The organism is Pseudomonas sp. MF6767, from assembly GCF_016405475.1.
GTDB lineage: Bacteria > Pseudomonadota > Gammaproteobacteria > Pseudomonadales > Pseudomonadaceae > Aquipseudomonas > Aquipseudomonas paracarnis.
The window spans coordinates 114,199-227,684 of sequence record NZ_JAEKCY010000001.1 but is presented as its reverse complement, the minus strand read 5'-3'; the positions used below and the strand labels follow the sequence as shown (position 1 = coordinate 227,684).

Annotated in this window: 105 protein-coding genes and 1 riboswitch (2 of these 106 only partly in view); of the genes, 56 read left to right on the top strand and 49 right to left on the bottom strand. The window is 61.1% G+C overall.

From position 1 onward, the window contains the following. The 6 genes from JFT58_RS01035 to gshB all read right to left on the bottom strand — a co-directional run. Positions 1-480 carry the beginning of an aspartate carbamoyltransferase catalytic subunit gene (locus JFT58_RS01035; RefSeq protein WP_034128938.1) on the bottom strand. 525 nt of this gene lie to the left of the window's left edge, so the window shows 480 of its 1,005 coding nt (coding positions 1-480); the start codon lies at positions 478-480; the stop codon falls past the left edge of the window. A 24-nt stretch (positions 481-504) separates the two neighbouring features. Continuing rightward, entirely contained in the window at positions 505-1,011 is a 507-nt protein-coding gene (pyrR, locus tag JFT58_RS01030) for a bifunctional pyr operon transcriptional regulator/uracil phosphoribosyltransferase PyrR (protein ID WP_019817751.1), read from the bottom strand. A 132-nt stretch (positions 1,012-1,143) separates the two neighbouring features. After that, entirely contained in the window at positions 1,144-1,581 is a 438-nt protein-coding gene (ruvX, locus tag JFT58_RS01025; protein ID WP_003195067.1) for a Holliday junction resolvase RuvX, read from the bottom strand. Further along, the gene (locus JFT58_RS01020) at positions 1,581-2,150 is read right to left on the bottom strand and encodes a YqgE/AlgH family protein (protein ID WP_017139445.1); all 570 of its coding nucleotides are present in this window, start codon (positions 2,148-2,150) and stop codon (positions 1,581-1,583) included. Before JFT58_RS01020 ends, ruvX begins: the two co-directional genes overlap by 1 nt. Positions 2,151-2,331: 181 nt before the next feature. After that, positions 2,332-3,237: an energy transducer TonB gene (locus tag JFT58_RS01015; protein ID WP_054897573.1), complete on the bottom strand. Its 906-nt coding sequence runs from the start codon at positions 3,235-3,237 to the stop codon at positions 2,332-2,334. Between the two features lie 77 nt (positions 3,238-3,314). Further along, complete coding sequence (gene gshB, locus JFT58_RS01010) at positions 3,315-4,268, bottom strand: glutathione synthase (protein ID WP_054897572.1); 954 nt, start codon at positions 4,266-4,268, stop codon at positions 3,315-3,317. A gap of 238 nt (positions 4,269-4,506) precedes the next feature. Here gshB and pilG point away from each other — a divergent pair, with 238 nt between their 5' ends. From pilG to madM, 18 genes are all read left to right on the top strand, one after another. Continuing rightward, on the top strand, positions 4,507-4,914 hold the full coding sequence (pilG, locus tag JFT58_RS01005) for a twitching motility response regulator PilG (protein WP_014720321.1): 408 nt from the start codon (positions 4,507-4,509) through the stop codon (positions 4,912-4,914). 46 nt (positions 4,915-4,960) lie between these two features. Continuing rightward, on the top strand, positions 4,961-5,326 hold the full coding sequence (gene pilH, locus JFT58_RS01000) for a twitching motility response regulator PilH (RefSeq protein WP_014720320.1): 366 nt from the start codon (positions 4,961-4,963) through the stop codon (positions 5,324-5,326). Positions 5,327-5,337: 11 nt separating this feature from the next. Further along, entirely contained in the window at positions 5,338-5,862 is a 525-nt protein-coding gene (locus JFT58_RS00995) for a chemotaxis protein CheW (RefSeq protein ID WP_034128935.1), read from the top strand. Then, complete coding sequence (locus JFT58_RS00990; RefSeq protein WP_054897571.1) at positions 5,859-7,910, top strand: methyl-accepting chemotaxis protein; 2,052 nt, start codon at positions 5,859-5,861, stop codon at positions 7,908-7,910. The genes JFT58_RS00995 and JFT58_RS00990 overlap by 4 nt, the downstream gene beginning before the upstream one ends. A 175-nt stretch (positions 7,911-8,085) precedes the next feature. After that, positions 8,086-13,905, top strand: a complete 5,820-nt coding sequence (locus tag JFT58_RS00985; protein ID WP_054897570.1) for an Hpt domain-containing protein — start codon at positions 8,086-8,088, stop codon at positions 13,903-13,905. After that, entirely contained in the window at positions 13,898-14,353 is a 456-nt protein-coding gene (locus JFT58_RS00980; protein WP_003195048.1) for a chemotaxis protein CheW, read from the top strand. Before JFT58_RS00985 ends, JFT58_RS00980 begins: the two co-directional genes overlap by 8 nt. Positions 14,354-14,641: 288 nt before the next feature. Next, the gene (locus JFT58_RS00975; RefSeq protein WP_044269533.1) at positions 14,642-15,025 is read left to right on the top strand and encodes a polymorphic toxin type 44 domain-containing protein; all 384 of its coding nucleotides are present in this window, start codon (positions 14,642-14,644) and stop codon (positions 15,023-15,025) included. Next, positions 15,003-15,422, top strand: a complete 420-nt coding sequence (locus JFT58_RS00970) for a hypothetical protein (RefSeq protein ID WP_054897569.1) — start codon at positions 15,003-15,005, stop codon at positions 15,420-15,422. The genes JFT58_RS00975 and JFT58_RS00970 overlap by 23 nt, the downstream gene beginning before the upstream one ends. Positions 15,423-15,622: 200 nt before the next feature. After that, entirely contained in the window at positions 15,623-15,862 is a 240-nt protein-coding gene (locus JFT58_RS00965; RefSeq protein WP_019817747.1) for a DUF6124 family protein, read from the top strand. 245 nt (positions 15,863-16,107) lie between these two features. After that, on the top strand, positions 16,108-17,778 hold the full coding sequence (gene mdcA, locus JFT58_RS00960; RefSeq protein WP_198834276.1) for a malonate decarboxylase subunit alpha: 1,671 nt from the start codon (positions 16,108-16,110) through the stop codon (positions 17,776-17,778). Continuing rightward, entirely contained in the window at positions 17,779-18,612 is an 834-nt protein-coding gene (locus JFT58_RS00955; protein WP_054897568.1) for a triphosphoribosyl-dephospho-CoA synthase, read from the top strand. Beyond that, entirely contained in the window at positions 18,612-18,911 is a 300-nt protein-coding gene (locus JFT58_RS00950; RefSeq protein WP_054897567.1) for a malonate decarboxylase subunit delta, read from the top strand. The genes JFT58_RS00955 and JFT58_RS00950 overlap by 1 nt, the downstream gene beginning before the upstream one ends. Continuing rightward, positions 18,904-19,746 (top strand): biotin-independent malonate decarboxylase subunit beta, encoded by an 843-nt coding sequence (locus tag JFT58_RS00945; protein WP_054897566.1) that lies wholly within the window; start codon positions 18,904-18,906, stop codon positions 19,744-19,746. The genes JFT58_RS00950 and JFT58_RS00945 overlap by 8 nt, the downstream gene beginning before the upstream one ends. Then, entirely contained in the window at positions 19,743-20,513 is a 771-nt protein-coding gene (gene mdcE / locus JFT58_RS00940) for a biotin-independent malonate decarboxylase subunit gamma (RefSeq protein ID WP_054897565.1), read from the top strand. The genes JFT58_RS00945 and mdcE overlap by 4 nt, the downstream gene beginning before the upstream one ends. After that, positions 20,507-21,103 (top strand): malonate decarboxylase holo-ACP synthase, encoded by a 597-nt coding sequence (locus JFT58_RS00935; protein ID WP_054897564.1) that lies wholly within the window; start codon positions 20,507-20,509, stop codon positions 21,101-21,103. Before mdcE ends, JFT58_RS00935 begins: the two co-directional genes overlap by 7 nt. Further along, complete coding sequence (mdcH, locus tag JFT58_RS00930) at positions 21,100-21,999, top strand: malonate decarboxylase subunit epsilon (RefSeq protein ID WP_054897563.1); 900 nt, start codon at positions 21,100-21,102, stop codon at positions 21,997-21,999. The genes JFT58_RS00935 and mdcH overlap by 4 nt, the downstream gene beginning before the upstream one ends. A 67-nt stretch (positions 22,000-22,066) precedes the next feature. Continuing rightward, the gene (madL, locus tag JFT58_RS00925; RefSeq protein ID WP_032894763.1) at positions 22,067-22,459 is read left to right on the top strand and encodes a malonate transporter subunit MadL; all 393 of its coding nucleotides are present in this window, start codon (positions 22,067-22,069) and stop codon (positions 22,457-22,459) included. 5 nt (positions 22,460-22,464) lie between these two features. After that, positions 22,465-23,229, top strand: a complete 765-nt coding sequence (madM, locus tag JFT58_RS00920) for a malonate transporter subunit MadM (RefSeq protein ID WP_032897715.1) — start codon at positions 22,465-22,467, stop codon at positions 23,227-23,229. A gap of 124 nt (positions 23,230-23,353) precedes the next feature. On the opposite strand, the gene JFT58_RS00915 is transcribed toward madM, so the two are convergent. Then, entirely contained in the window at positions 23,354-24,268 is a 915-nt protein-coding gene (locus tag JFT58_RS00915) for a LysR family transcriptional regulator (protein ID WP_014720307.1), read from the bottom strand. Positions 24,269-24,413: 145 nt separating this feature from the next. Here JFT58_RS00915 and trhA point away from each other — a divergent pair, with 145 nt between their 5' ends. Then, positions 24,414-25,031, top strand: coding sequence for a PAQR family membrane homeostasis protein TrhA (trhA, locus tag JFT58_RS00910; protein WP_198834275.1), 618 nt, complete (start codon positions 24,414-24,416; stop codon positions 25,029-25,031). A 31-nt stretch (positions 25,032-25,062) separates the two neighbouring features. Here the strand turns inward: trhA and JFT58_RS00905 are convergent, their stop codons facing one another. Next, positions 25,063-25,965 carry a LysR family transcriptional regulator gene (locus JFT58_RS00905; RefSeq protein ID WP_054897594.1) on the bottom strand — a complete coding sequence of 301 codons (903 nt, stop codon included), beginning with the start codon at positions 25,963-25,965 and terminating at the stop codon, positions 25,063-25,065. A 107-nt stretch (positions 25,966-26,072) separates the two neighbouring features. Here JFT58_RS00905 and JFT58_RS00900 point away from each other — a divergent pair, with 107 nt between their 5' ends. The 3 genes from JFT58_RS00900 to JFT58_RS00890 are packed head-to-tail and all read left to right on the top strand — an operon-like array spanning position 26,073 to position 28,603. Continuing rightward, entirely contained in the window at positions 26,073-27,314 is a 1,242-nt protein-coding gene (locus tag JFT58_RS00900; protein WP_054897562.1) for a D-amino acid dehydrogenase, read from the top strand. 10 nt (positions 27,315-27,324) lie between these two features. After that, entirely contained in the window at positions 27,325-27,675 is a 351-nt protein-coding gene (locus JFT58_RS00895) for a RidA family protein (RefSeq protein WP_034128923.1), read from the top strand. 25 nt (positions 27,676-27,700) lie between these two features. Beyond that, positions 27,701-28,603 (top strand): transporter substrate-binding domain-containing protein, encoded by a 903-nt coding sequence (locus JFT58_RS00890; RefSeq protein WP_054897561.1) that lies wholly within the window; start codon positions 27,701-27,703, stop codon positions 28,601-28,603. A 135-nt stretch (positions 28,604-28,738) separates the two neighbouring features. Here JFT58_RS00890 and JFT58_RS00885 read toward each other — a convergent pair whose 3' ends face one another. After that, positions 28,739-29,458 carry a 16S rRNA (uracil(1498)-N(3))-methyltransferase gene (locus JFT58_RS00885; protein ID WP_054897560.1) on the bottom strand — a complete coding sequence of 240 codons (720 nt, stop codon included), beginning with the start codon at positions 29,456-29,458 and terminating at the stop codon, positions 28,739-28,741. A 137-nt stretch (positions 29,459-29,595) separates the two neighbouring features. Then, complete coding sequence (locus tag JFT58_RS00880; RefSeq protein ID WP_034128920.1) at positions 29,596-31,002, bottom strand: adenosylmethionine--8-amino-7-oxononanoate transaminase; 1,407 nt, start codon at positions 31,000-31,002, stop codon at positions 29,596-29,598. 272 nt (positions 31,003-31,274) lie between these two features. On the opposite strand from JFT58_RS00880, the gene JFT58_RS00875 reads away from it, so the two are divergent. Continuing rightward, on the top strand, positions 31,275-31,826 hold the full coding sequence (locus tag JFT58_RS00875; protein WP_014720299.1) for a cytochrome b: 552 nt from the start codon (positions 31,275-31,277) through the stop codon (positions 31,824-31,826). A 32-nt stretch (positions 31,827-31,858) separates the two neighbouring features. Next, entirely contained in the window at positions 31,859-32,458 is a 600-nt protein-coding gene (locus JFT58_RS00870; RefSeq protein WP_014720298.1) for a YceI family protein, read from the top strand. Positions 32,459-32,599: 141 nt separating this feature from the next. On the opposite strand, the gene JFT58_RS00865 is transcribed toward JFT58_RS00870, so the two are convergent. The 5 genes from JFT58_RS00865 to ahcY all read right to left on the bottom strand — a co-directional run bounded on the left by JFT58_RS00865 (position 32,600) and on the right by ahcY (position 39,168). Next, the gene (locus JFT58_RS00865) at positions 32,600-34,483 is read right to left on the bottom strand and encodes a DEAD/DEAH box helicase (RefSeq protein WP_054897559.1); all 1,884 of its coding nucleotides are present in this window, start codon (positions 34,481-34,483) and stop codon (positions 32,600-32,602) included. Between the two features lie 222 nt (positions 34,484-34,705). Continuing rightward, positions 34,706-35,509, bottom strand: coding sequence for a substrate-binding periplasmic protein (locus tag JFT58_RS00860; protein ID WP_034128918.1), 804 nt, complete (start codon positions 35,507-35,509; stop codon positions 34,706-34,708). Between the two features lie 63 nt (positions 35,510-35,572). After that, positions 35,573-36,655: a hypothetical protein gene (locus JFT58_RS00855; RefSeq protein ID WP_034128917.1), complete on the bottom strand. Its 1,083-nt coding sequence runs from the start codon at positions 36,653-36,655 to the stop codon at positions 35,573-35,575. Positions 36,656-36,734: 79 nt separating this feature from the next. Continuing rightward, positions 36,735-37,580, bottom strand: coding sequence for a methylenetetrahydrofolate reductase [NAD(P)H] (gene metF, locus JFT58_RS00850; protein WP_034129073.1), 846 nt, complete (start codon positions 37,578-37,580; stop codon positions 36,735-36,737). Positions 37,581-37,758: 178 nt separating this feature from the next. Then, positions 37,759-39,168 (bottom strand): adenosylhomocysteinase, encoded by a 1,410-nt coding sequence (gene ahcY / locus JFT58_RS00845; RefSeq protein WP_034128916.1) that lies wholly within the window; start codon positions 39,166-39,168, stop codon positions 37,759-37,761. Between the two features lie 21 nt (positions 39,169-39,189). After that, positions 39,190-39,296, bottom strand: a riboswitch (S-adenosyl-L-homocysteine riboswitch). Positions 39,297-39,494: 198 nt separating this feature from the next. On the opposite strand from ahcY, the gene JFT58_RS00840 reads away from it, so the two are divergent. Continuing rightward, positions 39,495-39,899, top strand: coding sequence for an acyl-CoA thioesterase (locus JFT58_RS00840; RefSeq protein ID WP_034128915.1), 405 nt, complete (start codon positions 39,495-39,497; stop codon positions 39,897-39,899). 76 nt (positions 39,900-39,975) lie between these two features. Continuing rightward, positions 39,976-40,863: a formate/nitrite transporter family protein gene (locus JFT58_RS00835; RefSeq protein ID WP_034128914.1), complete on the top strand. Its 888-nt coding sequence runs from the start codon at positions 39,976-39,978 to the stop codon at positions 40,861-40,863. Here the strand turns inward: JFT58_RS00835 and JFT58_RS00830 are convergent. Then, the gene (locus JFT58_RS00830; protein WP_034128913.1) at positions 40,857-42,116 is read right to left on the bottom strand and encodes a cation:proton antiporter; all 1,260 of its coding nucleotides are present in this window, start codon (positions 42,114-42,116) and stop codon (positions 40,857-40,859) included. The genes JFT58_RS00835 and JFT58_RS00830 overlap by 7 nt on opposite strands. Before the next feature lie 103 nt (positions 42,117-42,219). Here JFT58_RS00830 and JFT58_RS00825 point away from each other — a divergent pair, with 103 nt between their 5' ends. Next, positions 42,220-43,053 (top strand): EamA family transporter, encoded by an 834-nt coding sequence (locus tag JFT58_RS00825; RefSeq protein WP_054899037.1) that lies wholly within the window; start codon positions 42,220-42,222, stop codon positions 43,051-43,053. A 29-nt stretch (positions 43,054-43,082) separates the two neighbouring features. Then, complete coding sequence (locus JFT58_RS00820; RefSeq protein WP_034128911.1) at positions 43,083-43,469, top strand: MAPEG family protein; 387 nt, start codon at positions 43,083-43,085, stop codon at positions 43,467-43,469. A gap of 124 nt (positions 43,470-43,593) precedes the next feature. On the opposite strand, the gene mltA is transcribed toward JFT58_RS00820, so the two are convergent. After that, a complete protein-coding gene (gene mltA, locus JFT58_RS00815) occupies positions 43,594-44,787 on the bottom strand; it encodes a murein transglycosylase A (RefSeq protein ID WP_034128910.1) in 1,194 nt (397 codons plus the stop codon). Between the two features lie 128 nt (positions 44,788-44,915). Between mltA and JFT58_RS00810 the strand changes: the two genes are divergently transcribed. Next, positions 44,916-45,365: a c-type cytochrome gene (locus tag JFT58_RS00810; protein ID WP_034128909.1), complete on the top strand. Its 450-nt coding sequence runs from the start codon at positions 44,916-44,918 to the stop codon at positions 45,363-45,365. Positions 45,366-45,371: 6 nt separating this feature from the next. On the opposite strand, the gene JFT58_RS00805 is transcribed toward JFT58_RS00810, so the two are convergent. The 5 genes from JFT58_RS00805 to JFT58_RS00785 form a co-directional block, all read right to left on the bottom strand. Beyond that, entirely contained in the window at positions 45,372-45,767 is a 396-nt protein-coding gene (locus tag JFT58_RS00805; RefSeq protein WP_034129072.1) for a DUF1090 domain-containing protein, read from the bottom strand. Between the two features lie 36 nt (positions 45,768-45,803). After that, complete coding sequence (gene ligB / locus JFT58_RS00800) at positions 45,804-47,468, bottom strand: NAD-dependent DNA ligase LigB (RefSeq protein ID WP_054899038.1); 1,665 nt, start codon at positions 47,466-47,468, stop codon at positions 45,804-45,806. A 95-nt stretch (positions 47,469-47,563) separates the two neighbouring features. After that, entirely contained in the window at positions 47,564-47,914 is a 351-nt protein-coding gene (locus tag JFT58_RS00795) for a DUF1090 family protein (protein ID WP_054899039.1), read from the bottom strand. Positions 47,915-48,127: 213 nt separating this feature from the next. Continuing rightward, complete coding sequence (metK, locus tag JFT58_RS00790; protein ID WP_003194964.1) at positions 48,128-49,318, bottom strand: methionine adenosyltransferase; 1,191 nt, start codon at positions 49,316-49,318, stop codon at positions 48,128-48,130. A 19-nt stretch (positions 49,319-49,337) separates the two neighbouring features. Continuing rightward, entirely contained in the window at positions 49,338-50,333 is a 996-nt protein-coding gene (locus tag JFT58_RS00785; protein ID WP_054899040.1) for an ArsR/SmtB family transcription factor, read from the bottom strand. A gap of 259 nt (positions 50,334-50,592) precedes the next feature. Here JFT58_RS00785 and tkt point away from each other — a divergent pair, with 259 nt between their 5' ends. The 6 genes from tkt (at position 50,593) to fba (ending at position 56,957) form a co-directional block, all read left to right on the top strand. Next, positions 50,593-52,590, top strand: a complete 1,998-nt coding sequence (gene tkt, locus JFT58_RS00780) for a transketolase (protein ID WP_103299444.1) — start codon at positions 50,593-50,595, stop codon at positions 52,588-52,590. A gap of 138 nt (positions 52,591-52,728) precedes the next feature. Continuing rightward, on the top strand, positions 52,729-53,784 hold the full coding sequence (epd, locus tag JFT58_RS00775; protein ID WP_003194958.1) for an erythrose-4-phosphate dehydrogenase: 1,056 nt from the start codon (positions 52,729-52,731) through the stop codon (positions 53,782-53,784). A 17-nt stretch (positions 53,785-53,801) separates the two neighbouring features. Then, complete coding sequence (locus JFT58_RS00770; RefSeq protein WP_054898179.1) at positions 53,802-54,965, top strand: phosphoglycerate kinase; 1,164 nt, start codon at positions 53,802-53,804, stop codon at positions 54,963-54,965. Positions 54,966-54,996: 31 nt separating this feature from the next. Beyond that, positions 54,997-55,224: a hypothetical protein gene (locus JFT58_RS00765; RefSeq protein WP_003194953.1), complete on the top strand. Its 228-nt coding sequence runs from the start codon at positions 54,997-54,999 to the stop codon at positions 55,222-55,224. A 60-nt stretch (positions 55,225-55,284) separates the two neighbouring features. Further along, on the top strand, positions 55,285-55,617 hold the full coding sequence (locus JFT58_RS00760; protein WP_054898180.1) for an MliC family protein: 333 nt from the start codon (positions 55,285-55,287) through the stop codon (positions 55,615-55,617). Positions 55,618-55,892: 275 nt separating this feature from the next. Beyond that, positions 55,893-56,957 carry a class II fructose-bisphosphate aldolase gene (gene fba, locus JFT58_RS00755; protein ID WP_003177554.1) on the top strand — a complete coding sequence of 355 codons (1,065 nt, stop codon included), beginning with the start codon at positions 55,893-55,895 and terminating at the stop codon, positions 56,955-56,957. A 312-nt stretch (positions 56,958-57,269) separates the two neighbouring features. Here the strand turns inward: fba and JFT58_RS00750 are convergent, their stop codons facing one another. Next, complete coding sequence (locus JFT58_RS00750; RefSeq protein ID WP_003194947.1) at positions 57,270-57,935, bottom strand: polysaccharide lyase family 7 protein; 666 nt, start codon at positions 57,933-57,935, stop codon at positions 57,270-57,272. 312 nt (positions 57,936-58,247) lie between these two features. Here JFT58_RS00750 and JFT58_RS00745 point away from each other — a divergent pair, with 312 nt between their 5' ends. From JFT58_RS00745 to JFT58_RS00735, 3 genes are read left to right on the top strand one after another with little or no spacing between them, the layout of a single operon-like run. Continuing rightward, a complete protein-coding gene (locus JFT58_RS00745; RefSeq protein WP_054898181.1) occupies positions 58,248-60,353 on the top strand; it encodes a putative bifunctional diguanylate cyclase/phosphodiesterase in 2,106 nt (701 codons plus the stop codon). A 42-nt stretch (positions 60,354-60,395) separates the two neighbouring features. After that, positions 60,396-60,896 carry a M48 metallopeptidase family protein gene (locus JFT58_RS00740; protein ID WP_034128904.1) on the top strand — a complete coding sequence of 167 codons (501 nt, stop codon included), beginning with the start codon at positions 60,396-60,398 and terminating at the stop codon, positions 60,894-60,896. 17 nt (positions 60,897-60,913) lie between these two features. Then, on the top strand, positions 60,914-61,210 hold the full coding sequence (locus JFT58_RS00735) for a winged helix-turn-helix domain-containing protein (protein ID WP_014720272.1): 297 nt from the start codon (positions 60,914-60,916) through the stop codon (positions 61,208-61,210). Between the two features lie 88 nt (positions 61,211-61,298). Here JFT58_RS00735 and JFT58_RS00730 read toward each other — a convergent pair whose 3' ends face one another. Further along, positions 61,299-61,751 (bottom strand): GNAT family N-acetyltransferase, encoded by a 453-nt coding sequence (locus tag JFT58_RS00730; RefSeq protein WP_054898182.1) that lies wholly within the window; start codon positions 61,749-61,751, stop codon positions 61,299-61,301. Positions 61,752-61,948: 197 nt separating this feature from the next. On the opposite strand from JFT58_RS00730, the gene JFT58_RS00725 reads away from it, so the two are divergent. After that, positions 61,949-62,686 carry a substrate-binding periplasmic protein gene (locus tag JFT58_RS00725; RefSeq protein ID WP_054898183.1) on the top strand — a complete coding sequence of 246 codons (738 nt, stop codon included), beginning with the start codon at positions 61,949-61,951 and terminating at the stop codon, positions 62,684-62,686. Between the two features lie 106 nt (positions 62,687-62,792). Here the strand turns inward: JFT58_RS00725 and yccS are convergent, their stop codons facing one another. The 10 genes from yccS to betI all read right to left on the bottom strand — a co-directional run bounded on the left by yccS (position 62,793) and on the right by betI (position 77,714). After that, complete coding sequence (gene yccS / locus JFT58_RS00720) at positions 62,793-64,976, bottom strand: YccS family putative transporter (protein ID WP_034128901.1); 2,184 nt, start codon at positions 64,974-64,976, stop codon at positions 62,793-62,795. A 207-nt stretch (positions 64,977-65,183) separates the two neighbouring features. Further along, on the bottom strand, positions 65,184-66,362 hold the full coding sequence (locus JFT58_RS00715; RefSeq protein ID WP_034129071.1) for an NAD(P)/FAD-dependent oxidoreductase: 1,179 nt from the start codon (positions 66,360-66,362) through the stop codon (positions 65,184-65,186). Positions 66,363-66,507: 145 nt separating this feature from the next. Then, positions 66,508-67,845: an ATP-dependent RNA helicase DbpA gene (gene dbpA, locus JFT58_RS00710; RefSeq protein WP_229999345.1), complete on the bottom strand. Its 1,338-nt coding sequence runs from the start codon at positions 67,843-67,845 to the stop codon at positions 66,508-66,510. Between the two features lie 197 nt (positions 67,846-68,042). After that, positions 68,043-69,470 (bottom strand): multidrug transporter subunit MdtD, encoded by a 1,428-nt coding sequence (mdtD, locus tag JFT58_RS00705; protein ID WP_034128900.1) that lies wholly within the window; start codon positions 69,468-69,470, stop codon positions 68,043-68,045. Between the two features lie 36 nt (positions 69,471-69,506). Next, a complete protein-coding gene (locus JFT58_RS00700) occupies positions 69,507-70,397 on the bottom strand; it encodes an alpha/beta fold hydrolase (RefSeq protein WP_054898184.1) in 891 nt (296 codons plus the stop codon). Positions 70,398-70,661: 264 nt separating this feature from the next. Next, positions 70,662-71,978 carry a TldD/PmbA family protein gene (locus JFT58_RS00695; protein ID WP_054898185.1) on the bottom strand — a complete coding sequence of 439 codons (1,317 nt, stop codon included), beginning with the start codon at positions 71,976-71,978 and terminating at the stop codon, positions 70,662-70,664. Further along, positions 71,978-73,420, bottom strand: a complete 1,443-nt coding sequence (locus tag JFT58_RS00690) for a TldD/PmbA family protein (protein WP_054898186.1) — start codon at positions 73,418-73,420, stop codon at positions 71,978-71,980. The genes JFT58_RS00695 and JFT58_RS00690 overlap by 1 nt, the downstream gene beginning before the upstream one ends. A 219-nt stretch (positions 73,421-73,639) precedes the next feature. Beyond that, positions 73,640-75,343, bottom strand: coding sequence for a choline dehydrogenase (gene betA / locus JFT58_RS00685; RefSeq protein WP_054898187.1), 1,704 nt, complete (start codon positions 75,341-75,343; stop codon positions 73,640-73,642). Positions 75,344-75,537: 194 nt separating this feature from the next. Then, complete coding sequence (gene betB, locus JFT58_RS00680) at positions 75,538-77,010, bottom strand: betaine-aldehyde dehydrogenase (protein WP_014720261.1); 1,473 nt, start codon at positions 77,008-77,010, stop codon at positions 75,538-75,540. A 110-nt stretch (positions 77,011-77,120) separates the two neighbouring features. Then, positions 77,121-77,714: a transcriptional regulator BetI gene (gene betI, locus JFT58_RS00675; protein ID WP_054898188.1), complete on the bottom strand. Its 594-nt coding sequence runs from the start codon at positions 77,712-77,714 to the stop codon at positions 77,121-77,123. A gap of 389 nt (positions 77,715-78,103) precedes the next feature. Between betI and JFT58_RS00670 the strand changes: the two genes are divergently transcribed. Next, positions 78,104-80,038: a BCCT family transporter gene (locus JFT58_RS00670; protein WP_229999343.1), complete on the top strand. Its 1,935-nt coding sequence runs from the start codon at positions 78,104-78,106 to the stop codon at positions 80,036-80,038. A gap of 167 nt (positions 80,039-80,205) precedes the next feature. On the opposite strand, the gene choV is transcribed toward JFT58_RS00670, so the two are convergent. From choV to JFT58_RS00655, 3 genes are all read right to left on the bottom strand, one after another. Next, complete coding sequence (gene choV, locus JFT58_RS00665) at positions 80,206-81,384, bottom strand: choline ABC transporter ATP-binding protein (RefSeq protein WP_054898190.1); 1,179 nt, start codon at positions 81,382-81,384, stop codon at positions 80,206-80,208. Further along, on the bottom strand, positions 81,381-82,226 hold the full coding sequence (gene choW / locus JFT58_RS00660; protein ID WP_003194913.1) for a choline ABC transporter permease subunit: 846 nt from the start codon (positions 82,224-82,226) through the stop codon (positions 81,381-81,383). The genes choV and choW overlap by 4 nt, the downstream gene beginning before the upstream one ends. Before the next feature lie 69 nt (positions 82,227-82,295). Next, positions 82,296-83,243, bottom strand: a complete 948-nt coding sequence (locus JFT58_RS00655; RefSeq protein ID WP_034128893.1) for a choline ABC transporter substrate-binding protein — start codon at positions 83,241-83,243, stop codon at positions 82,296-82,298. A 416-nt stretch (positions 83,244-83,659) separates the two neighbouring features. Here JFT58_RS00655 and JFT58_RS00650 point away from each other — a divergent pair, with 416 nt between their 5' ends. Both JFT58_RS00650 and JFT58_RS00645 read left to right on the top strand, forming a co-directional pair. Beyond that, positions 83,660-85,036, top strand: a complete 1,377-nt coding sequence (locus tag JFT58_RS00650) for an L-serine ammonia-lyase (protein ID WP_014720257.1) — start codon at positions 83,660-83,662, stop codon at positions 85,034-85,036. Positions 85,037-85,559: 523 nt separating this feature from the next. Beyond that, complete coding sequence (locus tag JFT58_RS00645; RefSeq protein WP_034128892.1) at positions 85,560-86,663, top strand: GlxA family transcriptional regulator; 1,104 nt, start codon at positions 85,560-85,562, stop codon at positions 86,661-86,663. 88 nt (positions 86,664-86,751) lie between these two features. On the opposite strand, the gene JFT58_RS00640 is transcribed toward JFT58_RS00645, so the two are convergent. The 5 genes from JFT58_RS00640 to JFT58_RS00620 form a co-directional block, all read right to left on the bottom strand. Continuing rightward, positions 86,752-87,015, bottom strand: a complete 264-nt coding sequence (locus JFT58_RS00640) for a hypothetical protein (protein WP_034128891.1) — start codon at positions 87,013-87,015, stop codon at positions 86,752-86,754. A gap of 225 nt (positions 87,016-87,240) precedes the next feature. Next, positions 87,241-87,732: a thioesterase family protein gene (locus JFT58_RS00635; RefSeq protein ID WP_054898191.1), complete on the bottom strand. Its 492-nt coding sequence runs from the start codon at positions 87,730-87,732 to the stop codon at positions 87,241-87,243. A 101-nt stretch (positions 87,733-87,833) separates the two neighbouring features. Next, positions 87,834-88,799: an L-carnitine dehydrogenase gene (locus JFT58_RS00630; protein ID WP_054898192.1), complete on the bottom strand. Its 966-nt coding sequence runs from the start codon at positions 88,797-88,799 to the stop codon at positions 87,834-87,836. A gap of 142 nt (positions 88,800-88,941) precedes the next feature. Further along, positions 88,942-89,829 carry a 3-keto-5-aminohexanoate cleavage protein gene (locus JFT58_RS00625; RefSeq protein WP_034128888.1) on the bottom strand — a complete coding sequence of 296 codons (888 nt, stop codon included), beginning with the start codon at positions 89,827-89,829 and terminating at the stop codon, positions 88,942-88,944. 86 nt (positions 89,830-89,915) lie between these two features. Further along, positions 89,916-90,860 carry a choline ABC transporter substrate-binding protein gene (locus JFT58_RS00620; RefSeq protein ID WP_054898193.1) on the bottom strand — a complete coding sequence of 315 codons (945 nt, stop codon included), beginning with the start codon at positions 90,858-90,860 and terminating at the stop codon, positions 89,916-89,918. Between the two features lie 194 nt (positions 90,861-91,054). Between JFT58_RS00620 and JFT58_RS00615 the strand changes: the two genes are divergently transcribed. The 3 genes from JFT58_RS00615 to JFT58_RS00605 all read left to right on the top strand — a co-directional run bounded on the left by JFT58_RS00615 (position 91,055) and on the right by JFT58_RS00605 (position 93,870). Beyond that, positions 91,055-91,999, top strand: a complete 945-nt coding sequence (locus JFT58_RS00615) for a GlxA family transcriptional regulator (RefSeq protein WP_054898194.1) — start codon at positions 91,055-91,057, stop codon at positions 91,997-91,999. A 68-nt stretch (positions 92,000-92,067) separates the two neighbouring features. Continuing rightward, the gene (locus JFT58_RS00610) at positions 92,068-93,252 is read left to right on the top strand and encodes an ATP-binding protein (RefSeq protein WP_054898195.1); all 1,185 of its coding nucleotides are present in this window, start codon (positions 92,068-92,070) and stop codon (positions 93,250-93,252) included. A 189-nt stretch (positions 93,253-93,441) separates the two neighbouring features. Further along, positions 93,442-93,870 (top strand): hypothetical protein, encoded by a 429-nt coding sequence (locus JFT58_RS00605; protein WP_054898196.1) that lies wholly within the window; start codon positions 93,442-93,444, stop codon positions 93,868-93,870. A 7-nt stretch (positions 93,871-93,877) separates the two neighbouring features. Here JFT58_RS00605 and JFT58_RS00600 read toward each other — a convergent pair whose 3' ends face one another. The 3 genes from JFT58_RS00600 to JFT58_RS00590 all read right to left on the bottom strand — a co-directional run bounded on the left by JFT58_RS00600 (position 93,878) and on the right by JFT58_RS00590 (position 95,408). Further along, on the bottom strand, positions 93,878-94,294 hold the full coding sequence (locus JFT58_RS00600) for a DUF3010 family protein (protein WP_054898197.1): 417 nt from the start codon (positions 94,292-94,294) through the stop codon (positions 93,878-93,880). Continuing rightward, on the bottom strand, positions 94,291-94,932 hold the full coding sequence (locus tag JFT58_RS00595; protein ID WP_198834274.1) for a hypothetical protein: 642 nt from the start codon (positions 94,930-94,932) through the stop codon (positions 94,291-94,293). Before JFT58_RS00595 ends, JFT58_RS00600 begins: the two co-directional genes overlap by 4 nt. Positions 94,933-95,006: 74 nt before the next feature. Continuing rightward, positions 95,007-95,408: a lysozyme inhibitor LprI family protein gene (locus JFT58_RS00590; protein WP_014720247.1), complete on the bottom strand. Its 402-nt coding sequence runs from the start codon at positions 95,406-95,408 to the stop codon at positions 95,007-95,009. Positions 95,409-95,626: 218 nt separating this feature from the next. Here JFT58_RS00590 and JFT58_RS00585 point away from each other — a divergent pair, with 218 nt between their 5' ends. The 6 genes from JFT58_RS00585 (at position 95,627) to etfB (ending at position 103,371) form a co-directional block, all read left to right on the top strand. Beyond that, complete coding sequence (locus tag JFT58_RS00585; protein ID WP_032879065.1) at positions 95,627-96,604, top strand: dipeptidase; 978 nt, start codon at positions 95,627-95,629, stop codon at positions 96,602-96,604. Between the two features lie 78 nt (positions 96,605-96,682). Then, positions 96,683-97,213 carry a DUF5943 domain-containing protein gene (locus JFT58_RS00580; RefSeq protein WP_008033249.1) on the top strand — a complete coding sequence of 177 codons (531 nt, stop codon included), beginning with the start codon at positions 96,683-96,685 and terminating at the stop codon, positions 97,211-97,213. 15 nt (positions 97,214-97,228) lie between these two features. Beyond that, the gene (gene dgcA, locus JFT58_RS00575) at positions 97,229-99,289 is read left to right on the top strand and encodes a dimethylglycine demethylation protein DgcA (RefSeq protein WP_054898200.1); all 2,061 of its coding nucleotides are present in this window, start codon (positions 97,229-97,231) and stop codon (positions 99,287-99,289) included. Between the two features lie 137 nt (positions 99,290-99,426). Beyond that, positions 99,427-101,370, top strand: coding sequence for a dimethylglycine demethylation protein DgcB (dgcB, locus tag JFT58_RS00570; protein ID WP_054898201.1), 1,944 nt, complete (start codon positions 99,427-99,429; stop codon positions 101,368-101,370). Next, a complete protein-coding gene (etfA, locus tag JFT58_RS00565; RefSeq protein ID WP_054898202.1) occupies positions 101,370-102,590 on the top strand; it encodes an electron transfer flavoprotein subunit alpha in 1,221 nt (406 codons plus the stop codon). The genes dgcB and etfA overlap by 1 nt, the downstream gene beginning before the upstream one ends. A gap of 10 nt (positions 102,591-102,600) precedes the next feature. Further along, a complete protein-coding gene (gene etfB / locus JFT58_RS00560; RefSeq protein ID WP_054898204.1) occupies positions 102,601-103,371 on the top strand; it encodes an electron transfer flavoprotein subunit beta in 771 nt (256 codons plus the stop codon). 848 nt (positions 103,372-104,219) lie between these two features. Here etfB and gbcA read toward each other — a convergent pair. Next, positions 104,220-105,515 (bottom strand): glycine-betaine demethylase subunit GbcA, encoded by a 1,296-nt coding sequence (gene gbcA / locus JFT58_RS00555; RefSeq protein ID WP_054898203.1) that lies wholly within the window; start codon positions 105,513-105,515, stop codon positions 104,220-104,222. 282 nt (positions 105,516-105,797) lie between these two features. On the opposite strand from gbcA, the gene gbcB reads away from it, so the two are divergent. Together gbcB and JFT58_RS00545 are read left to right on the top strand one after the other, a co-directional pair. Further along, positions 105,798-106,898 (top strand): glycine-betaine demethylase subunit GbcB, encoded by a 1,101-nt coding sequence (gene gbcB, locus JFT58_RS00550; protein WP_014720237.1) that lies wholly within the window; start codon positions 105,798-105,800, stop codon positions 106,896-106,898. A gap of 135 nt (positions 106,899-107,033) precedes the next feature. Next, entirely contained in the window at positions 107,034-107,864 is an 831-nt protein-coding gene (locus tag JFT58_RS00545; RefSeq protein ID WP_198834291.1) for a hypothetical protein, read from the top strand. Between the two features lie 194 nt (positions 107,865-108,058). Here JFT58_RS00545 and JFT58_RS00540 read toward each other — a convergent pair whose 3' ends face one another. The 3 genes from JFT58_RS00540 to JFT58_RS00530 form a co-directional block, all read right to left on the bottom strand. Next, a complete protein-coding gene (locus tag JFT58_RS00540) occupies positions 108,059-108,592 on the bottom strand; it encodes an REP-associated tyrosine transposase (RefSeq protein ID WP_054896754.1) in 534 nt (177 codons plus the stop codon). A gap of 131 nt (positions 108,593-108,723) precedes the next feature. Then, complete coding sequence (locus tag JFT58_RS30655; protein WP_034129068.1) at positions 108,724-108,924, bottom strand: hypothetical protein; 201 nt, start codon at positions 108,922-108,924, stop codon at positions 108,724-108,726. 193 nt (positions 108,925-109,117) lie between these two features. Then, positions 109,118-110,158, bottom strand: a complete 1,041-nt coding sequence (locus tag JFT58_RS00530; RefSeq protein ID WP_003194862.1) for a threonine aldolase family protein — start codon at positions 110,156-110,158, stop codon at positions 109,118-109,120. A gap of 90 nt (positions 110,159-110,248) precedes the next feature. On the opposite strand from JFT58_RS00530, the gene JFT58_RS00525 reads away from it, so the two are divergent. From JFT58_RS00525 to JFT58_RS00515, 3 genes are all read left to right on the top strand, one after another. Further along, on the top strand, positions 110,249-110,977 hold the full coding sequence (locus tag JFT58_RS00525) for a TraX family protein (protein WP_054896755.1): 729 nt from the start codon (positions 110,249-110,251) through the stop codon (positions 110,975-110,977). Between the two features lie 258 nt (positions 110,978-111,235). Then, positions 111,236-112,489 (top strand): serine hydroxymethyltransferase, encoded by a 1,254-nt coding sequence (glyA, locus tag JFT58_RS00520; RefSeq protein ID WP_017738444.1) that lies wholly within the window; start codon positions 111,236-111,238, stop codon positions 112,487-112,489. Positions 112,490-112,511: 22 nt separating this feature from the next. Further along, a protein-coding gene (locus tag JFT58_RS00515) for a sarcosine oxidase subunit beta (RefSeq protein WP_003176546.1) crosses the window boundary here: on the top strand, positions 112,512-113,486 show its 5' portion. 276 nt of this gene lie beyond the right edge of the window; the window shows 975 of its 1,251 coding nt (coding positions 1-975); its start codon is at positions 112,512-112,514; its stop codon lies beyond the right edge, outside the window.

Sequence of the window (113,486 nt, the reverse complement as noted above, 5' to 3'; positions counted from 1 at the left end):
GAGCATGTCGAGCATGCCCTGGGTCGGGTGCGCGTGACGGCCGTCGCCGCCATTGATGATCGCCACGTTCGGGCACACATGCTCGGCGATGAAATGCGCAGCGCCGGAGTCGCCGTGGCGTACCACGAACATGTCGGCTGCCATGGCTTCCAGGTTGCGCAGGGTATCGAGCAGGGTTTCGCCCTTGCTCGCCGACGAGGTGGACACGTTCAACGTGATCACATCGGCCGACAGCCGCTGGGCCGCCAGTTCAAAGGTGGTGCGGGTGCGGGTGGAGTTCTCGAAGAACACGTTGCAGATGGTTTTGCCGCGCAACAGCGGGACTTTCTTCACTGCCCGGCCACCGACTTCCAGGAACGAATCGGCGGTGTCGAGGATTTCGGTGAGCAGTTCGCGGGGCAAACCGTCGAGGGACAAGAAGTGTTGCAACTGGCCCTGAGCATTGAGCTGCAGCGGGCGCTTGGCATCTAGAGGCGTCATCGCGGGGACTCTTTACAAGGCGGTTTAAAGGGCAAGGTCTTGCAGTTCGAGTTCGAGCGGCGTAGGACCGGACAATTTTACCCGCTGCTGGGGGGCAAGCGACAGGGTCGCGCCTACGACGTCCGGGCTGATCGGTAGTTCGCCGGCATCCAGGTCCAGCAGGCACACCAGGGTCACGCTGGCCGGGCGGCCATAGTCGAACAGTTCGTTCATGGCGGCGCGGATGGTGCGGCCGCTCATCAGCACGTCGTCGATCAGTACCAGGTGCTGGCCTTCGATCTCGAAGGGCAGGGCCGAAGGGCGCACTTGTGGATGCAGGCCGTTCTGGCTGAAATCGTCGCGGTAGAAGGACACGTCCAGGGTGCCCAGGGGCGAATCGCTGCCCAGTGCTTCCAGCAATGCCTGGGCTACCCACACGCCACCGGTGCGTATGCCGATAAAACGCGGTTCGCTGATGGCACGGTGTTCCAGGTGCGCCTTGAGGCGTATCGCCATCTGGCTGATCAGTTCGGCAGGGTTCGGCAAGCTCATGGTGGCTCCTTATCAAGTGTGTAGGAGCGAGCTTGCTCGCGAAAAACTCATGGGCACCGCGTTCATCCAGCCTTCTCGCGGTATCGTTAACGTTCTTCGCGGGCAAGCCCGCTTCCACAGGATCGCGGCGGGTCAGGATTCAAATAAAGCGGTGTTTTCATCCAGCCAGCCCTGCAACAGCAAGGCCGCGGCGATGGCGTCTACCGGGTTGTCGCGGTAACTGCCCTTTTGCCCGCCACGGTCGCGGCGTTCCCCCTTGGCTTCGAAGGTGGTGAGGCGTTCGTCATGGGTATAGAAGGGCAGGTTGTAGCGGCCATTGAGGCGGCGCGCGAACTTCTCGGCGCGCAGGCACATGTCACTGGGGGTGCCATCCATGTTCAGGGGCAGGCCGACCACTACCGCGTCAGGCTTCCACTCTTTGATCAGGGCTTCGACCTGGTTCCAGTCCGGCACGCCGTTCTGGGCCTTGAGGGTGCACAGCTCGCGGGCCTGGCCGGTGATGACCTGGCCAACCGCTACGCCGATCTGTTTGGTGCCGTAGTCAAAACCGAGGATCAGACGCAAGGCCATCAGGCGTGCCCCGCCTGGCTGGTCAGCAGGCTGAGGTTGACCCGCAGCTTGGCTGCTGCCGCTTCCAGGCGCAGTTCGCTGGCGGTGTTGAACAGGATGTCAGCGTCGAACGGGCAGGTCAGCCAGGCATTGCTGGCCAGTTCGGCCTCCAGTTGCCCGGCTTCCCAACCGGCGTAGCCCAGGGTGATCACACTTTGCTCAGGGCCGACGCCGTCGGCGATGGCGAACAGCACGTCCTGGGATGTGGACAATGACACACCCTCAAGGTCTACCGTGGCCTGGAACTTGGGCCCGGTGGGGTGCAGCACAAAACCGCGATCGGTCTGCACCGGCCCGCCGATGTAGATCGGTACGCCCTGGCAACGCGCCGGCGGGTCGATCTCCGGGCGCAGTTGCTCAAGGATATCGGCCAGGTTCAGCTCCTGCGGGCGGTTGACCACCAGCCCCATGGCACCATTGGCCGTGTGCTCGACGATGTAGGTCAAGGTCTGCGCAAAGTTCGGGTCGGCCATATGGGGCATGGCGATCAGGAATTGGTGCTTGAGGTAGGTCGGGCTGACGTTTTTCATGTCCGCTAGTGTGGCGTTGGAGGGGCGAACTGACAAGTGCGGGCGCGAGCCTGATCGCTGATCGTTCCCACGCTCCGCGTGGGAACGCATCCCGGGGCGCTCCGCGTCCCAAGAGCAGACGCAGAGCGTCCAGGCGGCATTCCCACGCGGAGCGTGGGAATGATCTGTAGTGCGGGCGTGATCAGTTGCTGGACAACCGGTCGCCCTTGGCGAACCGCCAGGTGCGGATGATTTCCAGGCGGTCCACGTCGCTCAAGTCGCCGCTGAACGGCGCAAAGGGCGCGGCCAGGCGCACGATGCGTTGCGCAGCCTGGTCCAGCAGCGGCTGGCCGGAGGACTCCAGCACCTGCACCTCATACAGCGAGCCGTCACGGTTGATCGACACCAGCAAGCGCAAATTGCCATAAATCTGTTGGCGCCGCGCCTCGTCCGGGTAATTGAGGTTGCCGATGCGTTCGACTTTCTTGCGCCACTCGTCCTTATACCAGGCACCTTTATCGCGCATGGTTGAGGCGGCGTTCAGACGGTAGATGCGCGGGCGCTTGGCATAAAGCTGTTGCTCATGGGCCAGTTCGGCTTCCAGGCTGGAAATTTCGTCGGATAACGTCGAACTGTCGAACGTCGGAGCAGGTTTCACTGGCTCGAGCTTGGGTTCGGTCTTGGCCTTTTCGCGCTGGGTCGGGGCTTTTTGCGGTTTGGGCGCGACAGTCGTCACCGCAGCCTTGGGCGTGGCCTGCCTGACCTCAGGCTTGGGCGCTGGCGGCGGAGTGACCTTCTTGACCTGGTTGTCATGGAAGGGCGCTACCTCGGTGGTCTTGGGCACGGCTTTCTTGTCGAGGGTGCCGCTGCCCTGTTGGTTGTCCTGGGCGAGAAAGTCAGCCTTTTCGGGCTTCTTTTCGCTCTTGAACGTGGCGAGAGTGATTTCCAGGGTCTTGGTGATCTGCTTGGGTTCGACCAGGGTGAACCCCACACCCAGGAGCAGGGCGAGATGAATCAAGGCAGCGAGAAACAGGGTAAAACCGAGACGATCGGCCGGGCGCACGCCGCTGGGGGAGAATTCGGGGGGCAGATCGGACGGGAGTGTCATGACAAGAAAACCAACATCGCGCGTTTCACAGGTGGCGCATGATAACGCAATGTTGGTAGGTGTCCGGCTGTTCTATGTCACTTGGCTTGTAGCTTGCGTTCAATGGCGACCATCAGCATTTCACCGATGTTCGTGCCAAATGCGTTGTCGATCTCGCGAATACAGGTCGGGCTGGTGACGTTGATTTCAGTGAGGTTCTCGCCAATTACGTCTAGTCCGACAAATAGCAGACCTTTTTCCCGCAGGGTTGGACCGACTTGAGCGGCAATCCAGCGGTCTTTTTCTGATAACGGCCGCGCTTCACCGCGACCACCGGCGGCCAGGTTGCCACGGGTCTCGCCGGCTGCCGGGATGCGCGCCAGGCAATAATCCACCGGCTCGCCGTCAATCATCAGGATACGCTTGTCGCCATCCTTGATCGCCGGCAGATAGGCCTGGCCCATGATTTGCTGGGTGCCCAGGGCGGTCAGGGTTTCGAGGATCACCGACAGGTTCGGGTCGCCGGCGCGGTGACGGAAGATCGAGGTGCCGCCCATGCCGTCCAGCGGCTTGAGGATCACGTCGCCATGCTTGGCGGCGAATTCACGCAGTACATCGGCGCGGCGGCTGACCACGGTCGGTGGCGTGCACTGCGGGAACAGGGTGGCGAACAGTTTTTCATTACAGTCGCGCAGGCTTTGCGGCTTGTTGACGATCAACACGCCCGCGCGTTCGGCCTGCTCCAGCAGGTAGGTGGAGTACACAAATTCCATGTCGAACGGCGGATCCTTGCGCATCAGGATCACGTCGAGGTCGCTCAGCGGGCTGTCGATTTCGTCAGAAAGCTCGAACCACTTCTCGGGGTTGGCAAACACCTGCAGCGGGCGCATGCGTGCGCGGGCCTCTCCGTCACCCTGGTAAAGGTCGCGCTGCTCCATATAGAACAAGGTCCAGCCGCGGGCCTGGGCGGCCAGGAGCATGGCCAGCGAACTGTCCTTTTTATAGGAAATGCTGGCGATAGGGTCCATGACAATGCCGACGCGAACGCTCATGGGGATTTCCTCTAGCAAATTAGGGCGCATAAAAGTGGCGTCAGAGTGGCGCTGCGGCTGTTGTGGGTCAAGGAAAAACCACTGGGCGGGTGCCTCGATAGATTGCGCCAGGAGACTGTGCTAAAAAGGCTGGCACGGCGCAGCAGCCCTTGAATTCCAAGGCTTGCGGCGTTCATCCTGTGCAACATCAGGCAGTACACACCGAAAACCGATTCGCTGTGGCGATGGTAGAGCAGATATGGAACAGCATTCCAACGCCTTGAAGGTGATGGTAATCGACGATTCGAAAACGATCCGCCGCACCGCCGAGACGCTGTTGAAGAACATGGGGTGCGAGGTCATCACGGCGATCGACGGTTTCGACGCCCTGGCCCGTATTGTCGATCATCACCCGCACATTATCTTTGTCGACATCATGATGCCGCGCCTGGACGGCTACCAGACCTGCGCCCTGGTGAAGAACAACCCGGCGTTCAAGTCGATCCCGGTGATCATGTTGTCTTCCAAGGACGGCCTGTTCGACAAGGCCAAGGGGCGCATCGTGGGTGTCGATCAATTTTTGACCAAGCCTTTCAGCAAGGAAGAACTGCTGGGGGCGATCAAGGCCTATGTGCCTGGGTTCGCCGCAGTAGAACAAGCACACTGACGCCGCCTCACGAGGGCCGGCGCCGACCAATGTAGCGGGGAAAACCATGGCACGTGTTCTGATCGTCGACGATTCGCCGACCGAAATGTACAAACTCACCGGCATGCTGGAAAAGCATGGCCACCAGGTGCTCAAGGCCGAAAACGGCGCGGACGGCGTGGCCCTGGCCCGTCAGGAAAAGCCCGACGCGGTGCTGATGGATATCGTGATGCCCGGCCTCAACGGCTTCCAGGCCACGCGCCAGTTGTCCAAGGAGCCGGAAACCAACGGTATCCCGATCATCATCATCACCACCAAGGATCAGGAAACCGACAAGATCTGGGGCGCACGCCAGGGCGCCAAGGACTACCTGACCAAGCCTGTGGATGAAGAAACCCTGATTGCCACCCTGAACAAGGTGCTGGCCGGCTAAGGCTTGCGATCATGACCGAGTCGCAAACCGCCTTCGAGCTGCTGCTGGACATCGACCGCCGCTGCCGCTTGCTGGCCGCGGACCTGCCGTCCCAGGAAACGCGCCTGCAACGCTGGAGCGGCATCGCTTTCCGCATAGGGCCAAACGCCTACGTGGCGCCCATGGGCGAAGTCGCCGAGGTGTTGCATGAGCCACGTTGCACCTTGATGCCGGGGGTCAAGCCCTGGGTCAAGGGCGTGGCCAACCTGCGCGGGCGCTTGCTTCCGGTGATGGACCTGGGCGGTTTCCTGGGCCTTGAGTTGTCCAGGGCGCGCAAGCAACGGCGGGTGCTGGTGGTGGAGTTCAACGACCTGTTTGTCGGGCTGCTGGTAGATGAGGTGGTAGGCATGCAGCATTTCCCATTGGATGCCTGGGTGGCGAGCGCTGCCTCGAGCGCGCCGTTTATTCAGGGCCAGTTCGACGGCGACCCGCCGTGGCAAGTCTTCAGCCCCTTCGCCCTGGCCCAGGCCCCTGGCTTCATGGATGTTGCCGCATGAGCACCGCTACCACGCCCAAACCCCAGGCCGCTTCGCGCAGCCGTTCGCAGATCATCGTGCTGTTTATCGCCTTGATCGTGTTCATCATGCTGCTGTTCGCCAACTTCGCGTACCTCAACACCCAGTCCACTTACGATAAGCAGTACATCGGCCACGCCGGTGAGCTGCGCGTGCTGTCCCAGCGCATTGCCAAGAACGCCACCGAGGCCGCTGCCGGGAAAGCGGCGGCGTTCAAGCTGCTGGGCGATGCGCGCAACGATTTTGCCCAGCGCTGGGGCTACCTGAAAAAAGGTGACCCGCAAACCGGCTTACCGGCGGCGCCCAGTGCGGTGCGCGCCGAAATGCGGGCGGTGCAGACCGACTGGGAGGCGTTGCTGAAAAACACCGACGCCATCCTGGCCAGCGAGCAGACCGTGTTGTCGTTGCACCAGGTGGCGGCGACCCTGGCCGAAACCGTACCGCAACTGCAGATCGAGTCGGAAAAAGTCGTGGATATCCTGCTGCAACGCGGCGCCCCGGCCAGCCAGGTAGCCTTGGCCCAACGCCAGTCGCTGCTGGCCGAACGTATCCTGGGGGCGGTCAACACGGTGCTGGCGGGGGATGAAACCGCCGGGCAGGCCGCCGATGCCTTCGGTCGCGATGCCAACCGTTTTGGCGTGGTGCTCAATGGCATGCTCAACGGCAACCCGGGGCTGCGTATCACCCAGGTCGAAGACCCGGATGCCCGGGCGCGGCTGGCGGACATCGCCGAGCTGTTCGAATTTGTCTCCGGCTCCGTGGATGAAATTCTCGAGACCTCGCCGCAGTTGTTCCAGGTGCGCGCCTCGGCGAGCAATATTTTCAACCTGTCGCAAACCCTGCTCGATGAAGCCTCGCACCTGGCCACGGGTTTTGAAAACCTCGCCAGCGGGCGCAGCTTCGACACCATCGGCGGTTACGTGCTGGGCTTGCTGGCGCTGGCCTCGATCATCCTGATCGGCCTGGTCATGGTGCGCGAGACCAACCGCCAACTGCATGAAACCGCGCAGAAGAACGAGCGCAACCAGAACGCGATCATGCGCCTGCTGGATGAAATCGAAGACCTGGCTGACGGCGACCTCACCGTCACCGCCTCGGTCACCGAAGACTTCACCGGCACCATCGCAGACTCCATCAATTATTCCGTGGACCAACTGCGCGACCTGGTCGCCACCATCAACCTCACTGCCGGGCAGGTCGCCGGTGCCGTGCAGGACACCCAGGCCACCGCCATGCACCTGGCCCAGGCGTCGGAGCATCAGGCCCAGCAGATTGCCGAAGCGTCCACGGCGATCAACCAGATGGCGCAGTCCATCGACCAGGTGTCGGCCAACGCGGCCGAATCCTCGGCGGTAGCTGAACGTTCGGTAGAGATCGCCAACAAAGGCAACGAGGTGGTGCACAACACCATCCACGGCATGGACAACATTCGCGAGCAGATCCAGGACACCGCCAAGCGCATCAAGCGTTTGGGCGAGTCGTCCCAGGAAATTGGAGACATCATCAGCCTGATCGACGATATCGCCGACCAGACCAATATCCTCGCCCTCAATGCCGCGATCCAGGCCAGCATGGCCGGTGACGCCGGGCGCGGTTTTGCGGTGGTGGCCGATGAAGTGCAACGGTTGGCCGAACGCTCCTCGGCGGCCACCCGGCAGATCGAAACCCTGGTACGCACCATCCAGGCCGACACCAACGAAGCGGTGATCTCCATGGAACAGACCACCACGGAAGTGGTGCGCGGCGCGCGCCTGGCCCAGGACGCCGGGGTGGCGCTGGAAGAGATCGAAGGCGTGTCCAAAACCCTGGCGGCGCTGATCCAGAGTATTTCCAACGCGGCGCAGCAACAGACCTCATCGGCGGGGCAGATTTCCCTGACCATGAACGTGATCCAGCAGATCACCACCCAGACGTCGTCGGGTTCCACCGCCACCGCAGAAAGCATTGGTAACCTGGCGAAGATGGCCAGCCAGTTGCGCATGTCGGTATCGGGTTTTACCTTGCCGCCGCCCAAGCAGGTCGATGATTGAAATACGACCTGAAGAACACCACAGTCCAACTATGGCAGCTGGCTTGCCTGCGATAGCGGTCTGTCAGATACAGAAATAGTGCTGACCCACCGCTATCGCAGGCAAGCCAGCTCCCACATTGGATCTCCATTGTTTGTGAGATACCAGCAACTCATGAATTCTAAGCGGAGCAGTTATGGTTGATCGGCACGACTATGTGGCCCTCGAATGGGTCAAGGGCGATATTGCCGAAACCCTGAAGCAGGCCCGGTCGGCCCTGGACGCGTACGTTGAAACCCATGATGACGACGCTCTAAACGAATGCCTGGCCGGTATTCACCAGGTACATGGCGCGCTGCAAATAGTCGAGTTCTACGGCGCGGCGCTGCTGGCCGAAGAAATCGAGGAACTGGCCCTGGCACTACAGGCCGGGCACGTTGGCCAACGCGATGAAGGTATCCGGCTGCTGCAACAAGCCCTCGGCCAACTGCCGCTGTACCTCGACCGCGTGCACAGTGCCCGCCGCGACTTGCCGCTGGTGGTGCTACCGCTGCTCAACGACCTGCGCAGCGCCCGTGGTGAAAGCCTGCTATCGGAGACCAGCCTGTTCAGCCCGCAACTGCTATCGATCGAACCGTTGCCTGAGCAAGCCCTGGCCCAGCGGGCCACGCCGGATCTGCATGAGCAGTTGCGCCAATGGCGCCACCTGCTGCAACAAGCCCTCGCCGGATTGCTGCGTGAAGACCACGGCCCCAGCAACCTGGAAGACATGGCGCGGGTGTTCGCACGCCTTGAAGCGCTATGCCAGGGTGCGCCGCTGCTGCCGTTGTGGCAGGTCACCTCGGCGCTGGTCGAAGGCATGCTCACCGGCGTGGTCGCCAACAGCCCGGCGCTACGCAGCCTGCTCAAGGCCAGCGACAAGCAACTCAAGCGCTTGCTGGTTCAAGGCATCAATGGCATCAACCAGCCGGCACCGGACGAGTTGCTCAAGAGCCTGTTGTTCTACGTCGCCAAAGTCACCCGGCCGACGCCGCGCATGCAGAGCCTGAAGGAGCGCTACGGCTTGGACGAAGCCTTGCCCGACAGCGCCGTGGTCGATGCTGAACGTGCACGGCTGGCCGGGCCGGATCGCAATGCCATGGGCTCGGTACTCGGGGCGTTGTGTGAGGAGCTGGTGCGGGTCAAGGAACGCCTGGATCTGTTCGTGCGCAGTGATCGCCAGCACACCCAGGACCTCGAGCCGTTGCTGGCGCCCTTGCGGCAGATAGCCGATACCCTCGCGGTGTTGGGTTTCGGCCAGCCGCGCAAAGTGATCATCGACCAACTCGCTGTGGTGTTGAGCCTAGTCCAGGGGCAGCGCGAACCCAATGACGCGGTGTTGATGGATGTGGCCGGCGCGTTGCTGTATGTCGAAGCGACGTTGGCCGGGATGATCGGCACCGTCGAACCGCAAAGCCGTGAAGACAGCCGCTTGCCCACCACCGACCTGACCCAGATCCATCAGTTGGTGATTCGTGAGTCGTGCCAGTGCTTGCGCCAAGCCAAGGAGCTGGTGATCGACTGCATTGAGGCTGATTGGGATCGTCAGCGCCTGGAGTCCTTGCCCGAGCTACTGAGCCAGGTGCGTGGTGCCCTGGCGATGATTCCCTTGCCGCGTGCGGCGAGCCTGATGCGCGGTTGCACCGATTACGTCGACGAGCAATTGATGATCAACGAGGCCGCCCCTTCGGCGACACAACTGACGCATTTCGCCGAGGTGGTCAGCAGCCTGGAGTACTACCTCGAGCGCATGCTTCAAGACCCTGACGCGGCAGGGGAAAAAGTGCTGGAGTTGGCCACCCAGGGCTTGAATGCATTGGGCTACCTGCCGGTGGAAAAACCCTGGCGGCAGGCGCTGGCTGCGCCCGAGGGGGCGCTGTCCACCGAGGCTGCGCCAAACCAATCCCAGTTCGATGCCTTGGCCAGCCCTGCATCACGTCTCAACCCTCCAGCCTTGCAGCGTCCCGGTAGCCTGTTGCCGCCGCCGGCCGGTGAAGAACCGATTGACGATGAACTGCGCGAAGTCTTCCTTGAAGAAACCGATGAAGTCCTCGACGTGTTGCATCGCTACCTGCCCGACAGCGCGGACAAAGCCGCCCAGGGCGAAATGCGCCGGGCTTTCCATACCCTCAAGGGCAGCGGCCGCATGGTGCGCGCCCTGGTGCTGGCCGAGCTGGCCTGGGCCGTGGAGAACCTGCTCAATCGCGTGCTGGAACGCAGTGTAGTCCTTGGCCCTGAGGTGCGGCAGGTGTTGGATGAGGCCGTGGCCCTGCTGCCGGAGCTGATCGCCGATTTCGCTAGCGACGATCAACGCCAGCGCGATGAAGTCGACGCCTTGGCCGCCCATGCCCATGCCCTGGCCAGTGGCGCTGCAACATCGACCACCGAGCCCCATGACCCAATGCTGCTGGAGATCTTTCGCAACGAAGCCCAGGGCCATCTGGACAGCCTCGACCACTTCCTGCAACAGGCCGCCGAGCAGGTGCCGCTGCAGGTCAGTGATGAACTGCAACGCGCCTTGCACACCCTCAAGGGCAGCGCCTACATGGCCGGCGTGTTGCCCATTGCCGAACTGGCGCGCCCGCTGGATCACCTCACCCGTGAGTACAAGGCCCACCGCGTGCCGCTGGACAAGGACGAAGTGGCTTTGTTGCTTGAGGCACAAGGGCTGTTCCAGCGCGGGGTGCGTGACCTGGACAACAATCCCCTGGCGCCGATCCACGGCGCGGCCAGCGTGATCAGCCGCACCCAACACCTGCTGGAGCATCAACTGGCCGCCTTGCTCGACGCCCCCACGGCCGGCCTGCGCGTCAAGCGTGACCCGCACTTGATCACCAACTTCCTGGCCCAGGGCATGGACATCCTGCTCGACGCCGAAAGCCTGCTGCGTCGCTGGCAGCAACACCCCGGCGACCGTCTGGAACTCACGGCGTTGCTAGACGAACTGACCACCCTGGGCGAGGGTGCGCACCTTGCCGACCTGCATCCTATCGACGCGTTGTGCGAAGCCTTGCTCGACCTGTATGGCGCGGTAGAGGAAAGCAGCCTGGCGGTCAGCGCCCGGTTCTTCCAAGAGGCTGAACAGGCCCACGACGCGCTGATCAACATGCTCGACCAGTTGGCCGCCGGCCAGGAAATCAGCCCCGCGCCTGCACGGCTGCAGGCGTTACGCGCGTTGCTGGACGAAGCCTTGGACCCGTCCGCCACAGGCCTGATCAAAAGCGACGGCAGCCGCGCCCTGAGTATCTCCGAATTGGGCGCGGCCACCGCGCAGCTGGATCACGCCACCGCGATGGACGACGAGATTGTTGAGATCTTCCTTGAGGAGGCCGTAGACATCCTCGACAGCGCCGGCCAGTCGCTCAAGCGATGGTTACTGGAGCCCGACAGCGCTGCGCCCTTGTCCTCGTTGCAGCGGGATCTGCACACCCTCAAGGGCGGCGCGCGCATGGCCGAAATCGACCCGGTGGGCGACTTGGCCCACGAGCTGGAATGCGTTTATGAGGGGCTGGTGGACCGCCGCTATAGCTACTCTGTCGAGCTATCCCAGGCACTGATGGCCAGCCACGAACGCTTGGCTCAACAATTGGAAGAGCTGCAACAACAGCAACCCCTGAGTGACGGCGCCGAACTGGTCGAAAGGCTGCGGGAATTGCGCCAGGCCAGCAGCCCGGCAGCGCCGGCTGCGGTGGCGCCAGCCTCGGGTGCCGACCCGGAATTGCTGGATATATTCCTCGAAGAAGCCGCCGATATCCTCGACAGCTCAGGCAGCGCGCTTTTGCGCTGGCAGGACGAGCCGGGCAATCGCCAGGAAGTGGAAACCCTGCTGCGTGACCTGCACACCCTCAAGGGCGGTGCACGCATGGTCGAGATCGGGCCGATCGGCGATCTGGCCCATGAGCTGGAATTTCTCTACGAAGGGCTTTCCGCCGGTTTGCTCGCGCCGACCCCTGAGTTGTTCGCACTGCTGCAAGGTTGCCATGATCGCCTGGCGCAAATGATCGACGCCGTGGCCGAGGGATTGCCGGTGGGTTCGGTGGATAAACTCATCGAGCGCATCAAGAGCCTGGTGCACCCCAGTGATGAGCCGGTCACACCGGTGGCGCTGCCGGCGGGCAAGGCCGAAGCGGTCGCCGACCCGGCCGCCGACATGGTGAAAATCTCTGCCGACTTGCTCGATGACCTGGTCAACCTGGCCGGCGAAACTTCGATCTTCCGTGGGCGTATCGAGCAGCAAGTCAAGGATGCGCGCATTGCCTTGAGTGAGATGGAAACCACCATCGAGCGCATGCGCGACCAATTGCGCCGGCTCGACAGCGAAACCCAGGGCCGCCTCTTGAGCCGCCAGCAAGCCGAGGCCGAACGCCTGGGCTACGAAGAGTTCGACCCGCTGGAAATGGACCGCCACTCGCAGCTGCAACAGCTGGCCCGTGCGCTGTCCGAATCTGCCTCCGACCTGCTCGACCTCAAGGACACCCTTGAGCGCCGCAACCAGGATGCCCACAACCTGCTGCAGCAACAGGCGCGTATCAACACCGAGTTGCAGGAAGGCCTGATGCGCACGCGCATGGTGCCTTTCGAGCGCATGTTGCCACGCCTCAAGCGCATCGTGCGGCAAGTGGCGGGCGAGTTGGGCAAGGACGTGGAGTTTATCGTCGGCAATGCCGAAGGCGAGATGGACCGCAATGTGCTGGAGCGCATGGCGGCACCCTTGGAGCATATGCTGCGCAACGCCGTCGACCACGGCCTGGAGTCGCGCGAAGTGCGGCTGGCGGCGGGCAAACCGGAGAAGGGCCGCATCACCCTGGACCTGACCCACGAAGGCGGCGACATCGTCTTCGACATGCGCGACGACGGCGCCGGCGTGCCCCTCGAAGCGGTGCGACGCAAGGCGATCAAGCGCGGCCTGCTCGCGCCCCATCAAGAGATCAGCGACCGTGACGTGTTGCAGTTCATCCTGCAGCCGGGCTTTTCCACCGCCGAAAAAATCACCCAGATTTCCGGGCGCGGCGTGGGCATGGACGTGGTGCATGAAGAAGTGCGCCAGCTCGGCGGCTCGATGGTGATCGACTCGACGCCGGGCATGGGCGTGCATTTTCGCATTCGCCTGCCGTTTACCGTGTCGGTCAATCGTGCGCTGATGGTGCACTGCGCGGACGACCAATACGCGATCCCTCTCAACACCATCGAAGGCCTGGTGCGCGTGCTGCCCCACGAATTGGCGGGGCACTACCAGCAAGACCCGCCGCACTATGAATACGCTGGCCAGCGCTACGAGTTGTTCTACCTCGGCGACCTGCTGCACACCGCCAGCCGCCCGAAACTGCTGGGCCAGTACCAGCCTGTGCCGGTGCTGCTGGTGCACTGCAATGAACGCCGCGTGGCGGTGCACGTGGATGCCATGGCCGGTACCCGCGAGATCGTGGTCAAGGGCCTGGGCCCGCAATTCTCCGGGGTGCAGGGCGTGACCGGCGCGACCATCCTGGGCGACGGCCATGTGGTGCTGATCATCGACCTGCTGGCGCACATCCGCGCTCGGCAACCGGCCTTGCCGGCCCAGGCAGTGGATGCGCCGCTGATCCTCAACGACCCACTGAAAAAACGCCCGCTGCTGGTGCTGGTGGTGGACGACTCGGTCACTGTGCGCAAAGTCACCAGCCGCCTGCTGGAGCGCAACGGCATGAACGTGCTCACCGCCAAGGACGGTATCGACGCCCTCGCCATCCTGGAAGAACACACCCCGGACCTGATGCTGCTCGACATCGAAATGCCGCGCATGGACGGCTTCGAAGTGGCCATTCAGATACGCAACGACCCACGCCTGATGCGCTTGCCGATCCTCATGATCACCTCACGCACCGGCCAGAAACACCGCGACCGCGCCATGGCCATTGGCGTCAACGACTACCTCGGCAAACCGTACCAAGAGTCGGTGCTGCTGGAGAGCATCGCCTACTGGAGCAAGTCCCATGCTTGAGCACCGCACCAGCCAACTCACCGGCTTGCTACTGCCCCTGGCCGACCGCCACTTGGTGCTGCCCAACGTTGCCGTGGCCGAACTGATCGATTTCCAGCGTGGCGAACCGGCCAGCGATGCGCCGCCGTGGTATCTGCGGCAAGTGACCTGGCGCGATCGGCAAATTCCGTTGATCAGTTTTGAGGCTGCCTGCGGTGAAGCCAGCATGACGGGAGAACGCTCACGCATCGTGGTGTTGAATGCACTGGGCGGGCGACCGACCTTGAAGTTCATTGCCCTGGTGATCCAGGGTATTCCCCGCTCGTACAAGCTCGACAGCGAATTGAGCTACGTGGACGTGCCCCTGTGCCCGCTGGAACTGGCGGCGGTGCAAGTGGGCGAGCAGGTGGCGAAGGTGCCGGACTTGATGGGCCTTGAAGCGCTGCTGGTAGAGTCCGGCCTGGCCTGATCCTGAGCCCTATGAAGATCTACTGTGGGAGCTGGCTTGCCTGCGATAGCTGTGTTTCAGTCACTGCATCAAACACTGACCCAACGCCATCGCAGGCAAGCCAGCTCCCACACTGAGCTGCGCTCATCTCCAGGTCAATCAATCCGCACAAACCGCTCAATTACTGGGTGATATGTGTGAATAGGATGGAGTTGCTGTAGGCGGGTTCTGAATTTGGAATAGGCGGGTTTTCAGGCCGGAGTGGAGTCGCTAGGTTCTGCACTCCTCACTGCCAGCAAGGACTCGCAAATGGCCGTACCGTTAATGCCGCCCGGTGTTTCAATTCTTGAAAACATGGCGATCTCCAACTGCAAGCGCATTCATCTCAAGCCCGGCTCGGCATTCGCCTATTCCTGGTTTTACTCCCAGGTCCGTGCGGCCGGCCCTTGGAACTACAAGAAGCAGGGGCGTCAGTACGAAGCTTTTGGTAACTTCAATTACGGTGCCACGGGCACGGTGCTGGGCATTCCCGAAAATGTGTTGCTGCGAGCCGCCGGTGTGGCTCAAACCGTCGCCAGAACGACTCGTCCGGATTTTGGATCATGGTGGGGCGGTGAGCCTTTTGGTGATGACCCACGGGACCAATATTGGATAAGAAGAGGTATCGAATATGCCATTTCGCAAGGTCACTAAGCCCCTCATACCTGTTCTGAGTAATTGCCTGCTTGTGATCTGCCTGATCTATATCGGCGGCAGTTGGGTCCTGTCGCCCGGAACACCGGACCTGGATGAAGTGGTGTTGAAGCATTCCCTGGGCAACGGTATGTCGATCTATGGTGCGCGAGATGGCCAAGGTGGCGCGACGGTGGGGTTTTCCTACAGGTACTACGTGCATAAGGATTTGGGAAGTGATCAGGAAATACTCAGCGCATTAGTGTCGGCCCCTCCTTTTCTCAAAACAAAAGAGCCCGATGTTCAAGTCAATAATGAGGGTGGTGCCCTGCACCTGGTTATTCAGGGAGAAGTGTATGAGTACCACAGCTATGCGCTGGAGGGCCTGGGGAAGGTCAATGTGATGATGGTGTTGTGATGGGCTAGTGCTCAGACTTTTCCTGCAAGCGGGCGCTTTTTATGCCTGCTGTACTCGTTATGGCGGCTGTGCGTGGGAGATTCTTCGGAGTCTGCCGGGGTCCGATATGCCCGGTCTTGCACACCTGCGTACAGCTGCCACCTTCATTCGCGTGCAAGCGGAGAGAGGACAGCCTCCATCACATATCGGAGTTGTAAATCATGGTCAAACCTACGCCCAATCCACCCCTTTTCACCGTAAACCCCCACCAAGACAACGAAACCCTGCTGGTCAATGCCAGCGAAACCCTGTCCTCGCTCAATGCGCTCACCTGCAACCTGGCCTTCGACCTGGACACTTCCCAGCGCGCCATCATGCTGGGGATCCAGCAAATGGCCGAGTTGGGGCAGTTGCTGATCGATAGCGCATTGGAGCAAGTCAGCCCGTCCCCAGCTTCTTGAAACGGCCCCAATCAGGGACCGCTATCTAGCCAACACCACCGACCCATGTGGGAGCTGGCTTGCCTGCGATATCGGCCTGTCAGTCAACATCTCAGTAGCTGACCTACCGCCATCGCAGGCAAGCCAGCTCCCACAGTTTGATCTTCGTTACTCCAGGCGTAACGGTTCGTCCTCCAGCTTGATTGATGCCTTAACGCTTCACTCCTAAGGTAAGCCCCACGACAGCAACCCCCCGTGGAGCGACCATGACAACAACCATCACCCCCGACTCGCGCTGGACGCGGCGGCGCGACGAGAAGCAGCGGCGGCTCGGGCTGGTCAAAAAATACGCAGACGGGGCGGTGTTGCCCAGTGACAAGATCGTCGAGGCCCTTGAAGCCTTGATCCTCCCCGGCGACCGCTTAGTGCTGGAGGGCAACAACCAGAAGCAGGCCGACTTCCTCTCGCGCTCCCTGGCCCAGGCCGACCCCGCCAAGCTCCACGATTTGCACATGATCATGCCCAGCGTGGGCCGTTCCGAGCACCTGGACCTGTTTGAAAAGGGCATTGCCCGCAAGCTGGATTTCTCTTTCGCTGGCACCCAATCCCTGCGCATCAGCCAGTTGCTGGAAGACGGCATGCTGGAGATCGGCGCGATTCATACCTACATCGAGCTCTATGCGCGGCTGGTGGTGGATCTGATCCCCAACGTGGTGCTCTCCGCTGGTTTCATGGCCGACCGTGCCGGTAACATTTACACCGGCGCCAGCACCGAAGACACCCCGGCGCTGATCGAGCCCGCCGCCTTCAGCGATGGCATCGTCATCGTGCAAGTCAACCAGTTGGTGGATGACGTCACCGACTTGCCCCGCGTCGACATCCCCGCAAGCTGGGTCGATTTCGTGGTGGTGGCGGACAAGCCGTTCTACATCGAGCCGCTGTTCACCCGCGACCCGCGCCATATCAAGCCGGTGCATGTGCTGATGGCGATGATGGCGATCCGTGGCATCTACGAAAAACACAATGTGCAGTCGCTCAACCATGGCATCGGCTTCAACACGGCTGCCATCGAATTGATTCTGCCCACCTACGGCGAATCCCTGGGCCTCAAAGGCAAGATCTGCCGCAACTGGACCCTCAACCCGCACCCCACATTGATCCCGGCGATTGAAAGCGGTTGGGTAGAAAGCGTGCATTGCTTCGGCACCGAACTGGGCATGGAAAACTATATTGCCGCACGCCCGGATGTGTTCTTCACCGGCCGCGATGGCTCGATGCGCTCCAACCGCATGTTCTGCCAACTCGCCGGCCAATACGCCGTGGACCTGTTTATCGGCGCCACCCTGCAAGTGGATGGCGACGGGCATTCCAGCACCGTGACCCGTGGCCGCCTCGCCGGTTTCGGTGGCGCGCCGAACATGGGCCACGACCCACGCGGCCGCCGTCATGGCACACCGGCCTGGCTGGATATGCGCCACGACGATGCGCCTGAGGCCTTGCTTGAACGCGGCAAAAAACTCGTGGTGCAAATGGTCGAGACCTTCCAGGAAGGCGGCAAACCCACTTTCGTCGACACCCTGGACGCGGTGGAAGTGGCCCGCAAAAGCGGCATGCCCCTGGCGCCCATCATGATCTACGGCGACGACGTTACCCATTTGCTCACCGAAGAAGGCATCGCCTACCTGTACAAGGCACGCTCCCTGGAAGAACGTCAGGCGATGATCGCCGCCGTCGCCGGGGTGACCGCCATCGGTATGCGCCACAACCCCAAGGACACTGCGCGCATGCGCCGCGAAGGCTTGATTGCCTTGCCCGAAGACTTGGGTATTCGCCGCACCGACGCCACCCGCGAGTTGTTGGCCGCCAAGAGCGTGGCCGACCTGGTGGACTGGTCTGGTGGCCTCTACAACCCGCCCGCCAAATTCAGGAGCTGGTAAATGCGCGCGCTCAAACAGCATGAACTGAGCCTGGCCGATCGCCTGGCGGATATGGCCGTGGATGCGCTGATCGACGAAGCGGATTTGTCGCCCAAACCCGCCTTGGTAGACCGGCGCGGCAACGGCGCCCACAGCGATTTGCACCTGGGGTTGATGCACGCCTCGGCGCTGTCGCTGTGGCCGATGTTCAAGGAAATGGCCGAGGCCGCGCTCGACATCGGCGAAGTCGGCCTGCCCCTGCGCGAAGCGCTCGGGCGTATTGGCCGGGAAGGTGAGCAGGCCATGCTCGCCACCACCCAGGGCGTGAACACCCATCGCGGTGCGATCTGGGCCCTGGGGTTGCTTACCGCTGCGGCGGCCCTGGAGCCCCGCACCATAACCCTGACCGCCGCCAAGCTGGCCCTGCTCAACGACCGCTTCTCCCCGCAGCCCATGAGCCATGGCGCCCAGGTCGCCCAACGCTACGGCGCACGTGGTGCCCGTGAAGAGGCGCAGCTTGGCTTCCCCTCGGTGACCCAACGCGGCCTGCCGCAACTGCACAAGAGCCGCCGCGAAAACGCCGGTGAGCAGAACGCCCGGCTGGATGCTTTGCTGGCGATCATGACGGACCTGGCAGACACCTGCGTGCTCTACCGCGCCGGTACCGAAGGCCTGGCCACCATGCAACAGGGCGCCCAGGCTGTGCTCGACGCCGGTGGCAGCGCAAACCTGGCCGGACGCCGCCAACTGCATGAACTGGACCTGCAACTGCTGGCCTTGAATGCCTCCCCCGGCGGCGCCGCCGACCTGTTGGCCGCCTGCCTGTTTATCGACCGCCTCGACGGAGCGTTGTGATGGAAACCTTATCCTTTGAATTCCCCGCCGGGCAGCCCCCCAAAGGCCGTGCGCTGGTGGGTTGCGTCGGCTCGGGCGACCTGGAAGTGCTGCTGGAGCCGGGCACGCCCGGCACCTTGACCATCCAGGTGCAAACCTCGGTCAATGGCGCGCAGCAACGCTGGCAGCACCTGTTCGAACGCATCTTCCAGGAGCAGACGCCACCGGCCCTGAACATTGATATCCACGACTTCGGTGCCACGCCCGGTGTGGTGCGCTTGCGATTGGAGCAAGGTTTCGAGGAGGTCGGCCATGACTGACTTACTCGCTAAACACAGCTTTGTCGAACTTGGCGCTCGACAGCGCGCCAAGGCGCTGTTAGATGCCGGCACCTTCCGCGAGTTGATCGACCCGTTCCAGCGGGTCATGTCGCCGTGGCTCAGCCGCCAAGGCGTGGTGCCCCAGGCCGATGATGGTGTGGTGATCGCCAAGGGCAGCATCGGCGCCAAGCCTGTGGTGATTGCCGCGATCGAGGGTAATTTCCAGGGCGGCAGCCTGGGTGAAGTCGGCGGTGCGAAAATCGCGGGCGCCTTGGAACTAGCCGCCGAAGACAACCGCAACGGCATCCCCACCTGCGCGGTGCTACTGCTGGAAACGGGTGGCGTGCGCTTGCAGGAAGCCAACCTGGGCCTGGCTGCCATTGCCGACATTCACGCGGCGATTGTCGACCTGCGCCAGTACCAGCCGGTGATCGGCGTGGTGGCCGGCAGTGTCGGTTGCTTTGGGGGCATGTCCATCGCGGCTGGCTTGTGCAGCTATCTGGTGGTGACTCGCGAAGCACGTCTGGGCTTGAATGGCCCGCAAGTGATCGAGCAGGAGGCTGGCCTGGAGGAATACGACTCCCGCGACCGGCCGTTTATCTGGAGCCTTACCGGTGGCGAGCAGCGCTTCAACAGTGGCTTGGCCGACCGTTATGTGGCCGACGATGTGGCGCAGATCCAGCAGACCGTCAGCACACTGTTGCAGCAGGGCGTGCCCACACAACCGCGCAGCCGGCGCGCTGATTTTTACCTGGCGCGCCTGGCCGAACTGGACGCGAGCGCGCAAATCGAGCCGGCGACGGTTCGCGCGCTGTATCAGGGAGAACGCTCATGAGAGGCTTGCAGTGGTTCAACGCATTGAGCGCCAACGCAACGCCGGTCGAAGGTTTGCCGGGCTCATTGAAAGTGGCGGATGGTGTGTTGGGTGAACAGGCGGTGCGCTATATCGCCGTGGTCCCCGACCCGCACAACCGCTTCCCCCGCGCCCGCAATGGCGAAGTCGGCCTACTGGAAGGCTGGGGCTTGGCCAAGGCGGTGGACGAAGCCAACGCCCGGGGTGACAAGCGCCCCATCATCGCTATCGTCGACGTACCCAGCCAAGCCTATGGTCGTCGCGAAGAAGCCCTTGGCATTCATCAGGCCTTGGCCGCCGCCGCTGACAGCTACGCTCGCGCTCGGCTCGCCGGCCACCCGGTGATCGCCCTGTTGGTGGGCAAGGCCATGTCGGGGGCGTTCCTCGCCCACGGCTACCAGGCCAATCGCCTGATCGCCCTGCGCGACCCTGGCGTGATGGTGCATGCCATGGGCAAGGCCTCGGCGGCACGGGTGACCTTGCGTAGCGTCGAAGAATTGGAAACCCTGGCCGCCAGCGTGCCGCCGATGGCCTATGACATCGACAGCTATGCCAGCCTGGGATTGCTGTGGGAGACGTTGTCAGTCACCCGGATTGAACAACCCACGACGGATGACGTGGCGCGAGTCAGCGATTGCCTGGTGCAGGCAGTCAAGGATATCGGCAGTACCGACTTGAGCTCACGCCTTGGCGCCACCAACCGAGCCGCCTCCAGCCGAGTGCGCCAGCTGTTGCGGGAGCAATGGTGAACGCCCACGACTTACTCTGGGGCATGACCCTGGCGCATCTGCCTGCCGATGCCCCGGCCTGGGTGCGGGACGCGATCCGTGCCGGGCATCCGGTAGTGGTGCGGCGTGCCATCGCCGAGCCGGGCCATGTGGCGGTCGGTGTGCGTGGGCATTTGCGTGAGCAGCGTTTTGCCGCCCAGATGCCCGTGGCGGCGGTGCAACGGCGGGTGGCGCCGCAAGCTTTGCGAGCGGCGGTCTCACCACGGGATTTACCGGCGCTGCGGGCCCTCGATCAACTGCGGCCGGTGCTGGCGCCGCAAGATTGGGGCGTCAGCGGCAGTGCCGGGTTTGAATTGGCCAGTGGCATTGAAGCGCTGCATGCCAACAGTGACCTGGATTTGATCCTGTGCACGCCCAAGCCCCTGGATCGTAGCGAGGCGCGAGCGCTGTTGGCGATCCTGGACACCGCGCCCTGCGCCGTCGACCTGCAACTGCAAACCCCTTTCGGTGCCGTCGCGTTGCGCGAATGGGCCGGCCCCTCACGCCGTGTACTGCTCAAGACCGTCTGCGGTGCGCACCTTGTGCTCGACCCTTGGCAGGCCGTGGCATGAGCAGCCTTCTGGTGTTTCCGGGGCAGGGCGCCCAACGCAGCGGCATGCTCCAGGTGTTGCCGGCCGACATTCTGCAAGAGGCCAGCGATGCCCTGGGGGAAGACGTTCGTCGGCTCGACTCGGCGCAGGCTCTGGAATCGACGCGGGCTGTGCAACTGTGCCTGGTGATCGCCGGCGTGGCCCATGCCCGGCGATTAGAGTGCACGCCGGATTATGTAGCGGGCCTGTCCATCGGCGCCTACCCAGCCGCGGTGATGGCCGGGGCCCTGGACTTCGCTGATGCGATAAAACTGGTCAGCCTGCGGGGCGAACTGATGCAGCAGGCTTATCCACAGGGCTATGGCATGACGGCGCTGATCGGCCCTGATCTTTCCAGCGTCGAGGCCTTGCTGGCGGATATCCACAGCCCGCAAACGCCGGTGTACCTGGCCAATATCAATGCCGACAACCAGACCGTCATCGCCGGCAGCAACGAGGCGATGAGGCGAGTTGCCGAGCGCATCACAGGCAACGGTGTCGCCAAGCGCCTGGCCGTCAGCGTGCCGTCTCACTGCCCGTTGCTGGAGCAACCCGCCCAGGCACTGTTCCAAGCCTTCGTCCCACTCAAGGCGCCGCGCATTACTTACCTGAGCAGCACCCGCGCGCGACCTATCCACAACCCCGAACAACTGCGTGACGACCTGGCCTTCAATATGTGCCGCGTCGTCGATTGGCGCGGCACTGTGCAAAGCGCCTACGAGCGCGGTGTGCGCCTGCAAATCGAACTGCCTCCGGGCGCGGTGCTCACCGGTCTGTCACGCCGGGTGTTTGAACAAGGCACGGTGATCGCCTGCGAAGGCGCCCGCCTGGACACCTTGCAGGCCCTGCTGCAAGAGGAGGAACGCCGCCACCGATAACGCAGTACCCAAGGCTTTCGAAGCACAAAAACAACAATTTCGAACGAGCACTTTGAGGACAACAACCATGATTATCTACGGTGTGGCTTTTTTGGCGTTCTGCACGCTGGCAGGGCTGTTTGTGGGTGAACTGCTGGGCAAGCTGTTGGGTATTCCGGCCAACGTCGGCGGGGTGGGTATTGCCATGCTGCTGTTGATCGGCCTGGGCAGCTACTTGAGCAAACGCGGCCTGTTTACCGGCAAGTCAGAGCAAGGCGTGAGTTTCTGGGCGGCGGTGTATATCCCGATTGTGGTGGCGATGGCTGCCCAGCAAAACGTGTATGGCGCCATCAGCGGTGGGCCTATGGCGATTCTGGCCGGGACCCTCGCCGTGGTGCTCGGCTTTGCCCTGGTGCCCGTGCTGGTGCGTATCGGTAACCGCGAGCCGGTTGCTCCTGTTCCCACCAAAGAAGCCGGGTGATCGCCATGTACGAATCGATGATGAAAGTGATCACCGGCTACGGCTTGATCAGTGGTTTCGCCGTGATCGGCCTGACCATGTGGGTGTCTTATTGGATCTCCGATACCTTCACCAAGGGCCGCCTGCATGGTTCGGCCATTGCCATTTTGCTGGGGTTGGCGCTGTCGTATGTGGGCGGTGCGTTTACGGGTGGTTCCAAGGGCGTGGTGGATATTCCACTGTTGTCGGGCATCGGCCTGCTGGGCGGTGCGATGTTGCGCGATTTTGCCATTGTCGCCACGGCGTTTGGCGTGAGTGTCGATGAGTTGAAACGCGCCGGCTTCGTGGGGGTGCTGGCGCTGTTTGTCGGCGTGGGCTCGTCGTTCGTTGCCGGGGTAGGGGTGGCGATGGCGTTCGGGTACACCGATGCGGTGAGCCTCACCACCATCGGCGCCGGGGCCGTGACCTACATCGTCGGCCCGGTGACCGGCGCGGCGATTGGGGCCAGCTCCGAGGTGATGGCGCTGTCCATTGCCGCGGGGTTGATCAAGGCCATTCTGGTAATGGTGATGACGCCGTTCGTGGCGCCGCTGATCGGGCTGAACAACCCACGCAGCGCGGTGATCTTCGGTGGCTTGATGGGCACCTCCAGCGGTGTGGCGGGCGGCCTGGCGGCGACTGATCCGAAGCTGGTGCCTTATGGGTGTTTGACGGCGGCGTTCTATACGGCGCTGGGGTGTTTGTTGGGGCCGTCGTTGTTGTTTTTGCTGATGCGTGGGTTGGTGGGCTGATAGGGGATGATCGTTCCCACGCTCCGCGTGGGAAAGCCTCTTGTGACGCTCTGCGTCACGGTCAAAAAGCGGACGCGGAGCGTCCTAAGCTGCGCTCCCACGCAGAGCGTGGGAGCGATCGTCCTCAGCTTTGGCGATTGGCGTACATCCGACACTCCGCCAACAACGCCAGCAAGTTCGGATCGCGCTCCTTGGCTTTCAGGAACACCACACCGATCTGCTGTTGCAAGCGATACCTGGGCTGCAACGGTATCAGCTTCACGCGGTTCTCATACACCGCTGCGATACGTCCTGGCAGCAGCGCATAACCCACCCCTGAACTGACCATGCTCAGCAAGGTGAAGATATCGTTCACCTGCATCGCCACCTTCGGCTCGAACCCGGCCTGATGGAACACCCGGTTGCCGTCCTGATGCGTGGCGAAGCCCTGGGTGAGGGTGATGAAGGTGGCATCGCGCACGTCGGCCAGGTCGATTTCCTGATCGCGGTCCAGGGGCGAATCGGCCGGGGTGGCGAGGAAGATGTCATCGCTGAACAGCGCGATCTGCTCGCAGTCGGGGTCGTGGGCGTGTTCGTCGAGGGAGATGAGAATCGCGTCCACTTCCATGTTCTTGAGCTTATAGAGCAGGTCGAAGTTGGAGCCCAGGATCAGGTCGATATTCAGTTCGCTGCGCCGGATTTTCAGGCCCATGATCAACTGTGGCACGGTCTTGACCGTCAGCGAATACAGCGAGCCGAGCTTGAAACGTTCGGCCGAGAACCCAGCGGCTTCGCGGGTCAGGCGCACGCTGTCGACCACGTCGGCCACCAGTTTCTGCGCACGCTCTTCGAGCACGTAGGCGCTTTCCAGCGGAGTGAGGTTGCGACCCTCGTGTTTGAACAGCGGGCAGCGCAGGGCACTTTCCAGGGAGTGAATGGCGCGGTGCACGCTGACATTGCTGGTTTGCAACTCGGCGGCCGCGCGGGCCAGGTTGCCGGTGCGCATGAACGCCAGGAAGATCTCCAGCTTCTTGAGGGTGAATTCTTCGTCGATCAGCATGGCCTTGGGCTCTTGTTCGATTGCACTCGATTGTGCCCGTAAACGCGGCTGTCGTCGCCGGAACGTCACGTGCCGCTTGCACTCTGATGCGCAAGGCTGGACGCTTGTCCGCCTGTTCTTGAGGGTTACGGGAGGTCAGTGACAGATGTACCACGGGGAACGATTCAACGCCTGGAGCCATTTGCTCGGTGCAGTCGCGGCCTGTATTGGCGCCGTGTGGATGTTGGTAGTGGCGAGCCTTGACGGCAGCCCCTGGAAGTTCGTCAGCGTGGCGATTTATGGCTTTACCCTGATGGTGCTGTACAGCGCGTCGACGGTGTACCACAGCGTGCGAGGCCGGCGAAAAGCGATCATGCAGAAGGTCGATCACTTTTCCATTTACCTGTTGATTGCCGGCAGCTACACGCCATTCTGCCTGGTGACCCTGCGCGGGCCGTGGGGCTGGACGTTGTTCGGGATTGTGTGGGGGCTGGCGGTGATCGGCATCCTGCAGGAGATCAAGCCGCGTTCGGAGGCGCGGATTCTGTCCATCGTGATCTACGCCGTGATGGGCTGGATCGTACTGGTAGCGGTCAAGCCGTTGATGGCGGCGTTGGGTACGGCAGGGTTTATCTGGTTGGCGTCTGGTGGGGTGCTGTACACCGTAGGCATTATCTTTTTTGCCCTGGAGGATCGCTTGCGCCATTCCCACGGCATCTGGCATTTGTTTGTGATTGGCGGCAGCCTGCTGCATTTCGTGGCGATCATGCATTACGTGCTCTGATTGTGGGAGGGGGCAAGCCCGGCTCCCACACTTAAAGGCGTTCCAGTAACACCTGGGCGCGGCTACCAAAAATCTCTAGCAACTTGGCCAGCATATGCGGTGGAGGTTCGTTGGCACGGGTCAGCGCGTAGAGGGTAATCGGCAGCGGCGGGGTGAGCGTTCGGATATGGGTGGTGGCCGTTGAAGCACCCAATGCTGTGAACGGATCGATCACGGTCAGGCCCGCGCCGGATTCGACCATCGCGCGGGCCAGTGAATAGGTCTGCACCGAGATCGTCACGCGTGGTGGCGGGTCGACGCTTTCCAGATAACTCTCCAGCTTGGCGGCCAGCGGGTCAGCGCTGGAGAGGCCGATCAAGGGCGCGCCGGCCAGTTCGGCCAACGGCAGGGGCTGATGCCGTTCGGCATCGGGCCAATAGCCTTTGGACGCCAATGCCACCAACACCCCGTTGGCCAATACTTGAGTGGTAAGCCCCGGATGCCCGGAAAAGTTGAGCGTCAGCGCCAGGTCGATCTCGCGCATCAACAGCTTTTGCACCAGCTCGTGGCTATGGTCACTGGACAGTTCACAGGCAATGTCCGGGTAATCGCGCTTCCATTCCAGGACCGCCGGCGGTAGCAGCGCCAGCGCCAGCGCCGGGATTGCGCCGATGCGAATGCTTTGTCCCGGTTCGCGGCGCAAACTTTTCGCCAGGCGCCGCACGCCTTGCAGGCTTGCGCTGACTTTCTCGACTTCGCGTTCCAGCGCCAGGGCTTCCGGGGTGGGTTGCAATTTACCCCGTACCCGCAGGAATAACGCAAAGCCCAACTGCAGCTCGGCGTGCTGCAGCACTTTGGTCACCGCCGGTTGCGAGACGTGCAGCAACTGCGCGGCGGCACTGATGGAGCCGGTCTGACGGATGGCCTGGAAGATTTCGATATGACGCAAGCGCATGGCGAGTCCCATAACCTTTGTTTATAGGTGAGCCATCTTTATTCATTGTTGGTGACCTGTCACCTGGCTCTACGCTGAGCGCTCTTAATCAACGGTTGGGGGCTGGGATGGCCAGGCAGGTTTGCATCATCGGCGGTGGGGTTATCGGCTTGGCCAGCGCTTATGCGTTGGTGCGGGCTGGCCATGAGGTCACGCTGATCGATGCCCGTGGCACCTTGGGCAGCGAAACCAGTTTTGCCAACGGTGGGCAACTGTCCTATCGCTATGTTGCGCCACTGGCTGACGCGGGCGTGCCCTTGCAGGCAATCGGGTGGTTGTTGCGTGGCGACTCGCCCTTGAAGTTGCGACCTCGCCTCGACCCACAGCAATGGCGTTGGATGGCGGCCTTTATCGGCGCTTGCCGGGGTTCGGTCAACAGGCGTAACGGTGCCCATCTTCTGCGCCTGGCTACCCTGAGCCAGAGCACGTTACAGCAGTGGCGCGAGGATGATCGCCTGGGCGGCTTCGACTGGCGGCGCAACGGCAAGCTGGTGATGTTTCGCAGCGCCAGCACCTTTGAACATGCCCGCGCCAAGGTCACAAATTTCCTGCAGCAACAGGTGTTGTCGTCTGTTGAGTGCGCTCGCCTGGAGCCCGCACTTGCGGCCGGTGGCTTTGTCGGCGGCATCTACACGCCGAACGAGGAAGTGGGGGATTGTCACGCTTTTTGCCGGCAATTGGCGGCCCGGCTTGAGGCGTCGGGGCGCTGCAGGTTCTTGCTCGGGCGCAAGGTCACCGGGCTGCGCCATGCTGGCGGTGCGGTGCAGGCCATCGAACTGGGTGATGAGGTGATGCCAGTCGAGCAACTGGTCCTGGCGGCCGGTTATCGCAGCGCTGAGTTGGCACTGCCGGGGCTGTCACTGCCCTTATACCCGCTCAAGGGCTACAGCTTGAGCGCGCCGATTGGCCCGCAACACAAGGCGCCGAATGTGAGCATCACCGACTACGACCGCAAGATCGTCTACGCGCGCCTCGGCGAGCAACTACGGGTCGCGGCCATGGTGGATATTGTGGGATTCGATGCCGGCCTTGAGCCTTCGCGCCTGGCGTTGATAAAGCGCCAGGCAGTAGAGACATTTCCCCATGCAGCTGACTACGTACACGCGCTCGAATGGGCTGGCATGCGCCCGGCCACGCCAACGGGCGTGCCGCTGATTGGCGCCAGTCGCTATCGCAACCTGTGGCTGAACCTGGGCCACGGCGCGCTTGGCTTTACCCTGGCCTGCGGCAGCGGCCAATTGCTGGCCGAATTGATCGACCAGCGCACCCCTTCCATTGATATGCAGGGCCTGACGCCCCGCGCCGCTTGAGGATGCAGCCGTGACCATTACCCGAATCAACAGCAACGAACGACTCAGCGGTGCCGTGACGTTCAAGGAACTGGTGTTCCTTTCGGGCCAGGTGCCCGGCGACGGCCTGGATGTGGCCACCCAGACCCGGGAAGTGCTGGCCAGGATTGATACGCTGTTGGCCGAGGCGGGCAGCGATAAGGACCACTTGCTCAACGCGACGATCTACCTGAAGGACATCGCTGCCGGTTTTACGCCGATGAATGAAGTCTGGTCCGCATGGCTCTCGCCAGGCATGGCGCCCACGCGCACTACCTTGCAAGCAGAGCTGGCGCGGCCGAGTGTGCTGGTGGAAATCAGCGTGATTGCAGTCCGTAAATAACCTCAAAGACCCACGGAGAATAACAATGAAAACAATCCTGTTGACCGGCTGCGCGCTGGGGCTTTTGTTGAGCGCACAGGCCCATGCAACCGAAGCGCCACTGGAGGGCACTTTGAGCAAGATCGCCAGCGCCAAGTCCATCACCCTTGGCTACCGCGATGCGTCGGTGCCGTTTTCCTACGTGGGGGATAACAGTGGTAAACCGATGGGCTACTCGGTGGACCTGGCAAACAGGATTGTCGAGCGTATTCAGCAGAAAACCGCAGTGGGCGACCTCAAGGTGAAGTACAACCTGGTGACGTCCCAAACCCGCATCCCGCTGGTGCAGAACGGCACTGTCGACCTGGAGTGCGGCTCCACCGGCGTGACGGCTGAGCGCCAGAAGCAGGTGGCATTCTCCTACGGGTTTATCTATGTAAAGGGCCAGTTGCTCACGGCCAAGGACAGTGGGATCAAAGGCTTTGCCGACCTTGCGGGCAAGAATGTGGTGACCACTGCCGGCACCACCAATGAGCGCTTTCTCAAAAGTTATAACGCTGAACACAAAGCCAATATGTTCGTGATCAGCGCCAAGGACCATGGCGAAGCGTTCAAGATGCTCGAGACTGGCCGGGCCGTAGCGTTCTATATGGACGACGCGTTGCTCTACGGCGAGCGCGCCAAGGCCAAGGACCCGCATCACTGGGTGGTCGTCGGCGAGGAGCAGTCGCGGGAGATCTACAGCTGCATGGTGCGCAAGGATGACCCGCAGTTTCTCGCGGTGGTCAACGAAACCCTGGGCGAGCTGTACCGCTCGGGAGAGATCAACGGGATTTACCAGCGCTGGTTCGAGCAGCCGATTCCGCCCAAGGGCTTGAACCTGGAGTTCCCGATGACCAGCGAGTTGAAAGCGATCATCGCCAAGCCGGTGAGTGACCCAGTGGAGTAAGCCTGGGGTAACCCGATAAAACTGTAGGAGCTGGCTTGCCTGCGATAGCGGTCTGTCAGTTGTAAATTAACTGCCTGAACCACCGCTATCGCAGGCAAGCCAGCTCCTACAGTTGATTGGGTTTACAGGGTGAGGTCAGAAGTCGCCCCAGAGTTGTTGGGCGACGGAGAGTGCGACGACGGGCGCGGTCTCGGTACGCAACACCCGCGGGCCGAGGCGAGCGGCGTGGTAGCCGGCGCCCTGGGCGGTCTCGACTTCATTGTCGGTGAGCCCACCCTCGGGGCCGATCAAGAACGCCAGGCTCGATGGCTTGGCGTGGCTGATCATCGGTTCTGCCACCGGGTGCAGCACCAGCTTCAAATCCGCCTCGGTTTGCTTGAGCCAGTCTGCCAGCAAGAGCGGGGGGTGAATCACCGGCACCGTCGAACGCCCACATTGCTCACACGCACTGATTGCCACCTGGCGCCAGTGCAGCAAGCGCTTGTCGGCGCGTTCGTCTTTGAGGCGCACTTCGCAGCGCTCGCTGAAGATCGGTGTGATGGCATTGACGCCCAGTTCAGTGGCCTTCTGGATCGCCCAATCCATGCGCTCGCCCCGGGACAGGCCCTGGCCGAGGTGAATATGCAGGGGCGATTCGGCCTGGCCGGCAAAGCTATCCGTGAGTTGCACGGTGACGCGTTTTTTACCGACTTCCAGCAAGGTGCCACGAAACTCCTGGCCGGAGCCGTCGAACAATTGCACGGCATCGCCTTCACTCATGCGCAGCACACGGCTGATGTAATGCGCCTGGGCTTCGGGCAGTTCGTGGTCACCGAGACTCAGCGGGGTGTCGGTGAAAAAGCGGGACAGTCTCATGTCTGTTCTCTGAAGAGGTTGTTTATGTAGGAGCGAGGGGGACGCCTAGTTCTTGCTCGCGAAAAATGTACATCCGACGCAGCGGTGCGCCTGGAATGCCTTCGCGAGCAAGCTCGCTCCTACAAGGATTTCGGCAATCAACCCGGATCACGGAAGCCCGGGTGAAAATCTTTGGGCACCGCCACACTGACCTTGCTGTTGGTGGCGATATCTATCCCCTCGCTGGCCACCTCGGCCAGAAAGTCGATCTGCTCCGGGGTAATCACATACGGCGGCAGGAAATACACCACGCTGCCCAGTGGCCGCAACAGCGCCCCGCGCTCCAGCGCGTGCTCGAAGACCTTCAGGCCACGGCGCTCCTGCCACGGGTAGGCGGCCTTGGTGGCTTTGTCCTGCACCATCTCGATGGCCAGCACCATGCCGGTCTGGCGCACTTCGGACACGTGAGGATGGTCGACCAAGTGCGCGGTGGCGGTCGCCATGCGCTGGGCCAGGGCCTTGTTGTTTTCGATGACGTTGTCTTCTTCAAAGATATCCAGCGTCGCCAACGCTGCCGCACAGGCCAGCGGGTTGCCTGTGTAGCTGTGGGAGTGCAGGAAGGCACGCAGGGTCGGGTAGTCGTCGTAGAAGGCGCTGTAGACCTCTTCGGTGGTGACCACGGCGGCCAGTGGCAGGTAACCGCCGGTGAGCGCCTTGGACAGGCACAGGAAGTCCGGGCGGATGCCGGCCTGTTCACAGGCGAACATGCTGCCGGTGCGGCCAAAGCCCACGGCGATCTCGTCGTGGATCAAGTGCACGCCATAGCGGTCGCAGGCTTCGCGCAGCAGCTTGAGGTACACGGGGTGGTACATGCGCATGCCACCGGCACCCTGGATCAGCGGCTCGACGATCACGGCAGCGACGGTGTCGTGATGCTCGGCCAGGGTCTGCTCCATCGCCAGGAACATGTTGCGCGAGTGTTCTTCCCAGCTCATGCCTTCGGGGCGCAGGTAGCAGTCCGGGCTCGGCACCTTGATAGTGTCGAGCAGCAACGCCTTGTAGGTCTCGGTAAACAGCGGCACGTCGCCCACCGACATCGCGGCGATGGTTTCGCCGTGGTAGCTGTTGGTGAGGGTGACGAAGCGCTTTTTGTTCGGCTGGCCGCGGTTGAGCCAGTAGTGGAAGCTCATCTTCAGCGCCACTTCGATGCAGGACGAACCGTTATCGGCGTAGAAGCAGCGGGTCAGCCCTTCGGGCGTCATCGCGACCAGGCGTTCGGACAGCTCGATCACCGGTTGATGGCTGAAACCGGCGAGGATCACGTGCTCCAGCTGATCGACCTGATCCTTGATACGCTGGTTGATCCGCGGGTTGGCGTGGCCGAATACGTTGACCCACCAGGAACTGACGGCATCGAGGTAGCGCTTGCCTTCGAAGTCTTCCAGCCATACGCCTTCACCGCGCTTGATGGGCACCAGGGGCAATTGCTGGTGGTCTTTCATCTGGGTGCAGGGATGCCACAGCACCGCGAGGTCGCGTTGCATCCACTGGTTATTCAAGCCCATCGGTGATCTCCTCGAAGCGGTCCTGCGGCGGGCGCAGGCGAAACAATCGCGCAAGCCTATGCAATGGTGGCTTGGGTCACAAGCCATTGTGGGGAAATTCGCGGTAAATGCAGGACGGTCTGTCACGTTTCCCAGGGATAGTCTTAATCCCTTGTTAATTTATGATGCCTAGCCTCGTTATCGTATTTTTCGATATTTCAAAGCAAAATTTTCCGCTTTAATTCGATAGGTAAAGCGCTAGTCTTGGGCACAGTTCTTACGGGATTAAGTACATGCAGCTACGTAATTCGCCGGCCCGCTATGGTTGGGTCAGCATGGTTCTGCACTGGGGTGTAGCCCTGGTGGTGTTCGGTTTATTTGCCTTGGGCTTGTGGATGGTCGGACTCGATTACTACAGCGCCTGGCGCAAAGATGCGCCCGACTTGCACAAGAGCATTGGCATCACGCTGTTCGCCATCATGCTGGTACGGATCGTCTGGCGCCTGGTCAGTCCGCCGCCTCCGCCGCTGGCCAGCTATAGCCGCATGACGCGGATCGGTGCCGCATTTGGGCACGCATTTCTTTATGTTGGGCTGTTTGCCGTGATGATTGCCGGTTACCTGATTTCCACCGCAGACGGTGTCGGTATCCCGGTGTTTGGCCTGTTTGAAATTCCTGCCGTGGTTTCCGGTCTACCGGACCAGGCAGATACCGCCGGTTGGGTGCACCTGTACCTCGCCTGGGTGTTGGTGGTCTTCGCTGGCTTGCACGGCGTGGCGGCACTGAAACACCATTTTATCGATCGTGATGCGACCCTTGCGCGAATGCTGGGACGCAAAGCCTGATGTTCAACCTCGACTCACAAGGAATAGAAAGCATGTTGAAAAAAACACTCGCTGCGCTGGCAATCGGTTCTGCCCTGCTGTCCGCAGGTTCGGCGATGGCCGCTGACTACGTGATCGACAAGGAAGGCCAGCACGCCTTCGTCGATTTCAAAATCAGCCACCTGGGTTACAGCTACATCACCGGTACCTTCAAGGACCTGGATGGCAAGTTCAGCTTTGACGCCGCCAAGCCCGAAGACGCCAAGATTGAAGTCAACGTGCGTACTGCCAGCGTGTTCTCCAACCACGCCGAGCGCGACAAGCACGTCAACAGCAAGGACTTCCTGGAGTCGGGCAAATTCCCTGATGCCAAGTTCGTTTCCACCAGCGTCAAGCCAACTGGCAAAAATGCTGATGGCAAGCTGACTGCTGATGTGACCGGGGACCTGACCTTCCACGGCGTGACCAAGCCGATCCTGGTCAAAGCCACGTTCCTGGGCGAAGGCAAGGATCCATGGGGCGGCTACCGTGCCGGCTTCGAAGGCACCACCAACATCAGCCGCAAGGAATTCAACAAGGACGGCATGGACGTAGGTCCACAGTCTGACAACGTGCAGTTGTACATCACGTTTGAAGGTGTGAAAGCGAAGTAATGCTTCGTATGTAGGAGCGAGCTTGCTCGCGAAGGCCGCAAGGACACCGCGTTAAACCAGGATGCCCGCGTTATCGTTGACGACCTTCGCGAGCTAGCTCCTACAGGCAAAAAAACCCGTATCTCACGATACGGGTTTTTTTTATGCTTCGCGGTTGCGAGTCAGCAGCGCTGGTTTCTCACCACGAGGGCGGCCTGGCAGTTGATCCAACTGCTCAGGTGTCGGGAAGCGATCCGCTTTCGACTCCTTGTGGATGATCTTCGGCGCCGGGCCACCCCGTGGGTTTTGTACTGCAGGCTCGGACGAGCGAGGCTGATCGTCACGGGCAGGGCGGCGGTTGTTGCTGCGTGAATCTTCGCGACGGGCCTGGCCGTCACGCGGTGCGCCATTGCGCGGGCCGCTGCGCTTGGCAGGCGGGGTACCGGTGGTGCCGCCGCTGCTGTTGCGCGGGGCGTTCTGGCGACCGCCCTGTGGCTGGCCGCTACGTGGAGCGCCTGCGCCCTGGGCAGGAGCCCCTGGGCGACGGCCACGGCCCTGGGCCGGTTTGGCCTGGGGCACGTAGTCGACGCGGTTACCGAAGTTATCGATATCGTCGTCAAGGAACTCGTCCGGGGCGCGGTCGGCCGCGGCGCGTGGCGGCTGGCTCGGCTGGCGCTGTTCGCGGGCCGGGGTGCCTTCACGGGGCTTCTGCTCACGGGCCGGGCGTTCGCCACGGCTGCTGGTCGCGGATTTTTCCTTGCCCTTGTCCTTGCCTTTGTCGCGACGACCACCGCCACCACCGCCGCCGTTCGGGCCATCGCCCTTCGGACCACGTGGGTTGCGCGGGTTGCGCACATCCGGACGCTCGCGCGCTTCTGGCTTCTCGGCCTCCACGGCGCTGGCATCGAAGCCCATCAGGTCGCCATCGGCGATTTTCTGCTTGGTCATGCGCTCGATGCTTTTCAGCAGTTTTTCTTCGTCCGGCGCGACCAGCGAAATGGCCTCGCCCGAACGACCGGCACGGCCCGTACGGCCGATACGGTGCACATAGTCTTCATCGACGTTTGGCAGCTCGAAGTTGACCACGTGTGGTAACTGGTCGATATCCAGGCCGCGTGCGGCGATATCGGTGGCCACCAGGATACGCACGCTGCCGGCCTTGAAGTCGGCCAGGGCTTTGGTGCGCGCGTTCTGGCTCTTGTTGCCGTGGATGGCGACGGCGGTGAGGCCGTGCTTGTCCAGGTACTCGGCCAGGCGGTTGGCGCCGTGCTTGGTGCGGGTGAACACCAGCACCTGTTCCCAGGCACCCTGGGTGATCAGGTGCGCCAGCAGCGAGCGCTTGTGGCTGGCGGCAAGGCGGAACACGCGTTGCTCGATACGCTCGACCGTGGTGTTGGGCGGCGTGACTTCGATGCGCTCCGGGTTGTGCAGCAGCTTGCCGGCCAGGGCGGTGATGTCGTTGGAGAACGTTGCCGAGAACAGCAGGTTCTGACGTTTGGCCGGCAGGCGGGCGAGGACCTTTTTCACGTCATGGACAAAGCCCATGTCGAGCATGCGGTCGGCTTCGTCCAGCACGAGGATTTCCACGTGGGACAAATCGACGCTGCCTTGGCCGCACAGGTCGAGCAAGCGACCCGGGCAGGCCACCAGTACATCGACGCCACGGGACATGGCCTGAACCTGAGGGTTCATGCCGACGCCGCCGAAGATGCAGGCGCTGACGAACTTCAAGTCGCGGGCATACAGCTTGAAGCTGTCGTGCACCTGAGCGGCGAGTTCGCGGGTTGGGGTCAGGACCAGTACACGCGGTTGGCGCGGGCCGTGACGTTGGGATTTGTCCGGGTGACCGTTGGGAAACAACCGCTCCAGGATCGGGAGGGCGAAACCGCCGGTTTTACCAGTACCTGTCTGAGCCGCGACCATCAGGTCGCGACCTTGCAACACGGCGGGAATGGCCCGCTGTTGCACCGGAGTAGGCTCGGTATAGCCCGCTGCCTCGATGGCGCGGACTAAAGCCTCGGAGAGACCGAGGGAAGCAAAGGACATGAGTAATCCTGTTTTAGTTAGGGCTTGGCCCAAAGGGATAATCTTGCCGGGCGTGAATGGCGCTTAGGGGAGCGCAACCCCGTCCGGTCCTGCTGCGTCTGGCGGGCACTCCACCGGCTCGCGCGGGCTGCAAAGCTGCGCAGTAGCTGGGTTGGGTGCCGTTTTCAAGACCCGAGCGGCCGGGCGTAAGCCTGGCGGAAAGGCCGCAGTATAACAGAGCAATCACTGCGCGCTGCTTTCCTGCTGCTCAACGGCGTGTTCGGGGGCTGGTATGGGTGCCGTTTGCTCGTGCATCCGGCCATATTTGGCGCTCAATGTGGCATAGGCGGGCTCTTGCTTGAAGCGCTTGAGCTCGGCGGCAAAGCGTTGCACCAGCAGGTCCATGCCTGCGCCACGGCGTACCGCAAGAAATTGCTGCTGGCGGCTGACCACCACCGATGCCTGGCTGACTTTACCTTCCAGGCCCAGGGCCTTGAGCACGTGGTGCCCCACGCGCCGGTCAGTCACCACCATATCGACGCGCCCCAGCATGAGTTTGCCAAAGTTGGCTTCATGGCTGGGGGCGGGTTCGCGCTGGAAGGTGTTGGACTTACTGAACGCGTCGCCATAAAGGTAGCCAGGGGAAACGCCAACGGTCAGGCCGCGCAGGTCGTCGAGCGTGGCGGCGGGGTGAGGGCGTTCGTTGGCATAGAACAAGACAAATTCGACTTCCGACAACGGCTCGCTGGGATAGAGCAGCAACGCGTCGCGCTCCTGGCTGTGAAAGATATCCAGCGCGCCGTCGGCGTGGCCCTGCTCGAGCATCGCCAAGCAGCGCTTCCAGGGCAGGAACTGCCATTGCACCTCCACCCCCAGGCGCTGGAACACGATCAGGGTGGTTTCATAATCCAGGCCGGCCATGGTGCCGTTGTCTTCGTAGACATAGGGCGCCCAGGGTTCGGTGACAATGCGCAGTTTCTCGCCATGAGCGGCCAGGCTCAGGCAAGAAAACAGCACAGCGGTCAACAGCTTGAAGAGGACGGGCATACCCTGAGGTTACGACGCTCCCCGAAGAAAGAGAAGCTCTGGCACGCGCATTGGCGGGCGGTCTTACTTCGCGGGAGCGTTCAGCAGGTGTTCGTGGATCGCGGCCCGGCGCTCACCCAGAATCAAACGCACCACGGGGTTGGCGAACCAGTGTTCCAACTGGTGGGCATCAATCGGGCGCTTCTGGCGTTCTTCCTGGTTTTGTCGGGCCTTGTCCCACCAAACCGGGCCGCACGCCTGGTCGAACTCGTTTTCGTGTTCGTAGCAGCCGTAGAGAATCTCGCGGATGAACTGTTGCTGATGCTTGGGCAGCAGCAGGGTGATCAGCTTGTACATCAAACGCTGCAAACGCGGCGGGCGCGGCAGGTGCGAGGAGACTTGGCGCGTATCGGCCAGGGCTTGCACACTGGTGGGCGCGCTGGCGTGCTTGGCGATCCACGCCTTGACCTTGGCCCGGAACAGCTGTTTGCGGCTCCAGTAGTGGTGGATCAGGTCCGGGCACTCGCGCACCTTGAGGGTACGGTAGGCGGCGATGGACAGGCAGAACTCTTCCAGGGTGTAGGCGCCCTGGGCGTGGGGGAACAGTTCATCCATCAACTCGATGGAGTGGTCGAGGATGTGCGCATCCTGTTGGGTCAGGCCCATGACGCCGGAGTTGAGGGTCATCATGTCATCGTCGGCCACGCCCATGTCCAGCAGGCGCTGGCGCAGGGCGGTGTAGAGGATGCTTTCGTGATTGTCGCCGTACTTGGTGTAGAAAGCGTTGCACAGCAGGGTGCCGGGCTGTACGCGTTCGAACAGGGCCATGGGCGAATGATGGAAGAAGGTGTCGGTGTCGATGAGCAATGCTACCGGGGATTCTTGCAGCACCTGGCGCAGCACCACGTGTTTGGTGCGAAAGTGATAGCCGTGGGGCTCGCTCCAGCGTTTGCGGGTGGCCTCGTCCAGCGGGCGGACGCGCACCGGCAGCAAGCGATAGGGTTCGGGGTTGTCGCTGAATACCTGAATGTCGATGTTCGCGTCCGGCGTGTCCTGCAGGAATGCCAGTGCGCTGGCGATGCTGAATACGGCTTCCTGATGGTAGGTGTCGGCGCCGAAGACCAGGTAGACCAGTTGCGGGCGGGACGTCGAGGGCACTGTATTCATGGACTGCGGGGTTCCGTGGGTAACGTAAAACGACAAAGGCCCTCGTCAGAACGAGGGCCTTGGTACAACCGGTCAAGCGTTAACGTGGCAGCTTGAGGTTGTTCCAGATGGCAAGGCTGGGTTCAGCCTGGTTCAGGGTATAGAAATGCAACCCTGGTGCACCACCTTGCAACAATTGCTCACACATCTCGGTGATGACCTGCTCGCCGAACGCCTGGATGCTTTTGACGTCATCGCCATAGGCTTCCAGTTGCTTGCGCACCCAGCGCGGGATCTCGGCACCGCAGGCGTCGGAGAAGCGCGCCAGCTTGCTGTAATTGGTGATCGGCATGATGCCCGGCACGATCGGGATGTTCACGCCCATCGCCCGTACACGCTCGACGAAGTAGAAGTAGCTGTCGGCGTTGAAGAAATACTGGGTGATCGCACTGTCGGCGCCGGCATTGGCCTTGCGCACGAAGTTCTGCAAATCGTCTTCGAAATTGCGCGCCTGGGGGTGCATCTCCGGGTAAGCGGCTACTTCGACATGGAAGTGATCGCCACTTTCTTCGCGGATGAAGCTCACCAGATCGTTGGCGTAGCGCAGCTCACCGCTGGCCATGCCCATACCCGATGGCAGGTCGCCACGCAGGGCAACGATGCGCTTGATGCCGGCGGCTTTGTATTGGGTCAGCAGGCTACGCAGGTCGGCCTTGCTGTCGCCCACGCAGGACAAATGCGGAGCGGCGGGAACTTTGACTTCACTTTCAAGCTGCAACACGGTGTTGATCGTGCGATCACGGGTCGAACCGCCAGCGCCGTAGGTGCAGGAGAAGAAGTCAGGGCTGAAGCTGGCCAACTGCTTGGCAGTTGCCATCAGTTTTTCATGCCCAGCATCGGTCTTGGTCGGGAAGAACTCGAAGCTGTAGCGACGGTCTTGGGACATGGTCATACCCTTGGAAACTCGAAAGCCTGGAAGGCATACACAATCGATGCGGGTGCCTGGCTTTCTGTGGGAGCTGGCTTGCCTGCGATAGCATCCGCTCGGTGTTACTGGAACACCGAGGCGTCTGCATCGCGGGCAAGCCCGGCTCCCACAGAAGAGCCGGCGCCAGCAAGGCCGATCAGTAGCGGTAAGCGTGCGGCTTGAACGGGCCTTCAACCGTCACGCCGATGTAGTCGGCCTGGGTCTTGGTCAGTTGAGTCACCACGCCGCCGAAGCCGCGGACCATTTCCAGGGCCACTTCTTCGTCGAGTTTCTTCGGCAGTACTTCCACAGTCAGGCGCTCGGCTTTCTGGGCTGGCGACAGGTCGGCGTACTTCTGTTCGAACAGGAAGATCTGCGCCAGCACCTGGTTGGCGAACGAGCCATCCATGATGCGGCTTGGGTGACCAGTGGCGTTGCCCAGGTTCACCAGGCGGCCTTCGGCCAGCAGGATCAGGTAGTCATCATTCTGTGGGTCGAAATCACCAGCGCCGGTACGGTGAACCTTGTGTACCTGCGGCTTCACTTCTTCCCATGCCCAGTTCTTGCGCATGAAAGCGGTGTCGATCTCGTTGTCGAAGTGACCGATGTTGCAGACAACGGCGCGCTTCTTCAGGGCCTTGAGCATGTTCGCATCGCACACATTCACGTTACCGGTGGTGGTGACGATCAGGTCGATCTTGCCCAGCAGAGCTTTGTCGATGCTGGCTTCGGTGCCGTCGTTCTGGCCGTTGATGAACGGCGAAACCACTTCGAAACCGTCCATGCAGGCTTGCATGGCGCAGATCGGGTCGACTTCGGAGACCTTGACGATCATGCCTTCCTGACGCAGGGACTGGGACGAACCCTTGCCCACGTCACCGTAGCCGATCACCAGGGCTTGCTTGCCCGACAGCAGGTGGTCGGTGCCGCGCTTGATCGCATCGTTCAGGCTGTGACGGCAGCCGTACTTGTTGTCGTTCTTGCTCTTGGTCACCGAGTCGTTGACGTTGATGGCCGGGATTTTCAGCTCGCCCTTGGCCAGCATGTCCAGCAGGCGGTGTACGCCGGTGGTGGTCTCTTCGGTCACGCCGTGGACGCGGTCGAGGATCTGCGGGTATTTCTTGTGCAGCAACTCGGTGAGGTCGCCGCCGTCGTCAAGGATCATGTTGGCATCCCAAGGCGCGCCATCTTTGAGGATGGTTTGCTCCAGGCACCACTCGTACTCTTCTTCGGTCTCGCCTTTCCAGGCGAATACCGGGATACCGGCAGCAGCGATAGCGGCAGCGGCCTGGTCTTGAGTCGAGAAGATATTGCAGGACGACCAACGCACTTCGGCACCCAGGGCAACCAGGGTTTCGATCAGCACGGCAGTCTGGATGGTCATGTGGATGCAGCCGAGAATCTTGGCGCCCTTGAGCGGCTGCTCAGCGGCGTACTTGCGGCGCAGGCCCATCAGGGCTGGCATTTCGGATTCGGCGATAAAGGTTTCGCGACGGCCCCAGGCAGCAAGGGACATGTCGGCGACTTTGTAGTCGTTGAAATCTGCAGGCGTCATTACAGCGCTCATAGAGAGCCTCCATTCGTAGTGTGCGAATGGGCGCCGTTGTGCGTTTAGTATCAGGCCAGGGCAACCAGGCCGGACAACGCCCCATCCGAGCCTGACAGGTTGAACCTGCTGCAGCGCCCCTCGGACAGGTGGCGGGAGAACGGTATCAATCGAAGATGACCGTTTTGAAGCGGAGGCGATTATAGCCGTGTAAGCGGCACTTCCCAAGCCTTTCTGTCGGCGGCATGAAGATCGTTCATGGGCTTGATAGCTAATGGTTCATAGAGCTTGGGTCCTTGCTCTGCCATGATGTTGCCTATCATTTGGCAAGACGCTTTGGAGTGACCATGAACTTCCACACCCGCAAATGGGTAAAACCCGAAGACCTCAACCCCAACGGCACACTGTTCGGCGGCAGTCTGTTGCGCTGGATCGACGAAGAAGCGGCCATCTACGCCATTGTCCAACTCGGCAACCAGCGCGTGGTCACCAAGTACATCTCGGAAATCAACTTTGTCAGCGCCTCGCGCCAGGGCGACATCATCGAGCTGGGGATCACGGCCACCGAGTTTGGTCGTACCTCTATCACCCTGACCTGTGAAGTGCGTAACAAAATCACGCGCAAAAGCATCCTGACTGTAGAAAAAATGGTCTTCGTCAACCTCGGCGAAGACGGTTTGCCCGCGCCTCACGGCCGGACAGAGATCAAGTACGTCAAGGATCAGTTCCAGGAAGACGGCCTCAGCGAGTAATCCTGCGCAGGACCAGTGAACGCTCTTCATCAACCATAGGTCGTACCTGAACATCGCCCCCCGTTCAGGTATCACCATGGCTACGCAAGAAGACGGCAAGACCCCCAACCTGTCCCAGGAAGAGCAGCAGGACGTCGACAAGAACCAGCCGCCCCGCGCAGCGGTATTGCACGAAATCATTCGTACCCAGGGCGACCAGGAGCTGGAGCGCAGTGTCGCCGCGTTGTGGTGGTCGGCCTTGGCAGCCGGGCTGACCATGGGTTTGTCACTGATGGCCATGGGGCTGCTCAATTCACGCCTGCCTGAGGGCGAAGCCTTCAAGGTAATTGCCAGCTTCGGCTACTGCGCGGGCTTCCTCGCGGTGATCCTGGCACGCCAGCAACTGTTTACCGAAAACACCCTGACCGCCGTGCTACCGGTGATGAGCAAGCCAACCCTGGCGAATGCCGGGCGTCTGTTGCGGCTGTGGTCAGTGGTGCTGGTGGGCAACCTGTGTGGCACCTTGCTGGTGGCATACGTGATGCTGCACCTGCCGATCTTCGATACCAAGACCGACCTGGCCTTCCTCGAGATCGGGCGCAAGGTCATGGAGAACGACCCCGCGCAGATGTTCGCCAAGGGCATCGTCTCCGGTTGGATGATCGCCACCATGGTCTGGATGATCCCGTCGATGGAGAGTGCCAAGCTGTGGATCATCATTCTGATCACCTACTTCATGGCTCTGGGTGACTTCACCCATATCGTCGTCGGTTCAGCCGAAGTGTCCTACCTGGTATTTGCCGGCGAGTTGCCATGGAAGGATTTCTGGCTGGTCTTCGCCGGGCCGACCCTGGCCGGCAACATCATCGGCGGCAGTTTCATCTTCGCGTTGATCAGCCATGCGCAGGTTCGCAGCGAAAGCAGCCTGCCAGGTAAAAAGGCTGCGGACCCGAGGCATCCGCAGCAGATCAACAAGGATCAGTGATGCTCAGGCGTGGCCTGGGGTTCGTCCCGGGTCACGTGCTTGACCAGCTTGCCGATGCTCAACCCCTGCAACAGGATCGAAGACAGCACCACGATGTAGGTGATGCTCAGCAACAAGTCACGCTCCGGGCCCAGAGGCAGGGCCAAGGCCAGTGCCACCGAAACCCCGCCGCGCAAGCCACCCCAGGTAAGGATACGGATAGTGCCGCGCGGTACCGTGCGCCAACGGCGCAGCAACAGGATCGCCGGGGCCACGGTCAGCAGGCGCGAGAGCAGGATCGCCACTGCCAGCAGGCTGGCCGCGAACACGTGCAGCCAGTTGAATGGCAATAGCAGCAGCTCCATGCCGATCAGCGCAAACAGCAAGGCATTGAGCATGTCATCGAGCAGTTCCCAGAAACCATCCAGGTAGCGACGCGTCATGTCGTTCATCGCCAGTTTGCGCCCCAGGTTGCCGATGATCAGCCCCGCGACCACCATCGCAATCGGTGCGGACACATGAAGCTCCGAGGCCATGGCCGAGCCGCCGATCACCAGGGCGAGGGTCAGCATGACTTCGATCTGGTGCTGTTCGATGCTCTTGATCATCAGGTACACGAGATAGCCGATCAGCCCGCCAAACAGCACGCCGCCAATGGCTTCGTGGGCAAACAGCATGGCCGTGGCGCTCACGGTGGGCGTCTCACCCAACTGCGCGATACCCAGCAGCACGGTAAACACCACCACGGCGGTACCGTCATTGAACAGCGACTCGCCGACGATGGTGGTTTTCAGCGGTTTGGAGGCATTGGCGGTGCGTAGCACGCCGAGCACCGCAATGGGATCGGTAGGGGATATCAGCGCACCGAACAGCAGGCAGTAAAGGAAACTCACGTGCCAGCCAAACAGGGCGAAGATGTAGTACGCCAGGCTGCCGATGACCACGGTGGCGATCAATACGCCAAAGGTTGCCAGCAGGCCGATGGGCCAGCGGTAGCTGCGCAAGTCGTTCAAGTTGACGTGCAAGGCGCCGGCGAACAGCAGGAACGACAGCATCCAGTTCATCAGCAAATCGCCGAAGTCGATCTGGCCGATCAACTGTTGGATACGTTCTTCCAGGCCTGGGTAGCCGAGCACGCTCAGGCCTTGCAGGATCAGCGAGAACAACAGTGCGGTGACCATCACGCCAATGGTGGGCGGCAGGCCGATAAAACGGAAGTTCACATAAGTGAGCAGGGTGGTGAGGCAGATGAAGGCGGCGACAAGTTCAAGCATCCGGGGTCCTTGGAGCAGGGAAATATAGGCGCACGGGGTGCGTCGAATCGGTAGTTAGTATAAACAGGTGCTGTTACATGACGTATCAATTAAGGAGGTTCTGGTGGTAGCGACAGCCCTGGTGCTGGTAGCGGCGCTGTTGCATGCGACGTGGAACACCTTGATCAAGTTCAGCGGCGAGCGCCTTTTAGTCATTGCCTGCATGGACAGTGTGGCGCTGCTGTTCGTGGTATTCGCGGTGGGCTTCGTGTCCTGGCCGCCGCTGGACATCTGGCCGTGGATCATTGCTTCTGCGTTGTTTGAGTTGCTCTATCGCTATTTGTTGATCCAGGCCTATCGGGTGGGTGACCTGGGCCTGGTGTATCCGTTGATGCGCGGTTTGTCGCCGCTGGTGGTGCTGGTGCTGACCCTGGTGTTTGCCGGCGAAGTATTGAATACCCAGCAGATTCTGGGGATTCTGCTGATTCCGTTCGGCATGGTGTGCCTGCTGTGGCAGGGCGGCGGCGGTGACCGGTTGCCCTGGTCGATGCTACCGGTGGTGGTATTGATTGGTCTGTGCATCGGCTGCTACACCTTTCTGGACGGGCAGGCGCTGCGGCGCTGGTCGCATCCGCTGGATTATCTGGTGTGGCTGACGCTGATCAGCGCCTGGCCGTTTCCGTTGCTGGCGCTGGTGCGCAAGCGTGCGGCCTTCAGCCTGTTCTGGCGCACCCAGTGGCGGTTGGGCTTGAGCGTGGGGCTGTGCGTGTTGTTGAGCTACGCTTTGGTACTTTGGGCCATGCAGTTGGGCTCGATTGCCGAAGCCGCCGCGCTGCGCGAAGTCAGTGTGATTCTGGTGGTGCTGTTCGGCATGCGTTACTTGAAAGAACCTTTTGGCCGTCCACGGCTCATAGCCTGTGGGTTGGTGTTGATTGGCATGTTGGTGATGAAACTCTAACCGTCGGATAAAACTAAAAGGAATCGGTGATGACAGTCGCTTTATGGTGTGTATTGATCGCAATCTTTCTGCCGTACATTTGCACTGGTGTGGCCAAGTTCAGCACAGGCAAGTTCGGGCCACGGGATAACCACGACCCGCGTGCCTTCCTCGATAGCCTGGAAGGCGTCGCCAAGCGTGCTCATAGCGCGCAACTCAACAGTTTCGAAGTGACCCCGGCGTTTGCCGCTGCAGTCATCATTGCGCACCTGGCCGGCAACGCCGAACTGGTGACGATCAACGTGCTGGCAGTGCTGTTTATCACCAGCCGCCTGCTGTACATCATTTGCTACCTGGCGGACTGGGCGATCTTGCGTTCGCTGGTGTGGGCCGTGGGTATGGCGTTGATTGCGAGTTTCTTCTTCGTTTCGATGTAAGGGGTGTTGTAGGAGCGAGCTTGCTCGCGAAGAACGTCAACGATAACGCGTGCTTCCTGAGTAAGCGCGGCGCCTGTGCGTTTTTCGCGAGCAAGCTCGCTCCTAAAAAAAGCGCCAGTGATTGTCAGGTTCCGGCAGGCGCATCCGGCACCTGGGGCAACGCCGCGCCTTTGGGCCACAGCATCCAGATCTGCCCTTGCTGTTTCATATTCCCCGCCAACTCGCCTGCGGCATTGCCTGTGCCCCAGAACAGATCTGCGCGCACTTCTCCGGTGATTGCGCCGCCGGTATCCTGCGCGGCGACAGGGCGTGCCAGTGGCGTGCCGTCTGGTTTGGTGGTCGACAACCACAACAGGCTGCCCAGCGGAATTACCTTGCGATCCACTGCCACGCTGTAGCCGGCGGTCAATGGCACGTTCAGCGAACCGCGTGGGCCTTCGTTGCTGTCGGGGCGGGCACTGAAGAATACGTAGCTGGGGTTGCTCGCCAGCAGTTCTGGAATGCGCTGCGGGTGGGCCTTGGCCCAGGCGCTGATGGCGCCCATGGTCACGTCTTCTTTTTTCAGTTCGCCTTGTTCCACCAGCCAACGGCCAATAGGGCGGTACGGGTAGCCGTTCTGGTCGCCGTAACCCACACGCAGTTGACGCCCGCCGGCCAGTTGAATACGCCCCGAGCCCTGGATTTGCAGGAACTGCAGGTCCATCGGGTCGGTCAGCCAGGCGATCGGCTTGGCGGTGGAGCCTTGGCTGTTGAGAGTGCTGGCGTCGTCATACGGCTTGAGCACACGGCCTTCCAGGCGCCCGCGCAGGCGCTTGCCCTTGAGCTCCGGATAGATGCTTTCGAGGTTGACGACAATCAGGTCGTCCGGCACGCCGTATACCGGCACATGGGCGGTGGCGGTCTTGGTCAGGCTGCCGGGGTAGACCGGCTCGTAATAACCCGTGATCAAGCCGTTTGGCGTGTTGTTGGCCGAACGCAGGCCGAAGACATCCAGGTGTTCCTTGAGAAAGCTACGAACCGCTACGGCATCGCCCGGTACGCTGGCCGCTGTCGCGCAGGTTGGGCCCCAGATCGGGTCGGCCTTGAGGCGCTGGCAGGCGCTGCGCCAGGATTCAAACCCGGCGAGCAAGTCGCTGTCGGAAACGCTCGGCAGGGCTTCCCACGGTGCGCTCACATAGGTGGCAACGGCGTGAGGTTTGGTTGGCTCCTGGGCAACTTCTTTATCGGTGTCTTTACCGGCATCGCAGCCGGCCAGTAGCGCGAACATTGGCAGAGCCCAAGCCAGGCGGCGGCCCCAGGGTTTGAAGGTGACATTCATGCAAGCAATTCCTGAAACGATTGCCCGCGCTTCACTGCATCCGGGCAACCTTATTATTAATAGGGCTATTGGTCTTTGTGGGCGGTGCGAGGATACTGGCCGCCGTTTCCCGTGACCTTGAAGCCATGATGATGTTAAAAAAACTGACCGTTGTATTGCTGGCCTGCCTGGCTTTGTCTGCCTGTGGCGGTGTTGATCCCAATTCCCCCCTGGGCCAGCGCAAGGCGATCTTCAAGCAGATGCTCAAGACCGGTGAAGACCTGGGCGGCATGCTGCGCGGACGTATCCCATTTGATGGCGCCAAGTTCGCCGAGGGTGCGGTCAAGCTGGATGCGTTGTCCCATGAACCGTGGAAACATTTCCCGAGCGTACGCGAAGAAGACCACACCAGTGCCAAAGATGATGTGTGGCAAAAACAGGCGCAGTTCCAGCAACTGGCCCGCGAACTTGAGGCGGCCACCGGTGAATTGGTGATCGCCAGCCAGGTGCAACCTTATAAAGCCAGTAGCCTTCAACCTGCGGTGCAAAAAGTTGAAGATGCCTGCAGCGCCTGCCATAAACAGTTCCGCGATCATTGATCGGTTTTACTGGTCGAGTTCTTCCACGGCGTCCTGCAGCTCTTTACGCGAGTCGGCCAGCTTCTCCTTACGCTTGTTGATCTTGTCCGGGTCGCCTTTTTTCATGGCCTTGTCGAGGTCGGCCTGACGGCGGCTGACTTCGTGCTTGGCGTCGAGCACCTTGTTTTCACGTTCTTTCTTCAAGCCTGCATCGGTGCAGTGGGCGGTAACTTCGGCCAGGGCTTTTTCCAGGCCAGCCTGTTGCGCGCTGTTGCCGTGGGCCTTGGCTTGTTCGATCTGGCTGCTGATGGCCTGGCGCTTGGCGGCGCAGCCGGTGAGGGGTTGTGCGTCTTCGGCGGCCAACAGCGGCGTGGCCATGAAGCTCGCGAAGGTCAGCAAGGCAAAGGGGGCGAGAAATTTCATATAAGACTCCAGGTTCGCAATCAGGTGGCGGAGGGATCAAAACCCATCTATCCCGGCTCCGCGTAATGTTTCAGCCAAGGCTTGTACCTGCGGGTCGCGAAAAAAAGCGCTGAGTTGCGCCGCGCGTCCCGGGCCGATGCCATCTGAGGCCAGCCAGGCTTGAGTGTCTTTGGCGACCAGCGTCTGCCAGTCTCCTTCCAGGTTGTTGCGCGCCGCCGGCGGCACGCCTAAGGCCTTGAGCCATAGTGAAAAAGGGCGTTGCCGGGCGCTTTGAATACTGTCGAGCACCCGCGCACGGGTACGCTCGCCTAAGCCCTCAATGGTAGCAAGCTCGGCCGCATCAAGTGTCAACCAATCGAGAAAGCCTGCGATTAGACCGGCCTGGATCAATACGTTCCAGGTTTCGCGCCCCATGTGGGGCAAGGCCAGGCCGTGTTTACCGCTCAGCCAGGTGAGGCGGGCGAGCAGTTGGTCTTCGCAGCCAGGGTCCAGTTGCCAGCAGCTCAAGGCGTGGAAGTCTTGAGCGTTGGGTACCTGCACGTCCACGCGTGTCTCGTTGCGCAGGATCACCTCGTCCAGTCGCGGTATGACCTGGCCCGCCAGGCTGATCGACACATGATCGCCAGGGCGGATATCCAGGGCTTGCCAGCGTTTCAGGGAGCCGACGCTCACTCGGCTGATCTGCCGATCATCCAGCCGTACGGGCTCCAATTCGAGGATAGGTGTAATACGCCCGGTACGTCCCACCCTGAACTCGACCTTGCGCACCAGGGCCAGTGCCTTGATAGCCGGGTACTTCCAGGCAACCGACCAGTAGGGCGCGCTGGCTTGCCAGCGCTCGGCGGGCGCTCGCGCAGCCTGGTGCAGCACCACGCCGTCGCTGGCGAAGGGTAATGGCGCGTTGTACCAATGCGTGCGCCAATGCGCAGCTTCGCTGATGGTGCTGACGGGTTGGCTGTACTGTTGGCTATCGGTGAAGCCCCAGCGCGCCAAGGTGGCCAGGTGTTCGGTGAAATCCGTCGGGCCGTCTGGCCACGCCCAGACGAACAGGCCGATCCCGGCAGCCTCGGCATCGCTCAACCGACGACGGCTCATCAGGCCAGCCACTTTGCTGCGTGCATTGAGCCCGCCCTTGAGCGATTGCACATGGTGGTTGAGGCGCCAATAGAGTTCGCCTTGCAGCACCACATCAACGGCGTCGGGCAACTGTTGGACAATGCCGGGGATCTTGGCGGCGGAGGCTGACCAATCGTGGCCCAGCAGGCCGTCGCCCCGACTGATGAGCTGATGCAAGCGGCCCTGGCGATACACCAGTGTCACCGCAACGCCATCGACCTTGGGTTGAACCCAGACATCCCGTCGAGTGTTGAGCCAGTCACTGACGGTCGACTCGCTCGGCAGCTTTTGCAGGCCAGTGTGTGCGACCGGGTGAGGTAAGGTACCGCGCGCACTGGCCAGCGGGTTATCAGGCTTGGGTGTCTGCTCGCGAGTGCATTCCTGCCAATGCGCCAGGCGTCTGCGGGCCTGGTCGTAGAGCTCATCGCTGACCAAGGCTTGGCCCTGTCGATGGTAGCTGTCGTCCCACTGCTGGATTTGCCTGGACAGGGTTTCCAGCTGTGAGTGAACGTCATCGGGGCAGGTTTCGGCCCAGGCCCAGGCTGGCAGGGCGCTTATGAGAGCAGCCAGTAATACGTGCATCATGAGCATCCTTGCTCGAAAAGGGCGCCCAGCCTAAGTGATCCACGCGCCCACAAAAAAGCCCCGACCGAGCGGGGCTTTTTACCGGGTATTTCTGTTTACTTGAACAGGCCGCCCAAGGCCTTCACAGCCTCATTGTTTTCCGCCTTGGCCTGCTGTTTTTGCTGCTTGGCGTCGACTTTTGCCTGGCTGTCGGCGAGTTTGTTGCAAGCTTTGTTGACCTGCTCCAGCGCAGCCTCATATGCCCGCACTTTCAACAGATCGTTATTGGCATTGGCCGCGTCGATCTTGGCTTGCAGGTCTTTGGGTTGCTGTTGGCAGTCGCCGGCGTTGCCGCCACCGAGCTGGGCACTCAGGGCGCCGCTCAGAGCGTTCAGGTCAGCGGCCTGGGCCGACAGGGTGAACAGGCTGAGCAGAAGGGCGGCAGGGGCGAGCGTGGAAATGCGCATGAAAACCTCAATGTTCGATTGCCTGCGCGCTTATCCATCCCGGGCGGGCGCAGTGCAATATCCAAATAAGGTGAAGGGCCCCGAGAGGGCGCGGATTCTAGTAGGCCATCATTTTGCCTGCAAGCCTTGGATCCAAAAAAGCCCGAAGTGGCCCAGCAGGCAACAAAAAGCCCCGCCGGGCAGACCTGGCGGGGCTCTATTTACCGCGAACGATTACAGGCCGGCGGCGGTACGCAGGTCGTTGGCGCGGTCGGTTTTTTCCCACGTGAAGGTGCTGAAGGTGTCATCACCTACAGTCTTCTGCGCAGGGGTGCGGCCGAAGTGGCCGTAGGCTGCGGTTTCCTGGTACATCGGGTGCAGCAGGTCGAGCATGGTGGTGATTGCGTAAGGGCGCAGGTCGAAGATCTCACGCACCAGCTTGACGATCTTGTCATCGCTGATCTTGCCGGTGCCGAAGGTGTTCAGCGAGATCGACGTAGGCTGGGCCACGCCAATGGCGTAGGAAACCTGGATTTCGCAGCGCTCGGCCAGGCCGGCAGCCACGATGTTCTTGGCCACATAACGACCGGCGTAAGCCGCAGAGCGGTCAACCTTGGAAGGGTCCTTGCCGGAGAATGCACCACCGCCGTGACGGGCCATGCCGCCGTAGCTGTCGACGATGATCTTGCGGCCGGTCAGGCCGCAGTCGCCCACGGGGCCACCGATGATGAACTGGCCGGTCGGGTTGATGTGGAACTGGGTGTCCTTGGTCAGCAGTTCGGCAGGCAACACATGCTTGACGATCAGTTCCATCACGCCTTCACGCAGGTCGGCGTAGGACACGTCCGGGTTGTGCTGGGTCGACAGTACGACGGCGTCGATGCCCACGACTTTGCCGCCTTCGTAGCGGCAGGTCACCTGGGACTTGGCGTCAGGGCGCAGCCATGGCAGTACGCCGGATTTACGCGCCTCGGCCTGGCGTTGTACCAGCTGGTGCGAGAAGGTGATCGGCGCGGGCATCAGTACGTCGGTTTCGTTGCTGGCGTAGCCGAACATCAGGCCCTGGTCGCCGGCGCCCTGGTCTTCAGGCTTGGCCCGGTCAACGCCCTGGTTGATGTCCGGGGACTGCTTGCCGATGATGTTCATCACGCCGCAGGTTGCGCCGTCAAAGCCGACGTCGGAGCTGTTGTAGCCAATGTCGGTGATCACGTCACGCACGATCTGCTCCAGGTCGACCCAGGCAGTGGTGGTAACTTCGCCGGCGATGATCGCCACGCCCGTTTTCACCAGCGTCTCGCACGCCACACGGGCGAACTTGTCTTCAGCGATGATAGCGTCCAGCACCGCGTCAGAAATCTGGTCGGCGATTTTGTCCGGATGCCCTTCAGACACGGACTCGGAGGTGAAAAGGGAGTATTCGCTCATCTCGATGTTTTCCTGATATTTACCGATGGTGAGTGTCGCCAGCCGGTCGCTGAAAATGGCGGACCTGAATCTGGAAACCATTACGTAAACCTACATAGAGGCTTTCCCCGGGAACGAGTCCCGCAGCGGTGGCCCAACGGGCCAGATCGTCCTGTTCAAAACCCAGCCAGAGATCACCGCAGGCCTCCTTGGCCCAATTCTGGTTGTGGCTGCATAAATCCGTAACCAGGAGGCTACCGCCGGGGTGCAGCAACCCGGCCATTTGCTTGAGAGCTTCTGCCGGTGCGGCGAAATGGTGCAAGACCATGTTCAGCACCACGCAATCGGCTCGCAGGCCGGTGTCACTCAGGGCGTCGGCCAACTGCAGGCGCACATTTCCCAAGGCTTCGCGCTCACAGAGTTGGCGCGCCAGTTCAAGCATCGCCGGGCTGTTATCCAGCGCGGTCACCTGCTCGAAGCGGCGCGCCAGTTCGGGCAGGAAACCGCCGTCGCCAGGGCCGACTTCCAAGGCCGTGGCCTCTTCACTGAAGCTCAGCTTGTCCAGCAGCGCCAGTACGCTTTCGCGGTACTGTGCCAAGCCGGCGATCAGATCCTGCTGGGCGCGAAACTTATCGGCCACCCGTGAGAAAAAATCCTGGCTGGCGGCGGCGCGTTGCCCGTGCACCTGGCCGATACGCGATTGCACATCGCCGGGCAGGCACAAGTTATCCACTTCTTCGAGCAGGGCAGCGTGTAATTTGCCGCCAAGCAGTTCGGTATGGGGCAGTGCACGCCGGTAGAAAATCGCATTACCTTCGCGACGGGTGGCCACCAGGTCGGCCTGGGCCAGCACCTTCAAATGGTGGCTCATGCCGGACTGGCCGATGGCGAAGATCTGCGCCAGCTCCAGTACTCCGAAAGAATCGTTGGCCAGTGCGCGCAGTACGTTCAAGCGCAACGGATCGCCAGCGGCCTTGCACAAGGCAGCCAGTTCATCGCCGTCGTCAGGACGCAGGGAGGGCACGGGTAGGTTCATAAGGCCAGCAGTCTAGTGACGGGTGTAGATCCTCGCAAGGCCAATATCAAAAAGTTTTGATATTGAACGATAAGTGGCGGTTATAAGCCGTCGCTATAACCTTAAGACGAACCGGTTAAAGGTTTCTGCAAGGGATTGATGCCCAAAGCACAGGAAAAACGCCCTCAAGTGACTATCTGTCATTGCCCGCAGGCGGTGGCTGAGGGAAAATGCCGGTCCTTTTTTCCGTTTCTTTTCAGCAAACTCCAGGAGATCAGCGATGCCCAGCCGTCGTGAGCGTGCCAACGCCATTCGTGCCCTCAGCATGGATGCCGTGCAAAAAGCCAACAGCGGCCATCCCGGTGCCCCGATGGGCATGGCGGATATCGCCGAGGTACTTTGGCGTGACTACCTGAAACACAACCCGAGCAACCCGTCGTTCGCCGACCGTGACCGCTTCGTGCTGTCCAACGGCCACGGCTCGATGCTGATTTATTCGCTGCTGCACCTGACCGGCTACGATGTCACCATCGACGACCTCAAGAGCTTCCGTCAGCTGCACAGCCGCACCCCGGGCCACCCGGAATTCGGCTACACCCCGGGCGTCGAGACCACCACCGGTCCCCTGGGCCAAGGCCTGGCCAATGCGGTTGGTTTCGCCCTGGCGGAAAAAGTCCTGGGCGCGCAGTTCAACCGCCCCGGCCACGACATCGTTGACCACCACACCTACGTATTCCTGGGTGATGGCTGCATGATGGAAGGCATCTCCCACGAAGTCGCTTCCCTGGCCGGTACCCTGGGCCTGGGCAAGCTGATTGCCTTCTACGATGACAACGGCATCTCCATCGACGGTGAAGTCGAAGGCTGGTTCACCGACGACACGCCAAAGCGTTTCGAAGCCTACAACTGGCAGGTGATCCGCAACGTCGACGGCCACGATCCGGACGAAATCAAGATCGCCATCGACACCGCTCGCAAGAGCGCGCAGCCAACCCTGATCTGCTGCAAGACCACCATCGGTTTCGGCTCGCCGAACAAGCAAGGTAAAGAAGATTGCCACGGCGCCCCGCTGGGTGACGCGGAAATCGCCCTGACCCGCGAAGCGCTGAAGTGGAACCACGGCCCGTTCGAAATCCCGGCCGACATCTACGCCGAATGGGATGCCAAGGAAAAAGGCCTGGCGGCTGAATCCGAGTGGGACCAGCGTTTCGCTGCGTACTCCGCCGAATTCCCTGAATTGGCCAACGAGCTGGTACGCCGCCTGGCCGGTGACCTGCCTGCCGACTTCTCGGAAAAGGCCTCGGCCTACATCGCTGAAGTCGCGGCCAAGGGCGAGACCATCGCCAGCCGTAAAGCCAGCCAGAACACCCTGAACGCCTTTGGCCCGTTGCTGCCTGAGTTCCTCGGCGGTTCGGCTGACCTGGCCGGTTCCAACCTGACCCTGTGGAAGGGTTGCAAAGGTGTCTCGGCCGAAGACGCCAGCGGCAACTACATGTACTACGGCGTGCGCGAGTTCGGCATGAGCGCCATCATGAACGGCGTGTCCTTGCACGGCGGCCTGGTGCCATACGGCGCAACCTTCCTGATGTTCATGGAATACGCACGTAACGCCGTACGTATGGCGGCGCTGATGAAGAAGCGCGTGATCCACGTCTACACCCACGACTCCATCGGCCTGGGCGAAGACGGCCCGACGCACCAGCCGGTCGAGCAATTGACCAGCCTGCGCACCACGCCGAACCTGGATTGCTGGCGCCCAGCCGACGCCGTGGAATCCGCCGTGGCCTGGAAGCACGCCATCGAGCGCAAGGACGGCCCTTCGGCGCTGATCTTCTCGCGTCAGAACCTGCAGCACCAGGTGCGTACCGACGCGCAGATCGCCGACATCAGCCGTGGCGGTTATGTGCTCAAGGACTGCATCGGCGAGCCGGAGCTGATCCTGATCTCCACCGGTTCCGAAGTGGGCCTGACCGTTCAGGCGTACGACAAGCTGACCGAGCAAGGCCGCAACGTTCGCGTTGTGTCCATGCCGTGCACCAGCGTGTTCGAAGCCCAGGACGCCGGCTACAAGCAATCGGTGTTGCCGTTGCAGGTCAGTGCGCGTATCGCCATCGAGGCGGCTCACGCCGACTACTGGTACAAGTACGTGGGCCTGGAAGGCCGTGTGATCGGCATGACCACCTACGGTGAGTCGGCGCCGGCGCCAGCGTTGTTCGAAGAGTTCGGTTTCACCCTGGAAAACATCCTGGGTCAGGCTGAAGAGTTGCTGGAAGACTAAGTCAGTCTGCGTTGTCTGTACTGGCGCCATCGCGGGCAAGCCCGCTCCCACATTTGGATCACGGTCCACTGTGGGAGCGGGCTTGCCCGCGATGGCGCCAGTACATTCATCACTGAACTAACCTTGATCGAGAACCCCATGCCCCAACCGCGTCCCTACAAAGTTGCACTCAACGGCTACGGCCGCATTGGTCGTTGCGTCTTGCGTGCTCTGTTCGAGCGAGGGGCGGCGGCCGGGTTTGAAATTGTCGCGATCAATGATTTGGCCGACATGGCCAGCATCGAATACCTGACACGCTTTGACTCCACCCACGGCCGCTTCCCTGGCGAAGTGCGGGTTGAAGGCGATTGTCTGCATATCAATGGCAACTGCGTGCAAGTGTTGCGCAGTGCCACCCCCGAAGGCATCGACTGGAAAGCACTGGGCGTCGACCTGGTGCTGGAATGCTCCGGTGTCTATCACACCCGTGCCGATGGCCAGCGTTTTCTCGACGCCGGCGCACCGCGTGTGCTGTTTTCCCAGCCGATGGCCAGCGAGGCGGATGTCGACGCCACCATCGTCTACGGCATCAACCAGGATTGCCTGACCGGCGATGAGCTGCTGGTGTCCAACGCGTCGTGTACCACCAACTGCAGCGTGCCGTTGTTACGCCTGCTGGACCAGGCGATCGGCCTGGATTACGTGTCGATCACCACGATTCACTCGGCGATGAACGACCAGCCGGTCATCGACGCCTATCACCACGAAGACCTGCGCCGCACGCGTTCGGCGTTTCAGTCAGTGATTCCGGTGTCCACCGGCCTGGCGCGCGGCATCGAGCGACTGCTGCCGGAACTTGCCGGGCGAATCCAGGCCAAAGCCGTACGGGTGCCGACGGTGAATGTGTCTTGCCTGGATATCACCATGCAAACCGTCAGTGACACTGACGCGGCCGAGGTCAACCGAATCCTGCGCGACGCCGCCACCAGCGGCCCGCTCAAAGGTCTGTTGGCCTACACCGAGTTGCCCCACGCCAGTTGCGATTTCAACCATGACCCGCATTCGGCGATTGTCGATGCCAGCCAGACCCGCGTTTCCGGCCCCAGGCTGGTGAACATCCTGGCCTGGTTCGACAACGAATGGGGCTTTGCCAACCGCATGCTGGATGTTGCCGAACACTATCTGCACATCGCTTCTAAACAACCTCAACAGTAATTCAGGAACTGCGACCCATGACCGTGTTGAAGATGACCGACCTCGATCTGCAAGGTAAGCGCGTACTGATCCGCGAAGACCTCAACGTCCCCGTCAAGGACGGTGTTGTCACCAGCGATGCGCGAATCCTGGCCTCGCTGCCGACCATCAAGCTGGCCCTGGAAAAAGGCGCGGCCGTGATGGTCTGCTCCCACCTGGGTCGCCCGACCGAAGGTGAGTTCTCCGCCGAAAACAGCCTCAAGCCGGTCGCCGAGTACCTGAGCAAGGCCCTGGGCCGTGACGTGCCATTGGTTGCAGACTACCTGGGCGGCGTGGACGTGAAAGCCGGCGATATCGTGTTGTTCGAAAACGTGCGCTTCAACAAGGGCGAGAAAAAGAACAGCGACGAACTGGCCCAGCAATACGCCGCCCTGTGCGACGTGTTTGTGATGGACGCGTTCGGCACCGCCCACCGCGCCGAAGGTTCGACCCACGGCGTGGCCAAGTTCGCCAAGGTCGCCGCGGCGGGCCCGTTGTTGGCTGCCGAGCTGGATGCGCTGGGCAAGGCCCTGGGCGCTCCGGCCCAACCGATGGCGGCCATTGTTGCCGGCTCCAAGGTATCCACCAAACTGGACGTGCTCAACAGCCTGAGCCAGATCTGCAACCAACTGATCGTCGGCGGCGGCATTGCCAATACCTTCCTGGCCGCTGCCGGCCACCCGGTGGGCAAGTCCCTGTACGAGCCAGACCTGCTCGACACCGCCCGCGCCATCGCCGCAAAGGTCAGCGTACCGTTGCCGGTGGACGTGGTGGTTGCCAAGGAATTCGCGGAAAGCGCCGCGGCGACCGTCAAGCTTATCGCTGACGTGGCCGACGACGACATGATCCTGGACATCGGCCCACAAACGGCGGCCAACTTCGCCGAGCTGCTCAAGGCATCCCAGACTATCCTGTGGAATGGCCCGGTGGGCGTATTCGAGTTCGAGCAATTTGGCAACGGCACCAAAGTGCTGGCTAAAGCGATCGCTGAAAGCTCGGCGTTCTCCATCGCTGGCGGTGGCGATACCCTGGCGGCTATCGATAAATATGGTGTGGCTGATCAGATCTCCTACATTTCTACCGGTGGCGGCGCTTTCCTCGAGTTCGTCGAGGGCAAGGTGTTGCCAGCCGTGGAAGTGCTGGAAACCCGAGCCAAAGGTTAAGGCTCGCGTGATCAGGAAAAGGAGCGTTCCCATGATCAAGTCGTTGGCACTGGTGATCGCAGCGGGCCTGTTGGCCGGCTGCGGCAGCACACCCAGCGCGGCGCCGGAGGCGGATAACGCCAAGGCACCGTTGAGAAAAAGCTGTTACCAGGCTGACTGGCAAGCCGAGACCATGCCGGTGATCAACAAGCGCATCGGCAACGAACGGCTGGAGAAATACGACTCCGCGCCCAACGGTCAGGAACAGGGTTGCCCATGACGGGTCTGATCCACTAACCGATAGCAACGGTGGCCCCAGGTCGCCCTGCGAGGATTGGCAATGAAAGGCGTTTTCGCCCTGGCAGCCCTGGCCCTGTTGGCCGGCTGCAGCAGCATGAACCTGTTCGACAAGGCAGAGCCAGCCGACAAATGGACCACCTGGACCTGCGACAGCAAAGCCGAGGTCAACTGGCGCTTTGCCAACCAGGCCCGCTCCGAAGTGGATGTTCGCCTCGGCGGTTCGGACCAGGTTTATCGGCTCAAGCAAGAGGTAGCCGCTTCGGGCGTGCTGTACAGCGACGGCCAGTTGGCGTTTCACACCAAAGGTGAGGAAGGCCTGGTTTACTGGGTAGCGACGGATGATTTGATTGGGCGCGGCTGCAAAGCCAACTGAGAATACGATCTGAAGTCCAATGAGATCAAAATGTGGGAGCTGGCTTGCCTGCGATTGCGGTGGGTCAGCAAAGCCAATATCGACTGGTTCTCCGCCATCGCAGGCAAGCCAGCTCCCACATTGACCTGCTTCACAGTGGCACTAGCGCTAAGCCACACCAGCAATAACGATTCAGCAGCTCAAGCTCAACCCCTTGATCTGCAATAACTTGAATAGCAGCCGCCGCTACGGCAGGCTTGCACGATTAACGACCCTCGACCGGGAGAGACAACACAATGGCACTTATCAGCATGCGTCAAATGCTGGACCACGCAGCCGAGTTCGGCTACGGCGTCCCAGCCTTTAACGTCAACAACCTTGAGCAGATGCGCGCCATCATGGAGGCCGCTGACAAGACCGACTCCCCTGTGATCGTCCAGGCTTCGGCCGGTGCGCGCAAATACGCTGGCGCCCCGTTCCTGCGTCACCTGATCCTTGCTGCCATCGAAGAATTCCCGCACATCCCGGTGTGCATGCACCAGGACCACGGTACCAGCCCTGACGTGTGCCAGCGCTCGATCCAACTGGGCTTCAGCTCGGTGATGATGGACGGCTCCCTCGGTGAAGACGGCAAAACCCCAACCGACTACGAGTACAACGTACGCGTCACCCAACAAACCGTGGCCATGGCCCACGCCTGCGGCGTTTCGGTTGAAGGCGAGCTGGGCTGCCTGGGTTCGCTTGAAACCGGCATGGCCGGCGAAGAGGATGGCATCGGCGCCGAAGGCGTGCTGGATCACAGCCAGATGCTGACCGACCCGGAAGAAGCCGCCGATTTCGTCAAGAAGACCCAGGTCGACGCCCTGGCCATCGCCATCGGCACCAGCCACGGCGCCTACAAGTTCACCAAGCCACCTACCGGCGACGTGTTGGCCATCGACCGCATCAAGGAAATCCACAAGCGCATCCCCAACACCCACCTGGTGATGCACGGTTCTTCCTCGGTACCGCAAGAGTGGCTGGCGATCATCAACCAGTACGGCGGCGACATCAAAGAAACCTACGGCGTACCGGTTGAAGAAATCGTCGAAGGCATCAAGTACGGCGTGCGCAAGGTCAACATCGACACCGACCTGCGCCTGGCATCCACCGGTGCGATGCGTCGCCTGATGGCCACCAACCCGAGCGAGTTCGACCCACGTAAATTCTTCGGCGCCACTGTGACGGCGATGCGTGATGTGTGTATTGCGCGTTATGAAGCCTTTGGTACTGCGGGTAATGCTTCGAAGATCAAGCCGATCTCGTTGGAAGCGATGTACCAGCGGTATTTGAAAGGTGAGTTGAACGCTAAGGTGAACTAAGCCTCAAGTGTTAATAAAAGCCCGCAGCGATGCGGGCTTTTTTATGGACACCATTTAATCAACTTGCAGATGAAGCGCCGAAACCACGGCGTTCTTTGGCTTGTCGCAACGGTGCTGTAGCGCCCACACCGGACCTTGAGCCGACGCACGGTCAATGTGGGAGCCGGGCTTGCCCGCGATGGCAGTGTGTCAGGCGCCGAGGATATTGGCTGATACGCCGCCATCGCGGGCAAGCCCGGCTCCCACAGGGTGCAACGGTGTGTTTAAGACTTTGGGTTTATCGGGGAAAAATCCTGTGTCTCACGGGACGATTCACTCGTGATCAATATCCAATTTCGCAAACGTCACCCGCGCACCCTCATTGGTGTCGCCCGTATTGTCCTGCACATACACCCCCGCCTTGAAGTACAGCGGCTTGTCACCCCATGCCGCGCCAATCCGTTCATTCCACTCACTGTCAGCGGCATACACGCTCAGCAGCCCGGCTTTGTTGAGGTTGATCACGTAGGTGAAGCTCTTCTGCAGTGGCACATTGGAGGCGACGATGATCACCTGGCTTTCGGCCTCGTCCGGGCGCATGCGCACTTTGGCGACGATGTTGCCGGTCTGGGTTTTCTCCTTGAATTGGTACTCCAGCTTGATCAGCGGTTTCTGGCTGTCGTAGGCATGGATCTGGCCGATCACGATCTTGCCGGAGGAGGGCACCTGGTTGACGGTGAGGGTGGCGCGCAGGAAGTTGTCGGCCTCGGGGTAGGTCCAGTTACGCAGGCGGCCGTCGGCGTAGGTTTCGCGCAGTTCGCTGCGTGGGTAGATGGCGTTTTCGGTGCGCGAGCCCGTCACAGGTGTCCAGAACTGCACGTCGCTGCCTTCGGCCTGGAAGTATTGATCGTTGAAGCCGCTCAGCAGCCTTGGCGTTTCAATGGTCGTGGGTGGGGAGCCGACCGGAATGCTCAGGTTCCAGGTGGAAAGGTCGATCATGGTGTTGGCCTTTTTACAGAGGGTGTAGGCATTGGCCCAAAGGGCCTTCCAGGTTCTTTATAGGCCGTGCTGGTGAGATTGTTAAACAATTGCTGGCAATTTATTGGCGTCAGCTAAATGTCAAAAAGCCATGTCGCCCGTGAACCGCGGGCTACAGGGCCTTACCGTTAGTCGGCTTCCTGGCCTTTGGCACAATGAGGGCACCCACGTCACTTCTGCTTTTTTGGCCGCGCGGCTAGAGTGAGCCCTCAGTGTTTATCCGGCCTTGGTAGCAAAAGTGACCGGTGCAGCTCCCTAAGGAAGAGACGTAGCATGGATGGCGCTCCACAACACGACGATGCAATTTCGGTTCTGTTGGTGGTCGATGACTACCCGGAAAACCTCGTCAGCATGCGTGCGCTGTTGCAGCGTGACGACTGGCGGGTGATAACCGCCGCGTCTGGCCTGGAAGCCTTGGAGTTACTGCTGGCCCACGAGGTCGACCTGGTGCTGCTGGACGTGCGCATGCCGGGCATGGACGGTTTCGAGGTGGCGCGCCTGATGCGTGGCAGCCAGCGTACGCGCATGACGCCGATTATCTTTCTGACGGCCACCGCCCATTCGCCCGACGCGGTGCTGGAAGGCTACGCCAGTGGTGCGATCGACTACCTGTTCAAGCCCTTTGACCCGCACATCCTCAAGCCCAAGGTGCAGGCCTTGCTCGAGCACCAGCGCAATCGCCGTGCCTTGCAGCGCCTGAGCCATGACCTGGAATTGGCCCGCGCTTTTAATGCCTCGGTGCTGGATAACGCCGCCGAGGGCATTCTGGTGGTGAGCGAAAACAGTGTGATCGAGTATGCCAACCCGGCCATTTCCCGGCTGTTGAATGCAACGATGGCTGAGTTGCAGGGCGAAAGTTTCCTCAGTTTCCTGCAAAAGCCCCATGTGCCAGCCTGGTTGGGCTTTCCCATGTACGAGGCATATCGCCGGGGCGAGACGTGGCGCCAACACGATGCCATTTTGCGCACCGGTCGGGGCCAGCAAGTGCCGGTAGCGTTGTCCTGCGCGCCTTTGCCTGCGGAGCAGAAGGCAATGGTGGTGACGGTGCTGGACATGTCTGAAGTGCGTCACCTGCATCAGCAACTGGAATTCCAGGCCGTGACCGACCCGCTGACCGGGCTGCTGAACCGGCGCGGTTTCCATCAGGCGATGGAGAATACGTTGCTGCGCAGCGAACGTAGCGAGCAGGCGCTGGTATTGCTGTACCTGGACCTGGATGGCTTCAAGCGGGTCAACGATACGTTGGGCCATGACGCCGGGGATCGCGTGCTGCGTTGGGTTTCGGAGCAGATGCAAGCATGCCTGCGTTCCTACGACATTCTCGGGCGCATGGGTGGGGATGAATTCACCGCGTTGCTGGAGCTGGAGTTTCCCGAGCAGGCCGCGAAGATCGCGGAAAAGCTCATCGAGCGGGTATCGGTGTGCCAGCAGGTCGATGGTCTGGAGGTGATGCTTGGGGTCAGTATTGGCATCGCGACGTTCCCGGATTGCGGCTCGGACTTGAGCGGCCTGCTACGGGCCGCGGACATTGCCATGTACGAAGCCAAGCGCGCCGGCCGTCAGCAGTATCGTTACTACGACCAGGAAATGAACGGCCGCGCCCGCTCGCGGTTGATGCTGGAAGACAGTGTACGTACCGCCATCGCCAACAAGGATTTCACCTTGGTGTACCAGCCTCAGGTCTCTCTGGAAGACGGGCGTTTGCGCGGCGTCGAAGCGCTGTTGCGCTGGCAGCATCCCAGCGTCGGCGATGTGCCGCCGGGCCTGTTCTTGCCACTGCTGGAAGAGGCGCGGTTGATCAACCAGTTGAGTGCCTGGATCTACCAGCAAGTCGCCGCCCAGCGCCAGGCCTGGCAAGCCACCTTCGACCCCGAACTGGTGTTGAGCGTGAGCCTGAGCAGCAGCCAGTTCAACATGCCCAACCTGGCCAACCAACTGCAGCAGATGCTGGAGCGACATGGGTTACAGGCGCGACAACTGGAGGTGGAAATCGGCGAAGACTGCTTGATGAGCAATCTCGCCGAGTCCACCAAGCAACTCCAGTTACTGCGCCGGATAGGGGTGCGGATTGCCCTGGACGATTTTGGCTGCGGCCAGTGCTCCCTGGCCCATTTGCGCGACTTGGCGTTCGACACCCTCAAGCTCGACCCTCAACTGGTGGCCCGCCTGCCTGGCTCGGTGCGGGATGCGGCGATGGCGCGCAGCATCATCCAACTGTGTGAGCATTTTGGTGTGCTGGTGATCGCCGAAGGCGTGGAGACCCTTGAGCAAACCCAGTGGCTCAAGGCCAATGGCTGCGCCCATATCCAGGGGCCGTGGGCTGCGCTGCCGTTGATGGCCGAGGACGTTGCCGGCTGGTCGTACCCTCGCGCGCTTTGAATTCGCTACACTGGCGCCCGTCCCAATTGCGTTGCAGAGCCCATGACCGCGTTGAAATACCTCCAGGCATACCCCGCCGCGCTCCAGGAGCAAGTGCGCCAACTGATCGCCAAGGACCAGTTGGGGGCTTACCTGGACCAGCGTTACCCCGAACGCCATGCGGTGCAGAGCGACAAGGCCCTGTACGCCTATGCCCTGGCCTTGAAGCAGGAGCACCTGCGCAACGCGCCGTCTATCGACAAAGTGCTGTTCGACAACCGCCTGGACCTGACCCATCGTGCCTTGGGTTTACACACCACGATTTCCCGGGTGCAGGGCGGTAATCTCAAATCCAAGAAAGAGATCCGCATCGCTTCGCTGTTCAAGGAGGCGGCCCCGGAGTTTCTGCGCATGATCGTGGTGCACGAGCTGGCGCACTTCAAGGAATCGGACCACAACAAGGCGTTCTATAAACTCTGCCAATACATGATGCCGGGCTACCATCAGGTGGAATTCGACCTGCGTGTGTACCTCACCTGGCGCGATTTGCAGGGTAAGCCCTAACCCCAAGGCGACTGACCATGGATGTGAGCAAGACCAAAAGCAGCTTCTACCGCCGCCTGTACGTGGCGTACTTGATCGACAGCCAACTGGCCAGCAGCGTCCCGGCGCTGACCGAGGCCACCGGTATGCCTCGGCGTACCGCCCAGGACACCATTGCGGCGTTGGCCGACCTGGATATTGTGTGTGAGTTCGAGCAGGAGGACGGTGCGCGTCACCATGCCGGGCGCTATCGGATTCGGGACTGGGGGGCGATTGATCGGGGGTGGATCGAGGCTAATCTGGCGTCGATCAAGCAGGTGTTGGGCTATCCCTGAAGGTCGGCTTAGGCAGGACTGACGCTATCGCGGGCAAGCCCGGCTCCCACAGTCCAATGTGGGAGCTGGCTTGCCTGCGATGGCGCTCTCAGATGCGCCGCATACCAATATGTGGAATATCATCTTCCAGGTATTCCTCACCCGCCACCACAAACCCATATCGCCCGTAATACCCCTGCAAATGCGCCTGGGCCGAGAGAAAAATCGGCGTTTGCGGCCAGATATCCTCAATGCGCTCAAGCGCCTCCTCCATCATGTGATGCCCCAGCCCGGTGCCCCGTGCCGCTGGCGAAACGATGACGCGACCAATCACCACATCGCCGCCCTGGGACTCCGGGTCCAGCAGGCGCAGGTAAGCCAATAGCTCATTATCTTGCCAGGCCATCAGGTGATGGGTGTCACCCGCCAGGTCCTGCCCGTCGATGTCCTGATACGCGCATTTCTGCTCGACGACGAATACCTCGCTGCGCAAGCGCAGGACGGCATACAGCTGGTCCTTGCCCAAGTCGTCGTGATGTTTGCAAATCCAATCAACCGTCATGATGTGTGCTCTTGTAAAGACGTGCCTGGATAGTAAGCGCGGCGGGCGCTGCTGTCTAAAATTGGCAAATGTGTGAATGGCGTCAATTTGCCATCATTGAGTGCGTGCGCTGCTGGCTGCTTTGTGTAATCTGCAATGCAGGCTCATTGATGAGCTACTGTTATCAGGCCACCGCCTGCCCGCCAAGGACTTTGAGCATGCCGAGATTGACTCGTGCCGTTGCTTTGATCGCAGTGCTGCTGCTGGCCCAGCCGGTGCTGGCACAGCGTCTGCGTCTGGTGGCGGATGGCTGGCCGCCCTTCACCGATGCCACCTTGATCAATGGCGGTTTGGCCACGGATATCGTCAGCACGGCCCTGGCCCGTGCGGGGTACGCCAGTGACTTTGAGCAGGTGCCCTGGGCCCGTGCGCTCAAGGGCGTGGGCGATGGGCGCTACGATGTGCTGATCAACGCCTGGTACGACGAGGCCCGCACGCAGTTTGGCCAGTTTTCTGCTGAGTACCTGCTTAACCGTGTGCGCTTTCTCAAGCGCAGCGACGATGACATTGTTTATCACAGCCTGGCCCGACTGCGCGACGAGACCATCGCCGTGGTACGCGGTTACGCTTACTCGGCGGCGTTCGATCAAGACTCCCAGCTACAGAAAGTACCCGTGCACAACTTCGCCATGGCGGTGCGCATGCTCGCTGCGCGGCGTGTGCGGTTGACGCTGGAGGACGAATACGTAGCGCGTTATTACCTGGCTCGGGAGTCGCCGCGGGTGCGCAATGCGGTGGCGTTTGTGGGCAAGCCGTTGAGCGAGAACAGCCTGCACATTCTGGTCAGTTTGAAGAACCCCGAGCACGCGCAGATTGTCGCCAGCTTTGATCGGGAGATTGCCAGGATGAAGGCTGATGGCAGTTATGCGCGCTTGATGAAGGCGCATGGGATGTAGCGTGCTTGCGGGCCTCATCGCGGGCAAGCCGGGCTCCCACATTTTGCCCGCATTCTTATGTTGGAACTCGGTCAAATGTGGGAACTGGCTTGCCTGCGATAGCGGTCTAAGCCGCACCGGTATCCTTGATCAGATGCGCCGCCAACGTACGCAACGGCCCCAACTGCCGGCAGATCAACGCCAACTGCGTCTGCACCAACCGCTGCGCCTCATCGATCTCATCGGGCATTTGCTCCAGCTCGGCTGCCAACCCCTCCTCGGCATCACTCTGGATCGCAATCGACTGTTTGTTGGCCAGGCCCGTAGCAATCTCATCGATACTCGCCGCCAGGCTGTTGCCCGCGCCTTCGATCAAGTGCTCGCGCACGTCGGCCGGTAACTGAGTATCGCGGTGCGCACCCAACCCCGACAAATAGCTGAGCAAGGTGTGAGACAGCACCAGGAACCGAAAACCCACGTCGGCTTCCTTACGAAAGTGCCCCGGCTCCATCAGCATATTGGCCAGGGTGGTGGACAACGCGGCGTCGGCGTTGTGCGCGTTGCGGCGGGCCAGGCGGTAAGCCAGGTCGTCGCTCTTGCCGGCGGCGTATTGCTGCATGATCTGGCGCAGGTAGATGCTGTTGCAGGTCAGGGTGTTGGCCAGCACTTTGTTCAAGCGCCGGCCTTGCCAGTCCGGCAGGAACAGGAATACCGCCAGGCCAGCGATCAGGCTGCCGAGCAAGGTATCGAACAGGCGTGGCAGGAACAGCCCGTAGCCATCACCCACCTGGTTGAAGCAGAACAGCACCATCAGGGTGATCGCCGCCGTCGCCAGGGTGTAGCGGGTGGTGCGGTTGATAAAGAACACCAGGCCCGCGGCGATAGCGAACATCGACTGCACCACCGGGTTGGGGAACAGATCGAACAGCGCCCAGGCCACGGTGAGGCCGATGGCGGTGCCGATAATCCGCTGGCCGAGCTTGCGCCGGGTGGCGCCGTAGCTCGGTTGGCAGACGAACAGGGTGGTGAGGATGATCCAGTAACCCTGGGACGCGTGGATAGCGTGCAGGGTGGCGTAGCCGACGGTCAACGCCAGGGACAGGCGCAGGGCATGGCGAAACAGCAGCGAGGTGGGTGTGAGTTGGGTGCGCAGGCGCGTCCACATTTCCTTGAGGTTGCGCGGGGCGCGGTCCAACAGGTTGCTGTCGGTGGCGTCCGCCAGGGCATCGGGATTGCTGGCGTCGCCCAGCAGGCGGTCGAGTGTGGACAGGTTGGCCGCCAAGGCGCGCAATGAACGCAGCAGGCCGCGCCAGGCCGGGTTGCTCTGGATGCGCAGGTGCTCCAGGGACGCGTTGAGGTCGCCCAGGGCCTGGGCAAAACTGTCGTCATAGATGAACGGTTGGCGCAGTTGGATCGACTCGGCCAGGGTCTGGCAGGCCTTGCCTTGCTGGCGCAGCAAGCGCTGGCAGCGAAACAGCACATCGCTATGGAAGAAGGCTTCAGTGAGGGCGTTGTAGGGGTAGTGGGAGGAACTGGCGCGCTCGTGGATGTCCTGGGCCAGGAAGTACAGTTTCAGGTAGCGGCTGACCTTCGACCCCGGTCGCCCATTGCCGACGCGGTGCAGGATGATTTCCTTCGCGGCATTCAGCGCAGCCACTACCCGGCCATTTTGCTGGGCCAATTCCAGGCGCCGCGCTTCCACGTCCAGCTGCCGGATCGGTTCGAACAACGATGACTTGAGCTTGAGGTAACGCCCCAGCTCGCGGAACAATCGCGCCAGGCTCTGCTGTACCGGCTGGTTGGAAAACAGCGCCTGCCACAGTACGGACAACACACCGTACCAGGCGGCACCGGCCACCAGCAGCAGCGGCTCATGCCAGAAATCCGTGACGGCGCCACCGCGCTGGTCCACGCCGATCATGGTGTAGACCGACAGAATCAAGGTGGCCGAAGCAATCGCGCCATAGCGTTCGCCCAGTGCGCCGAGCATGGTCAGGCCGAAACTGGCCAGGGCCAGGGCGATGGCAAATATCCAGGGGTAAGGGAACAGCAGCTCCACCGACAGCGCGGCAATGCTGAAACACACCAGTGTCACCGCCAGCGCGTTGAGGCGGCCTTGCCAGCTGTCATCCGTCTCGGCCAGGGCGCTGGCGATAATCCCCAGGAAGAGCGGGATCAGCAGCGTCATTTCATCCTGGTACCAACACAACGCCATGCTGCCGGTGAGGGCGATGAACACCCGTACGCTGTAGCTGAATTTATCCAGCGCCCACAGGCGCCGCATGGACTGCTTGAACGAGGTCGATGACATGAAGTCTGGAGTCTTCCGGGACGTTGTCGCTAAATTGAGCCAGTAATGACGCCACGGCAAGCGTAGCGATCACATCGAACAGCAAAATTTTCAGTATCACTGCAAAACCAATGTGGGAGCGGGCTTGCCTGCGATAACGATGTGGGATTCACCGCCGCTATCGCAGGCAAGCCAGCTCCCACAGGGGGTTGCATCTCAAGGTGCACGTCAGGCGTATTGCGCGGCCGCGTAGCCGGAGGCCCAGGCCCACTGGAAGTTGAACCCGCCCAGGTGGCCGGTCACGTCTAGCACTTCGCCGATAAAGTACAGGCCGGGGCTTTTCAGCGATTCCATGGTCTTGGAGGACACTTCCCGCGTATCCACCCCGCCCAATGTTACCTCGGCGGTGCGATAACCCTCGGTGCCGGCCGGTACCAGTTGCCAGCTCCCCAGCTTTTGCGCGATATCGGCAATTTCAGCGTGGGTGTACTGCTTCATAGGCTTGGATTCGAACCAGCTTTGGGCCAGCAGGTTGGCCATCTTCTTGGTGAAGATCTCACCCAACAGGGTTTTCAATTCGCTGTTGGGGTGTTCGGCCTGTTGCTGTTGCAGCCAGGCATGGGCGTCGTGGTCGGGCAGCAGGTTGATTTCTACCGTGTCGCCGGAGTGCCAATACGAGGAAATCTGCAAAATCGCCGGCCCGCTCAGGCCGCGATGGGTGAACAGGATATTCTCGCGAAAGCTCTGGCCGTTGCAGCTCACCAGGCAGTCGACCGAGGTGCCGGACAACTCGCCGCACAACTCCTTGAGCTGGTCGGTGATGGTGAACGGCACCAGCCCGGCGCGGGTCGGCAGCAGTTCATGGCCGAATTGCCTGGCCACTTGGTAGCCGAAACCGGTGGCGCCCAGCGTCGGGATCGACAAGCCGCCAGTGGCGATCACCAGGGATTCACAGCGCAACTCACCCAGGGTGGTTTGCAGTTGATAGCCGCTTTCGAGCTTGGCGATTGCCTCGATGGAGGTGTCCAGGTGCAGGCTCACGCCGGTCTGGATGCACTCGTCGAGCAGCATGCCGAGGATGTCGCTGGACTTGTTGTCGCAGAACAGCTGGCCGAGTTTCTTCTCGTGGTATGGCACGCCGTGCTTGGCCACCAACCCGATGAAGTCCCACTGGGTATAGCGGGCCAGGGCGGATTTGCAGAAGTGCGCGTTGTGCGAGAGGAAGTTGGCCGGCTCGGTGTACATGTTGGTGAAGTTGCAGCGGCCGCCACCGGACATCAGGATTTTCTTGCCGGCCTTGTTGGCGTGGTCGATCAACATCACCTTGCGCCCACGCCCGGCGGCGGTCAGCGCGCACATCAAGCCTGCGGCGCCGGCGCCAATGATCACAACTTCGGTCGAGCGCACAGCCATGTCCTCACAAAACTATTGATTTGAAATGCAATCAACACTGTGGGAGCTGGCTTGCCTGCGATGGCGGTAGTGGATTCACCGTCGCTATCGCAGGCAAGCCAGCTCCCACAGTGATTCGGTCCTTGCAGTCACTATGTTGTTACAGGATCCGCACGCGCAGCGAGCGACCTTTGATCTTGCCGTCATTCAAACGCTGCAACGCCTGCTTGGCGATGCCGCGTTCCACGGCCACGAAGGCCTGGAAGTCAAAGATCGCGATCTTGCCGACCTGGGCACCCGGAATGCCGGCTTCACCGGTCAATGCACCGAGGATGTCGCCTGGGCGAACCTTGTCTTTACGCCCGGCGGCGATGCACAGGGTGCTCATCTGCGGCAACAATGGGCCACCGCTTTGCGGCTTGAGGTTGTCCAGTTGGTCCCAGTTCAGCGGCGACTTCTGCAGTTGCTCGATGGCCTGGGCGCGGTGGGCTTCGGACGGCGCCACCAGGCTGATGGCGATGCCGGTCTCACCGGCACGGCCGGTACGGCCTACACGGTGGATGTGAATTTCCGAGTCGCGGGCCAGTTCGACGTTGATCACCATGTCCAGGGCGTCGATGTCCAGGCCTCGGGCGGCGACGTCGGTGGCCACCAGCACCGAGGTGCTGCGGTTGGCAAACATCGCCAGTACCTGGTCACGGTCGCGCTGTTCCAGGTCACCATGCAGGCCAACGGCGGAAATGCCTTTGGAGGTCAGGTGGTCGACGGTTTCCTGCACTTGCTGCTTGGTAAAGCAGAACGCCACGCAGGAGGCCGGGCGGAAGTGCGCCAGCACCTTGGTCACGGCGTCCATGCGCTCTTCCGGGGAGATCTCGTAGAAGCGTTGTTCGATCTGGTCGTCGGAGTGGAACGCTTCGGCTTTCACTTGCTGAGGCGCACGCATGAACTTGGAGGCCAGTTGCTTGATGCTCACCGGGTAAGTGGCCGAGAACAGCAGGGTCTGGCGGCGCGGTGGGGTCTTGCTGATGATGTCTTCGATGGCGTCGTAGAAGCCCATGTCGAGCATGCGGTCGGCTTCGTCGAGGATCAGGGTGTTCAAGCCGTCCAGCACCAGCGAACCTTTACGCAGGTGCTGCTGGATGCGGCCCGGGGTACCGACGATGACGTGGGCGCCGTGCTCCAGGGAGGCAATCTGTGGGCCGAGGGACACGCCGCCGCACAGGGTCAGTACCTTGATGTTGTCTTCGGCACGGGCCAGGCGACGGATTTCCTTGGCGACCTGGTCGGCCAGTTCGCGGGTCGGGCACATCACCAGCGCCTGGCACCCGAAGTAGCGCGGGTTGATCGGGTTCAGCAGGCCGATGCCGAATGCGGCAGTCTTGCCGCTGCCGGTCTTGGCCTGGGCAATGAGGTCCAGCCCTTTGAGGATCACCGGCAAGCTTTGCGCCTGGATCTGCGTCATCTCGACGTAACCCAGCGAGTCGAGGTTAGCCAGCATGGCGGCGGACAGGGGCAAAGTATTAAAAGCGGTGGCGATGGTAGTCACGGGACTGGCTCTGCAAAACAAAATGTCGCGCAGTGTAACAGGCCCCCTTGGGTTTCTTTGTATGTTCTCGACGAGGAGTAGGGGGGCGCGGCAAGTTATCAGCTGCAAGCCGCAAGCTTGAGGCTTACAACTTGAAGCTTGCAGCTGCTTCAATGCTCGATATCGTGCTCGCGGCTGACCACCCGTTTGCCGTCCTTGGGCGACAGCTGCAGGAAGATCGCCGCCGCCAGCATCGCCATGAGGCCCACTGTGAGGAAGGTCAGTTGGAAGGCGCCCAGCACGGTATTGACCCCGTCATTGCCGGCTTCGGCGGTAAAGCCGCCGAGCAATGCACCGGCACAGGCCACGCCCAGGCTCAGGGACAACTGCGCCACTACCGACAGCAAGCTGTTGCCGCTGCTGGCCTGGGCGTCGTCGAGGTCGATCAGGGTGACGGTGTTCATGGCGGTAAATTGCAGGGAGTTGATGGCCCCCAGTACCGCCAGCATGGCCAACAGCAGCGGGTAGGGCGTTTGTTCGCTGACCAGGCCCATGCTCGCCAGCATCAGGCCCAGGGCCAGGGTGTTGCCGGTCAGGACGATGCGGTAGCCGAGGCGCTCGATAAGCGGGCGTGCGATGGACTTGGCGAACATCGCCGCCGCCGCCAGTGGCAACATGCTCATGCCGGCTTCCGACGGCGAATAGCCCAGCGCCACCTGCAGCAGCAGCGGTACCAGGAACGGCAATGCGCCGCTGCCCAGGCGCGCAAACAGATTGCCCAGAATCCCCACGGCAAAGGTGCGCGTCTTGAACAGCACCGGCGAGAACAGCGGGTTATCGATATGCCCGGCGCGCAGCCAGTACGCCGCCAGGCAGGCGAACCCGCCGAACAGCAGCAATATCACGCGCAGATGCGGCAGGTGCAGTTCGCCCAGGCCTTCCATGGCGATGGTGATCAGCACCATCGCCGCGCCGAACAGCAGAAAGCCCAGGCCGTCGAAGCGCGTGCGCTCGCTGCCGCGCAGGTCGGGGATGAATTTCCACACGGCGTAGCAGCCGATCATGCCCACCGGCAGGTTGATCAGGAAGATCCAGTGCCAGGTCAGGTATTGCACCATCCAGCCGCCCATTGTCGGGCCAAGCAAGGGGCCAAGCAGGCCGGGAATGGTGATGAAGCCCATGATCCGCACCAACTCGGAGCGCGGATAAGCCCGCAGTACCACCAGCCGTCCGACCGGCAGCATCAGCGCACCGCCCAGGCCCTGGATCACCCGTGCGCCCACCAGCATGCTCAAGCTACTGGACAGCGCACACAGCAGCGACCCGATGCTGAACAGCATGATCGCACCAAAGAAAATCTTCTTGGTGCCAAAGCGGTCAGCGATCCAGCCCGACGCCGGAATCAGCAAGGCAACGGTGAGCATGTAGGCGATCACCACGCCTTGCATGCGCAGCGGGTTTTCCGCGAGGTCCTGCGCCATGGCTGGCAGCGCGGTGTTGAGAATCGTCCCGTCCAGCGACTGCATGAAGAAGGCAATCGCTACCACCCAGGGGAGCCAGCGGGCGGTCTTGGCATCGAGAGGGGCACGATTCGGCATGGGATCCCTTTTAATTAGCAGGCTATGTGTTGGCGATTATGCGCCATCCGTCGCCGCTTTTCCCACTGGCGGTTCGTCTATATCTGACAATGTCACCTGCTCGCCCACCAGGAAATCCAGCAACGCCCGATGCACTGCCAGCGCGGCTTCGCGGGACTCCAGGTCCAGCAGATGGCCGGTGTGTTCGGCCACCGCAAAGCTGCTGCGGCCTACGTAGTGTTTGAACAGTTGGGCTTCGTCGGCCGGCGTGTATTCGTCCAGCGCGCCGTTGAGAAAGTGCACCGGTGTTTCAATCTGCCGCAGTGCCGGCAAGTAGTTGCCATCGCCCAAGCCCAGCACCTGATGGATATGAAAGCGCGCCTGGCGGTATTCGGTGGTGGCCATGGTCGACAGGTGTCGATGGTTATTGCGCTTGAGGCGCGGCGACAGGTATTTGCCAACCGTTTCGTTGAGCAGATGGCCGACCGCCGACTTGTCATCGGCCTCGATCAGCACACGCACGCGCTCGACATATTCCAGCATCGCCTGGTTGAGGTTGGGCGCCAGGGCCATCACCACCGAGCTTTCGATGGAGGGCGGGTTGTGCGCCAGGGTCAACAGCGTGGAGATGCCGCCCCATGAGGCCGAAACCAGATGGTTGACCGCAAAGCGCGCTACCAAGGCACGCAGGATTTGCACCTCGTCGTCCTTGGTGACCAGGTCGAGTTCGGTGTTGTGCTCGCGTGACAAGCCAGAGAATGGCAAGTCGAACAGCAGCACATTGAAGTGCTCGGCCAGGCATTTGCTGGTGCGGGCAAAGGAGCGTGTGGTGGACAACGCGCCATTGACCATCAGTACGGTTTTTCTATGCGGGTCGTTACCCAGTTGCTCTACGTGAACGTTGTAGTGCTTGTACAGTTTTTCTATGACGAAACTTCCATGGTTCATGTCAACGCTCCAGCTTGCCTTTCCCGGGCAAGGTTATGCTCTCGTGGGCAGGGGTGGCGAGAAGCCATTAACCGTTATAACGAGGAATAAGCAGAGCGACAACATGCCGAACGGCCAAAGTAGGCGGGATAGAAGTTTCGTCGCAGCGCAGGTTATTGAACTGTAGGAGCGAGCTTGCTCGCGAAAAACGACAACGATAACGCAGCGCTGACAGCCAGCCCGCGGTGTCTGTACGTTCTTCGCGAGCAAGCTCGCTCCTACAGTTTATAAAGTCAGCGTCAAACGGTTTACCAAAGCGCCTGGCAACAGGTTGGAAGCGGTGTTGCGCTGGTCATAGGTACTGGCCGACAACAGCAGCTCCCGATCAGCGGTCAGCGCTTCCAATTGCGAACCGAGCAACTGATAGACACTGTCATCAAAGCGCATGGTGCTGACCGGCGCCTTGATCTCGCCGTTTTCCACCCAGAAGGTCGCAAAGCGCGTCATACCGGTCAGGCGCGCTGCCGGCAGGTCGGAGTAGTTCAGGTACCAGAGGTTGCTGATATACAGACCGGTGCCCAACTGCTTGAGAATATCGGCCTGGGCCAGGCTGCCGGCCGCCATTTGCAGGGCGCTGGGCGACTCGTCGCTGCTGGCGCCGTTGGTGCTCAAGCCGTATTCGGCGGCGCTGCGCGAGTTGACCAACTGGCCCTCGGCCTTGCCTGCGTTGATCAGGGTGACATCCTTGCGCGGGTAGCCTTCAGTGGAAAACGCCTGGCTCAGGGAGCCGCTGATCTGCTCATCCACCGTCACCAGCGGGCTCAATGACTGATCACCCGCGTACAGGCGTTGCAACGAACTGCCTTTGCTCGCGATGGCCTGGGCCGAAAAACCACCCCAGGTGATGATGCTGATGATTTCTTCCAGCGCTGCCGGCGCCAGGTAGGCGCGGTACTGGCCGGGCGCCAGGGTGTGGAGCGGGCGACCGAGAAACGCCAGTTGCTCACGGGCCTGTTGGAAACGGGCGGCGAATTCGGCGCTGTTCCAGGTGTGCCCGGCGTAGCTGGCTTTTACCGCTTCGCCATTGGCGTGGAACAGGCTGAAGTCGAAATTGAAGCTGTTAGCCCGGTGCCAGCCGAACGCCCCCGATGAGCTGGCGAAACCACGGCTGATCGGGCCGGCGGCGTAGAAGCCAACCAGGTCCACGCCATCGGCGGCCTGGCTGATGTCGTCCAGCACTTGGGCCAGTTCCGGCAGCGGGCGCAGCTGTTCGTTATGGCTGTGCCAGGCGTCGGGGTTCAGCAGCAGGTACGGGTCAGGCGGCAACAGCGGCAAGGTTTCGCGCAATTGTTGCAGGCCATTCGCCAGGCGTTGACGATCCAGCTGCGCCTCGCCCGACAGGGTGATACCCAGATCGGCGTGGCGCCCATCGTTGATCAGCTTGAGGTTCAGGCTGGCCTGCTGTACCTGGCCGGCCTGGCGTACCTGCGCATGGTTGAAGCGCACGAACTCGGACGCCTCATCCGCGTAGCCGAGGTGAAATTGTTCTTGATCGGTGACCGCCTGCTTGAGCCAATCCACCAGAGCCTTGAAGTGGTTCATCAGGCATCTCCCCCAAATACATCGACATTGCTGAATACACAGGCCGGCGACGCATGGCCGACACGGATCACCTGGTTGGGTTCGCCCTTGCCGCAGTTCGGCGTGCCCAAGACCTTGAAGGTGCTGGCGTCGCCTACCGCGCTGAGCTTGCGCCAGAACTGCGCGGAAATCGCCCGGTAGTTGGGGTTCTTCACCACGCCCTTGAGTTCGCCGTTTTCGATCAACTGGCCCCACTCGCAGCCGAACTGGAACTTGTTGCGCGCATCGTCGATGGACCACGAACGGTTGGTCGACATCAGGATGCCGCTCTCAATGCCGCCCACCAATTGCGCGAGGCTTTTATCCCCAGGCTCGATATTCAGGTTGGCCATGCGGTCGATGGGGGCACGGTTCCAGCTGCAGGCGCGGCTGTTGGCGACGCCTGGCAGGTTGGCGCGAAATTGCGATAAGGCCCCGCCCAAGGGCTTGAGCAGCAGGCCTTCGCGAATCAGAAATTGCTTGCTGGCAGGCGTGCCGTCGTCGTCATGAGCGTAGCTGGCAAGCTGTTCGGGGATGTCCGGGTCGAAGGTGACGTTGAGCAGCGGTGAGCCATATTGCAGGTGGCCGAAGTCGCTGGCTTTCACAAAACTGGTGCCGGCGTAATTGCGCTCGTCACCAAGGATGCGATCCAGCTCCAGCGGATGGCCGATCGACTCGTGGATCTGCAGGATCATTTGGTCGGGCATCAGCAGCAGGTCACGCGGGCCGTGGGGCGTATTCGGTGCGAGCAGCAATTGCAGGGCTTCGTCGGCCACCTTGCGGGCGGCGCCCACCAGGCCAAAACGCTGGATCACCCCGGCACTGCCTTGCTGGCCGAAGTTGGTACCGCCCAGGGTACGGGTCTGGCTGTCGTTGCCGTCGAAGGCGGTCACACTCAGGCCCGGAAAGACAAAGCGCTGGGCCTGACGCAATTGCGCGCCGGCGCTGTTGAGATAGATCTGTTCAACCCGCGTGGTCCCCAGGCTGACCTCCCAGCTCGCCAGGCGCTCATCCTTGGGCACGGCGGCGGACTCATCGCCGAGCAATTGGTAGCAGTCGCTCAGGGATGGGAAGGGCTGGTCGAGGTCGGGCGACAGGTAGTCGGCGACGTCGCTGGACATTGGCTGCTGGTGCAGGTCGAGCAGGGCGTGAGGCTTGATCAACCGGGCTTGCTGTTCAGCGCGCTCAAGGGCGGCTTGCAGGCCGGCAAGGGAAATGTCGTTGGTCGCGGCGTAGGCTTCCACGCCGTTGAGACGCACGGTAAGCATGGCGCCTTCGTCATGGCCCAGGTGAGGCGGCTCGGCGACGTTCTTGCGTACTGACAGGTACTGACCGGATTCGCGCACGTAGCGCAGGGAGAAAAATTCGGCGGTGGTGCGCAGGGCACCGAAGTGTTTCTTGAGCGTGGCGTGGTGTTCGAACATGGGGCCTTCCTTGTGGGCGGCTCGGCGCGGGCAGGCGAACAGAGTAGGCCTGGGCGGGGAGCTGATCAAGGGAGGTTTTGTTGTGTGATCGTTCCCACGCTCTGCGTGGGAATGCCACCCTGGACGCTCTGCGTCCGCTCTTGAAGGGCGTGACGCAGAGCATCACAGGATGCGTTCCCACGCGGAGCGTGGGAACGATCAATCACTGGGGTGTTTCGGTTACTGCGCCAATGGCCCTACTTCACGCATAGGCTTGCCACGCACCGGCGCATCGCCTGCTACGTAGTAGTCAGCGGTGCTGCGCGGCAGTGGCTTGCGGCCACGGATCTTGTCGGCGATTTTCTCGGCGATCATGATCGTTGGCGCGTTCAGGTTGCCGGTGGTGATGATCGGCATGATCGAGGCATCGACCACACGCAAGCCCTGCATGCCATGCACGCGGCCTTCGCCATCGACTACGGCCATCTCGTCGGTGCCCATCTTGCACGAGCAGGACGGGTGGAACGCGGTCTCGGCGTGCTCGCGGATGAACTTGTCCAACTGCTCATCGGTTTGCACTTCAATGCCGGGGCTGATTTCGCGGCCACGGTACGGGTCCAGTGCCGGCTGCTGCATGATTTCACGGGTCAGGCGGATGCCATCGCGGAACTCCTGCCAGTCCTGCTCGGTGGCCATGTAGTTGAAGAGGATGCTCGGGTAGTCCCGTGGGTTCTTCGACTTCAGCTGGATACGGCCACGGCTTGGCGAACGCATGGACCCCATGTGCGCCTGGAAACCGTGCTCTTTCACACCGTTGCTGCCGTTGTAGTTAATCGCCACCGGCAGGAAGTGGTACTGGATGTTTGGCCACTCGAACTCTTCACGGGTACGGATAAAACCGCCCGCTTCGAACTGGTTGCTGGCGCCGATGCCGGTGCCGTTGAACAGCCATTCGGCACCAATTGCCGGCTGGTTGTACCAGAGCAGCGAGGGGTACAGCGACACTGGCTGGGTGCACGCGTATTGCAGGTACAGCTCAAGGTGGTCCTGCAGGTTTTCACCCACGCCAGGCAGGTCGTGGACCACCGGGATGTCGAGGCTTTCCAGCAGTTTGGCCGGGCCGACACCGGAGCGTTGCAGCAGTTGCGGCGAAGCGATTGCGCCACTGCACACCAGCACTTCTTTGCGCGCACGGGCTTCAACGCGCTCTTCGGCGGCGCCGATCAGGTAACGCACGCCCACTGCACGCTTGCCTTCGAACAGTACTTTGTCGGTGAGGGCATGGGTGACGATGGTCAGGGTCGAACGCTTTTTAGCCGTGTCCAGGTAACCGCGTGCGGTGCTGGCGCGACGGCCGTTCGGCGTGACGGTACGGTCCATCGGGCCGAAGCCTTCTTGCTGGTAGCCGTTCAAGTCTTCGGTACGTGGGTAACCGGCCTGTACGCCGGCTTCAACCATGGCGTGGAACAGCGGGTTGTTGCCCGCTTTCGGCGTGGTCACGCTGACCGGGCCGTCACCACCGTGCCAATCGTTGGGGCCGATGTCGCGGGTTTCGGCTTTGCGGAAATACGGCAGGCAGTCCAGGTAGGTCCAGTCTTCCAGGCCCGGCAGCTTCGACCAGTTGTCGTAGTCCATGGCGTTGCCGCGGATGTAGCACATGCCGTTGATCAGGGAAGAACCACCCAGGCCCTTGCCGCGCCCGCATTCCATCCGGCGGCCGTCCATGTGTGGCTCTGGATCGGTTTCGTAGGCCCAGTTGTAGCGGCGGCCTTGCAGCGGGAAAGCCAGGGCGGCTGGCATCTGGGTGCGGAAGTCGAGGCGGTAGTCCGGGCCACCGGCCTCCAGCAGCAAAACAGTGACGCCTTCGTCTTCGGTCAGACGGGTCGCCAGGGTGTTACCGGCAGAGCCGGCACCCACAATGATGTAATCGTATTCTTGGGACATGAATGTACCCTCGTAAAATGGGTTCAGGCTGCTTTTGTGGCGAGGGAGCTTGCTCCCGTTCGACTGCGCAGCAGTCGCAAAATCAGCGCTCGAGTTCTGTCTGAAAGAACTACTGGGTCTGGAATGGGGCTGCTTCGCAGCCCAGCGGGAGCAAGCTCCCTCGCCACAGAGGAGCATTCCAGGCCCATAAGGTGTTAGAACACCGAGGCGTAATCGCCCAACTCAACCTGTACCGATTTGATACGCGTGAAGTTGTTCAGCGAGCTGATCCCGTTCTCACGGCCCACACCCGACTGCTTGTAGCCGCCAACCGGCATCTTCGCGTCGGACTCGCCCCAGGCGTTGATCCAGCAGATACCGGCTTCCAACTGATGAATCACGCGGTGGGCGCGGTTCAGGTCCTTGGTCACCAGGCCAGCGGCCAGGCCGAAGTCGGTGTCGTTGGCGCGGCGGATCACTTCTTCTTCGGTTTCGTAGGTGAGGATGCTCATCACCGGGCCGAAGATTTCTTCACGCACGATCACCATGTCATCGGTGCAGTCGGTGAACACGGTCGGGGCCACGAAGGCGCCTTTGGCGAAGTCACCCTCGGTCAGGCGGTCGCCGCCGCACAGCAGGCGGGCGCCTTGCTCTTTGCCTTTGGCGATGTAGCCCAGCACGCTTTCCATGTGGGCGAAGCTGACCAGCGGGCCGAAGTTGGTGTTTTCGTCTTCCGGGTTGCCGATGCGAATACGCGCCACACGCTCGACGATCTTGGCTTCGAACGCGGCTTGCAGGTGCTTGGGCACGAACACGCGGGTGCCGTTGGTGCAGACCTGACCGGAGCTGTAGAAGTTGGCCATCATGGCGGTGTCGGCGGCGCGGTCGAGGTCGGCGTCGTCGAAAATGATCAGCGGGGACTTGCCGCCCAGCTCCATGGTCACGTCCTTGAGCGAGGAGCTCGACGCGCTGGCCATGACTTTCTTGCCGGTGTCGGTGCCGCCGGTGAAGGAGACTTTCTCAATGCGCGGGTGCTCGGTCAGCCAGGTGCCGACTTCACGGCCGCTGCCGGTCAGTACGTTGAACACGCCCGCTGGAACGCCAGCCTCGGTGTAGATCTCGGCCAGTTTCAGGGTGGTCAGCGAGGTGACTTCGCTTGGCTTGAAGATCATCGCGTTACCGGCAGCCAGGGCCGGTGCGGATTTCCACAGGGCGATCTGGATCGGGTAGTTCCACGCGCCGATACCGGCAACCACGCCCAGCGGCTCGCGGCGGGTGTAGACAAACGAGGTGTCGCGCAGTGGGATCTGCTCGCCTTCGATGGCAGGTACCAGGCCGGCGTAGTATTCCAGCACGTCAGCGCCGGTGACGATGTCGACGTACTTGGTTTCGGAGAAGGCTTTACCGGTGTCCAGGGTTTCCAGGGCGGCCAGTTCATCGTTGCGCTCGCGCAGGATGTCCACGGCACGGCGCAGGATGCGCGAACGCTCCATGGCGGTCATGGCGGCCCAGATTTTCTGGCCTTTTTCAGCGCTGACCACGGCACGTTCAACGTCGTCTTTGGTGGCGCGTTGCACTTGGGCGAGAACTTCACCGTTAGCCGGGTTGATGGCTTCGAAGGTGGCATCGCTGCCAGCGTCGCTGTAGCCGCCGTCAATGTAGAGTTTTTGCAGGTCGAAACGGGCCATAAAGTCCTCGCAAGTGCATAAGTGGTTGGCGTTACCCGCCGAACAGTGGGCCATGGGGGTGTGGCAACACTGAGCGGCGGACGTTCAGGGGTTGAGCATTTATAAGGGCTCTAACTCACCTGCTTGGCCAATTGGAAATCCATGTATTCGTAAGCGATCCGTTGCGCCTGCTCCGTGTCGAAAGCGTCTCCCGACAGGGCGCCGCGCAACCACAAACCGTCGATCAAAGCCGCCAGCCCGCGGGCTGCGCTGCGTGCCTCGGGTAACGGCATCGCACGGCGGAACTGGCAACACAGGTTGGAATACAGACGGTGATCGTTGATCCGCTGCAACCTGTGCAATGACGGGTGGTGCATGCTGGTGGCCCAGAAGGCCAGCCAGGTTTTCATTGCCGGGCCGTTGACCTGGCTGGCGTCGAAGTTGCCTTCGATGATCACCTGAAGGTGCGCCCGTGGGCTGTCATCCTTCAAGGCACGCCTGCGCTCTTGCACGTTCTCGATCAGCGCATTCATCAGGTAGCGCATCGTCGCTGCGATCAGGCCGTTCTTGTCCTGAAAGTAGTGGCTGATGATGCCGTTCGAGACGCCGGCCAGACGGGCGATCAGCGCAATGCTGGCATCTCCCATCCCGACCCGATCGATGGCCGTCAACGTGGCTTCGATCAACTGCTGGCGGCGTATGGGTTGCATACCGACCTTGGGCATGTAGCACCTCTCCTTAGGCCTGCCGATGGGCGATCCACGTCCGTCGGCTTGAGGGCCAGTCTATTTTGTTTTGATTGAACGTTCAATCAACAAAGAATAAGATCTGCGACAAATGGTCGCTGCCTACAGATGTTTCCTACCTGCGAGCTGCAACCTTCGACACCTGCAAAAACCCTTGAAACAGGCCACTTCAGAGCCTGATCACCGCTTAGGCGGGCTCAAGAATTTTGGGGTGTCTTTATAACACCCGTCCGTCGACTGCCGAAAAATCGATGTCCCGGGATAACCGTTGCCTTGTGTTTCTCTCTCGCACTGCCTGGAGCATCTGCGCCATGAGTTCTGCCTCTCTTATAAAGACCCCACCGGAAAAGGTCCGGGTCAACGGTTGGGTGTTCTACACCTCCACCGCGCTGATTTTATTGTTGACCGCCATTCTGATCGTCGCCCCGCAGGAGGCCGGGCGCCTGCTCGGTGTCGCACAGGCCTGGCTGTCGAAAAGCTTTGGCTGGTACTACATGGTGGTCATCGCTGCCTACCTGGTGTTTGTGGTCGGCTTGGCGTTTTCGTCCTATGGGAAACTTAAGCTGGGTGCGAAGGACGATACCCCAGACTTCAGCTACGGTGCCTGGGCCGGCATGTTGTTCTCGTCGGGGATCGGCATCTCGCTGTTGTATTTCGGTGCGTCCGAGCCGTTGGACCATTACTTCAACCCGCCCGAAGGCGCTGCCGCCAGCAATGGCGCGGCACGCCAGGCGCTGCAGCTGACCTTCCTGCACTGGGGCCTGCACGGCTGGGCGATCTATGCGCTGGTCGGCCTGGCCGTGGCGTACTTTGCGTACCGCCACAACCAACCGCTGGCCCTGCGTTCGGCGCTGTACCCGCTGGTGGGCGAGCGTTGGGTGAAGGGCGCGGCTGGCCATGCGGTAGACGGTTTCGGCATGTTCGTGACCCTGCTGGGCCTGGTGACCAACCTGGGGATCGGCTCGATGCAAGTGTCGTCGGGGCTGGAAAACCTGTTCGGCATGGAGCACAGCAATACCAATTTGCTGATCGTGATCATCGTGATGAGCACCGTGGCGACCATTGCCGCCGTGTCGGGTGTGGAAAACGGTATTCGCCGCCTGTCCAACCTCAACATCGTGCTGTTCAGCGGTTTGCTGATCTTCGTGCTGTTGTTCGGCCCTACCTTGCACCTGCTCAATGGCCTGGTGCAGAACACCGGTGATTACCTCAACGGTATCGTGCTGAAAACCTTCGACCTGTATGTGTACGAAGGCGACGGTGCCAAGACCGAACGCTGGATGGGTCTGTGGACTCTGTTCTACTGGGCTTGGTGGATTTCCTGGGCGCCATTTGTGGGCATGTTCATCGCGCGTATTTCCCGTGGTCGCACCGTGCGCGAACTGGTGGCTGGCGTATTGCTGATCCCGCTGGGCTTTACCCTGGCGTGGCTGTCGATCTTCGGCAACTCGGCCCTGGACCTGGTGCTGAACCACGGGGCGGTGGAGTTGGGCAAGACGGCGCTGGAGCAACCGTCCATGGCCATCTACCAACTGCTTGAGCATTACCCAGCGTCGAAAGTGGTGATCGGCGTGTCGATCTTCGTGGGCTTCGTGCTGTTCCTGACGCCTGCGGATTCCGGCGCGGTGATGATGGCCAACCTTTCCTGCAAAGGCGGCAATGTGGATGAGGATGCGCCGCACTGGTTGCGTATCTTCTGGTCGGCGGTGATCACCCTGGTGACCATCGGTCTGCTGTTTGCCGGCAACTTCGAAGCCATGCAAACCATGGTGGTGCTGGCGGGGCTGCCGTTCTCGGTGGTGCTGGTGTTCTTTATGTTCGGTTTGCACAAGGCCATGCGCCAGGACGTGGCCACCGAACAGGAGCAGGCGCAATTGGCTGAACGCGGGCGTCGTGGTTTCAGCGAGCGCTTGACGGCGCTGGACCTGCAACCGAGCCAGGCCACCGTGCAGCGCTTTATGGACAAGCACGTAACGCCGGCGTTGGAAGAAGCCGCGAGTGCGTTGCGTGATCAGGGCCTGGAAGTGCAGACCCTGCTGGGCAAATCCAAGCGCTGCATCGGCGTGCGGATCGAGATGGACGAGGGCAACCCGTTTGTCTACGAAGTGAGCCTGGATGGCTACTCGGCGGCACCGGCTGACCTGCCTGAAGAAGAGCGCACCCGTTACTACCGTGCCGAGGTGTACCTGCACAACGGGCCGCAGGAGTATGACCTGATGGGCTTCACCCAGGAGCAGATCACCCGGGATGTGCTCGATCAGTTTGAAAGCCATCGGCAGCTCCTTGGCCGGGTCTATAGCTGATAGTTGAAGCCTGGTGGTGTCTTCCCTGACATGATCGTTCCCACGCTCTGCGTGGGAACACCGCCATGGACGCTCCGCGTCCCGCTCTTGAAGTCGTGACGCGGAGCGTCACAGGGTGCATTCCCACGCAGAGCGTGGGAACGATCCATAGGTTTTGCAGGGTTGCCTTAACCCAGGTTTTTGCCCAGCAGGGCGTGGTAGAGCTCACTGTCTCCCAAAATCCCTACCACCTTGTTGTTGTCATGCAGCACCAGCTTGTTGCCTGTCTGGTAGCGAATCTGCAACGCATCGCGCATGCCGATGTTCGAGTCCACCAACGTCGGTACGCGGCCCAAGCCTTCCACGGCTTGCCCTGGCGCCCAGTTCTGCAGGTTCATCGTCACGCCATTCTGGCGTGCGCCCTGGATGGTGTTGCCTTCAGCCAGGTCCAGCCAGGAGTCGCCACCCGGATCAAGGCACACCGAACCATTCACACGCGTGCAGTTATCCAGGGTGCGCATCAGGCTGCGCCCGCACAGCACGTTCAACGGGTTGGTATGGGCGACGAAGGTGCGCACATAGTCGTCCGCCGGGTTCAGCACGATCTCTTCCGGCACGCTGTACTGGATGATCTTGCCGTCTTTCATGATCGCGATACGGCTGCCGAGCTTGAGTGCTTCATCCAGGTCGTGGCTGACGAACACGATGGTCTTGCTCAATTTGCGTTGCAGTTCCAGCAGCTCATCTTGCAAGCCTTGGCGGATCAGCGGGTCGAGGGCAGAGAAGGGTTCGTCCATCAGCAGGATATCGGCGTCCATCGCCAGGGCGCGAGCCAGGCCGACGCGCTGCTGCATACCGCCGGACAACTCGTCGGGCTTCTTGTTGCGCCATTGGCTCAGGCCCACCAGTTCGAGTTTCTCGTCCACCAGTGTGCGTCGTTCTTTCTCTGGGCGGCCCTGCATCTCCAGGCCGAAGCTGATGTTCTCGCGCACCGTCAGCCAAGGCATCAGGGCGAACTTCTGGAACACCATGGCGATGCGTTTGGTGCGCATCATTTTCAGCTCGGCGGGGGTGCAGGAGGCGATGTCGATCTGACGCCCTTCATGCTCCACAAACAGCTGGCCACGGCTGACGGTATTGAGGCCGTTGATGCAGCGCAGCAAGCTGGATTTGCCTGAGCCCGAGAGGCCCATCAGCACACAGATCTCGCCTTTCTCGATGTCCAGGCTGGCCTTTTCAACGCCGACAATCTGCCCGGTTTTCTTCAGGATTTCGTTACGGCTCATGCCCTGGTCCAGCAGCTTGAGCGCTTCGCGTGGGTCTTTGGAAAAGATCACGTCGACTTTGTCGAATCGGATAATGCTCATGCATCACCCCCTACTTTAGCGTCGGGTTGTTTGCAGATACGGTCGAGCATGATGGCGAGCAACACAATGGCCAGGCCCGCTTCAAAGCCCAGCGCAATATCGGCAGTGTTGAGTGCGTTGACAACCGGCTTACCGAGGCCGTCGGCGCCTACCAGGGCGGCGATCACCACCATCGACAGCGACAGCATGATGCATTGGGTAATGCCGGCGGCGATGCTCGGCATGGCGTGGGGCAGTTCAATGCGTGAGAGCAACTGGCGGCGCGAGCAGCCAAAGGCCTTGCCGGCGTCCATCAGCTCTTGCGGCACATCGCGGATACCCAGGTAGGTCAGGCGGATCGGCGCGGCAATCGCGAACACCACCGTGGAAATCAGCCCAGGCACCACACCCAGCCCGAAGAGGGTCAGGGTAGGGATGAGGTAGACGAAGGTCGGCACGGTCTGCATCAGATCGAGTACCGGCCGCATCATGGTGTAGAACATCGGCTTATGCGCGGCAACAATGCCCAGCGGCACACCGATGACCACGCAGACCAGAGTGGCGAACAGCACCTGCGCGAGGGTTTCCATGGTTTCCTGCCAGTACCCCAGGTTGAGGATCAGCAGGAAGGAGGCGATGACAAAAACAGTCAGTCCCCATTTACGTTGAATAAAGTGAGCCAGCAGCGCAATCAGACCGATCAATGCCAGTGGATTGAACCAGGTCAGCGCAAACGTCACGCCGTGGATCATCGTTTCCAGTGTCGATGCGATTGCGTCGAAGTAGTTGGCACCGTGTTGGGTCAACCAGTCGACGAAGGCAGCGATGTACTGGCCTAGTGGGATTTTCTGTTCAGTCAGCATGGTAGTGAATGTCCACATGCGAAGGGGAAAACATCCCAGGCCAGCGCACCGGCCTGGGGTCAGCGGGTGCTATTTGGCGAGGTAAGCTTTAACGGCATCGAGCCCTGGTTTGCCATCAACGGTGGTGACACCGGCGAGCCAGGTGTCGAGCACTTGCGGGTTCTTCTGCAGCCAGGCCTTGGCGGCAGCATCGGCCTTCATCTTGTCGTCCAGGACGTTACCCATCAGGGTGCTTTCCATGTCGAGCGTGAACACCAGGTTTTTCAGCAACTGACCAACGTTGCTGCATTCCTGGGTGTAGCCTTTGCGGGTGTTGGTGTAGATGGTGGCCTGGCCGTAGTTGGGGCCGAACGAGTCGTCACCGCCGGTCAGGTACTTCATCTTGAAGCGAGTGTTCATCGGGTGCGGTTCCCAGCCGAGGAACACGATGGCCTGGTTGCGCTTGGAGGCGCGTTCGACCTGGGAGAGCATGCCGGCTTCGCTGGATTCGACCACCTTGAAACCGGCGGTTTTCAGGCCGAAGGCATCTTTGTCGATCAGCGTCTGGATGGTGCGATTGCCATCGTTGCCCGGCTCGATGCCGTAGATCTTGCCGCCCAGCTCATCCTTGAATTTGGCGATGTCGGCGAAGTCTTTCAGGCCCTTCTCATACAGCGCCTCTGGGACCGCCAGGGTGTACTTGGCGTTCTCCAGGTTGGCGCGCACGGTTTCCACGGTGCCGGCATCACGGTACTGCTTGATGTCGTTTTCCATGGTCGGCATCCAGTTGCCGAGGAAGATATCCATGTTCTTGCCGTCGGCCAGGGACTTGTAAGTCACAGGTACCGAAATCATCGTGGTGCGCGGCTTGTAGCCCAGGCCCTTGAGGATCTCGCTGGTGGTCGCGGTGGTGACGGTGATGTCGGTCCAGCCGACATCGGAGAAGTTGACGGTCTTGCACTGTTCCGGTTCTGCGGCGTGTGCCACGACTGGCAGACTCAGCATGGCGGCCAACAACAACGAGGGTGAACCTTTCATGTGGGTAGACTCCTGTGTCTTTTCTGGCGGCATTCGCCGCGCTTTATAAGTGTTGCGGTTGGAGCGTGCGACAACAGCTCTGGCGCGGTGCCTTGCAAACGAGTCGAGACTGATCATGTACCAGTGAAAATCTGACGCCTACAGGGGGCGTCGTATCCAGTACAGGGAGGGTCGCATCCAGTACCGATGACGTCGCTTACAGGTTTTTCCGAAGGTAAAACTGCTGTTTTTACCCTTCTGCACCGCAAAAAACGGCCAAAACTGGCGTTCGCACGCGAGCGCCGCTGGTGAGCATGAGTGCGTCGGTGTGAGACGCCGTGATGACGAATAAAAGCTTGATGATGCCGCCATCTGGGCGATCTGAGCGTAGCACCTCGTTCAAGCCCGGCCCGTGCTTATCGAGGAGTTCCACGTTAATGGCTATCAGCGTTTTCGACCTGTTCAAGATCGGCATCGGGCCTTCGAGTTCCCACACCGTGGGGCCCATGCGCGCCGCGGCGTTGTTCGTTCAAGGGTTGCGTGAGCGTGGGTGGCTGGAACAGGTGCAGCGTGTCGAAGTGCAACTGTACGGCTCGTTGTCGGCCACCGGCATCGGCCACGGCAGCGACACCGCCACCATCATGGGCCTGATGGGCGAGTGGCCAGACGCAATCGACCCCACGCAAATCGGCGCCCGTATCCACACCCTGCGCGAAACCGACACGCTGCTGCTGGACGGGCGTTTGCCGGTGCCCTTTGTGTGGGCGCGGGATATGCGCCTGCTCGATGAGAACCTGCCGTTCCATCCCAATGCCATGACCCTGGTGGTGTTTGGCGAAAACGGCGAGTTGCACCGCGACACCTATTACTCGGTGGGCGGCGGTTTTGTGGTGGATGAAGCCCAGGCCCAAAGCGGTGTGGCGGACATGGACCGCACCGAGCTGCCTTATGACTTTTCCAGTGCCGTGGAGCTGTTGCAGTTGTGCAAGACCCACAACCTGCGCGTTGCCGAACTGATGCTGGCGAATGAAAAAACCTGGCGCAGCGAAGAAGAAATCCGCAGCGGCCTGATGAAGCTCTGGCGCGCCATGCAAGATTGCGTGGAGCAGGGCCTCAAGCACGAAGGCATCCTGCCCGGCGGCTTGAACGTGCGCCGTCGCGCTGCCAAGTTGCACCGCAGCTTGCAGGAGCTGAACAAGCCCAATGTGATCGGCTCGACCTTGAGCGCCATGGAATGGGTCAACCTGTTCGCCCTGGCGGTCAACGAAGAAAACGCCGCCGGTGGGCGCATGGTCACGGCGCCCACCAACGGCGCGGCGGGAATCATCCCGGCGGTGTTGCACTACTTCATGAAGTTCAGTGAAGAAGTCACCGAAGCCAACGTGGTTGACTACCTGTTGGGCGCGGCGGCGGTGGGCATCCTGTGTAAAAAGAACGCCTCGATCTCCGGTGCCGAAGTCGGTTGCCAGGGCGAGGTCGGTTCCGCGTGTGCCATGGCCGCAGCCGGGCTGGCGGAGATCCTTGGTGCCACGCCGGAGCAACTGTGCAACGCTGCCGAAATCGGCTTGGAACACAACCTCGGCCTGACCTGCGACCCGGTGGGCGGCCTGGTGCAAGTGCCGTGTATCGAGCGCAATGCAATTGCGGCGGTGAAGGCGATCAACGCGGCGCAAATGGCGTTGCGTGGCGATGGCCAGCACTTCATCTCGTTGGACCGGGTGATCCGCACCATGCGTGATACCGGGGCCGATATGCATGACAAGTACAAAGAGACATCACGCGGTGGGTTGGCGGTGAGTGCGGTTGAATGTTGAGTCAGTGACATGATCGTTCCCACGCTCCGCGTGGGAATGCCGCCCCGGACGCTCCGCCCATGGGTGACGCAGAGCGTGACAGGATGCATGCCCACGCAGAGCGTGGGAACGAGCTGAAGAGGAGCATCATTGCTCACAAAGTGAACACCCCAGCCAAAATCGCCACCTTTTAGCGCGTCGCAAATAGATAAGTAGCTTCCGAACGAATTCCTACACGATCACACGCCTGATGTGCTTTGGGTGACAGACTCCTCCTACGCCCGCAAAGCGCCTTCCCACAAGTGCTACCGATCTGCTCACCCCCCTTGAACCCCGCCCGTTATGCGTCATATCCCGCACTTCACGCGTGGGCTCATATAGACGCATAAACAGGTCGTTTTCAGGAGTTCTTGAATAGCCATTCAATTTTAGGCATGGCATTTGCTCTATCAATTACAAAGCCTCTCCTTTTCAGGACGAGCGCAATAACAAGAGCCTCGCCTGAGGCCGCCACCCGCTTTGTGTGATGTGAGGAGATACCGCGATGACGTCGACCAACTCCGGGGCCCAACCCCAGAACCGTGCGCCTCAATCCATCGGCTTTTTGCTGCTGGACAATTTCACGCTGATTTCCCTGGCGTCAGCCGTGGAGCCACTGCGCATGGCCAACCAGCTGTCCGGCCGCGAGCTGTATCGCTGGACAACCCTGAGTGTCGACGGCAACCAGGTGTGGGCCAGCGATGGCCTGCAAATCACACCCGATGCCTCCATGCACAAAGCACCCGTGCTGGACACGGTCATCGTGTGTGGCGGCGTGGGTATCCAGCGCACCGTCACCCGTGAACATGTGTCGTGGCTGCAAAGCCAGGCACGCCAGTCTCGTCGCCTCGGCGCAGTGTGCACCGGCAGTTGGGCCCTGGCCTGCGCCGGCTTGCTCGACGGCTTTGATTGCAGCGTGCACTGGGAATGCCTGGCGTCGATGCAGGAAGCCTTCCCGCGGGTGGCCATGAGCACGCGCCTGTTCACCCTCGACCGCAACCGCTTCACCAGCTCCGGTGGTACCGCGCCCCTGGACATGATGTTGCACCTGATCAGCCGCGACCACGGCCGTGAATTGTCGGCCGCCATCTCCGAGATGTTCGTGTACGAACGCATCCGCAACGAACAGGATCACCAGCGTGTGCCGCTCAAGCACATGCTTGGCACCAACCAGCCGAAGCTGCAGGAAATCGTCGCGCTGATGGAAGCCAACCTCGAAGAGCCAATCGACCTGGACGAACTGGCGGTGTATGTCGCCGTGTCGCGCCGGCAGTTGGAGCGGCTGTTCCAGAAATACCTGCACTGCTCGCCGTCGCGCTACTACCTCAAGCTGCGCCTGATTCGTGCGCGGCAGTTGCTCAAGCAAACGCCGATGTCGATCATCGAAGTCGCCTCGGTGTGCGGGTTTGTGTCTACGCCGCACTTTTCCAAGTGCTACCGCGAATATTTCGGCATTCCGCCACGGGATGAACGTGTCGGCTCCAACACCACCCAGCAAGTGGCGATGATGCCGATTCCGCAGGCGTTGGTGTTGTCACCGTTGTCGGGGCCGATGTCGGCGTTGAGCCAGGCAAGGAACGAGTCGACGTTTGCCAGTGTAAGGCTCTAAACCGAGTCGTCTGCATCGCAGGCAAGCCAGCTGCCACCTTGGAATGCGTTCTCCTGTGGGCGCTGGCTTGCCTGCGATAGCGGTATTTTCAGGCGCCGGAGTTCTGTTTGAATTGCATCAGCGCCGGCAACAACTGCTTGTCGATCGCCTGGCGCACGGCCGGCAAAATGGTCGCCTTGCCGGTGTACATTTGCTCCACCATTCCCTTGAGCGCCTTGGCCCGCGCTTCGCTCAAACCGCGCACTGCACATTCACACGCCTGCTCGGCGCTGGCGCCGCTGGACACTTCAAAACCCAGTGAGCGCAGTTGGCTCAGCAGGTCATCCTGATCAATCAAATCCGCGTGCATCATGACGTTTATCCTGGTGTAGGGAACAGGGATTGACCTGGATTCTGGTAGGCCCTTGCTGGGTGGGCAAGAGCAGAATCGAGCGATGGCTTGGATGGCTATGAACAGGTCGTTTTCGGGTCACTTGGCAATACGGTTAATAGGCACACTGAACCCAGGCACGCAGCTTGACGGTTTGGTCACCCTCCAGATGCACAGCTCACACAAGGCCCCTCTGCCCCGATCCAGTCACGGCTGGCTCGGGGCTTTTTTTGCCGGTAAACCGATGACACGGCCAAGCAGGGCAGGCCTTGGCAGCTCGGCCTGGGCAGCGCTGATCGCGGCAAGCCGTTGCAGCGTGGCCTCGGTGAACAGCGTGGCCTGCGGCCCGGCCAGGTCGACGTGCATCAGCATCTGTTCATTGCCGGCCAGTTCCTTGTCGTCTCCCACCCGGTGCAGGCTGTGATAAAGGTGCAGGCGCTTGGCGTCATGGGCGATCAGTTGGGTATGCACCTCAACCTCGGCCCCGAGCTTCACCTCATGCAAGTAGTTCAGGTGCAGCTCCAGGGTGAACAGCGAGTGGCCACTGGCTTCGCGGTTTTCGCTGTCCAGCCCCAGGGTGTCCATCAGCGCATCGGTGGCGTAGCTGAAGATCAGCAGATAGAACGCGTCACGCAGATGGCCGTTGTAGTCGACCCAGTCGGGCAGGATTTTCGTGGTGTAGGTGGTCAGTGCGGGCATGGCATGAATCCAATTCAGTGTGCGGTCAAATTTGCTGGCCGGCCTGCGATAGCAATGGTGAGGCCAACACCGCCATCGCAGGCAAGCCAGCCCCCACAGGGTTATTCGGCGAAGTTCATGCCGTGCTTGGCCTTGGTTGTTTTTACGGCTTCCAGCACCGCCAGCAGGCAGTCATCACGATAGCGCTCCAGCGCCGAGATGCTGTGGTTACCCAACTGCTCAGCGGTGCCATCGACCACATCATCAATCAGCTTTTCAGTCAATTCAGGCGCCGGTAGATAAGTCCACGGCAGCTGCAACGCCGGGCCGAACTGTGCCATGAAGTGGCGCATACCGGCGTCGCCGCCCGCCAGTGTGTAAGTGAGGAAAGTGCCCATGAACGACCAGCGCAACCCGGCACCAAAACGAATGGCGTCGTCGATTTCGCCGGTGGTCGCCACCCCGTCATTGACCAGGTGCAGCGCCTCACGCCACAGCGCTTCCAGTAGGCGGTCGGCAATAAACCCCGGCACTTCCTTGCGCACATGCAGCGGGCGCATGCCGAGGGATTCATACACCGAGATCGCCGCCTGGATTGCCTCTGGCGCGGTGTTTTTGCCGCCCACCACTTCTACCAGTGGCAACAGGTAGACCGGGTTGAAGGGGTGGCCGACCACGCAGCGTTCCGGGTGGGTAGAGCTTTCATAGAATTCGCTGGGCAATAGCCCTGAGGTGCTGGAGCCGATCAATGCGTTCGGCTTGGCCGCGGCGCTGATCTGGCGGTGCAATTGCAGCTTCAGCTCCAGGCGTTCTGGGGCGCTTTCCTGGATGAAGTCGGCGTCTTTTACGCAGTCTTCGATGGTAGTGGCAAAGCGCAGGCGGTCCTGGGAGGCACCTGCCGCCAGGCCCTGTTGTTCAAGGGCGGGCCAGGCGTTGGCGACGCGTTTGCGCAAGGCCGCCTCGGCACCGGGCGCGGGGTCCCAGGCCACCACATCCAGACCATGGGCAAGGGCACGGGACACCCAACCGCTGCCGATGACACCGCTGCCCAACGCGGCGAAGGTTTTGATTTCGGTGATAAAGCGCATGGCATATTCCTAAAGTGTTCGATGATCCTTTGTGGGAGCCGGGCTTGCCCGCGATGGCGGCATTGCAGGCTACAAAGATGTGGCAGATTTACTGGCCTCATCGCGGGCAAGCCCGGCTCCCACAGGAGTGGTGGTGTCTGTGTTAGCCGCGTTGGGTCAGGCCCATCTTGATGCGGCCTTCGGCTGGGGTCAGGACCCTCGCGCCTAACCGGCTGAGAATTTCACTGGCGCGCTCCACCAACTGCCCATTGGTGGCGAGCACGCCTTTGTCCAGCCACAGGTTGTCTTCCAGGCCCACCCGTACGTTGCCGCCCAGCAGCACCGCCTGCGCGGCCATTGGCATTTGCATGCGGCCAATGCCGAAGCCGGCCCACACCGCGTCGGCGGGCAGGTTATCGACCATGGCTTTCATGGTGGTGGTGTCGGCCGGTGCCCCCCAGGGAATGCCCAGGCACAGTTGGAACAGCGGGTTATCCAGCAGCCCTTCCTTGATCATCTGCTTGGCGAACCACAGGTGGCCGGTGTCGAAAATTTCCAGCTCGGCCTTTACGCCCAGTTCCTGGATACGTTTGGCGCCGGCACGCAGCTGCGCCGGGGTGGACACGTAAATGGTGTCGCCATCGCCGAAGTTCAGCGTGCCGCAGTCCAGGGTGCAGATTTCCGGCAGTAGTTCTTCGACGTGGGCCAGGCGGGTCAGCGGGCCCACCAGGTCGGTATTGGGCCCGAACTCCATGGGATTCTCGCCGCCACCGATCTCCAGGTCGCCACCCATGCCGGCGGTGAGGTTGACGATGATGTCGATGTCGGCCTCGCGGATGCGCTCCATCACTTCGCGGTACAGCGCGACGTCGCGACTGAACTTGCCGGTCTCGGGGTCGCGTACGTGGCAATGCACGACCGTGGCGCCGGCCTTGGCGGCCTCCACGGCAGCGGCGGCGATTTGCTTGGGAGTGACCGGCACGTGGGGGCTTCTGGCGGTCGTGTCGCCAGCACCGGTGAGTGCGCAGGTGATGATGACGTCGTGGTTCATGGGGCGGTTCCTTACAGGCGGGTGATTTCAAGGCGCAGGGCGCCGTTCGCAACCTTCAGGGGTTGCGAAGCGGTGATCTGGATGGGTTATTTCGTGGTCAATTGCAGGTTGGCGGCAGCCGGTTTGCCGTCGAAGGTGGTCACACCCTCCAGCCAGCGCGCCTGGTCTTGCGGGTGATCCTTGAGCCACTGCTTGGCGGATTCGATGGCATCCTTGTGGTCCAGCAGCGGTTGCATCATGCGGCTTTCGTCGGCGGCGGTGAACGTCAGGTTGGTCAGCAGCTTATGCACGTTGGGGCACTGCTCGGCGTAGGCCGGCGCGGTCACGGTCCACACGGTGGCCATGCCTTCGTTCGGGCCCAGGGCGTCTTCGCTGCCGGTGAGGTAAGTCATCGCCACATTGACGTTCATCGGGTGCGGTGCCCAACCAAAGAACACCACGGCTTCCTTGCGGCGCACGGCACGGTCTACGGCCGCCAACATGCCGGCTTCGCTGGACTCCACCAACTGGAACTTGCCCAGGCCGAACTGGTTGTTGGCGATCATCGCCTTGATCTGCGTATTGGCCCCCGAGCCCGGCTCGATGCCATAAATCTTGCCGCCCAGCTCTTTTTCGAACCTGGCGATGTCAGCAAAGGTTTTCAGGCCCTTGTCGGCCAGATAAGTCGGCACCGCCAGGGTGGCGCGGGCGTCTTCCAGGCTGGGTTTTTCGAGGACCTTGACTTGCTTGGCGTCGACGAACGGCGTGATGGTCTGGGTCATCAGCGGGTTCCAGTAACCCAGAAACAGGTCCAGGCGCTGGTCGCGGATGCCGGCAAAGATGATTTGCTGCGAGGCGCTGGTTTGTTTGGTCTTGTAGCCGAGGCCATCGAGCAGCACCTGGGCCATGGCGCTGGTGGCGATGACGTCGGTCCAGTTGACCACGCCCATGCGTACGTTCTGGCATGAAGCGGCATCCGCTGCCAGGACGTTAGTGCTCAAAATGGCGCTGGCGCTGAGTGCAAGTACGCAGCGGCTGATCAGTCGGTTCATGGGTGGAGCCCTCGGCAGTCGTTATTGTGGGAGCCGGCGTCTTTGTGCGCCGTGGGATCACGTTACGCAGCTTGGCGCCCCGCAAAGCGCACGGCGGCGACCCACTCTTGCACTGCAGCGACCTGGGCTCTTGAATGGCCGGTTGAACTGGCGTATCACAGTGATCACGCTGCCCGTATGACGAGAGCGCCACCATGTCCCAGGATGTCTATTTCTTGCTGATGCCGGGGTTCTCGGCCCTCGGTTTTATCTCCGCGCTGGAACCGTTGCGCGTGGCCAATCGCTTTCGCGGCGAGCTGTACCGCTGGCACATCTTGAGTGCCGATGGCGGCGCGGTACTGGCGAGCAACGGCATGTCGGTCAACGCCGATGCCGCGCTGGAACCGTTGAAAAAAGGCGCGACCTTACTGGTGGTGGCCGGCTTCGAACCCCTGCAGTTCGCCACGCCCGCCCTGGAGCATTGGCTGCGCCGCCTCGACCATGAGGGTGTGACCCTCGGTGCCATCGACACCGGCGCCTGCGTGCTGGCCGAGGCGGGCCTGCTTGACGGCCACCGCCTGACCTTGCACTGGGAAGCCATCGACGCCTTCAAGGAGGCCTATCCGCACCTGAGCGTGACCCAGGAACTGTTCGAAATCGACCGGCGCCGCATCACCTGCGCCGGCGGCACCGCGTCCATCGACTTGATGCTCGATCTCATCGCCCAGGCCCACGGCCCGGAACTGGCGATCCAGGTTTCCGAGCAATTCGTACTCGGCCGCATCCGCCCGCGCAAGGACCACCAGCGCATGCAGATCGCCACGCGCTACGGCATCAATAACAAGAAACTGGTGCACGTGATCGGCGAAATGGAACAGCACACCGAACCGCCCCTGAGCACCTTGGCCCTGGCCGAAACGATCAAGGTCACCCGGCGCCAACTGGAGCGGCTGTTTCGCCTGCACCTGAACGATACGCCGAGCAATTTCTACCTGGGCCTGCGCCTGGAAAAAGCCCGCAAACTGCTGCGCCAGAGCGACATGAGCGTACTGGAAGTGAGTATTGCGTGCGGGTTTGAGTCACCGTCGTATTTCACCAGGAGCTATCGCGCAAGGTTTGCCAAATGCCCGCGGGAGGATCGGCGGCGGGAGGTGGTTTGACGGACAATTATAGTCAATTATACTCTTTACTATAATTTATAGTCATTCCAATAATTGAGTATAAAACCATGTCCAAGCACAGCGGCTTTGTGTTTCGCCGCCCCACCCTGGCAAGCAGTATTGCCGATGGCCTGGTGGGGGCCGGTATTCAGGATTTCACCTCCGGCCTGTTTCTCGCGGCGCCCCGACGCACGGGCAAAAGCACTTTTTTGCGCGAAGACCTGATTCCGGAATGTCAGCTGCGGGGCTGGCTGGCGGTGTATGTCGACCTGTGGGCCGACAAGGAAAAAGACCCCGCCGAGCTGATCGCAGGTGCCATTGCGGGGGCGTTGGTGCCGTTTGAAAAGGGCATTCGCAAACTGGCAAAGAGCATTGGCATCGAGAAACTAAGCTTTCTGCGTACGCTTTCCTGGGACTTTACCAAGCCACAATTGCCGGTCGGTGCGACGCTGACCCAAGCGTTGGAATTGCTCCATAGGGCTGCAGAAAAACCCGTTGTACTGGTGATTGACGAAGCACAGCACGCATTAACCACCGAGTCAGGTATCAATGCGATGTTCGCGTTGAAGGCTGCCCGGGATCAGCTCAACCAAGGCCGTGACGAGGAGGGCAGCGGTTTGCGCCTGGTGTTTACCGGCTCCAATCGCGACAAACTCGCCCATTTGGTATTGGGTAAAAGCCAGCCATTCTTCGGTTCCAGCATCACGCCGTTTCCGCTGCTGGGCAAAGCGTTCACCCAGGCCTACACCGTGCACCTCAACGCGCACCTGGCCAAGAACAACCAATTCAACGCGGCTGACATTGATGAGGCGTTTGAGCTGGTAGGTCGGCGTCCCGAGATGTTGCGCACGATCATCGGTGAAGTCGCATTGGAGCTGGGCGAGGCGAGCAATCTTGGCCAACTGCTGCACAGTCGCGCAGAACTGCTGCGCGCGGGTGTATGGACCGAGTTCGAAAGCGCCTGGAACGCCCTGACCATCCCGCAGCGTGCGGTGTTGCAGGTGATGGTGGTGCGTTCGCAAAGCAATGAGCCATTTGCGCCGTTTACCGACAGCACGATTACCGCAGTCAGCAAGGCATTGGAGGTTATGCGCAGCGATGTGGTGCCCGGGACCCAGACCATTCAGGCCTGTATCGATGCCCTGCGCGACAAGGAATTGGTATGGAAGTCGAGCCGGGGAGGGTATGCCCTGGAAGACAAGTCGTTCGGGGATTGGCTGCTGTACAAAACCCGCATACCGACTAACGAGTGAAACCCGATGTAGCGCAGTTTATAAGGGAATCATGGAAGGTGTAGGAAGTTTCTTTTTTTTCATCGCTAACGGAGACTTATAGCCAAGGACTGCTAACGTCCTATGGGTCTTAGAAGTGGCTCTTGACCAAATGCTTTTGAAATGAAGCACGCAGGCCAGGAAGTCACTACTTAACCAGAAGAGGTTGGCATGCTTAGAAAACTAGTTACTGTCATCGCGTTAGCGACCACCCCGGCGTGGGCAGCCCAGGCGTCTGCACCTTTCACCGGAGCCGACTACAGCGGACGCTATGAATGTACCGGCCAGGATAAACATATAGGCAGCTATAAGGGTGTTGTTGATATGGCACTCGACGCCAAGCAAAGTACTGGCAAGTACGCCGCCTACACCTTCACCTTGACCTTGGAAGACAAGTCCCGTTATGACGGAATGGCCGCCGGGACTTCGGACGCGCTGGGCGTTTATTTTGCTCACACCGACCCTGTCTTGAAAGACTTCGGCGTGGGGGTCGCACAAATGACGTCAACCCCGGAGGGCAAAGTGTCTTTCGTTAAGTACTACTACACGCCTGAATACGAAGGCGGTGGTCACGGCTTGGAACACTGCGTCAAAAGCTGATGGGTAATTACTTTTTCATCAGGGTTGAGCAGGCTGTTTTATAAGCTTCATGCTGATACTTGTTCAACGTCGTCGGCAGATCAAAGCTGTGCTTCTTGTTTTGCGCATTGATGGTCTGCGGCGACAGCAGCGTCACCTCCACCCCATCCAGCAACTGAAACACCCCTTCGATCTTGAACGTCGTCGGGCCACCGGCGAACTCGCCTTTTTTACTGCGTTTCTTGATGGCAATGCGCGTGATGCCGTTGGCTTGAACGAACGCCTTCACCTGGGCGGCGAAAGCTTTTACGTTGGCCGCTTCGTCGTCATCGTCGAGGGCGATTTTCTTGGTGGCCAGGGCGACGTGGGTCAGCGTCTGGTTGTCCAGGGAGGCGACGGCGATGATGGCTTCGCTGCCTTTGATTTCGATGCCGCAGATGGTCATGAGCGGGTCCTTTGCGAGGGAGAGGCTTCAGGAAAGGGCTTATTGAAATGCAATTCAAAGAGCTGCTCTATTGTCTTGCTCATTGGTTGAAGTTGGGAAATTTCTATCTTAAGTTTAAATAAGCTTGCTTCTTTGATTTTAATATCTAGCTCATTCAGTACTTCGCCGGGCTTTTGTATTTTCTGAAACCAGCGGCTAAAACCTATCACCGTGCACAGTGACGTGAGCGTCGCGTACAGACCGATGAAAATATAAAACTCTTTTTCGTGGACGAGCAGATAGTCCATGAACGTGTCGAGGTTATCTTTCTCTCGTTCTTTGTATGTAGAAAGTTTTCTTTCTTGTATAGCGAGGCTGTTCTTCAGGAAGGTGACGTCGTTGTTGAATGACTCCGGCAGATCTGCGATTTTATGCAGCTCCGGTGTGCCTTTCTCAAGTGCTTCAATGCGTTTAGTGAAGTCGTTTACCATTTGCTCCGTTTGCGAATGGTGGCTTTCCTCGCGTGTTTCTTTTTGGAATCTGTAGTCCAGATAAGAAAAAATAGACACCAGTGTCAGCGCACCTGCAATTAGCCATAAACCAAATACAGCAAGCAACTTATAAATATTGTCGGTGGGTGGGGATGGAAGCCATTGCATGCCGAAAATTCCTTAAATCAGCGTCAGGTAGCGAAAAGCGACAGTGGGACGCTTCTATTGTAGGAATATAGTTACTATTCTTGGCCAATCGACTCCAGAAACTCCGACCGCTCATCACTCATGCGCGCCAGGCAGTCGTTGTGCGCAATCGCATAGGCCTTGGTGCCGGTCACTGCCGGGAAGGTGTCCACTGCACAATCGGCGTCGCGCAGTTTTTCCCACTTCTGCTGCGCATCCTTCAGACGGGCGGTAATGTCCGCCAGTTTGGTCTTGTCGCTGCCGTAGGTCGAACCCATGCGCTCCAGCAACCCCTGATAGTTATCTTTGAGCAATTGCTCGGCGGTGGTCTTGTTGTAGGTGGCGCATTCCAAGGTTTGCTGGTCGTTCTCGATACCGTCGCACGGCGTGCTGTCGGTGTCTTCGGCCGCGTGGGCGGTGGTTGCGATGAGTGCCAAAGCCAGGAAAATCGATTTCATTGCGCCGTCTCATATCACGTGATGCGCAATTCTGGCTCAAGCGTAAGACAAAGAACAGCCGACCGTGGGGCCTGTCTTCGCAGGCTTTGTCGCGGATTGACGCTTTCGGCAATTCCCCTGTCGTTTTTGCACCCGGCTCCGTCGGTCCCTGGGCATATGCTGGCCCCAAAGCGCCGGCAGACGATTCGGCGCATGAATCGCCAATAAGGGGACGCCTGATGAGCCCAGCCGAGTTGCACGCCGACAGCATCGTTATCGACGGTCTGATTATTGCCAAGTGGAACCGCGACCTGTTCGAAGACATGCGCAAAGGTGGCCTCACCGCCGCCAACTGCACGGTGTCGGTGTGGGAAGGCTTCCAGGCCACGATCAATAACATTGTCGCCAGCCAGACCCTGATCCGTGAGAACAGCGACTTGGTGATCCCGGTGAAAACCACCGCCGACATCCGCCGCGCCAAGGAGCAGGGCAAGACCGGCATCATCTTCGGCTTCCAGAATGCCCATGCCTTTGAGGACCAGCTCGGCTATGTCGAGATCTTCAAGCAGCTCGGCGTGGGGGTGGTGCAGATGTGCTACAACACCCAGAACCTGGTGGGCACCGGCTGCTACGAGCGTGATGGCGGCCTGTCGGGTTTCGGGCGTGAGATCGTCGCCGAGATGAACCGCGTCGGCATTATGTGCGACCTGTCCCACGTGGGCTCCAAGACCAGCGAAGAGGTCATCCTCGAATCGAAAAAGCCGGTGTGCTACTCCCACTGCCTACCGTCCGGGCTTAAAGAGCACCCGCGCAACAAGTCCGATGAAGAGCTGAAGTTCATCGCCGACCATGGCGGTTTTGTCGGCGTGACCATGTTCGCGCCGTTCCTGGCCAAGGGCATCGACTCGACTATCGACGACTACGCCGAAGCCATCGAATACACCATGAACATCGTCGGCGAAGACGCCATCGGCATCGGCACCGACTTCACCCAGGGCCATGGTCAGGATTTCTTCGAAATGCTCACCCATGACAAGGGCTACGCCCGCCGCCTGACCAGCTTCGGCAAGATCATCAACCCGCTGGGCATCCGCACCGTGGGTGAGTTCCCCAACCTCACCGAGACCCTGCTCAAGCGCGGCCACAGCGAGCGTGTGGTGCGCAAGATCATGGGCGAGAACTGGGTCAACGTGCTCAAGGACGTCTGGGGCGAATAAGCCACTGCTCGCTTAATCCTTCACCCGCCGCCATCCGCGTGGCGGGCATCAAAACGAATTTTCTGGAGTTGAGTTTCCATGGCCAAGATCGCCCCGCAATTGCCAATTGAAGTCGACAGCGAAACCGGTGTCTGGACCTCCGACGCCCTGCCGATGCTGTACGTTCCACGCCATTTCTTCGTCAACAACCACATGGGTATCGAAGAAGTACTGGGGGCCGACGCCTACGCCGAGATCCTCTACAAGGCCGGCTACAAATCCGCCTGGCACTGGTGTGAAAAAGAAGCTGAATGCCACGGCCTGGAAGGCGTCGCGGTGTTCGAGCACTACATGAAGCGCCTGTCGCAACGCGGCTGGGGCCTGTTCAAGATCCAGGACATCGACCTCGATAAAGGCACCGCCAGCGTCAAGCTTGAGCATTCAGCTTTTGTGTATGTCTACGGCAAGGTCGGACGCAAAGTGGACTACATGTTCACCGGCTGGTTTGCCGGCGCCATGGACCAGATCCTTCAAGCGCGTGGCAGCAAGATCCGCACTGTCGCCGAACAAGTCTACGGAGGCTCCGAAGAGGGCCACGATGATGGTTTGTTCACCGTCAAACCGTTGTAAGCCGAGGACCGTGCCATGGCTTTCGAAGCAATGTTCCAGCCGATCCAGATCGGCAAACTGACCATCCGCAACCGGGTGCTCAGCACTGCGCATGCCGAGGTGTATGCCACCGACGGCGGCATGACCACCGACCGCTATGTGAAGTACTACGAAGAAAAAGCCAAGGGCGGTATTGGCCTGGCGATCTGCGGTGGCTCCTCCGTGGTGGCCATCGACAGCCCGCAGGAATGGTGGGCGTCGGTGAACCTGTCCACCGACCGCATCATCCCGCACTTCCAGAATCTGGCCGATGCCATGCACAAGCATGGCGCCAAGATCATGATCCAGATTACCCACATGGGCCGGCGCTCGCGTTGGGACGGCTTCAACTGGCCGACCCTGATGTCGCCGTCCGGCGTGCGTGAGCCGGTGCACCGTGCCACCTGCAAGACCATCGAGCCAGAAGAAATCTGGCGTGTGATCGGCAACTACGCCCAGGCTGCGCGTCGGGCCAAGGCCGGTGGCCTGGACGGGGTGGAATTGTCGGCCGTGCACCAGCACATGATCGACCAGTTCTGGAGCCCGCGGGTCAACAAGCGTACCGACGAATGGGGCGGCACTTTCGAGGGCCGCATGAAGTTCGGCCTGGAAGTGTTGAAGGCCGTACGTGCCGAAGTGGGTGACGACTTCTGCGTGGGCATGCGCCTGTGCGGTGACGAGTTCCACCCGGACGGCTTGTCCCACGAGGACATGAAGCAAATCGCCAAGTACTACGATGACACCGGCATGCTCGATTTCATCGGCGTGGTGGGCTCGGGTTGCGACACCCACAACACCCTGGCCAACGTCATCCCGAACATGAGCTACCCGCCGGAGCCGTTCCTGCACCTGGCGGCCGGCATCAAGGAAGTGGTCAAGGTTCCGGTGCTGCACGCGCAGAACATCAAGGACCCGAACCAGGCCACGCGTATTCTGGAAGGCGGCTATGTGGACATGGTCGGCATGACCCGTGCGCACATCGCCGACCCGCACCTGATCGCCAAGATCAAGATGGGCCAGATCGACCAAATCAAGCAGTGCGTGGGCGCCAACTACTGCATCGACCGCCAGTACCAAGGCCTGGATGTGTTGTGCATCCAGAACGCTGCGACCTCCCGTGAATACATGGGCGTGCCGCACATCATCGAGAAGTCCACCGGGCCCAAGCGCAAGGTGGTTGTGGTGGGGGCCGGCCCGGCCGGGATGGAAGCTGCGCGCGTGGCGGCTGAACGTGGCCACGACGTGACGCTGTTCGAGAAAAAGGAGTTTATCGGCGGGCAAATCACCACCGCGTCGAAAGCGCCGCAGCGTGACCAGATCGCCGGTATCACCCGTTGGTATCAACTGGAACTGGCGCGTTTGAAAGTCGACCTGCGCCTGGGTGTTGCAGCCGATGCCGAGACCATCCTGGACGTGCGTCCGGACGTGGTGGTGCTGGCGGTGGGCGGTCATCCGTTCATCGAGCAGAACGAACACTGGGGCGCCGCCGAAGGCTTGGTAGTGAGCAGTTGGGACGTGCTCGACGGCAAGGTGCTGCCTGGCAAGAACGTGCTGGTGTACGACACCATCTGTGAATTCACCGGGATGTCGGTGGCCGACTTCCTGGCCGACAAAGGCAGCCAGGTGGAGATCGTCACCGACGACATCAAGCCAGGCGTGGCAATCGGCGGCACGTCGTTCCCCACGTACTACCGCAGCATGTACCCCAAGGAAGTGATCATGACCGGCGACATGATGCTGGAAAAGGTCTACCGCGAGGGCGACAAGCTGGTGGCCGTGCTGGAGAACGAATACACCGGCGCCAAAGAGGAGCGGGTGGTCGACCAGGTCGTGGTGGAGAACGGCGTGCGTCCGGACGAGGCCATTTACTACGGGCTCAAGGAAGGTTCGCGCAACAAGGGCCAGATCGACGTTGAAGCGCTGTTTGCGATCAAGCCGCAGCCATGCCTGAGCGAGGCGGGCGAGGGGTACTTGCTGTTCCGCATTGGTGACTGTGTGGCCCAGCGCAATACCCACGCCGCCATCTATGACGCCCTGCGCTTGTGCAAGGATTTCTGACGCACCTGATCGTTCCCACGCTCTGCGTGGGAATGCCGCCCTGGACGCTCCGCGTCTGCTTTTAAGGTCGTGACGCAGAGCGTCACAGGATGCATTCCCACGCAGAGCGTGGGAACGATCTTCGTGGGAGCTTCACCATGTTGAATACCTTGCTGCCTATTCTCTTGTTTGCCGCCCTGGGCCTCGCCGTCCTCGGCGCCTTGCGCCGGGTGAACATGTGGCGCCGTGGCCGCGCGTCCAAAGTCGACCTGCTGGGTGGCCTCTTGGCCATGCCCAAGCGTTACATGGTCGACCTGCACCACGTGGTCGCCCGTGACAAATACATCGCCAACACCCACGTAGCGACGGCGCTGGGCTTTGTGCTGTCGGCGCTGCTGGCGATTGTGGTGCACGGTTTCGGCCTGCAGAGCCGCATTCTTGGTTATGCCCTGCTGCTGGCGTCGACATTGATGTTTGTCGGCGCGATCTTCATGTACCTGCGCCGCCGCAATCCGCCTGCTCGCCTGTCAAAAGGCCCGTGGATGCGCCTGCCGAAAAGCCTGATGGCCTTCTCGGTGAGCTTCTTCCTGGTGACCTTGCCGGTGGCCGGGATTCTGCCCGTCGACTTCGGCGGCTGGCTGCTCGCGGCATTGCTGAGCGTGGGCGTGTTGTGGGGCGTGTCCGAAATGTTCTTCGGCATGACCTGGGGTGGGCCGATGAAACACGCGTTTGCCGGAGCCCTGCACCTGGCCTGGCACCGTCGCGCCGAACGCTTTGGCGGTGGCCGCTCCACCGGTTTGAAACCCTTGGACCTGAGCGATAAAACCGCGCCACTGGGCGTGGAAAAACCCAAGGACTTCACCTGGAACCAACTGCTCGGCTTCGACGCCTGCGTGCAGTGCGGCAAGTGCGAAGCGGCGTGCCCGGCGTTTGCCGCCGGCCAGCCACTGAACCCGAAAAAACTCATCCAGGACATGGTGGTCGGTTTGGCCGGTGGCACCGATGCCAAGTTCGCCGGCAGCCCGTACCCCGGCAAACCGGTGGGCGAACACGGCGGCAACCCGCACCAGCCGATCGTCAACGGCCTGGTGGACGCCGAGACCCTGTGGTCGTGCACCACCTGCCGCGCTTGCGTGGAAGAGTGCCCGATGATGATCGAGCATGTGGACGCTATCGTCGACATGCGCCGCCACCTCACCCTGGAAAAAGGCGCCACGCCGAACAAGGGCGCTGAAGTCCTGGAAAACCTGATCGCTACCGACAACCCCGGCGGGTTTGCCCCCGGTGGGCGCCTGAACTGGGCGGCAGACCTGAACCTGCCGTTGCTCAGCGACAAAGGCAGTTGCGATGTGCTGTTCTGGGTCGGCGATGGCGCCTTCGACATGCGTAACCAGCGTACCCTGCGCGCTTTCGTCAAAGTGCTCAAGGCCGCCAAGGTCGATTTCGCCGTGCTCGGCCTGGAAGAACGCGACAGCGGTGACGTGGCGCGGCGCCTCGGTGACGAAGCGACATTCCAGTTGCTGGCCACGCGCAATATCCAGACCCTGGCCAAGTACAGCTTCAAGCGCATCGTCACCTGCGATCCGCACAGCTTCCATGTGCTGAAAAACGAATACGGCGCCTTCAACGGCAACTACCGCGTGCAGCACCACAGCACCTTCATGGCCGAGCTGATCGGCGAGGGCGCGCTGAACCTGGGCCAGCACAAAGGCAACAGCGTGACCTACCACGACCCGTGCTACCTGGGCCGCTACAACGGCGAATACGAGGCGCCGCGCCAAGTGCTGCGGGCTTTGGGTATCGAGGTCAAGGAAATGCAACGCTCGGGCTTCCGTTCACGCTGCTGCGGTGGCGGTGGCGGTGCGCCGATCACTGACATCCCCGGCAAGCAACGTATCCCCGATATGCGTATGGACGACATCCGCGAGACCGGCGCCGAACTGGTGGCCGTGGGTTGCCCGCAATGCACGGCGATGCTTGAAGGCGTGGTCGAACCGCGCCCGTTGATCAAGGACATCGCCGAACTGGTAGCCGACGCGTTGCTTGAAGACGCCGCGCCGGCCAAAGCCCCCGTCAAGCGTGAACCTGCGGAGGTGCACTAATGAGCGATATTATCCGCCGCGACCCCCGGGCCGAATGGATCGCCCGTAACCGCCTGCACCCGTTGCACGCGGCGATGCAGCCGGTGCAACACAGCTGGATGGGGCCCAACGGCATCATTCGCAAAAACGTGCATGGTGTCGGTTTTATCGGGCCCAACGGCATCAAGCGTATCGACCGCAGCGGTGCCCAGCAGGGCGGCGCGGCCAAGCGCACCGCGGCAGTGGAAGTGCAATTGCCGCTGCATCAAGTGCCGACCCCGGCGTTCTACATCAACGTGGTGCCGGACATGGTCGGTGGCCGCCTGAGCAGCCACGACCGTGACCTGCTTGGCCTGGCGCGCCAACTGGCCGGCAATGACGGCGCGGTGTTGGCGGTGGTGTTCGGTGAACACAAGGAAAGCGCGTTTGCCACGGCCGGCGTCGACCGTCTGCTGGTGCTGGAGGGGCATGAGTTCGAGGGTTATGCACCGGAGCAACGCGTGCAGGGCCTGCGCGCTGTGGATAACCAATTCAGCCCGCGCCACTGGTTGCTGCCAGACAGCCGCAGCGGTGGTGGTGAGCTGGGGCGACGCTTTGCCGCCAGCCTCAAGGAACGCCCGGCGACGCGGGTGTGGCAGATCAAGGGCGAGGAATGCATCGGCCGTGCCGGTGCCGGCCAGGAAGACCTGGCGCGGCCGTTGCCCCGTCTGATCCTCGCTGCCGCCGAATGTGCCGATCCGGTCAGCGAGACCCGCCACGAAGTCTTGCCCGTGGAGTTATCCACAAGCCTGGCGCGTAGTCTGCCGCGTATCGAAGACCTCGGCGCGGTGGCGGTCGACCCGGCAGCGATTCCGATGGCCGAGGCAGAGTTCATTTTCTCCGGTGGCAACGGCGTGAAGGACTGGGCGCTGTTCCACCAGACCGCCGCGGCCCTGGGCGCTACCGAAGGCGCCTCGCGGGTGGCAGTGGACGATGGCTTCATGGCGCGTGATCGCCAGGTCGGCGCCAGCGGCACCTGGGTGACTGCGCGGGTGTACGTGGCAGTGGGCATTTCCGGGGCGATCCAGCACCTGCAAGGCATCGGTGCCTGCGACAAGGTGGTGGCGATCAACCTCGACCCAGGGTGCGACATGATCAAGCGTGCCGACCTGTCGGTGATCGGCGAAAGCGCCGCGATACTGCACGCCTTGATCGCGGCGGTCGAGACCTACCGCAACGGCGCCAAGCGCGATGCAGCCTGAGGATATGACCATGACGAACACTGTATTCAGCCTGGTGTCCATCGGTGCTCACCCCACCTCCGGGCGTCCACGCCGCGCCGAGCAGGATGCGCGCGCGGTTGAGCTGGGGCTGCAACTGGCTGGGGATAAGTTGCAGGTGCTGCACGCTGGTGATGTCAGCGAGCCGACCCTGCGCAGCTACCTGGGCATGGGCCTGCCGCAACTGCAGGTACTGGAACAACCGGCCGGCTCGGATGCCTTGCCGGTGCTCAGTGAGTATCTGCGCGACGCCGGTGCTCAGGTGGTACTGACCGGGAGCCAGGCAGAAACCGGCGAAGGTTCGGGAATGCTGCCGTTCCTCTTGGCCGAGCAACTGGGCTGGCCGCTGATTGTGGGGCTGGCCCAGGTGGAGTCCATCGACGCCGGCGTAGCCCTGGTGCTGCAGGCGCTGCCTCGCGGCCAGCGACGGCGCTTGAAGGTGCGCCTGCCGTTTCTCGCCACTGTGGATAACGCCGCGCCCAAGCCACGTCAGAGCGCCTACGGCCCGGCGCAACGGGGTGAACTGGCCGCCCATGACGTTGAGATTGAACACGACGAGTTATTCACAGGCGCACTGTTGCAACCGGCCAAGCCACGGCCAAAGCGCCTCAAGGTGATCAAGGCCAAGAGTGGTGCCGACCGTATGAAGGCCGCAACGGCCAAGTCCAGTGGCGGCGGTGGGCAGGTGCTCAAGGGCGTGAGCGCTGAAGAGGGCGCGCAAGCGATTCTCAAGCTTCTGGTAGAAGAGGGCGTCGTACGCTGAACCCTGACCACCACCAAACCTTGTGGTAGCTGGCTTGCCTGCGATAGCGGTAGGTCAGCAACCCATGCATCCGTTGACGTATTGCAATCGCGGGCAAGCCCGCTTCCACATTTTCCTGCTTTATCTTGGGCTTACCCACAATGCCTGTTGATCCGCCTGTGGATAACCTGTTCGCGGGTGTCCACAAGCCCGGCATATCAAGCTCTGCAGCCCTCTGTACGAAAAACAACCAGCCTAACTCGCGGTTTTTGCTCGGGTTTTCACCGGGTTGAGGCCTCGACTTGCCCCCAAAGTCTGTTGGCGCTTTTGTGGATAAGATGTTCGCTATCCGCTACAAGCCTTATAAAACGTGGCTTTCGAGGGGTTGGTCAATAATTGAGCAAATCTCACATATTCGCCGTTTAAACGGCTGGATATCCCCGATTCATGAGGGTTTCAAGGGCTTTTCCACAACCCGAACAAAGTTGCCCCCGAATTCTGTTGGCGCATCTGTGGATAAGGTGTTCGCTTACCGCTGCAAGCCACGCCAAACAAGGCTCTTGGAGGTTTGGTCAATAAATGAACAGCTCAAGATAAAACCCGCAAGTTTAAATAAGTCACGGATTTTCTTGATTTAATTTGTGAGCACGGCGCACTTGCCCACAATTGCTGTGGGTGGCTTTGTGGATAAGTTGTTGGGGAAAGGCTGGAGGGCAGGGTGGTAAAGGGCTGCATCGGAACTGATCGAATTTTGAACAGTTAACCTGTCCAAATGTGGGAGCTGGCTTGCCTGCGATAGCGGTCTGTCAGCCAATACAGGCTTTGACAGACACAATGCCATCGCGGGCAAGCCCGCTCCCACACAAGCGTTATTCGTGAGCAGCTACGCCTTTGAGATAAGGCGCTGGCGCCGCGCCCAGGTTGTTGAGCATCCGCTCGCTGTACCAATCCACAAAATTCACCACGCCAAACTCATAGGTCTTGGAGTAAGGGCCTGGCTGGTAGGCGGTGGAGTTGATGCCGCGCTGGTTCTCTTCGGCCAGGCGGCGATCCTGGTCGTTGGTGGCATCCCACACCTGGCGCATGCGCTCCACGTCGTAGTCCACGCCTTCCACCGCGTCCTTATGCACGATCCACTTGGTGGTGACCATGGTTTCCTGGGCGCTGATCGGCCACACGGTGAACACAATGATGTGGTCGCCCATGCAGTGGTTCCAGGAGTGCGGCAGGTGCAGGATGCGCATCGAACCCAGGTCCGGGTTCTTGATGCGGCCCATCAGTTTGGCGCAGCCCTGCTTGCCGTCCAGGGTCATCGACACAGTGCCCTTGAGCAGTGGCATGCGCACGATGCGGTTACGCAGGCCGAAGCTGGCGTGGGCGTAAGGGATTTTTTCGGCATCCCAAGCGGCGGCGGACGCGGCTACGTGATCCTTGAACGCCTGGTCGGCGCGCGGGTCGGTAACGTCGTCCCACTCCAGCAGGGTTTTCAGCAGTTCCGGGTGCGAGGCGTTGCAGTGGTAGCACTCGCGGTTGTTTTCCAGCACCAGCTTCCAGTTGGCTTTTTCGAACAAGGTGGTCTGGATCGCCACCTTGGTGTTCTCCATGTCGTAGGGCTCCATGTAATGGCTGAGCGTCGACAGGAAGTCATCAATGGCCGGTGGATTTTCGGCCAGGCTGATAAAGATGTAGCCGCCAGCAGTCTTCACGTTCACCGGCTTGAGGCCGTACTGCTTCATGTCGAAATCGGCGCCCATCTCGGTGCCGGCGAACAGCAGGCGGCCGTCCAGCTCGTAGGTCCACTGGTGGTAGTGGCACACCAATTTGGCGACCTTGCCCTTCTCGCTGGTGCACAAGCGCGAACCACGGTGGCGGCAGACGTTGTGGAACGCATGCACCACGCCGTCGGCACCCCGGATCACGATGATTGGGTTCTTGCCCACTTGCAGGGTCAGGTAGTTGCCCTTGGTGGGGATTTCGCAGGTCATGCCGGCGATCAACCACTCTTTCTGGAAGATCTCCTGCATGTCGATATCAAACAACCGCTCATCAGAGTAGAACGGCTGCGGCAGCGAAAAAGTGCGCTCGCGCTCTTGCAGCATTTGCGCAGTGGCCTTGCGTGCGGGTTCCAGCGGATCGCCCAAGCTTAAGGTTGCGGTGACGTCCATCGTGTGTGTCCTCATGGCCATTCTGTGTGGCCGGCGAATAGTGGCTACGGTTGGTGCTGTGCAAGGCGTAAAGAACGCGTCTTTGTTGGGAGCGAGTGTGGGCCCGGCGTAACGTCGAACCTTATCCATGGGCGACATGGCCCAATCTGATCCCGACGCGCAAGCCCCTGTCTTTGGGGGCTGGTCGCCGTAAGTATGTGAATGTCGCAGATAGGTAAATGGGTGGTTCTCGCGTTACGCAGAATCGTCACCATAAGGCCGACGTCGGCGGTGGAGAACAACATGTCCAATAATTTCCTGAATCCGGTAACCACCCAGACCTGGGCCAATGGTCGGCACATCGTCCGCTGCGTCAAAGTCATCCAGGAAACCTGGGATGTGCGCACCTTCTGCTTCATGGCCGATCAGCCGATCCTGTTCTTTTTCAAGCCAGGGCAATTCGTCACCCTGGAGCTGGAAATCGAAGGCCAGCCGATCATGCGTTCGTACACGATTTCCAGCTCACCGTCGGTGCCTTACAGCTTTTCGGTGACCATCAAGCGTGTGCCGGGCGGTCGGGTTTCCAATTGGCTGCACGACACTTTGCACGAAGGCCAGGAGCTGGCGGTGCACGGGCCGGTCGGGCTGTTCAATGCCATCGACTTCCCGAGCCCGAAAGTGCTTTACCTCAGCGGCGGCGTTGGGATCACGCCGGTGATGTCCATGGCGCGCTGGTTCTACGACACCAATGCGAACGTCGACATGACCTTTATCCACAGCGCCCGCTCGCCCAAGGACATCATCTATCACCGCGAGCTGGAGCACATGGCGTCGCGGATCGACAACTTCAGCCTGCACCTGATTTGCGAAAAACACGGCCTGGGCGAGCCTTGGGCCGGGTATCGCGGCTATCTGAACCACAAGATGCTGGAGCTGATGGTGCCGGACTTCCTGGAGCGCGAAGTGTTCTGCTGCGGCCCTACGCCGTACATGAACGCGGTGAAGCGTTTGCTGGAAGTTGCCGGTTTCGACATGACGCGTTATCACGAAGAATCCTTTGGCGCGACACCGCCCGAAGCCCGTGCCGATGCGGTGGAGCAGGCCGAGCAAGCGGCGGATGCGCCGGAGATCGACCTGGCAGACCTGCATCAAGTGGAATTTATCGCGTCCGGCAAGAGCATTCGCGTGGCGCCGGGGGAAACGGTGCATGCTGCGGCGGCCAAGCTCGGCCTGCTGATCCCCAAGGCCTGCGGCATGGGCATCTGCGGTACGTGCAAGGTCATGAAGCTGGGCGGCGAAGTAGAGATGGAGCACAACGGCGGGATTACCGAAGAGGACGAAGCCGAAGGCTATATCCTGTCGTGCTGCAGTGTGCCGAAGGGTGATGTACGCATCGAGTTCTGATCTGCTCGTTCCCACGCTCTGCGTGGTAACGCCTCCCAGGACGCTCCGCGTCCCGTCGCAACTGAAGGGTGACGCGGAGCGTCACGGCTGCATTCCCACGCGGAGCGCGGGAACGATCTTTCCGGCAGCAGGCACATGCTCGTTCCCACGCTCTGCGTGGTAACGCCTCCCAGGACGCTCCGCGTCCCGTCGCACATGAAGGGTGACGCGGAGCGTCACGGGCTGCATTCCCACGCGGAGCGCGGGAATGATCTTTCCGGCAGCAGGCACATGCTCGTTCCCACGCGCTGCGTGGTAACGCCTCCCAGGACGCTCCGCGTCCCGTCGCAACTGAAGGGTGACGCGGAGCGTCACGGGCTGCATTCCCACGCGGAGCGCGGGAACGATCTTTCCGGCAGCAGGCACCTGCTCGTTCCCACGCTCCGCGTGGTAACGCCTCCCAGGACGCTCCGCGTCCCGTCGCAGTTGAGGGGTGACGCGGAGCGTCACGGGCTGCATTCCCACGCGGAGCGCGGGAATGATCTTTCCGGCAGCAGGCACATGCTCGTTCCCACGCTCTGCGTGGTAACGCCTCCCAGGACGCTCCGCGTCCCGCCGCAGTTGAGGGGTGACGCGGAGCGTCACGGGCTGCTTTCCCACGCGGAGCGCGGGAACGATCTTTCCGGCAGCAGGCACCTGCTCGTTCCCACGCTCCGCGTGGTAACGCCTCCCAGGACGCTCCGCGTCCCGTCGCAACTGAAGGGTGACGCGGAGCGTCACGGGCTGCATACCCACGCGGAGCGCGGGAACGATCTTTCCGGCAGCAGGCACATGCTCGTTCCCACGCTCTACGTGGTAACGCCACCTGGGACGCTCCGCGTCCCGTCGCAGTTGAGGGGTGACGCGGAGCGTCACGGGCTGCATTCCCACGCGGAGCGCGGGAACGATCTTTCCGGCAGCAGGCACATGCTCGTTCCCACGCTCTGAGTGGTAGCGCCTCCCAGGACGCTCCGCGTCCCGTCGCAGTTGAGGGGTGACGCGGAGCGTCACGGGCTGCATTCCCACGCGGAGCGCGGGAACGATCTTTCCGGCAGCAGGCACATGCTCGTTCCCACGCTCTGCGTGGTAACGCCTCCCAGGACGCTCCGCGTCCCGTCGTAAGGGAAGGGGCACGCGGATCTTCAGAGCCAAGGTTGGATGTCGATCAGGCCTGGCATACCTGCATAGTTGCGCGCGCTGGAGTAACGCCAGTGTTCAGCCAGGTCCACATAGCCCCGCTTTATGGGGTTGTGATGGATGTAATCAAGCTTCTGGCGCATGACTGCCTCGCTGTAAACCAACTCCGCATGTGAACCTTCCTGCCACAGTTGATAAACACGATCTGTCTTGTGTGCACGCTTGCAGAAACGCAGGCGCTGCAATATCCGCTCCGCGCCTTTGCTTTGCAGGTCGTCAATGATGGTGCGGGCGGTGAAGGATTTGAATTGGCTGACGCACTTTCCCAGATCGGGCGCTTGAGCAATAAAGTGCAAGTGATTTTCCAGGATGACGTAACCAAACAAGTTTAAAGCGTGGTTGCTTTGTTGATATCGCCAGCAATCCAGAAGATGGTCCACCAGGTAGTTGCGGGTGAAGAGGGGGAGCCATTCCATGACAGTGCAGGTGAGGAAGTGGGGTTTTTCGGGTTCGGTGATGACATAGCGGCTTCTGCCCACGTGTTCATCCTTGATTTCGGGTGGACGCGGAGCGTCCGAGGAGGCATTCCCACGCGGAGCGTGGGAACGATCATGATTCAGCGTCGCGTCGCAGGTCGGGAGTCTGCGACGCGAGCCTTGGGTGTTAACAGTTATTGGGCATAGATATGGACAACGAAGTGCTGGCCTGAGTTTGTCAATTCGTAGGCTTTGTCGTAGATGGTCAGCGTCCTTGATGACTCCTGAATGGTGTCCCCGACCTTGGCGTGTTTCCTGAACTCATCCCAGTCAATGACCGTGGTGCTAGTGCTGCCGCCGCTTTGCAGTGTGTTGCCATTGCTTTGATATTCCATGATAAAGCTCTCCATTGATGTGCCTTTGCCGCCGATTATTCGGCTGGCGGTGAAACCCGCAAGGTGGCAGTTACCGCTGCGTTTTCCTTGCGGGTAACGAGAGGCTAGACAATGAAAACGAGCTGCGTGGCTCTCAGAAATATCAAAAAACAGTCTCAGCAATCGGCCAGTACCAACTGGCCGAATTCGTACGTTAAGCGTTCATCACTTCCCGAATATCGGCAGCCAATTCCCTTACACGCTCTTCCTCGGTATCCCACGCACACATGAAGCGCGCACCGCCTTTGCCGATGAAGGTGTAGAAACGCCAGCCCTTGGCAGTCAGCGCTGCAATCGCGGGCTCGGAGAGTTGCAGGAACACGCCGTTGGCCTGTACCGGGAACATCAATTCCACGCCGGGAATATCCGCTACCAGGCTGCTCAGCAATTGCGCGCAATGGTTGGCGTGGCGTGCATGCTTGAGCCAGGCGTCATTTTCCAGCAGGCCCACCCATGGCGCAGAAAGAAAGCGCATTTTCGACGCCAACTGACCGGCCTGTTTGCAGCGGTAGTCGAAGTCTTCAGCCAGTTTGTGATTGAAGAACAGGATGGCTTCACCCACCGCCATGCCGTTTTTGGTACCACCAAAGCACAGCACGTCGACGCCGGCTTTCCAGGTCAGGTCGGCCGGGGAGCAACCCAGGAATGCGCAGGCGTTGGCGAAGCGTGCGCCGTCCATGTGCAGGTTCAGGCCCAGCTCCTTGCAGGTGGCGCTGATGGCGCGGATTTCTTCCGGGGTGTACACGCTGCCGACTTCGGTGGCTTGGGTCAGGGTGACTACGCGGGGTTTGGGGTAGTGGATGTCCTGGCGCTTGAGGGCGATCTCACGGATCGACTCCGGGGTCAGCTTGCCGTTTTCGGTGCGGGCAACCAACAATTTGGAGCCGTTGGAGAAAAACTCCGGCGCGCCGCATTCGTCGGTCTCGACGTGGGCGGTTTCCGAGCAAATCACGCTATGGTAGCTCTGGCACAACGAGGACAGCGCCAGGGAGTTGGCAGCTGTACCGTTGAAGGCGAAGAACACCTCGCAGTCGGTCTCGAATAGATTGCGGAAACCGTCGGCGGCGCGGTGGGTCCATTCATCATCGCCGTAGGCACGTTGATGGCCCTGGTTGGCTTGTTCCATGGCGGCCCAGGCTTCCGGGCAGATGCCGGAATAGTTGTCGCTGGCAAATTGTTGGCTCTTGTCGGTCATGGCCCGTTCCTGTGGTCGATGTTGGTGCGCACTTTACCCAAGATTGCCGGGGGCACGCACGCACTGTAAATGCAAAGTCGTTGGGGAATTATGCACGGTACTGAAACCTTGCCTGTCGGTCCTGTCCGAGATGGCGCTTTGGATCTGCTCAAGTGGCTGGCGCTGTTGAGTATGGTGCTCGATCATTTGCGCTATGTGGGGCTGAGCCTGGATGGGCTATATGTGCCGGGGCGCCTGGCGTTTCCATGGTTTTGCCTGGCGATTGCGGCCAATTTGCACCGTGTCCGTTACGCACCAGTGACGGGCCATTGGCGCTACCTGGGTTGGTTGCTGCTGTTCAGCGTGATCAGCGAAGTGCCTTATCGGATGTTCATCGAAGATGCCGATACCTTGAACGTGTTGCCGACCCTGGCGCTGGGCATGCTGGTTGCCCGAGGTTGGCAGCAAAAGGCGTTGGTTGATCGAGGATTGGCGCTGATCGCCGTCACAATGGCGGCCGTGTTTTCACACCAGTTGATGTTCGGTTTCTTTGGTGTATTGCTGCCACTGGCGATATTGCTGGTGTTTCGCCGGCCCTGGTATTTCAGCGTGCTGCCGGGTTTAGTCTGCGTCGCCGCCAATCAGTGGCAGATTCTGCTCAATAGCGGCACGCTTGTGGCGCTGTCGGGGTTGGCTGCATGTCTGATTGCGCCGCTGGCAGGATTGGTCTTATTGCGACATGGCAAAAACGCCAACCCCCCCGCCATGCGACGCTGGGCCTATGCCCTGTATCCCATGCATTTTCTTCTGTTGCTACTCGTTCGCAAGCTCATTGCCTAGCCCTTGTAGGGGCGAGCTTGCTCGCGAAAAACGTCAACAATAACGCGGGCTGCCTGATTGAACGCGGCGCCCTCAGGTTTTTCGCGAGCAAGCTCGCTCCTACAGTTTGTAGGCACCCAGTTAGCATTTGCTCAGGCCATGTCGTAAACGCACCTTTGCGTGGCGTGCGCAGGCATTTGGCCCGCACGCGCCAGCCCTACCATCGCATCAAAGGGCCCTGCGAGGGCCTCAACAATACGAAAGGCTGGGAGAGACGCGATGTTCAGCAAACAAGACCAGATCCAGGGATATGACGACGCACTGCTGGCGGCGATGAATGCCGAGGAGCAGCGCCAGGAAGATCATATCGAGCTGATCGCGTCGGAGAACTACACCAGCAAGCGCGTGATGGAAGCTCAAGGCAGTGGCCTTACCAACAAATACGCCGAAGGCTACCCGGGCAAGCGCTACTACGGCGGCTGCGAACATGTGGACAAGGTCGAAGCCCTGGCCATCGAACGCGCCAAGCAGCTGTTCGGCGCCGATTACGCCAACGTGCAACCGCACTCCGGTTCCTCCGCCAACAGCGCCGTGTACCTGGCGCTGATCAATGCCGGCGACACCATCCTGGGCATGAGCCTGGCCCACGGCGGTCACCTGACCCACGGCGCCAAAGTGTCGTCCTCGGGCAAGCTGTACAACGCGGTGCAATACGGCATCAACACCGACACCGGCCTGATCGACTACGACGAAGTCGAGCGCCTGGCGGTCGAGCACAAGCCGAAGATGGTCGTGGCAGGGTTCTCGGCCTACTCCAAGACCCTGGATTTCCCACGCTTCCGTCAGATCGCCGACAAGGTAGGCGCGCTGCTGTTCGTCGACATGGCCCACGTTGCCGGCCTGGTTGCCGCTGGCCTGTACCCGAACCCGCTGCCTTACGCCGACGTGGTCACCACCACCACCCACAAAACCCTGCGCGGTCCACGGGGCGGTTTGATCCTGGCCAAGGCCAACGAAGAAATCGAAAAGAAACTCAACGCTGCGGTATTCCCCGGCGCCCAGGGCGGCCCGCTGATGCACGTGATCGCCGGCAAGGCCGTGTGCTTCAAGGAAGCGCTCGAGCCCGGCTTCAAGGCGTACCAGCAGCAAGTGATCGATAACGCCCAGGCCATGGCCGAGGTGTTCATCAAGCGTGGCTACGATGTGGTCTCCGGCGGCACCGACAACCACCTGTTCCTGGTCAGCCTGATCCGCCAAGGCCTCACCGGCAAAGAGGCGGATGCCGCTCTGGGTCGCGCCCACATCACCGTCAACAAAAACGCGGTGCCGAATGACCCGCAGTCGCCGTTCGTGACCTCGGGCCTGCGCATCGGTACCCCGGCGGTGACCACCCGTGGTTTCAAGGTGCCGCAATGCATCGAGCTGGCCGGCTGGATCTGCGACATCCTCGACAACCTCGGCGACGCCGACGTCGAGGCCAACGTGGCCAAGCACGTGTCTGCCCTGTGCGCTGATTTCCCGGTTTATCGCTGAGCGCGGTTTTGGAGTAATGACTATGCAACGCTACTCAGGCTTCGGCCTCTTCAAGCACTCCCTCAGCCATCACGAAAACTGGCAGAAGATGTGGCGCACGCCGACCCCGAAAAAGGTCTACGACGTGGTCATCGTCGGCGGCGGCGGGCATGGTCTGGCGACCGCTTACTACCTGGCCAAGGAACACGGCATCACCAACGTGGCGGTGGTCGAGAAAGGCTGGCTGGGCGGCGGTAACACCGCGCGCAACACCACCATCGTGCGTTCCAACTACCTGTGGGACGAGTCGGCGCACCTGTACGAACACGCCATGAAACTCTGGGAAGGTTTGTCCCAGGACCTGAACTACAACGTGATGTTCTCCCAGCGTGGCGTGTACAACCTGTGCCACACCCTGCAGGACATCCGTGACTCCGAACGCCGCGTGAGCGCCAACCGCCTCAACGGTGTGGACGGCGAGCTGCTGAATGCCCAGCAAGTGGCCGATGAAATCCCGTATCTGGATTGCTCCAAGAACACCCGTTACCCCGTACTCGGTGCCACCGTGCAACGTCGCGGCGGCGTGGCTCGTCACGATGCCGTGGCCTGGGGCTTTGCCCGCGCCGCCGACGCACTCGGCGTGGACCTGATCCAGCAGACCGAAGTGATCGGCTTCCGCAAGGAAAACGGCGTGTGCATCGGTGTGGAAACCAACAAGGGCTTTATCGGCGCCAAGCGCGTCGGTGTGGTCACTGCCGGTAACTCCGGGCACATGGCCTCGCTGGCGGGCTTTCGCCTGCCGATCGAATCCCACCCGCTGCAAGCGTTGGTGTCGGAGCCGATCAAGCCGATTATCGACAGCGTGATCATGTCCAACGCCGTGCATGGCTACATCAGCCAATCCGACAAGGGCGACCTGGTGATCGGCGCCGGTATCGACGGCTACAACGGCTACGGCCAGCGCGGTTCGTACCCGGTGATCGAGCACACCATCCAGGCCATCGTCGAGATGTTCCCG

What these genes read in the sequence shown, in the direction of transcription:
- pyrR (WP_019817751.1), bottom strand. Translation starts at nt 1,011, where the DNA reads ATGAGCTTGCCGAACCCTGCCGAACTGATCAGCCAGATGGCGATACGC.
- ruvX (WP_003195067.1), bottom strand. Translation starts at nt 1,581, where the DNA reads ATGGCCTTGCGTCTGATCCTCGGTTTTGACTACGGCACCAAACAGATC.
- JFT58_RS01020 (WP_017139445.1), bottom strand. Translation starts at nt 2,150, where the DNA reads ATGAAAAACGTCAGCCCGACCTACCTCAAGCACCAATTCCTGATCGCC.
- JFT58_RS01015 (WP_054897573.1), bottom strand. Translation starts at nt 3,237, where the DNA reads ATGACACTCCCGTCCGATCTGCCCCCCGAATTCTCCCCCAGCGGCGTG.
- gshB (WP_054897572.1), bottom strand. Translation starts at nt 4,268, where the DNA reads ATGAGCGTTCGCGTCGGCATTGTCATGGACCCTATCGCCAGCATTTCC.
- pilG (WP_014720321.1), top strand. Translation starts at nt 4,507, where the DNA reads ATGGAACAGCATTCCAACGCCTTGAAGGTGATGGTAATCGACGATTCG.
- pilH (WP_014720320.1), top strand. Translation starts at nt 4,961, where the DNA reads ATGGCACGTGTTCTGATCGTCGACGATTCGCCGACCGAAATGTACAAA.
- JFT58_RS00995 (WP_034128935.1), top strand. Translation starts at nt 5,338, where the DNA reads ATGACCGAGTCGCAAACCGCCTTCGAGCTGCTGCTGGACATCGACCGC.
- JFT58_RS00990 (WP_054897571.1), top strand. Translation starts at nt 5,859, where the DNA reads ATGAGCACCGCTACCACGCCCAAACCCCAGGCCGCTTCGCGCAGCCGT.
- JFT58_RS00985 (WP_054897570.1), top strand. Translation starts at nt 8,086, where the DNA reads ATGGTTGATCGGCACGACTATGTGGCCCTCGAATGGGTCAAGGGCGAT.
- JFT58_RS00980 (WP_003195048.1), top strand. Translation starts at nt 13,898, where the DNA reads ATGCTTGAGCACCGCACCAGCCAACTCACCGGCTTGCTACTGCCCCTG.
- JFT58_RS00975 (WP_044269533.1), top strand. Translation starts at nt 14,642, where the DNA reads ATGGCCGTACCGTTAATGCCGCCCGGTGTTTCAATTCTTGAAAACATG.
- JFT58_RS00970 (WP_054897569.1), top strand. Translation starts at nt 15,003, where the DNA reads ATGCCATTTCGCAAGGTCACTAAGCCCCTCATACCTGTTCTGAGTAAT.
- JFT58_RS00965 (WP_019817747.1), top strand. Translation starts at nt 15,623, where the DNA reads ATGGTCAAACCTACGCCCAATCCACCCCTTTTCACCGTAAACCCCCAC.
- mdcA (WP_198834276.1), top strand. Translation starts at nt 16,108, where the DNA reads ATGACAACAACCATCACCCCCGACTCGCGCTGGACGCGGCGGCGCGAC.
- JFT58_RS00955 (WP_054897568.1), top strand. Translation starts at nt 17,779, where the DNA reads ATGCGCGCGCTCAAACAGCATGAACTGAGCCTGGCCGATCGCCTGGCG.
- JFT58_RS00950 (WP_054897567.1), top strand. Translation starts at nt 18,612, where the DNA reads ATGGAAACCTTATCCTTTGAATTCCCCGCCGGGCAGCCCCCCAAAGGC.
- JFT58_RS00945 (WP_054897566.1), top strand. Translation starts at nt 18,904, where the DNA reads ATGACTGACTTACTCGCTAAACACAGCTTTGTCGAACTTGGCGCTCGA.
- mdcE (WP_054897565.1), top strand. Translation starts at nt 19,743, where the DNA reads ATGAGAGGCTTGCAGTGGTTCAACGCATTGAGCGCCAACGCAACGCCG.
- JFT58_RS00935 (WP_054897564.1), top strand. Translation starts at nt 20,507, where the DNA reads ATGGTGAACGCCCACGACTTACTCTGGGGCATGACCCTGGCGCATCTG.
- mdcH (WP_054897563.1), top strand. Translation starts at nt 21,100, where the DNA reads ATGAGCAGCCTTCTGGTGTTTCCGGGGCAGGGCGCCCAACGCAGCGGC.
- madL (WP_032894763.1), top strand. Translation starts at nt 22,067, where the DNA reads ATGATTATCTACGGTGTGGCTTTTTTGGCGTTCTGCACGCTGGCAGGG.
- madM (WP_032897715.1), top strand. Translation starts at nt 22,465, where the DNA reads ATGTACGAATCGATGATGAAAGTGATCACCGGCTACGGCTTGATCAGT.
- JFT58_RS00915 (WP_014720307.1), bottom strand. Translation starts at nt 24,268, where the DNA reads ATGCTGATCGACGAAGAATTCACCCTCAAGAAGCTGGAGATCTTCCTG.
- trhA (WP_198834275.1), top strand. Translation starts at nt 24,414, where the DNA reads ATGTACCACGGGGAACGATTCAACGCCTGGAGCCATTTGCTCGGTGCA.
- JFT58_RS00905 (WP_054897594.1), bottom strand. Translation starts at nt 25,965, where the DNA reads ATGCGCTTGCGTCATATCGAAATCTTCCAGGCCATCCGTCAGACCGGC.
- JFT58_RS00900 (WP_054897562.1), top strand. Translation starts at nt 26,073, where the DNA reads ATGGCCAGGCAGGTTTGCATCATCGGCGGTGGGGTTATCGGCTTGGCC.
- JFT58_RS00890 (WP_054897561.1), top strand. Translation starts at nt 27,701, where the DNA reads ATGAAAACAATCCTGTTGACCGGCTGCGCGCTGGGGCTTTTGTTGAGC.
- JFT58_RS00885 (WP_054897560.1), bottom strand. Translation starts at nt 29,458, where the DNA reads ATGAGACTGTCCCGCTTTTTCACCGACACCCCGCTGAGTCTCGGTGAC.
- JFT58_RS00880 (WP_034128920.1), bottom strand. Translation starts at nt 31,002, where the DNA reads ATGGGCTTGAATAACCAGTGGATGCAACGCGACCTCGCGGTGCTGTGG.
- JFT58_RS00875 (WP_014720299.1), top strand. Translation starts at nt 31,275, where the DNA reads ATGCAGCTACGTAATTCGCCGGCCCGCTATGGTTGGGTCAGCATGGTT.
- JFT58_RS00870 (WP_014720298.1), top strand. Translation starts at nt 31,859, where the DNA reads ATGTTGAAAAAAACACTCGCTGCGCTGGCAATCGGTTCTGCCCTGCTG.
- JFT58_RS00865 (WP_054897559.1), bottom strand. Translation starts at nt 34,483, where the DNA reads ATGTCCTTTGCTTCCCTCGGTCTCTCCGAGGCTTTAGTCCGCGCCATC.
- JFT58_RS00860 (WP_034128918.1), bottom strand. Translation starts at nt 35,509, where the DNA reads ATGCCCGTCCTCTTCAAGCTGTTGACCGCTGTGCTGTTTTCTTGCCTG.
- JFT58_RS00855 (WP_034128917.1), bottom strand. Translation starts at nt 36,655, where the DNA reads ATGAATACAGTGCCCTCGACGTCCCGCCCGCAACTGGTCTACCTGGTC.
- metF (WP_034129073.1), bottom strand. Translation starts at nt 37,580, where the DNA reads ATGTCCCAAGACCGTCGCTACAGCTTCGAGTTCTTCCCGACCAAGACC.
- ahcY (WP_034128916.1), bottom strand. Translation starts at nt 39,168, where the DNA reads ATGAGCGCTGTAATGACGCCTGCAGATTTCAACGACTACAAAGTCGCC.
- JFT58_RS00840 (WP_034128915.1), top strand. Translation starts at nt 39,495, where the DNA reads ATGAACTTCCACACCCGCAAATGGGTAAAACCCGAAGACCTCAACCCC.
- JFT58_RS00835 (WP_034128914.1), top strand. Translation starts at nt 39,976, where the DNA reads ATGGCTACGCAAGAAGACGGCAAGACCCCCAACCTGTCCCAGGAAGAG.
- JFT58_RS00830 (WP_034128913.1), bottom strand. Translation starts at nt 42,116, where the DNA reads ATGCTTGAACTTGTCGCCGCCTTCATCTGCCTCACCACCCTGCTCACT.
- JFT58_RS00820 (WP_034128911.1), top strand. Translation starts at nt 43,083, where the DNA reads ATGACAGTCGCTTTATGGTGTGTATTGATCGCAATCTTTCTGCCGTAC.
- mltA (WP_034128910.1), bottom strand. Translation starts at nt 44,787, where the DNA reads ATGAATGTCACCTTCAAACCCTGGGGCCGCCGCCTGGCTTGGGCTCTG.
- JFT58_RS00810 (WP_034128909.1), top strand. Translation starts at nt 44,916, where the DNA reads ATGATGTTAAAAAAACTGACCGTTGTATTGCTGGCCTGCCTGGCTTTG.
- JFT58_RS00805 (WP_034129072.1), bottom strand. Translation starts at nt 45,767, where the DNA reads ATGAAATTTCTCGCCCCCTTTGCCTTGCTGACCTTCGCGAGCTTCATG.
- ligB (WP_054899038.1), bottom strand. Translation starts at nt 47,468, where the DNA reads ATGATGCACGTATTACTGGCTGCTCTCATAAGCGCCCTGCCAGCCTGG.
- JFT58_RS00795 (WP_054899039.1), bottom strand. Translation starts at nt 47,914, where the DNA reads ATGCGCATTTCCACGCTCGCCCCTGCCGCCCTTCTGCTCAGCCTGTTC.
- metK (WP_003194964.1), bottom strand. Translation starts at nt 49,318, where the DNA reads ATGAGCGAATACTCCCTTTTCACCTCCGAGTCCGTGTCTGAAGGGCAT.
- JFT58_RS00785 (WP_054899040.1), bottom strand. Translation starts at nt 50,333, where the DNA reads ATGAACCTACCCGTGCCCTCCCTGCGTCCTGACGACGGCGATGAACTG.
- tkt (WP_103299444.1), top strand. Translation starts at nt 50,593, where the DNA reads ATGCCCAGCCGTCGTGAGCGTGCCAACGCCATTCGTGCCCTCAGCATG.
- epd (WP_003194958.1), top strand. Translation starts at nt 52,729, where the DNA reads ATGCCCCAACCGCGTCCCTACAAAGTTGCACTCAACGGCTACGGCCGC.
- JFT58_RS00770 (WP_054898179.1), top strand. Translation starts at nt 53,802, where the DNA reads ATGACCGTGTTGAAGATGACCGACCTCGATCTGCAAGGTAAGCGCGTA.
- JFT58_RS00765 (WP_003194953.1), top strand. Translation starts at nt 54,997, where the DNA reads ATGATCAAGTCGTTGGCACTGGTGATCGCAGCGGGCCTGTTGGCCGGC.
- JFT58_RS00760 (WP_054898180.1), top strand. Translation starts at nt 55,285, where the DNA reads ATGAAAGGCGTTTTCGCCCTGGCAGCCCTGGCCCTGTTGGCCGGCTGC.
- fba (WP_003177554.1), top strand. Translation starts at nt 55,893, where the DNA reads ATGGCACTTATCAGCATGCGTCAAATGCTGGACCACGCAGCCGAGTTC.
- JFT58_RS00750 (WP_003194947.1), bottom strand. Translation starts at nt 57,935, where the DNA reads ATGATCGACCTTTCCACCTGGAACCTGAGCATTCCGGTCGGCTCCCCA.
- JFT58_RS00745 (WP_054898181.1), top strand. Translation starts at nt 58,248, where the DNA reads ATGGATGGCGCTCCACAACACGACGATGCAATTTCGGTTCTGTTGGTG.
- JFT58_RS00740 (WP_034128904.1), top strand. Translation starts at nt 60,396, where the DNA reads ATGACCGCGTTGAAATACCTCCAGGCATACCCCGCCGCGCTCCAGGAG.
- JFT58_RS00735 (WP_014720272.1), top strand. Translation starts at nt 60,914, where the DNA reads ATGGATGTGAGCAAGACCAAAAGCAGCTTCTACCGCCGCCTGTACGTG.
- JFT58_RS00730 (WP_054898182.1), bottom strand. Translation starts at nt 61,751, where the DNA reads ATGACGGTTGATTGGATTTGCAAACATCACGACGACTTGGGCAAGGAC.
- JFT58_RS00725 (WP_054898183.1), top strand. Translation starts at nt 61,949, where the DNA reads ATGCCGAGATTGACTCGTGCCGTTGCTTTGATCGCAGTGCTGCTGCTG.
- yccS (WP_034128901.1), bottom strand. Translation starts at nt 64,976, where the DNA reads ATGTCATCGACCTCGTTCAAGCAGTCCATGCGGCGCCTGTGGGCGCTG.
- dbpA (WP_229999345.1), bottom strand. Translation starts at nt 67,845, where the DNA reads ATGCTGGCTAACCTCGACTCGCTGGGTTACGTCGAGATGACGCAGATC.
- mdtD (WP_034128900.1), bottom strand. Translation starts at nt 69,470, where the DNA reads ATGCCGAATCGTGCCCCTCTCGATGCCAAGACCGCCCGCTGGCTCCCC.
- JFT58_RS00700 (WP_054898184.1), bottom strand. Translation starts at nt 70,397, where the DNA reads ATGAACCATGGAAGTTTCGTCATAGAAAAACTGTACAAGCACTACAAC.
- JFT58_RS00695 (WP_054898185.1), bottom strand. Translation starts at nt 71,978, where the DNA reads ATGAACCACTTCAAGGCTCTGGTGGATTGGCTCAAGCAGGCGGTCACC.
- JFT58_RS00690 (WP_054898186.1), bottom strand. Translation starts at nt 73,420, where the DNA reads ATGTTCGAACACCACGCCACGCTCAAGAAACACTTCGGTGCCCTGCGC.
- betA (WP_054898187.1), bottom strand. Translation starts at nt 75,343, where the DNA reads ATGTCCCAAGAATACGATTACATCATTGTGGGTGCCGGCTCTGCCGGT.
- betB (WP_014720261.1), bottom strand. Translation starts at nt 77,010, where the DNA reads ATGGCCCGTTTCGACCTGCAAAAACTCTACATTGACGGCGGCTACAGC.
- betI (WP_054898188.1), bottom strand. Translation starts at nt 77,714, where the DNA reads ATGCCCAAGGTCGGTATGCAACCCATACGCCGCCAGCAGTTGATCGAA.
- choV (WP_054898190.1), bottom strand. Translation starts at nt 81,384, where the DNA reads ATGAGCATTATCCGATTCGACAAAGTCGACGTGATCTTTTCCAAAGAC.
- choW (WP_003194913.1), bottom strand. Translation starts at nt 82,226, where the DNA reads ATGCTGACTGAACAGAAAATCCCACTAGGCCAGTACATCGCTGCCTTC.
- JFT58_RS00655 (WP_034128893.1), bottom strand. Translation starts at nt 83,243, where the DNA reads ATGAAAGGTTCACCCTCGTTGTTGTTGGCCGCCATGCTGAGTCTGCCA.
- JFT58_RS00650 (WP_014720257.1), top strand. Translation starts at nt 83,660, where the DNA reads ATGGCTATCAGCGTTTTCGACCTGTTCAAGATCGGCATCGGGCCTTCG.
- JFT58_RS00645 (WP_034128892.1), top strand. Translation starts at nt 85,560, where the DNA reads ATGACGTCGACCAACTCCGGGGCCCAACCCCAGAACCGTGCGCCTCAA.
- JFT58_RS00640 (WP_034128891.1), bottom strand. Translation starts at nt 87,015, where the DNA reads ATGATGCACGCGGATTTGATTGATCAGGATGACCTGCTGAGCCAACTG.
- JFT58_RS00635 (WP_054898191.1), bottom strand. Translation starts at nt 87,732, where the DNA reads ATGCCCGCACTGACCACCTACACCACGAAAATCCTGCCCGACTGGGTC.
- JFT58_RS00630 (WP_054898192.1), bottom strand. Translation starts at nt 88,799, where the DNA reads ATGCGCTTTATCACCGAAATCAAAACCTTCGCCGCGTTGGGCAGCGGT.
- JFT58_RS00625 (WP_034128888.1), bottom strand. Translation starts at nt 89,829, where the DNA reads ATGAACCACGACGTCATCATCACCTGCGCACTCACCGGTGCTGGCGAC.
- JFT58_RS00620 (WP_054898193.1), bottom strand. Translation starts at nt 90,860, where the DNA reads ATGAACCGACTGATCAGCCGCTGCGTACTTGCACTCAGCGCCAGCGCC.
- JFT58_RS00615 (WP_054898194.1), top strand. Translation starts at nt 91,055, where the DNA reads ATGTCCCAGGATGTCTATTTCTTGCTGATGCCGGGGTTCTCGGCCCTC.
- JFT58_RS00610 (WP_054898195.1), top strand. Translation starts at nt 92,068, where the DNA reads ATGTCCAAGCACAGCGGCTTTGTGTTTCGCCGCCCCACCCTGGCAAGC.
- JFT58_RS00605 (WP_054898196.1), top strand. Translation starts at nt 93,442, where the DNA reads ATGCTTAGAAAACTAGTTACTGTCATCGCGTTAGCGACCACCCCGGCG.
- JFT58_RS00600 (WP_054898197.1), bottom strand. Translation starts at nt 94,294, where the DNA reads ATGACCATCTGCGGCATCGAAATCAAAGGCAGCGAAGCCATCATCGCC.
- JFT58_RS00595 (WP_198834274.1), bottom strand. Translation starts at nt 94,932, where the DNA reads ATGCAATGGCTTCCATCCCCACCCACCGACAATATTTATAAGTTGCTT.
- JFT58_RS00590 (WP_014720247.1), bottom strand. Translation starts at nt 95,408, where the DNA reads ATGAAATCGATTTTCCTGGCTTTGGCACTCATCGCAACCACCGCCCAC.
- JFT58_RS00585 (WP_032879065.1), top strand. Translation starts at nt 95,627, where the DNA reads ATGAGCCCAGCCGAGTTGCACGCCGACAGCATCGTTATCGACGGTCTG.
- JFT58_RS00580 (WP_008033249.1), top strand. Translation starts at nt 96,683, where the DNA reads ATGGCCAAGATCGCCCCGCAATTGCCAATTGAAGTCGACAGCGAAACC.
- dgcA (WP_054898200.1), top strand. Translation starts at nt 97,229, where the DNA reads ATGGCTTTCGAAGCAATGTTCCAGCCGATCCAGATCGGCAAACTGACC.
- dgcB (WP_054898201.1), top strand. Translation starts at nt 99,427, where the DNA reads ATGTTGAATACCTTGCTGCCTATTCTCTTGTTTGCCGCCCTGGGCCTC.
- etfA (WP_054898202.1), top strand. Translation starts at nt 101,370, where the DNA reads ATGAGCGATATTATCCGCCGCGACCCCCGGGCCGAATGGATCGCCCGT.
- etfB (WP_054898204.1), top strand. Translation starts at nt 102,601, where the DNA reads ATGACGAACACTGTATTCAGCCTGGTGTCCATCGGTGCTCACCCCACC.
- gbcA (WP_054898203.1), bottom strand. Translation starts at nt 105,515, where the DNA reads ATGGACGTCACCGCAACCTTAAGCTTGGGCGATCCGCTGGAACCCGCA.
- gbcB (WP_014720237.1), top strand. Translation starts at nt 105,798, where the DNA reads ATGTCCAATAATTTCCTGAATCCGGTAACCACCCAGACCTGGGCCAAT.
- JFT58_RS00545 (WP_198834291.1), top strand. Translation starts at nt 107,034, where the DNA reads ATGCTCGTTCCCACGCTCTGCGTGGTAACGCCTCCCAGGACGCTCCGC.
- JFT58_RS30655 (WP_034129068.1), bottom strand. Translation starts at nt 108,924, where the DNA reads ATGGAATATCAAAGCAATGGCAACACACTGCAAAGCGGCGGCAGCACT.
- JFT58_RS00530 (WP_003194862.1), bottom strand. Translation starts at nt 110,158, where the DNA reads ATGACCGACAAGAGCCAACAATTTGCCAGCGACAACTATTCCGGCATC.
- JFT58_RS00525 (WP_054896755.1), top strand. Translation starts at nt 110,249, where the DNA reads ATGCACGGTACTGAAACCTTGCCTGTCGGTCCTGTCCGAGATGGCGCT.
- glyA (WP_017738444.1), top strand. Translation starts at nt 111,236, where the DNA reads ATGTTCAGCAAACAAGACCAGATCCAGGGATATGACGACGCACTGCTG.